Raw genomic sequence first — 115,343 nt, forward strand, 5'->3', positions numbered from 1 at the left:
GCAACGACGCGGGCAGGGGCGCAGCGGCGCCGTTCTGCCTGGCTCGCGGGCGCAGCGGGTGTCGCCGTCGCGGCTCTCGCGCTCACCGGCTGCACCAGCTCGGGAGGCGACGGCGATGACGCCGGCACCGCTCCGAAGACCACCATCCGCTTCCTCTACGCAACGGGCGACGAGACCTGGAACTCGGTCGTCGACGCGGTGGTCGAAGCCTTCAACGAGCAGAGCGAGACGACAACCGTTCAGCTCGACCCGCTGCCGGCGGGAAGCGACTATGCGACAGCGCTGAAGACGATGGATGCCACGGGCAACTGGCCGGCCGTCGTCGACATGCGGGACACCCTCACGTACATCAATGCCGGCAAGCTCGCGCCGATCCCCGAGTCGGTCACCGAGCTCATCGAGCCGGAGGCGGTCGGATCGGCCGAAGACGGCAACGTCTACACCGTGCCGTACAGCGCGCTCAACGGCGAGATCGGCCTGAACATCGTCTACAACAAGGATTACTTCGAAGAGAACGACCTCGAGGTCCCCGAGACGTACGACGACTTCACGGACCTCCTCGCGGACATCAAGGCCAACGGCGACGAGCCGCTGGCCACCGCGGCGGCCGAGGTCTGGCCCAGCGACCAGCTGTGGAAGCAGCTCGCCTCGCCGTATTTCGCCGAGTGGGGCGACGAGGGTGGGTTCTGGACGGCTGCTCAGAACGGCGATGCCACGATCGAAGACCTGCGCGAGCCGCTGCAGGAGCTCCTCGACATCACGAACGAGTACGTCCTCGAGGGCTGGCAGTCCACCGCGGATGCGCAGACCACGACGCTGCTGGTGAACGACATGGCCGTGATGGCGACGTCGTCCGCCGGCATCGGGCGCCTGAACGACATCAACAAGGTCGATCCGGACTTCAACGCCGGCCTGTTCATCGTCCCGGGTGAGGACGGCTCGATCAACGTGCTGAAGAACGCCGTCAACGGCGACACCGCCGGTGGCCTGGCCATCTCGTCGCAGGCCGCGGAGGACGACGACGAGTACGCATCGGCGACCGAGTTCCTCGAGTTCTTCTACCAGGTCGACACCGCCGACCTCATGGAGGCGAACGGCTGGCTCGCGCCGAACATCGTCGCGGCCGACGAGATCGAGCGCAACACCTCGATCCCCGGCGCCGAGGACTACTTCGCCCTGCTCGAGAGCCCGAACCTCGTCTGGTACGAGAACGTCTCCGACCTCTCGACGTTCAGCGCCTTCAACACCTTCTTCCGCCAAGCGCGGATCGAGATGCAGGACGGGCAGTCGTCGATCGACGACACCATCGCCAAAGTGCAGGCCGAGTTCGACAAGACGGTCGCCGCAGGCTGATCCACGCCGGATGTCGCGGTGCCCGGGTCGTGCCGGGCACCGCGACCAGGAGCCGAGGAGGTCTCCATGACAGATCAAAGTGCCTCGCAGGGGCAGACCCAGGTCGTGGGCGCCGCCGTCCGCCTCAGCGGCGGAGGTCCGCTCGACGGAGCGCCGGAGGGTGCCCCCGACGACGTGTCGTTCGTGCCGGTCGGGCCCGAACGCGAGCAGCGCCGCACCCGGCGGTTCCGCTCCGCGCGGTGGGTCATGCTGGGCTTCGTCGCTCCGGCGCTCGTCATCTACCTGCTCATGGTGATCGTGCCGTCGATCCAGTCCCTTCAGCTGAGCTTCACGAACTGGGACGGCATCAGCCCCGACTACGAGTACGTCGGCGCCCGCAACTACGAAGAGATCCTGACGAGCGGGCGGTTCTGGAACGCGGTCAAGAACACCTTGATCCTGGGGCTCGGCTCGGCCGTCATCATCAACGCGATCTCGCTCGGCGTCGCGCTCATGCTCGACAAAGTCGGTCGCTGGCAGGGCTTCTTCCGCACCGCCGTCTATCTGCCGGCACTGGTGAGCGGCTTCATCCTCGCGACCGTGTGGAAGTACCTCCTCAACTTCAACTTCGGCGCGGTGAACACGTTCCTGCGCGACGCCGGCTTCCCCGAGTGGGCTCGCGACTGGCTGGGCGACAGCTCGATCGTGGTGGGTGTCATCCTCTTCATCACGTGCTTCACGCTCGGCGGCAACACGACGCTCATCTACCTCGCGAATCTGCAGTCCGTGCCGCAGGAGCTCACCGAGGCGGCACGCATCGACGGAGCCAACAGCCGCCAGGTGTTCCGGCACGTCACGTGGCCGATGCTCGCCGGCGCCGTCACCGTCAACATGACCCTCGCGATGATCGCGGGCTGGACCATCTTCGATCAGGTCATGGTCCTCACCGCCGGCGGGCCAGGGTTCGTCAGCGAGACGATGGCGTTCTTCATCTACAAGGTCGGGTTCGGCGAGTACCGCGCGGGCTTCGGCAGCGCCGCCGCCATCGTGCTGTTCCTCGTGGTGATCGTCAGCACCGTCGCGGCGAACGCCTACATGCGCAAGAGGGAGATCCAGGCATGAGCACCGAAACCGAACTGCTCGTCGCCCCGGCGCCCAAGCCGCGCCGGCCACGGACGACGCCGAAGAAGCTCACCGCGGGCCAGATCGTCGTCATGGCCGTGCTCGCCGTGCTCGTGCTGATCGTGGCGAGCCCCGTGGTCTACGCGTTCCTGAACTCGTTCCGGTCGTACGCCGAGATCACGGTGGACCCGATGGGCCTGCCCACACAGTTCACGCTCGACAACTACATCCAGCTGTTCCAGCAGACGGACTACGGCGAGGCGCTCCTCAACACCCTCATCATCACCGTCGCCACCGTCGTGCTTCTGGTCGCGATCGTGCCCATGGCCGCCTACGGCATCGAACGGATCGGTGGACGAACCTCGCGGTTCCTCTACATCCTGTTCATCGCGGGTCTGATGATCCCGTTCCAGGTGCGCATGATCCCGCTCGTGAAGGGCTTCGACGATGTCGGGCTGTACAGCACGCTCACGAGCGTCATCCTGGTCCACCTCGGCGGGGCGGCGAGCTTCGGCATCCTGCTGTACTGCAGCTTCATCAAGGGCATCCCGATCGAGGTGGAGGAGGCAGCGCACGTCGACGGCGCCGGCCGACTGCGGACGTTCTGGTCGATCGTCTTCCCCATGCTGCTTCCGGTGACCTCGGCATTCGTGATCATTCAGGCGCTCGGGCTGTGGAACGACTTCTTCATCCCGCTGGTGTTCCTCGACTCGTCGTCGGCGGGCACGATCAACGTCGCCATCAACCGGATGGTGGGCCTGCTCACGTCGCAGTGGCAGCTGATCTACACCGGCGCGATCCTCGCCATCATCCCCTCGGTCGCGATCTTCGCGGCGTTCCAGCGCTACTTCATCAAGGGCATGTCGGTGGGGGCGGTGAAGGGATGACCGTGTCGAACACGTCGTCGCGCACGGCCGGCGTCGCCGCTCGGATGCGGGCGATCCTCGCACTCGACGGTCCCGTCGCCGGGACGGCCCTCGCGATCTTCCAGTACTTCGTGGTGTCGGTGTCGTTCCTCGGATGCCTCGGCCCGGCGCTCGTGTTCACAGCGCTGGTCGGCTGGCAGTCGACGCATCTGGCGATCTGGCTGGGAGCGGCCGCCCTCCTGCCTCTCGCGCCCGCGACGTACGCGCTGCTGCGGAGCACACGACGCCTGCTCGCCGAGCGTGGCGAGGCACGGGCCGGCCGTCTGTTCTGGAGCTCTTTCGCGAGCGGATGCCGCACCCTGGCCTGGGTCGCGATCGCAGCGAGCGCGGTGGTGCTGCTGCTCGCGTACGATTTCGCGCTGTTCGGCCGCTCCGACGCCATGCTGCTGTTCGTCGCGGCATCCGGCGCGGTATCACTGGCCTTCTTCATCGCCGTGTCAGTGCTTGCTGCCGCCGCGAAAGACGTACCGGGCGCTGTCGCGCTGGCGACCGCGGCGGCCACGGTCATCGCCCGCCGGCCGCACGTGGTCCTCAGCTGGCTGCTGCTGACCGGCTCCGGCGCCGCAGCGCTCGCGCTGCCGGTCGTCGGACCGCCGCTCGCCCTGTTCCTGCCCGCGCTCCTGGGCGTCGGCATCCACATCTGCAACGACGCGCTGCGTCTTCCCCTGATCGACGAGACGAGACACACTCCGTGACCGAAGCCGCATCCTCCACCATCGCCGCGACCCTCACCGCGAACCGGGAATCCGCGCCCACTGACTTCCGCGCCCAGGTCGGCGCGTTCGAGCTGGGTTGGTCGGCCGATGCACCGGCCTCGCTGAGTGTCCCGACGTCGACGCACGCGGGCCGCCCAGGCGTCGGACTCGTCCAAGTGTTCACCGCCGTCGAGCAGCGCGCCCGCACGAGCCAGGCGTACTGGCGTTCGGCGCTGGGCGAGCGCCTGCGTGTGCAGGGCTCGGACGTCACGACCGACGCGGAGGCCTCGCGCGCCGTCCTCGTGCAGACGGATGCGGTCAGCGGGATCGAGGTGCGCACGACGGTCACCGCCCCGGTGGGCACGAGGGCCGTCCACGTCGAGCACGACGTGCGCAACGCCGGGCGCGACACGGTCCTGCTGACCGCGGTGTCGTCGGCGACGATCGGCTTCGGCCGGTCGCAGGACGACCTGGACGACGTCGTGTGGGGCACCGCGGCGAGCGAATGGCTCGCCGAGAACCGTTGGGGCGAGACGTCGTTGCGGACGTTGCTTCCCGACATCTCGCTGTCGTTGCATGGGCAGGATGCGCGCGGCCACGCGGCGATCACCAGCCACGGCGCCTGGTCCAGCGGCGAACATGTGCCGTGCGGCTACCTCACACGCGGAGATGGTGAGGCGCTGGCATGGCAGATCGAGACGAGCGCCGGGTGGCACGCCGATCTCAGCCAGACGCGCGAGGGGGGAGTGCTCTCGCTGCTCGGCCCGACCGACCTCGAGCACCAGTTCGCGCACGAGCTCCTGCCGGGCGAGACCTTCACCGTCGTGCCCGTCGCGATCACGGCATCGCCCTCCGCCCGCGACGGTGCGATCGCCGAGCTGACCCGCTACCGGCGGTGGCTGCGCGGCCCGGCGCGCGACCAGGCGCTCCCGGTCGTCTACAACGACTTCATGAACACGCTCATGGGACAGCCGACGACCGAGCAGCTCCTGCCGCTCATCCGGCGCGCGGCCGATGCGGGTGTCGAGGTGTTCTGCATTGATGCGGGCTGGTTCGCCGATCCTGCCATCGGTGACTGGTGGTCGACGGTCGGCGAGTGGCGCGAGGCGTCCGCCCGGTTCGCGGAGGGGGGCCTGCGTCGCGTGATCGACGAGATCCGCGCACTCGGCATGGAGGCAGGGCTCTGGCTCGAGCCGGAGGTTGTCGGCATCGACAGCCCGGCCGCGGCGCAGCTGCCCGACGAGGCGTTCTTCCAGCGGTTCGGTCGACGGGTGCAGGAGGATCGCCGCTACCACCTCGACTTCCGGCATCCGGCCGCTCGCGGGCATCTCGACGCGACCGTCGATCATCTCGTCGCGGAGTACGGCATCAGCTATCTCAAGCTGGACTACAACATCAATCCCGGCGCCGGCACCGACCATCACGCGACGACCGCGGCGGACGGACTGCTGGCGCATACCCGCGCGTTCCGAGACTGGCTGGAGCGCGTGCAGCAGCGGCACACCTCCCTGCGCCTCGAGAACTGCAGCTCGGGGGCGATGCGCGCCGACTACGCGCTGCTCGCGGTGACCCATCTGCAGTCGACGAGCGACCAGCAGGACTTCCGGCTCTACCCGCCTGTTGCCGCGTCCGCGCCCGTGTCGATCCTTCCGGAGCAGTGCGGCAATTGGGCGTACCCGGCGCGCGCCATGAGCGACGAAGAGACGGTGTTCACGCTCGTCAGCGGATTGAGCGGGCGGCTGTACCTGTCGGGCTTCCTCGATGAGCTGCGTCCTGCGCAGAGGGCGCGCATCGCCGAGGCGGTGGCGCTTCACAAGCGTCTGCGCGAGCACCTCGCCGACGCGGTGCCGTTCTGGCCTCTGGGGCTGCCCGCGTGGGATGCGGTGACCGTATGCCTCGGGCTGCATACGACGGACGGGGACCTGCTGTTCGTGTGGGATCGGGATGCTGCGCCCGCCGCATTCGAGCTGCCCGGCGTGCACGGCGAGGTTGAGGTGCTCTTCCCCGCCGCCGACTCGGTGGACCGTCGCGAATGGCGGCTGCAGTCCGCCGAAGGCGGCCTTTCACTGGCGACGCCGGCGGGGCTCGGCGCCCGCGTGCTCCGGGTGCGCCGTGGCTGAGCCTGCGGAGATCCGGCCCGGCCGCACGTTCACCGACGACCGAGGACGCACCGCGCAGCTGCACGGCATCGGTCTGCACCGCGTCGGCGACCGCTGGTACGCGTGGGGTGAGGACAAGACGGCCGGCGACCGGTTCACGGCCGTCGCATGCTACTCCTCGCCGGACTTGGCCACATGGAGGTTCGAGGGCGACGCCCTCACCCCGGGCGACGGCGACATCGGCGCGGACCGCATCGTCGAGCGCCCGAAGGTGCTGCAGCGGCCTGACGGACGGTGGGTGATGCTCCTGCACATCGACACCGGCGACTACGCGTACGCCCAGGTGGGGTACGCGATCGCCGATCGCCCAGAGGGGCCGTACGAGTACGTCCGCAGCGAGCGGCCGCTCGGCAACCTCAGCCGCGACATCGGCGTGTTCCACGACGACGGCGTCGGCTACCTGTTGTCGGAGGACCGCGATCACGGCCTCCACATCTATCGCCTGCGCGACGACCATCTCGGTGTCGACAGCATCGTGGCGACTCTGCGGCAGCAGGCGAACCCCGCCATCGGCTACGAGTCGCCGACGCTCGTGCACCGCGACGGCCGCTACTGGCTCTTCGGTTCCGACCTCACCGGGTGGAGCATGAACGACAACATGTACACGAGCGCAGCGAGCCTGTCGGGGCCATGGGAGGACTGGCGCCCGATCGCCCCGCACGCCACGAACACCTTCGAGTCCCAGGTGAGTGTCGTCGCCTCCGTCGGCGACGGGTTCGTCTACATCGGCGACCGCTGGACGCCCGACGACCTTGCAGAGTCCGCCGCGGTCTGGCTCCCGCTTCGCATCGACGACGGGCAGGTGCGCCTCGAGTGGCGCGACGCCTGGAGCATCGAGGAGCTGGGCGCATGAAGGCCGCGCTGCTGATGGACCCCACCCTGGTGCCGTTCGTCTTCGGCGAGCAGGAGGCGCTGCGCCTGGCCGAGATCCTCGACATCGACATGACGGATGCCGCGACCTGCCTCGACGAGCTTCGCGACGCCGCCCACCTCGAGCTGCTCCTCACCGGCTGGGGCGTGGTGCGACTCGGCGCGGAGCAACTCGACGCGCTGCCGGCACTGCGCGCCGTCGTGCATTGGGGCGGGGGGATCGGATTCCTGGACGAGGCCGCGTCGGCGCGCGGCATCCGTGTCTCGACCGCCCGCGCCGCCAACGCGATCCCCGTGGCGGAGTTCACCCAGGCGATGATCACGCTCGCTGCCAAGGACGCGTTCTGGCTCTCGCGCCGCTACGGGGCCGAGCAGCGGTTCGTCCCCCGTGAAGTGGCCGCCCCGCGGGCCGGCCTGTATCGCACCACCATCGGAATCGTCGGCGCTTCGGCGATCGGCACGCTCGTGATCGAGAAACTCGCCGCGAGCGACGTAAGCGTGCTGTTGTACGACCCGTACGCCACGCCGGCGACCGCAGCGGCGCTCGGCGTCGAGCTCGTCGACGGACTCGGCGAGCTCGCGCGGCGCAGCGACATCCTCTCGATCCACGCCCCGGAGACGTCCGCGACCATCGGGATGATCTCGCGCGATGTGCTCGCGGCGCTGCGCGACGGCGCCACGGTGATCAACACCGCACGGGGCGCGCTCATCGACCAGGACGCGCTGGTCACCGAACTGCGGGCCGGCCGGCTGCGGGCAGTGCTCGACGTGACCGAGCCCGATGTGCTCGAGCCTGGGCACCCGTTGTACTCGCTGCCCAACGTGTTCCTCACGCCGCACCTGGCCGGCTCGATGGGCGTCGAGCTGCGACGCCTCGGCGAGGCGGCGACCGCCGAGGTCGAACGGTTCGTCGCGGGCGAGCCGTTCGCCCACCCCGCTCCGCCCACGACGTCGTCGCCGACGCCCGCACCCCCGTCCTGAGTCCTCGCGAGGAGCACCCGTTCTCATGGCCGTGATCCACAACCCCGTGCTGCGGGGATTCAACCCCGACCCGTCGATCCTCCGTGTGGGCGACGACTACTACATCGCGACGAGCACGTTCGAGTTCCACCCTGCCGTCCGGCTGCATCACTCGACCGACCTCGCCACCTGGTCCACGATCGGGCACGCGCTCGACGACGGCTTCGACCTGCGGGGCATCCCCGACTCCGGCGGAGTGTGGGCGCCGAGCCTGTCGTACGCCGAGGGCAAGTTCTGGCTCGCCTACTCGATCGTCCGCACGATGGACGGCGACGACAAGGACATCGACAACTATCTCGTGACCGCCGATGCCGTGACGGGGCCGTGGAGCGCGCCGGTCCATCTCGGCTCGCGAGGCTTCGACTTCTCGTTCTTCCACGACCCGGACGGCACTCATTGGATCGTCGGCGTGCAGTGGGACCAGCGCCCCGAGCATCCGTCGTTCTCGGGGCTCGTCATCGAGCAGTACCTGCCTGACGAGCGCCGCACGACGGGCGACGCCACGGTCATCCACCGCGAAGACGGGCTCGTCGAGGGACCGAACCTGTATCGCCTCGGCGACTGGTACTACCTGCTCATCGCGGCGGGTGGCACCGGCTGGAACCACGGCATCACGCTCGCACGCTCGCGTAATCTGCTCGGGCCGTACGAGCGCGACGCGCGCGAGGCCGTGCTGACGACGCGAGATGCGCCGGGGCATCCGCTGCAGAAGGCCGGTCACGGTGAACTCGTGCAGACTCCGGACGGCGACTGGCTGCTCGTGCACCTGGCGAGCCGCCCGACGCTGCACCTTGGCGAGCGCTACAGCACGCTCGGGCGCGAAACGTGCCTGCAGCGGGTCGAGTTCGACGCCGACGGCTGGCTGCGGCTGGCCGACGGCGGGCATCACGCGGCGGTCGAGGTGGTGCTCGGCTCCCCGCCGGACGACGGCAGGGATGACTCTCCCGGCGCTCGCGAGTGGATCGACGAGTTCGACGGGGCCGCGCTCGACTCGCGACGCTGGACGACTCTACGCGCGCCGCTGCCGCACGACGTGGCCGACCTCACGGCGCGCCCCGGATGGCTGAGGCTGCGGGGCGGGCACTCCACCGCCTCCGTGTTCGATCAATCCATGCTCCTCACCCGCGTCGAGGAGCACCGCGCCGAGTTCGAGGTCGTCGTCGACGCCGAGCCCCGCTCACCGCGGGAGGCTGCCGGGCCCATCGCCTGGTACGACAGGTCGGGCTGGATCTGGCTGCAGGTCACGCACGATCGGGATGACGGCCGCCAGCTGCGCGTCGTGCGGCGCGATGGCTCGACCACGACGCGATCGGCTGCTGTGGCGGTGCCGGACGGCCCGCTGAGGCTGCGGACCGTGCTGGACGGGCCGGATCTCCGATTCGCCTGGGCCGGTGTCGGAGAGGAGTGGACGGCCTTTCCCGGCGTGCATCCGGCGTGGACGCTGTCGGACGACCACGGCCCGCGCCTGCGGTTCACGGGACTCTTCTTCGGCGTACGCGCCGATGACCTCGACGGGCGCGGCTGGACCGCCGACATCGCGTCCCCGCGCCTGCGCTTCATACCGTGAACCGTTCCTGATCAGGGGTTGACGCGACTCCCGTCTTTGTGACTTTCGTTAAGTGGCAAACGCTATCCATCCGCCCGCGCCGTCTCTCATACGCGGCGCAGACACAGAAGAGAGATCGATGAAGATCGCACGACGACGTCGTTTCCACCAGGTGGTCGGGGCCTTCACGGCAGGGCTGCTCGTGCTCGGCGGTGCCCTCGTGGCCGCTCAGCCGGCAGCCGCGCACGTGGCGCCACCACCACCCGAGATCGTCCGCACCGTCAGCGACGCCGGGTTCTCGCACCCGGGCCTCGGCTTCACCGCGGACCACCTCGAGAACATGCGCACGCAGGTGCTCGCCGGGGTCGACCCGTGGGCGAGCTACTACGAGGCGATGTCGCAGACCCGGTACGCGGCGCGCGACTTCCGGGCGGAGAACGCCCAGCCCGGTACCGACACCCCGAAGAACGACGCGTACGCGAGCGCGGGCATGCGCTCCAGCGCGCTGCGCGACAGCCTGGGGGCGATGGCCCAGGCGCTCGAGTACGTGGTGACCGGCGATGAGCAGTACCGGGCGAACGCGCTCCACGTGCTGCGGACCTGGAGCGGCCTCGACCCGGCGAAGTACGCGTACTTCGCCGACGCCCACATCCACACCGGCGTGCCGCTGTACTACATGCTGATCGCGGCGGAGGTGCTGCGCGGCACCGAGCCGGTCAACGACTCGCTCGGCGGGTACGACCTGCGGTGGACCGGCCAGGACCAGCAGCGCATCGAGGACAACCTCGCGCGCCCGGTGCTCGACACGTTCCTCTACTCCGCGAACCGGCTGTGGAACCAGCACCTCTACGGCGTGATCGGCATGGTCGCCGCGGCGATCTTCCTCGACGACGCCGAGCTGTATGCCGAGCGCGTCGAGTGGTTCACGGTCAACGCGGGCTACCAGAGCGAGCACGATCTGTATGGCGGAGACGTCAACGGCGCGCTCGCCTCGATCTTCCGAGAGATCCCCGCAGACGCCCCCGGCAACACCACTGGGCAGTCCTTCGTCCAGCACATGGAGATGCTGCGCGACCAGGCCCACGGTCAGGGCGACGTGGATCTGCTCGTCGCCCTCGCGCGTCTCGTCCACAACCAGGGCACGACGCTCGACCCCGTGGCCGGCACCGTCTCGGACGCCCCGGACGCGGTCTCGCCGTACCGGTTCCTCGACAACCGCATCCTCGCGGGCGCCGACACGTTCGACGCCTTCATGATGGGCGAAGAGGTGCCGTACATCCCCGCGAACGAGGGTGGCGCGATCTCGCAGGCGTATCGCGGCCGACTGCAGGATCCACTCAGTGAGGCGTACCTGCAGTACCGCTACGTCGCCGGCGTCGACGTGGAGACCGAGGCGCCCCACGTCGCCGAACTCTACGAGCACCGCGACGGGCCGCTGTACTACTACGGCTCGGGCATTCAGAACTTCTGGAACGACCGTGGCTCGGACTACACCGGCGCCGAGTACTGGGTGGCGTTCCCGCCGCAGCTCGCCGAGGTGGCGGGGGCGGCCGCCCCACTCGCACCGAGCGCGGAGCTGTCGGTGGGAACCTTCGGCAAGCCGCTGGGTGCGGGAGCGCACGCCGACGCGGATGTCGACGGAACCGCCTTCGTGCGGCTCGACGCCGCCGCAGCCGACGCCCAGGTGGCCATCCGGCGCACGGTGTGGTCGGATCGCAGCAAGACCGCTCTCGTCGGGATCCGGGTGCGCAGCGACGGCGTGGCGCGCCTCGAACTCGCACGTACGGGCGGCGAGGCGCCGTTCGCCGAGGTGGTCGTCCCCGACACCGGCGAGCAGTGGCGCTACGTGTGGGTCGATCTGCACCTCGACAAGACGCCGGGCGCCGTCGGCGACAACATCCTGTTCGTGAAGGCGACCGGCGGCGACGGTTCGGTCGATGTCGCGGGTGTGCTCGCGCAGGCGAACGGCGTGCTGACCCCGCCGATCTTCGAGGACGCGTCGGCGGTCGACGTCATGGCAGTGGCAGGCGAGCCGTGGACGCGCTCCTTCGCGACGACCGACGCGTCCGGCGGCGAGACCCGCATCGAGCTGCAGAACGCTCCGGCGGGTGCGTCGATCTCCGGGAACACGGCCAGCTGGACGCCCGCACGTTCGGGGAGTGCACAGCTGGTGCTCGTCGCGTCCGATGACGCGTCGGTCACGGCCCTTCCGGTGGCGGTGACCGTCGCCCCGAACCGCGCCTCCGCGATCGGCAAGCTGCTCGACCGCATCGAGGGAACGCGCGAGCTCTACACCGCCGCATCCTGGCTGCGGGTGGAAGAGCTGCACGCGCAGGCGAAGAAGGTGCGCAAGACCGCGGACTCCGCGACCTTCGCCGCCCTGCTCCAGCAGCTGGGGGACGCGGTCGACGGGCTCGAGGTGCTCAGCCCGCGCCTGGCGGATGGCACGCTCGACTTCTCGGGCATCGCCAGCGCACCGGGACTCACGTCGGCGCAGGTGCGTGCGCTCGTGGACGGCGACAACCAGACGTCCTGGGGCGACCAGCGCGTGGCGGGGATCGTCTTCGACTTCGGCCCGGGCTTCCGGGTCACATCGTCGGCGTTCGGATTCCAGGCGCGGGACACCTTTCCCAACCGGGCAGAGGGCACGAACGTGTACGGCTCCGACGACGGCGTGACGTGGACCCTGCTCACCGAGCGTCCCAATTCCGGACAGGATGCCGCGATCGAATGGATTCCCGTGCGCGCGGACGTGCGCGACCAGCGGTTCCGGTTCCTCAAGTTCCAGGTCGACGAGCCGGGCGTGCCGTCCGACCCTGCGTACCCGGGCATCTGGAGCATCGCCGACATCCGGATCGACGGCGCGCGCGGCGAGGCGACCGGTGCCATGGACACCGTGTCGCTCCGGTCGCCGGACGGCGTGGCCGGCCGGGTCGTGCCCGGCGACCGCGTTGAGGTGCGGATGACGGGGCCGGCGGGCAACACCGACGTGGCGGTCACCGTGCTGGGCGAACCGGCCGAGGTGACGTCGCCCGCGGCGGGCGAATGGGTCGCGACGGCGGTGATCCCCTCGAGTGCACCGGTCGGCGGGTCGGTCACGTTCGACATCCGCTTCACCACGCCCGACGGCAGGTCGGCGGATGCGATCGCCGCGACATCGGACGGGTCCAAGCTCTTCCTCTCGACCGACGCCGGGCTGGTGGACGACGCAATCCGCACCGCACGGGTGCTTCGCCCGGACGGTGTGACCGACACCACATGGACCCAGTACGCCGCGAAGATGTTCGACGGCGATGCGGCGACGCACTCCGACACCCGTCTGAACTCCGGCACTTACGGCAACGTGTGGGACCTCGGACCCGACAATCGCGTCACGCTGACCGGCGCCGAGATCCTCGTCCGGCAGGACGGGTACGGCACGTCCCGCATCGCGGACATGCGGCTGGAAGGCTCGAACGACCTCCAGTCGTGGACCCGTCTCACGCCGGCGGCACCCGCGAAGACGCTCGAATGGCAGCGTTGGGCGGTGCAAGGCGACACCGGATACCGGTACGTCCGCATCGTCAACGGGCAGATCCTCGGCGTCGCCGAGCTGCACCTGTTCGGGAGCGTGAGCCCCGCTCGGTGAGCCATCGACGGGTGGGGGCCGCGTGTCGCGCAGGGCTCCCACCCGTTGCCGCGTGTGGCTACATCTCCCGGCTCGACGCCTCCGCGAGGCTCTCGGCCATCTTGGCGAACGACGCCTGCGCATGACCGCCGGCGAGGCGCGACGCGAGCGACGCGAACGCCACGGCACCCGTGATCTGCGCCGCGGCGACATCCCACGGCTCCGGCTGCGGGCCTTCGCCGCGCGGACCGGGCAGCGGAATCGGCAGCCGCCGCGGCCAGCCGGTGCCGCACCAGTCGTCAACGACCTCGGTCACCCAGCCGGGCTGGTCCTCACCCCGCAGGTCGGCCTCGAGCACCGCTTCGGCGATGTAGCCCGAGAGCTCGGAGGCCGCCAGCATCCACCGGGGCGGCAACGGCTGCGGGTTGAGCGCCACCGCGTCGAACCTGCTGACCAGGTGCGCCCGGTGGCTGTGCGGCGGGAAGACGTCGAACATCTCCGGCCTGATGCGCCCCAGCAGGGAGAGCATGCGAACGGTGCTGCTGATCTCGTTCCAACTCATCTGTGACTCCTTCGATCGGTGGCTTGCACTTGCACGTACCGTCACACCCGCGCCGATCACCTCTGGGCGCGACCGATCGTGACCGCGACCGGATCGCCGAGCGAGCCGTCCGGCAGCGTCGTCTGGTAGGTCAAGGTCACGGTGGCGAACCCCAGGGTGATCTGCACGGCGGGTTCCTCGCCCGCGAACGCGGTGGTCGCCGAGGTCACGACGGCGTCCTGCAGCCGCACGGTGACGTAATCGCCGATCATGCCCGCACGTCGTGCCGACAGCAGCGCTTCCGGCAGACGGATGCTGCGCGCACAGGCATCGAACAGACGCGGGGTCGCGGCATCCCATCGCAGGGAGACAGCGATATCGGTGAGCGTGGGCTTGCCGACCCGGCCTGCGCCCGCACCTCCGCCGGCGGGAGCCGCGTTCGACACCGCCCAGCTCCAGCTGAGGACCTCGATGGCGCCCGGGTGCCGGTCGTCGACGACCTCGCCGGGGATCGACGAGATGGTGAGGAACTGCTCATCGGCCATCGCACACGCTCCCCGCCTGTATCCGCGATTCCCCGCATCGCGCGATCGCTCGCGCGAACACCTCACAGATACTCCCGGCAGGCGGCACCCGCAAGAGGGGCGGCGGTCACTGCGTGGACAGTTCCGGGCCGTTCGCCTGCCGTGCCGCCTCGAACCGGTCGATGAGGATCGGGATGCCCGTGTCGAGCCACCACGACGGCAGCACGTTGCCGGCCGACATTCCATGACCGGGATCGAACTCAGGCACGTGGATCGGGTCATCGGTGTGGGTGAGAGGGGCGCCGATGATCCCTTCCGCTGCCTGCACGACCATCGGGCGGAGGTCGAACCACGTGGACGGGAGCGGCGTCGCAGCGAACTCGGCGCGGAGGGCGAGCCACAGGTAGGAGTCTCCCCGCATGCCCATCTGTGCGGGCGCGCGTTCGAACAGCCGGCCGACCGAGCCCGGCTCCGTCGCCGGCGGGAACAGGCGATGCACCTGCGGCTGCACCCGCCGATGCGTGTCCTCGCTGAACGAGACCACGACGACCTCTTCGACGCGGGTCGGGGTCTTGGCGATCGTGGTGACCGCCGCATCGATCGCGTCGTTGAGCGGCCAGGCGTACACCCCGGCGCTGATGAGGGGGAAGCTGACGCTGCGAGCGCCGATCTGGTCGGCGACCTCGAGCGCTCGCCGGTAGCAGGACTCGAGGAGCCCGCGGTCCCGCTCGCCGGCGGCGTAGTTCGGCCCGACCGTGTGGATCACCCAGGTCGCCGGGAGGTCTCCCGCCGTCGTCCAGCCGGCGTCGCCCGTGCGCAGGCCATCGGGGAAGCGCGCGATGCAGTCATCGAGGATCGCCCGGCCGCCCGCGCGGTGGATCGCGCCGTCGACCCCGCCTCCGCCGCGCATCGCGTTGTTCGCCGCGTTGACGATCGCATCGACGCGCTGCCGTGTGATGTCGCCGCGAACGGCAGTGACCGTGACCATATGCCCAGTCTCGCGCTTCAGGTCGGATTCAGGCGCGGCGGGCCAGACTGGACCCGATGCGGATTCTGGTGGTGGATGACGAGCAGCGCCTGGCCGACGGCATCCGTCGCGGGCTCGAGGCCGAAGGCTTCGGTGTCGATGTCGCGCACAACGGCGTGGACGGGCTGTGGCGAGCACGCGAGACCGCATACGACGCCATCGTGCTCGACCTCATGATGCCGGGCATGAGCGGCTGGAAGGTCTGCGAGGCGCTGCGCGCCGAGGAGAACTGGACGCCCGTGCTCATGCTCACGGCGAAGGACGGGGAGTGGGACCAGGTCGAGGCGCTCGAGACCGGGGCCGATGACTACGTCACCAAGCCGTTCTCGTTCGCCGTGCTCGTCGCGCGGCTGCGTGCGCTGATCCGCCGCGGCGGGATCGAGCGGCCGGCCGTGCTCGAAGCGGGGGACCTTCGGCTCGACCCGGGAGCGCGAATGGTGTGGCGCGGCGACGCCGAGATCGCCCTCACATCGCGGGAGTTCTCGGTCCTCGAGCACCTCATCCGCCATCGCGGGCAGGTGCTGTCGAAGCGTGAGCTCATCGCCGGTGTGTGGAACGACGACTTCGAGGGAGACCCGAACATCATCGAGGTGTACGTCGGGCACCTGCGGCGCAAGGTCGACCGGCCGTTCGGGCGCGACGCGATACAGACCGTCCGCGGTGCGGGCTACCGTCTGGCGGCCGACGGTGGCTGAGCCGCGGCGCCGCCGCTCGCTGCGGACACGCATCACCGCGGCCGCGACGCTGGTCGTCGCCGCTGCCCTGGTGGTCGGAGCACTCGCCTTCTACGGCATCCTGTCCGTCAGCATCCATGACGCCACCGCTCGCGCGGCCGAGACGCGGGCCGAGCAGCTCGCGGAGCGGATCGACGCCGAGGGCCCTTCGGCGGTGGCTGAGCTGGACGACGACATCGTGCAGGTGCGCGACGGCGCAGGGAGAGTCGTCGCTTCGTCCGAGGAGGCCGACAGCGGAGACCTGCCGGGTGCGGAGGGGACCGTCATCTACGACGATGAGCCGATGCTGGTCGTGGCCGAAGACCTCGACGACGGCACGCTGCTCCTGGCCCTGCCGGTGGAGGACGACGCGCAGACCCTCGCGACCGTGGCAGTGCTGCTGGCGTTCGCCGTCGTCGCCGTCGTCGCACTGGTCGCCGGGATCACGTGGTGGGTCGTCGGGCGTGCGCTGCGCCCGGTCTCGCACATCCGCGCAGAGGTCGACGACATCACGGCCGAGCGCCTCGACCGCCGCGTGGCGGTACCGCCCTCGGGTGACGAGATCGCGGCGCTCGCGGGGACGATGAATCGCATGCTGGACCGATTGGATGCTGCCGCCACCGCGCAGCGCCGGTTCGTGTCCGACGCCTCCCACGAGCTGCGCTCGCCGCTGGCGACGATCCGCCAGCACGCCGAACTGGCACAGCTGCATCCCGAGGCGACGTCCGTCGACGAGTTCGCGAGCGTGGTCCACGACGAGGGGCTCAGGATGCAGGAGCTCGTCGACGCGCTGCTGCTGCTGGCGCGACTGGACGAGCGCGCGGTGCTGCAGCGGGACGAGGTCGATGTGGACGACCTCGCGCTGGCGGAGGTGAAGCGGCTGCGCGCCGGCGGCGTCGTGGTGGATGCGTCCGGCGTCCACGCCGCGCGGGTGCGCGGCGATGCCCGCCTGCTCGGCCGGCTCGTGCGCAACCTCGCCGACAATGCCGTTCGTCACGCGCGAAGCGCGGTCGCGATCGGGGTGGTCGAGGATGACGGGCAGGTGCTGCTGACGGTCGACGATGACGGCGCGGGTATTCCAGCGGAGGAGCGCGAGCGCATCTTCGAACGGTTCGTGCGGCTCGACGAGGCGCGTGCGCGCGATGCGGGCGGCAGCGGGCTGGGGCTCGCGATCGTGCGTGCGATCGCGGAGGCCGAGGGGGGCAGCGTGCGCGTCGAGGACTCGCCACGGGGCGGCGCCCGGTTCGCCGTCGCGTTGCCGGCGTCACCCTGAACGCCGCTTCAGGATGCTTCAGGTCTGCTTCAGCGACCGCTCGGCACCATCGAAGCATGGATGACAAGAACAGCACCCCCGGGACTTCCCCCGCTGCAGCGCAGCCTGCCGACGATCGTCGGCCCGAGGCGCTCGCTGCTTCTCCGGCCCCCGGTCACGCCGGTCGGGCGGACGCGACCGAGGCGAGTGCGCCCGCCGCTCCCGCCCCGAAGCGCAGCCGCACGCGCGGCTGGCTGATCGGCGGCGGCGCGGTGCTGACCGCCGCGATCCTCACCGGCGGCGGCATCGCCCTCGGCGCGGAGATGGCAGACGAGGCGGCCGACCTCGCCGCATCGGCGTCGTCCGACGACAGCGACGACTCGCGTGACGCCGACGACTCGAGCGACGACAGCACCAACGGTGACGTGTCGAACCTGGGCACCGCCTCCGCCGACGACCTGGTCGCGATGATCGACGCGGCGTCCGCCGCCGGTGAGGGCGAGCCCACCTCGATCGATCTGAAGCGCGACGGCAGCGCCGAGGTGACGCTCGAGGCCGCGGACGGCGCCGAGACCGAGGTGCGCGTCGACGCCGGCGGCGAGGCATCCGTCGTCTCCACGGAGTCCGCCGACGACGACGGGGCCCCGCTGTACGTCCTCGATGCCGACGCGATCGCCGCGATCGTGGACGCAGCGCTCGCCGAGGCCGACGGCCGCATCGTCGAGATCGAGGCAGATGACGACGGCACGTCCCCGTGGGACGTCACGGTCTTGACCGCCGCGGGGGACTTCGTCGAGCTCGACCTCGATGCCGGGTTCGCGGTGGTGTCCACGGGAACCGACACCGACGACTGAGCGTCGGTGAGAAGACGGCGGTCGCCCGAGAGGACGGCCGCCGTTCGGTTCTGTCGGGGCTCGCTCCGGATGGCATGGCGCGGGGCGCCTGACGGCCGCGCTCAGTCGTTCGGCGAGGCCTCGAGGGCGCCCGCGTCGAGCTCGTCGCGCGAGGTGAGCCCCAGTTTCCGAAGCGCGTTCGACATATGGGTCTCGACGGTGCGGGGAGAGAGGTACAGCTCTGCGGCGATCGCGCGGTTCGTGCGACCCGCCGCCGCTCGCTGCACGACCTCCTGCTCGCGCCGCGAAAGGTCGTTGCCGTGCGTCGGGCGACCGCCGCGCCACGGATACGGAACGGGAACGCCGTGCCGGCGCATGGTGCGGGTGACGCGGGCGATGTCCTGTCGCGCCGAGAGGCGCCCGTACGCGGTGAGGGCTTCCGTGAGCAGGCTCGGCCCGTCGGCCGCACCCCGTTCGCAGCGCCAGTCTCCGAGTCGTTCCGTCGATCGAGCCGCCACGGCGACCAACCCCGCGTCGTGCGCCGCCGCACGTGCTCGAGACAGCCGCTCCTCGGCGGTGGAGGTGTCGCCGTCGTGATGCGCGATGAGGGCTTCGCACGTCATCACGGCCACGGCGACCGCGGGCGCCTGCGCGTCGCGAACGCGGTCGCCGACGGACGTGATCCGTGCGCGGACGTCGTCCACCGCGCCCAGGGCCGATGCCGCCTCGACGTGGCACACCAGGGCGTCGGCCGACCACGCCCACATCCCCTTGCGCCGGAGCTGTTCGAGGGCGGCGGATGCCTCGTCGAAGGCCCCCTGCGGATCGCCGAGGGTGAGCCGGAGACGAGCGAGGGCCGCGCGCGCGGGCACCAGCGGCCACACCGCACCGACCCTCTCGCAGTCGCGGATGAGGTCGGTGAGTCCTTCGACCGCCTCCGCGGCGTTGCCGCGAGAGCCCTGCACGAGGTGGTGCAGGTAGCGTGCCTCGAACGACGCGGCACCGAATCCGAACGCGCGCGAGGCCAGGTCCTGCGCCCGCTCGGCGAGGCCGTCCCATCGCCCTGCGGCGTGGTCGACCATCGCGCCGACCAGTTCGAAGACCTCCAGCAGGCGCGGCGCGAGCGAGCGCTCGGCGATCGAACGCCCCTCGGCCAGCAGCTCGTCGGCGCGGCGCACGTTGCCGATGTGGAGGGCGCCCTGCGCCCAGTTGATCGCGGCGCGAGCGTGCTCCCGTGGCTGCGTGAGCACCACGGGGTCGCGTCGCGCGGCGTCGATCAGTCCCCACGCGGCCGGATCGCCCTGTTCGAGGAGAAGCGATGCGCGCGCGATCCGCACCCCCAGTTCGACGTCCACCGATCCGGCGCGCTGAGCCGCCGCCACGGCTTGTGCGCACCGCGCCAGATGCGCCTCGAGCGGCACGTCGACGACGGTCTCAGGTGCGGCCAGCACGGCCAGCGCCCGCGCCTGGAGGTCGGGACGATCGTCGAGCTCGTCGACCGCACGCTCGATCTCGCCGTACCCGTCGCGGGCGAACCCCTGCTGACGGTAGAGCCTGCCCAGGGCGAAGCGCAGCTCGCCGCGGGCGGCCGGCGTCAGCTGCTCGCTCTCCAGCAGCCGAGTGAGGATCGGGGCGGACTCGGCGTGGGCCAGTCCGTCCACCGCGGCACGACCGAGCTTCGTCGCGATCCTCACGCGGTCGTCGATCGAAAGCTCGGCCATGTCGGCCGTCGCCTCGCGGAGGAACTCGGCCGCCGCGGCCTCGTTGCCGTGGCGGACGGCTTCATCGGCGGCGGTCTCCGCCCAGCGGACGAAGTCCTTCACGAGACCGGCGCGCCGGTAGTGGTGGGCGATGCGCGCGGAGAGGATCGGGTCGTGTCGCTCCTCCAGCACGCGCGCGACGCGGGCATGCCACCACTGACGGGTCGGCAAGGGTGTGGCGTCGTAGACGATCTGCTGCGCGAGCACGTGCCGGAACCGGCTGCGGCCGTCCTGCTCATGCAGCAGGCCCGCGGCGTGGGCCGACGTGAGCGCCTTCGCCACGTGCCGGGCGTCGTGCTCGGTGAGCTCCGCGGTGAGGCCGGGGTCGACGGTCAGCCCGACCACGGCGGCCGCCTCGATGACCTCCCGCGCGGTCGCGTCCAGCGTCATCAGCCGCTGGATGACGACATCGCGGAGGGCCGTCGACACGGACAGCGCCGCGAGGGCTTCCGTGTGGGTGGGGATGTCCGCGGCGGGGATCTGCGCCAGCAGAGTGCGGAGGACTTCCTCGACGACGAAGGGCACGCCGCCCGTGACCTCGTGCAACGCCGCCGCGACCGGATCGGGGACATCCACGCCGAGCAGGTGCCGGGACAGTTCGCCGACCTGCGCGACATCCAGCGGCACGAGCCGTGCCGTCCGGGTCCGGCCCTCAGGCGCCCGTGCGAACGACTCGCCGACCGGAGTCGCCCCGAGGTCCGTGCGGCTCGTGACGACGATCGTCACGTCGGCGGGCTGATGGGCGATGAGGTAGGTGAGGAAGTCGAAAGTGACGGCGTCCGCCCAGTGCACGTCTTCCAGCACCAGCACGGCGGGCGACAGATGCTCGATCAGCTCGGTCGCCGCGCGGAAGATCTGGTGTCGCGCGTCGCGCTGATCCGCCGGGCGTGGGGGTGGCGCCGGGAGGCGGTCGGCGATCTCGGGCACGAGCGGAGCCAGATTGCCGACGACGGGGCTGAGGCCGCGGACGCCGATGCGATCACGCTGTTGCCGGAATGCGTCCAGCACCGGTCCGAGCGGGAACGGATCATGCAGTGCCTGACACTGACCCATCAGCACCGCCGCGCCGCCCGGCGCAGCGGCGAGGAGTTCGCGCACCAGTCGGCTCTTGCCGATCCCGGCTTCGCCCTGGACGACGATGAGTGCCGGGGGTGACGCGATCGCACGCGCCAGCGCGTCGAACTCGGCGCGACGACCGACGAGGACAGGCGACACCCCGCCGGGAGGTGGAGCCGGGGGTTGAGGCATGACTGCCATTCGTCTCGTGGGGCGCGAGCAAAAGTCAGTGTAGGTCACGGATGCACGCCCCGTTCACCCGTCCGTAACCTGCAACGCAAGGTGTGAAACGAATCATCCGTGCGCGAGGAGAGACAGTGCCCAGACATCTCAGACAACGACCGCGGAGGCACGCCTCCACGCGGCTGGCCATCGCGGCGGCCGCCGCCCTCGCCCTCGTGGCGACCGCTGCGCCGGCCGCGCCGCCTGCGGCGCTCGCCGTGGACCCGGCGCCGGTCGCGGTGGAGGACCTCGGCGACCGGACCGGCGGCGTGACGGTCACGACCCCCGAGGACGCGGAGGCCCTGGTGAGCGAAGCCGCGCAGCCGCAGACGTACATCGTGCAGATGGCGCCGGCGCCCGTGGTCGCGTACGAGGGCGGTGAGAAGGGCCTCGCGTCGACGAAGCCTCGCGGCGGAGCGAAGGTCGACCCGGCCGACCCCGCGGTCGAGGCGTACAGCACGCACCTCAAAGGGCAGCAGCGGGCGGCTCTCGCGAAGGTGAAGGGCGGCAAGCCCTCGTACAGCTACGTGTACAGCTTCAACGGCTTCGCGGCCGAGCTCACCCCGGCGCAGGCCGCCGAACTCGAGGCGCAGCCAGGTGTCGTCTCGGTGCACCCCGACGAGGCGGTCGAGACCGACACGTCGTCCACGGAGGGATTCCTCGGGCTGGACAGTGAGGACGGACTGTGGGCACAGCTCGGGGGGCCGACCGGTGGCAAGAAGACGCCGGGAGCGGGTGAGGACATCGTGATCGGCGTGATCGACAGCGGCATCTGGCCCGAGGTCGCCAGCTTCTCCGATCGCAGCGACAAGAAGCTCGTGTACCAGGGCAAGCCCAAGGGCTTCCGTGGCACGTGCGCGTCGGCCGAGAAGGTGGGCGACGACTCGTGGGACGCCAACCTCTGCAACAACAAGCTCGTGACCGCCCAGTACTTCAACGCCGCGTGGGGAGGCAACGAGGGCGTCGCGCAGCAGCTGCCGTGGGAGTTCCTCTCGCCGCGTGACTACAACGGCCACGGCACCCACACCGCCTCGACCGCGGGCGGCAACTACGGCGTCGACGTGACGGGCCCGGCGGCGCCCTTCGGTGAGATCTCGGGCATCGCGCCGCGAGCGCGCATCGCGGCGTACAAGGCGCTGTGGTCCGTCGAGGACGGCTCCACCGCGACCGGCTACACGTCCGACATGGTCGCCGCGATCGACAAGGCCGTCGCCGACGGCGTCGACGTCATCAACTACTCGGTCTCGGGTTCCAGCACCGACTTCCTCGAGCCTACGGAGGCGGCGTTCCTCAACGCTGCCGCAGCCGGCATCTTCGTCGCGGCGTCCGCCGGCAATTCGGGCCCCGACGCCGGGACCGTCGCCCACCCAGGTCCCTGGCTGACCACCGTCGCTGCCGGCACCCACGACCGCACGACGACGGGCGCCGTGGTCCTCGGCAACGGTGCGCGCTACGAGGGCGTGTCGCTCAGCAACGCGGCGGTCGGGCCCGCCCCGGTCATCACGGGCGCCGCCGCGCGGCTCTCGGGTGTCTCGATCGGCGCGGGTGCTCGCTGCTATCCCGCGAGCGACAACAACGGCAAGCCGGCACTCGATCCCGCCGGGGTCACCGGGAAGATCGTGCTCTGCGAGCGCGGCGGCGACATCGCCCGTGTCAACTCCTCGCGCGCCGTCGCGGAGGCGGGCGGGGTCGGCATGATCTTCGTGAACGCCTTCGGCAACTCGCTGAACGCCGACTTCCACTCGGTGCCCACGGTGCACCTGCAAGACACCGAGTGGAGCGCGATCAGCGCCTACGCGGCGACGGCCGGAGCCACCGCGACCATCGAGAAGACGGTCATCGCGAACGGCGGCACGGCGCCCTTCACCGCGGAGTTCTCCTCGCGCGGCCCGCTCGTCGCCGGCAACGGCGATGTGCTGAAGCCCGACGTGATCGCTCCGGGGCAGGACATCCTCGCCGCGGTCGCCCCTCCCGGCCAGGGTGGGATGGACTTCAACCTGATGAGCGGCACGTCGATGTCGGCGCCCCACGTCGCCGGGCTCGCCGCCCTGCTGCAGGGCCTTCACCCGGACTGGTCGCCGATGGCGATCAAGTCGGCGCTGATGACCACGGGGTCCGACGTCCTGGACGGCGAGGCGAACACCGACCCGAACCTCATCTTCAAGCAGGGTGCCGGGCACGTGCAGCCCACGAGCGCGGCCGACCCGGGGCTGGTCTACGAGAGCGGTGTCGATGACTGGACCGCGTTCCTCTGCGGGTCGACCCGCAGTGTGGCCGACGCCGCCTGTGACGATCTCGAGGCAGGAGGGCGCTCGCTGGACCCGAGCGATCTGAACACCCCGTCGATCGGCATCGGCCTGCTCGACGGCACGCAGACCGTCACGCGCACGGTCAAGAACGTCGACGACAAGGCCGCGACCTACTCGGCGACGGTGAGCGGACTCGCCGGAGTGGGTGTCACGGTCGAGCCGAGCACGCTCACTGTGGCGCCGGGCGAGACCGCGTCGTACTCGGTCACGTTCGCCGTCGGCGAGGAGACGCAGCTGTTCGACTACCTCGCCGGCCAACTGTCGTGGACCGATGGCACGCACACGGTGCGGTCGCCGATCGTGCTCCGAGCCAAGCAGCCGGGTGACGAGGACTGGGCCGCTCGGTACGACGGAGCGAGCGGGCAGTTCGGGACCTCCTCCGATGTCGGCAGCGAGCTCCTGCTCCACCCCGACGGCCGGCGCGTCTACATGAGCGGTTACAGCCGGCCGCCGTCGGCAGGTGGACTCGTGAGCGACTTCCTGACTGCTGCGTACGACCCGGAGACCGGCGACGTGATCTGGGAGGAGCAGTGGGATGCCTCGGACGGCGGTTCCGACGAGCCCGCGGGCTTCGGGATGAGCCCCGACGGTGAGACGCTGTACGTCGGCGGGACCAGCGGCGGCGACTACCTCACGGTCGCCTACGACGGAGCGACCGGTGAGCGGCGGTGGACCACGCGTCTGGACGGGCCGGCTCAGGCCGGGGACTCGCTGAACGACCTCGTCGTCAGCCCGGACGGCTCGACCGTCTACGTCACCGGGTACCAGACCACGGGCGAGGCGCAGCTCGACTATGCCACCGTCGCCTACGACGCGGCGACAGGCGAGGAGCGCTGGGCGACGCGGTACGACGATCCGGTGAACGGCACCGACGACGCACGCAGCATCGCGGTGAGCGAGGACGGCTCCACGGTCGTCATCACCGGCCAGAGCCGGGGCGACGGCACGGGTCTCACCGACTGGGGCACGGTCGCGTACGACGCCACCACCGGCGCCCAGAAGTGGGACGTGCTGCGCAACGGTTCGGACGGGCAGATCGACATCGCGGACAACATCGCGATCGTCGGCGACTCCGTGATCGTGGCCGGCGTCGTGAGCAACACGGACCGCCAGGTCGACTGGGAGACGGTGGCCTACGACCTCGCGACCGGCGAGGAGCGCTGGGCGGCCGGCTACGGCGACGCGGGCACGGATGTGCCGCAGGCGCTCGCGATCAGCCCGGACGGCGGCACCCTGGTGGTCGTCGGCAACGTGGAGGGTGGCGCTGAGATGGACTACGCGTCCGTCGCCTACAACGTGGCCGATGGCGCGCAGCTCTGGGCGACGCGGTACGACGGCACCGCTCATGGGCTGGACGTCGCCTACGACGTGGCGCTGACCGCCGACGGCACCCGCGCCGTCGTCACCGGTGAGTCCCGCAGTGCCGAGTCGGCCTGGGACTACGTCACGCTCGCCTACGACCTGGTCACGGGCGAGCAGGTGTGGTCGGCCGCCTATGACGCGACCGGCGCGAGCGACGGGGCGAACGGCGTGGCGGTGGACCAGCGGGCCGACGGAACGCGGCGGGTCTTCGTCACGGGAGCGAGCACCACCGCGTTCGACGCGGTCGGGCTCGACAGCAACATCGACGCCGCGACCGTGGCGTACTTCGACCCGTTCGACTGAGCACCCGGGCGACGCGGCCGCCGGGCGAGGACTCCGTTCTCGTCCGGCGGCCGTCGGCGTTCGGTGGCCCCTGGTCGATACGCTCGCTGCCATGGTGAGGGGCCTGAGCAGGAGGGGGCTCGCGGCGGCTGTGATGCTCGCGGGTCTCGCCGGATACGTCGACGGCTTCGCGTTCGTCTTCCTCGGCGGGTACTTCGTGTCGTTCATGACCGGCAACACCACCCGCGCGAGCGTCGACGTGTCGCAGCTCTCGCTCGTGAGCGCAGCGTTCGCGCTGACGCTGATCGTCGCGTTCGTGATGGGCGTGATGGCCGGCACGCTCGTGCCCGGGGATCGCGCGCGCGGGCAGCTGCGCGTGCTGCTTCTGATCCTCAGCCTGGTGTGCGCCGCCGCGATCTCGCCGGAATCGAATGGCGCTGGGCGAGCGGATGCTGCCTCGCCTTCGCGATGGGCGCGCTCAGCACCGTCTTCGCCCGAGGTGGCCAGGTCGCCTTCGGGGTCACGTACATGACGGGTGCGCTCGTGAAGGTCGGGCAAGGTCTGGTCGGCGCGATGCGCGGCCAGTCCGGCACCGGGTGGCCGCGGCATCTGCTGCTGTGGGCGTCGATCGCCTCCGGCGCGGTGCTCGGCGCCGCGGCATCCGCCTGGATCGGGCAAGGAGCGCTCTGGATCATCGCGGGCGCGTTGGCCGTCCTTCTCGCGATCAGCTGGATCGTACGGGCGCGCCCCCCGCGCGCCGGATCGGTGGGCTGACACTCGCCCTCCTGAGGAACCGGGCCGACGGGTCTTCGGCAGGGAGTGCGCACCACCGCATGGACGGGGCCGGTCTCCACGGCAACGCGGATCGGAAATGCCGACGGCGCCGGACGCGTTGGCGTGTGGCATGCGATCGATCGTCTACTCCCGCACCGGAAGCTCGTCCGTCCTCTCGCTCGCGGAGCGCGAGCCCGCGATTCCCGGGCCCGGGGAAGTGCGCGTGAAGGTGGCCGTCTCGGGCGTGAATCCGACGGATTGGAAGGCGCGGGCCGGAAGCGGAGCGAAGCCGGCGTTCGACGAGGTCGTGCCGAATCAGGATGGAGCGGGTGTCGTCGACGCCGTCGGCGACGGGGTGACCGAATTCGCCGTGGGCGACCGCGTGTGGCTGTATCTCGCCCAGCACCAGCGCCCGACGGGCACGGCGCAGGAGTACACCGTCGTTCCTGCCGAACGGGCGGTGAAGCTGCCGGATGGTGTCGGCTTCGACGTGGCAGCGAGCATGGGTGTGCCCGCGATGACGGCGCACCGGGCGCTCACGGTGCACGAGTTCGGACCCGCGCGGCTGGCGCCGGGTTCGCTCGGCGGACGTGTCGTACTCGTGGCCGGGGGAGCCGGTGCCGTCGGACACGCGGCGATCCAGCTCGCGGTCTGGGCGGGTGCGACGGTGATCGCGACGATCTCGAGCGAAGAGAAGGCGTCGCTCGCGCGTGCCGCGGGTGCTCACCACATCGTGAACTACCGCGATGAGGATGCCGCCGGCCTGATCGCCGCGATCGCGCCCGGCGGCGTCGACCACATCGTCGAGGTGTCGATCGCGCAGAACGCCGGGCTCGATGGTCAGGTGGTCGCGAATCACGGTTCGATCGCGTACTACGCCGACAACGGTGGCGAGCAGGCAACCGTCCCGGTGCGGCCGACCTTCGCGAAGAACGTGCGCATCCAGGGGCTGCTGCTGTACACGGTCGGCGCAGCCGCCTTGGAAGCCGCCGCCGAGGACATCACCGCCGCGCTGCGCGACGGCGCACTCCCCGTGGGAGAGGCGGCGGGGCTTCCGCTGACGTGGTTCTCTCTCGAGGAGACCGCGGCGGCACACGACGCCGTGGAGCAGGGCGCCGTGGGCAAGGTGCTGATCGACGTCTCGGGGGAGAACCGCTGAGGACGGATGCCGCCGCCCTGCCGGCGAAACAGGGTGGAGTGGGGCGCGACGCGCACCGCCGGCGAGGTCGGTGACAGTCCGGACCCGCCGCCCGGTGATGGGTGCGTCGCGCCCCGCCGCTACCCGGCGGGGATGAGTCTTCGCGGCGCTGGTCGGAGGTCGCCGAAATCGTATCGGCGAGCCACCCGAGTCGGCAGCGCGGTGGGTGGAAGTCCGGGGCGATGGAGGACGAAGTCCTCCTTCCCGTTTCTCGTGATCCGCCACCCATGGTGGTGCAGATTCATGTGGTGGAACGGACACAGCAGGATGCCGCGGTCGATGTCGGTGCGGCCGCCTTGTGCATACGGATCGATGTGATGCGCCTCGCAATACGATGCGGGGCGGTCGCACGCGGGGATGCGGCATCCGCCATCCCGAATCGCGAGCGCGATGCGCTGCTTGGGGGTGAAGAGCCGCGCCTCTCGTCCGAGATCGAGCGGATTGCCCGCCGGATCGAGGGTGACGGTCATGGTGGCGGTGTCGCAGGCCCGGGTACCGATGATCCAGCCCGGCAGCGTCGCGCCGGTGTCTTCGGCCAGCGCAACCGCAGGGCGTCCGTCCCACGGGTCGTCCCGGGCGGCTCGAGTGGCGACGACGCGGATGCCTGCCTGGCGGGTGCCGAACACGGCCTGGGCGTCGGCGAGCGCGCCCGCACGGACGATGTCCATCATCAGGTCGTACGCGAGCTGGTCGTTGGTGCGCGGATCGTTCTGCAGCTCCTGAGCCCGCGCGGCCTCGTCGGGGTCGACGAAGCGCGGTCCGCCGCGACGCGGACGCAGTGCGGTGCCGATGATCGTCTCGATGCCGGCCGCGCCGATGTCGTCGAACGTGAAGCTGCCGCGCCGCACCCCGTCGCGGTCGGTCCAGTGCGGAACGAACGTGCCTCGAACCGCTCGTCGAAGCGGCGCTCCGCACCCTCGGGGTCGAGCAAGTCGCGCAGGGCTCTTGCGGCGGTCACCAGTTCTTCGACGGTACGCACCTGCGCTTCATCGATCAGGTGCGTCGCCGCCGTGCCCACGCATCGCGCGCGTGGTTCTCGTCGTCTGCATCCGATCCGGTCGGCGGCACCCCGAGCCCACGGAAGATCGCGTCGTGCTGCGCAGACGTGAGCGCGCCCGACATGAGCGCCGCGCCGAGCGCCGCGTGCCACGGGTGTGGCGCCGGCGCTGCTGAGACGGGGGCCGTGGTGGCCTCGCCGTCACCAGCATCGGCTTCAGCAGGAACGGATGCCGCGGCCAGCGCCTCGCCGATGCGCACCTGCTTCGTGGCGTCTGCGAGCGTGCTGCCGGTGAGGTCCTGGATCAGCGACACCGCCGAGCGGTGCCCGCGCTTCTGGGCGAGTCCGCCGTGCCCGGCATCCCTCGTGGAGCGAGCTGCCACGACCCCGGACGCCGCGATCCGGAGGGACTCCCCGGCACGGACGAGTGTCGGGCACTCCGGATCACCGACAGCAGATCGTCGTCATCGAGCTCCTGCGCCGTTGCGGGAATGCCGGCCGCGTCACCGTCTCCGAACGCCGCGCGCAGCGCGTCGAGCGCCCCTTGCATGTCGGAGAAAATATCCATGATTCATTGTGTCAAACACACCTCCGACATTCGAATAAAAGGACGCATCCTGCTTCCATATCGACGCTGGCCTCAGCGCCGTGCGGAGGCGCAACCGGAGGAGGGTTCGGCGGCCCCTGAGCCCCAGGAGATCGCCTCGGCGCCGTGGCCTCCGGGAGCATGGCCCGCACAGGTCGGCCTGCATGACGATGGAAGTCGCGGTCGGTTTCCGTTCCGGCGGAACCCCCGGTAGAGAACGAGTATGGATGCCGCGATCGAGACCGCCCTCGCCCTGACCGACGACGCGCCCTTCGCGCAGCGTGTGGTCGACATCACCACGCGGGGAGCCCGCTCCCAGCAGCTCCGCCGGATCGAGATCTGGTTCCACAACGTCGACGGCGAGGTGTACATCACCGGCACTCCCGGCGCCCGGTCGTGGTACGCGAACCTGCTCGCCCACCCCGAGTTCACCTTCCACCTGAAGCACGAGGTGCGGGCCGACCTTCCGGTGACGGCGACCGCGACGCGGCTCGCGTCGCGATGGATTTCCCGTATGCGGCCCCGAGCCCGGCGCACCAGGCGTAGCCTCCCGGCATGACACCTTCGCCTTCCGGAATCACGACGGCCGGCCAGCTGCGCGCATCGGGTCACACCTATCGCCCGGTCCGCATCGAGCTCCGCGAGAACCTCCTCCGGGCGCTCGCCACGAACACCGACCCGTGGCCCGGCATCCACGGCTTCGACACCACCGTCATCCCGCAGCTCGAGCGCGCGATCCTCGCCGGACACGACATCGTCCTGCTAGGTGAGCGCGGCCAGGGCAAGACCCGCCTCCTCCGCAGCCTCAACGGGCTGCTCGACGAGTACAGCCCGGTCATCGAGGGGTCGGAACTCGGCGAGCATCCGTTCCACCCCATCGCCCCAGCATCCATTCGTCGTGCGAACGAGCTGGGCGACGACCTGCCCGTGAACTGGCGCCACCGCAGCGAGCGATACGCCGAGAAGCTCGCGACCCCCGACACGTCGGTGGCCGACCTCATCGGCGACGTCGATCCGATCAAGGTCGCCGAGGGGCGCTCGCTCGGCGATCCCGAGACGATCCACTACGGGCTCGTGCCGCGCAGCAACGGCGGCATCGTCGCGATCAACGAGCTGCCCGACCTCGCCGAGCGCATCCAGGTGTCGCTTCTCAACGTCATGGAGGAGCGCGACATCCAGATCCGCGGCTACGTGCTGCGCCTGGATCTCGACGTGCTCGTGGTCGCCACCGCGAACCCCGAGGACTACACGAACCGCGGCCGCATCATCACGCCGCTGCAGGACCGCTTCGGCGCCGAGATCCGCACGCACTACCCGCAGACGATCGACGAGGAGATCGCCGTCATCCGCCAGGAGGCCGACCTTGTGGCCGAGGTGCCCGCGCACCTCCTAGAGATCCTCGCGCGCTTCACGCGGAACCTTCGGGAATCGGATGCTGTGGACCAGCGCGCGGGCGTATCCGCGAGGTTCGCGATCGCCGGCGCCGAGACGATCGCCGCGGCGGCTCTGCATCGCGCGACGCGCCAGCACGAGGAGGTCGCCGTGGCGCGTCCGGTCGACCTCGAGACCGCGGTGGACGTGCTCGGCGGCAAGATCGAGTTCGAGACGGGGGAGGAGGGCCGCGAGCGCGCCATCCTCGAGCACCTGCTGCGTACGGCGGTGGCCGACACGGCTCGTGCGCACCTGCGGGGGCTGGACTCGCGTGCGCTGGCGGATGCCCTGCACACCGGTGCGACGGTGATGACCGGCGAGCAGATTCCTGCGGCCGAGGTTCTGTCCGCAATGCCGGTGCTGGGCGAGTCGGACTTGTACGACCAGGTGGCGGATCGCCTCGAGGCGGTGACGCCGGGGGAGCGTGCCGGTGCGCTGGAGCTGCTCCTCGAGTCGCTGTACCTGGAGAAGAAGATCGGCAAGGACAGCGCAGGCGGTGAGACGGTCTATGGCTGACGACGCCCGCATTCCCCAGGCGTTTCGACTTCCGGCGCCGCAGCGCCCCCCGCTCAACCGAGTTCCGAGGCATCCGTAATGCCCCGCTCCTTCCACCGCACCCCTGCGCACACCTCCCGCTACGGCCGCTACGCCGGGGGTGACCCGCTCGCGCCCCCCGTCCCCATCCAGTCCGCTCTCGAGGCGATCGGGCGTGAGGTCATGGAAGGAACCTCCGCCGAGCGCGCGATGCGCGAGTACCTCCGCCGCGGCGACCAGAACCGTCTCGGCCTCGACGAGCTCGCCCGCCGCGTCCGTGAGCGTCGAGCCCAACTCACCCAGCGCCACCGCCTCGACGGCACCCTCGAAGAGGTCCGTCGCCTGCTCGACCACGCCGTGCTCGAGGAGCGCAAGCACCTCGTGCGGGACGTCGATCTCGACGATGACACCAGAGCCTTCGCCGAGATGCGGCTCGAGAACCTCCCCACCAGCACCGCCGCGGCGGTCAACGACCTCGCCGACTACGACTGGCAGAGCCCGACCGCGCGGGCCGACTACGACCGCATCCGCGAGCTGCTCGGCCGTGAGCTGCTGGATCAGCGCTTCGCCGGCATGAAGAACGCGCTCGAGAACGCCACGGATGCTGATCGCCAGGCGATCCGCGACATGCTCAACGATCTCAACGACCTGCTCGAGAAGCGCCGGCTCGGCGAGGACACGCCCGAGGACTTCGACGAGTTCATGCGCAAGCACGGGGATCAGTTCCCCGAGAATCCGCAGAACCTCGATGAGCTGATGGATGCCTTGGCGCAGCGTGCTGCGGCTGCCCAGCGCATGCTCAACTCGATGACCCCCGAGCAGCGGGAGGAGTTGATGAGCCTCGCCGAGCAGGCGTTCGGCTCGCCCGATCTCATGCAGTCGCTGTCGCGTCTCGACGACAATCTGCGCTCACTTCGACCCGGCGAGGACTGGTCGGGCTCAGCATCCTTCTCCGGAGATCAGCCGACGGGTCTCGGCGAGGCGACGGGCATCATGCAGGACCTCTCGGACCTCGATTCGCTGACAGATCAGCTCGGGCAGATGTATCCGGGCGCGCGCATGGACGACATCGATCTCGACGCGCTCGAGCGGCTCATGGGCGAGGACGCCGCCGTCAGTGCCCGCACGCTGCGCGAGCTGGAGCAGGAGCTGAGGGACACCGGGATGCTGCAGCGCGCGTCCGACGGGCAGCTCAGGCTGACCCCGCGGGCGATGCGGCAGCTGGGGCGGGCGCTGCTGCGTGACATCGCGACGCAGCAGTCGGGTCGCACGGGTCGTCGGGAAACGCGCAACGTCGGCGCCGCCGGCGACCGCACCGGCTCGACGCGCGAGTGGGCGTTCGGCGACACGGAGCCCTGGGACATCCCCCGCACGGTGTCGAACGCGGTGCTGCGGACCGTGCTCGACGGGGGTGATGTCGCGGACGGCGTGCGGCTCGACACCCGCGACGTCGAGGTGGTCGAGACCGAGCAGCGCACGCAGGCCGCCGTCGCGCTGCTGGTGGATACGTCGTTCTCGATGGCGCTGGATGGTCGCTGGGTGCCGATGAAGCGCACGGCGCTCGCCCTCCACCACCTCATCTCGACGCGGTTCCGAGGCGACAAGCTGCAGCTGATCGCGTTCGCGCGTCACGCCGAGGTGATCGACATCGAGCAGCTCACGGCGAAGGACTCGGTGTGGGACAAGGGCACCAATCTGCAGCACGCGCTGTTGCTCGCGCAGCGGCACTTCCGCAAGAATCCCACGGCGCAGCCCGTGCTGCTCATCGTCACCGATGGCGAGCCGACGTCGCATCTGCGTCCGGACGGGAGTGTGTTCTTCGCGTATCCGCCGGACTCGCGGACGGTGGCGGTCACGGTGCGCGAATTGGATGCGGTGCAGCGGATGGGCGCCCAGACGACCTTCTTCCGGCTGGGGGAGGATCCGGGGCTGGCCCGGTTCATCGATGCGCTCGCGCGACGGGCGGGCGGTCATGTGGTGGCGCCGGAGCTGGACGACCTCGGGCGCGCGGTGGTCGACAGCTATCTCGGGGCGAGGGCCACGGGGCGCGGGAAGCCGGAGGACTTCGGCGACATGCTGCAGGGCCGCTCGTGGTGGTGGTGACCCGCATCGCCGCCACGTGATCGAAAGAGTTCCGCGGGCCCCCCACAGCGAGGAGCCCGCGCTGTTCGTCAACCGGACGCGCCCTTGCGTGGCTTGATGAACGCTCGTGGCTCCTGGCTCGCGCGCTTCTCGGCGCGCTTCTCCTTCGGTGACGACTGAGCGACCTTCTTCGTGTCGCGTGCTCGCGGTGATCGGCCTGACATGCGGACTCGCTTCCCCTGTTGGCTGGCGGGTGAACCCACGACCATAGCCGTCTTCCTGGGAAAGTCAACTCGCGTAGCCAGAGAGCAGAAAAAACCGCTGACTTGCCTTTTTCTGGAAGCGAGCTAGGGTGATGGCCATGACCCCGATGACCCGCCCACACCGCACGGAGCGTCTCGCCGACGCCTCCGTGGTGACGGCTGTGGTCGACATCGCGGGCGCTCGCCACGAGGTTCTGCCGCCCCGGCGGAGCGACGCGGACGCTCTGCACATGCAGTCCACCCGTCGCGTCGCGCCGCCGTGATGACCCATCCGATCGATCGGTTCAACCGGACAACCCAGCGCGTCGCACCTGCGGCGCTTTTTTTGTACCCCGAGGAGCATCGATGCCCATCGAAACCCACGAACCCGTCCCTCTCCCCGACGTGCAGCGCGAGCTCGAGCGGCAGCTCGAGGAACGGCTCGCCGTTCTCCAGGAGCTCGAGCCGTTCGCTCTGCCGAGCGTCGATCCCGTCGCGTACCAGTCGGCGGCATCCCACCGGATCGCGATCGAGCAGATCACCGCGGCGCTCAATCGCATCACCCTCGGCACGTACGGCCGCTGCACCCGGTGCGGAAGTCAGATCGCACCCGGGCGACTCGAGGTTCTCCCGCACGCAGCCGCCTGCATCGAGTGTCAGAGCCATGCCGAAGCCGCGTAGCCGCAAGCCGGTAAATATCCCGTCCGTGCCGCCGGTCGCACGAGTCCGGGCCGCAGGCGCTCATCCCGGAGAAGCACCCGCGCCGTCGTTTCCTGCCCGGGTCATCGTTCGAGCAGGCGCGCTCTTCCGTCTGCGAGGCGACCGTCAGGTTGTGCACCGCACACTCGTCGGTCGCGGCTCTACGATGCCGCCCGCTCCGATTGCTGCGTCTGCAGATGCGGACGCCGGCCCGGCGAGCACCTTCCGCGGTGCCACCGCTCGCTACGTCGCGTTCGGCTGAATCCGACTGAAACTCGCACGATCAGGTGCGGGGTCGGTCGTCGTGGTGGGGAGCGAGGCCGCGGTTCGGCGAAGCATCCACTTCGTCCAGGACGGCGCGCCGGTGCCGAGGTGGGTGGCGCGAGACCGCTCGTCGTTCCATCATGGTGAGGATGGGCGTGGCTGGGAGCGCTCAGGCTCCACGCGTTCGCCCTTCGCCCGGCGACGGGAGGTCGACGGTCGCTGAGGACCTGTCGGCAGACCTTCGATGGCGGAAGGAGTCACCGATGAACCAGAACGGATGCCGACTGCCGGGCGCCCTCGCCGTCGCGGCGTCGGTCCTCGCCCTGTCGGGGTGCTCACTGATGATCCCCGTCGGGCCGATGACCTCCGAGGAGCGGGATATCGGCGAGGTGTCGCGCGTCGTGCTCGACACCTCCGGTGATCTCGTCGTGTCTGAGGGGGAGCCGGCGCTCACGGTGCACGCGCCGGAGGGGGCGATCGATCGCCTGACCTCCGAGGTGGACGGCGACACCCTCGTGCTGGCCGCTGAGCCCGGCTTCACGATGGGGTTCGGAGACGTGCGGTACGACCTGACCGTGCCAAGCCTGGAGCTGATCGAACTGAACGGCTCGGGCGATGTCGAGGCGACGGTGTCGGCAGACGGCACCGTGCGCCTCGACATCGACGGTTCGGGAGACGTCGACTGGTCGCGCATCGCGGCTGATCGCGTCGAGGTGCGCCTCTCGGGCTCGGGCGACGTCACGCTGACGGGCTCTGCCGCCGAGCTCTCCGTCGACCTGGAGGGCAGCGGATCCGTCGACGCCGAGGAGCTCGAGGCGCAGGATGCCGTCGTCAACCTCTCCGGATCCGGCGAGGTCGACGTCGCTGCGAGCGACAGTCTTTCGGTCGACCTTTCGGGCAGCGGTCAGGTCACGTACTCGGGTGACCCGGGTACGGACGTGCGCGTGTCGGGCTCGGGGGACGTCATCCGGCGCTGAACGCAGCACGCTCACAGGGTCAGCCCGTTTCTGCCCGGGCCGCGACGTCGCGGACGGCAGCTGCGCGGCAACGTGCGGTCAGAGACGCATGCTCAGGACGATTCGGCGTGAGCCGTTCGCCTGCTGATCATCATCGACTCGGTGCATCCCGACCTTCTCGGCCACTCGCTCGGAGGCGCGATTGTCTGGATGGATGATGGCGACCAGCTCCCGTGCCTCGACGTGTTCGCGCGCGAAGTCGCGGCACGCAAGCGCAGCCTCGGATGCCATGCCCTGGCCTTGCCACTGAGTGGCGACGTGGTACCCCACTTCGAGCTTCTTGACTCCGTTGACTTCTTGCCAGGTCAGTCCGCAGTCTCCGACGAAGTCGCCCTCGTGTGTCTCGATGATCCAGAGCCCGTACCCGTGCTCCGCGTAGTTGCGCTGGTTCCACTCGATCCACGCCGCGGCTTGCTCGCGGGTCTTCGGCGCGGGGTAGAACCGCATGACATCGGGGTCGCTCAGCAGGCCCGCCATTGCATCGAGGTCGGCCCGCCCCATCTGGCGAAAGCGAAGTCTTGCCGTGTCCGGGGGAAGCACCTCAGCACCATAGCGGAATGCATCCGGCGTGCGCGGCATCCCCGATTCCGTGTTTCATGACCCGCCTGGTGAGCCGAGCCGCAACGGCCCACCTCGATATCCTCTCCTTGTGACCCCGCGTGACGATGTCGCTCTCGAGCGGACCAGTATGGGCCGCGGGATGGACGTGGTGTCCTGCGTGGCTGACATGTCGGCGGCGAGCGGGGAGGGCGTGTCGGTGCAGGCCATCGCCCGAGCGCTGGAGCGCGATCGGTCGCAGGTCTCGCGCACGCTTGCTGCGCTGGCGGATGAGCGGTTGGTGTCGCGAGGTCCCGACGGTCGCTACCGATTGGCGTGGGGCTGGTACGCCTCTGCGGAGCAGCTGGTCGAAAGACGGCTGCGCAGCGAGGGTCTCACGATCCTGGACCAGCTGTCAGAGTCCGTGGCGGAGGCGTGCTTCCTCGGAGTCCTCGAGGGCGATGCGACGGTCACGATCGTCGAGAGCGTGCCGCCAGCCGCCCGGTTGATCGGTTCGTGGATCGGGCGAGCGTATCCGGCGTTCTGCAGCGACGCGGGCCAGGCGGTGTTGTGGGATGCCTCCGATGAGGAGGTCCGCGGTGTGTTCAGCCGCACGAGCTTCCGCAGCGCCGGCCCGAATGCGGCGGCGTCGGTCGATGAGTTCCTCGTGCGCCTGCGGGAGGCGCGGGCCAGGGGCTACGCGATCGTGGCGGAGGAGGCCGAGCCGGGCCTCTACTCGGTCTCGGCGCCGGTGTGGGACTTCCGGGGCGAAGTCATCGCCGGCCTGCAGATCGTGGGGGAACGGCATCGCCTGGAGTCGAGGTCGGAGGCTCTGGGAGCGGCGTGTGTCGACGCTGCGCAGCGTCTGTCGGCGATGCTCGGCGCGGGCGAGGGTCGGGGCGAGTGACCCGGAGCGGGCTGCTCACGGCTCCTGGATGAGCCGGCTCAGCCGCGCGCAGGCGTCGCGAAGCGCACTCTGGGCTTCGCGTGTGCGGCGCTCCGAGAGCCCGCCGCTGCTGATGCCGATGGACACCACGATGCCGCGCTGATCGCGGATCGGCAGCGCGAAGTCCCGCACGCCTTCGACGTATTCCTGGCGGGCATCCACCATGCCGAGCTCGCGGTCCCGCTCGAGCAGCTGCTGGAGCTGATCGACCGATCTTGCCGCGCCGGGACCGCCGACTCCGACGAACTGCACGTCGGCGAGGAGGGCTTCGAGGTCATCGCGCGTGTGGTCCCACAGCAGGGCCCGTCCGGGTCCGGTGCACCAGATGGGGGTCAGGATGCCGGGGCGCAGGTAGTCCGCGGAGACTCCCGGGCCCTTCTCGGAACGGAGCAGGATCGCGCCCGGCCCCTCGGCGGCGACCAGTTGCGCCGAAACCCCCAATGTGGAGGCGAGCACGCGCAGACTCTCGCGTGCTGCTCGGAGCCACGGACGGCTCAGGGCCCCGGCGGCGCGGAAGAAGCCGTCGCCCGCCTTGAGCACCGCAGCGTTGTCGCGATCGAGGTAGCCCAGGTCTCGCAGCTCGCGTGTGAGGCGCGAGACGCGACTGCGCTCGATGCCGGTGGTCTCGGCTAGGCGTGAGGCGTTGTGACCCTGCCTTCCCGATCGCTCCTGCGCCACCGCCGCGTCCAGCAGCGCGAGACCCTGCAGGAGTGAGGACGGGGCGCTCATGATCTGGGGTGCTTTCTGGGCCGATGGACGCGGAGCCGGTCACACGGTGGGGACCGCTTCGGAAGCCGGCACGTCGACGACGACGCGCGGGTTCAGCCGAGCCCACGCGGTGTACGAGCCGGCGGCGATGGTTCCGCTTGCCCGTTCGATGTCGGCGGAACGGATCTGTGCGGATCCCTGCCGCCCGTAAAGTACCACTTCGTCGCCGATCTGAGCCGACGGCACCTGGGTCACGTCGACCACGAGACTGTTCATGGCCAGCCGATCGATCACCGGCGCGAAGGTGCCGTGGACGAGAACGTGCGCCCGGCCGCCCAGCGTGCGCGGGTACCCGTCGGCGTAGCCGACGGGTATGACGGCAAGCCGGCTGGCGCGATCGATGCGTGCGGCCCTGTCGTATCCGACCGTGCTGCCCGCCGGGTACGGGTTGATCGCCGCGATGCGCGACACCAGCCTCATGGCCGGACGCAATCCAGGGACTGCGGCTGACGTGTCGCCGTAGAGCGCGGCACCGATCCGGACCATGTCCATGCGCGAGTCGGGGATGGTCAGCGCCGCGTACGAGGTGGCGCAGTGCTTCTCGAAGCGGCCGCGCGGAGCACCCAGCACCCGCTCGGCCGCGCCGGCCTGGTTCCGGAAGGTGAGGGTGCCGGCCCGCACATCGTCGGCGTCTTCGCAGGGGAAGTGAGAGCAGATTCCGACGATGGCGAGCTCAGGGCTCGCGGCGATGCGTCGGAGGTGAGGCTGCGACTGAGGCTCGTCCCAGTCCATTCCATCTCGACTGAGGCCCGTGGAGTTGAGGGAGAGATGGACGCTGAGAGGACGCCCGAGCGAGCGGGCGGCTGCGATCGCGACACCTGCGTGATCGCCGCCTCCCACCCACTCCTCGATATCGAGCCGGCCACCCTCCTGGATCTCTTCGCGCAGTGCCGCCCGGAGGCGGATGATGCGTCCCGAGAATCCCAGCCGGCGTGCCTCCTCGGCCTCCTGGTTCGAGGTGATCCCGATTGTGTCGACCCCGGCCGCCATCAGGATGGGCAGGACGACCGGGATACCGTGGCCGTAGGCATCCGCTTTCACCACCCCGCAGAGCCGCGTCGTGATGCCGACCTCGCCTCGAACGACGTCGAGGTTGTGGGCGATGGCGCCGGCGTCGATCTCGACCCAGACGGGACTCGTGGTGCTCATGCGTGGCGGTGGCCTGGTCGGCGTGGTCTACCCGCGGGGCCGACGGAGGGGCTCTTCGGCGGCGGGGTCGTCGACCAGGTCCACGGGAGCTTCCTCCGACACGGCGACGACCGGGCGCGCGCCGCGGCGTCCGTAGCGCCACCAGAAGAACAGGTAGCACAGCCCCACGAACGGAACCCCGAAGTACAGGGCGGCGACCTGGTTCGGGTCGAACGCGATAGCCACGAGCGAGATCGACAGCAGCACGAACGCGACAATGGGGAGGCCCGGGTACAACGGGGTGCGATACGGCAGCGTCGTGATGTCACCGCCTTCGCGCACGAACCGGCGGCGGTGGAAGAACTGCGACGCCACGATCGACATCCACACGGCGACCACGGCGAAACCCGCGATCGACACCAGCACCAGGTACACCGTCTGCGGCGCGATCACGCTGGAGATCAGCGAGACGAGGCCGAGCGCCAGACTGACCGTGAGGGCTACGAGCGGGATCCCTCGGCGGGTGAGGCGCTGCAGCGCCCGCGGCGCGTGCCCTTCCTCGGCGAGCGAGAAAAGCATCCGGGCGCACGAGAACAGGCCGCTGTTGCCCGCGGAGAGCAGTGCGGTGATGATGACGAAGTTCATGATGTCGGCGGCGTAGGGGATGCCGACGTACTCGAACACGTCCACGAACGGGCTGCTGGTCAGGCCGGCATCCTCGTAGGGGAGAAGCGCGGCGATGACCGTGATCGACCCCACGAACAGGATCAGCAGGCGCAGGACCGTCGACCGGATGGCCCGGGGGATGTTCTTGCCGGGGTCCTTGGTCTCACCGGCGGCGACGCCGATCAGCTCGGAACCGCTGAACGCGTAGAAGACGGCGAGGGCGGTGACGACGACGCCGGCGACGCCGCCCGGGAACAGGCCCTCAGGGGTGACGAAGTTGCTGAACAGCGGAGCAGCCGGGTGCTCGCTCGACAGCGGGGTGAAGCCGAAGATCGCCATGCCGCCGAACACGATGAGCGCGACGATCGCGACCACCTTGATCAGCGAGAACCAGAACTCGGTCTCACCGAAGACCCTCGCCGAGATCGCGTTGATGGTGAACAGCGCCAACGCGAAGATCAGGCACCAGACCCACACGTCCACGCCGGGGAACCAGCGCTGCATCAGGATGCCGGACGCTGTGAACTCCGAGCCGAGGGCGACGACCCAGCACAGCCAGTACAGCCATGCGGTGGTGAAGCCGGTGGCGGGACCGATCGACCGTGCCGCGTAGATGTGGAACGCGCCCGAGACGGGATAGGCCAGCGCCAGTTCGCCGAGGCATGCCATCACCAGCCAGACCACGAACGCGCCGATGAGGTAGGCGATGATCGCGCCCAGCGGGCCGGCCTGGCTGATGGTGTAGCCCGAACTCAAGAAGAGTCCGGAGCCGATCACCCCGCCGAGGGCGATCATGATCAGGTGTCGGGCGTCCATCGAGCGCTGCAGTCGTCGCAGCGGCACCTGTGTCGCGGTGGTGTGGGGGAGAGCGTTCGGAAGCGCACTCTCTTTGGGCAGCGGGCTCATGACTTCTCGCATTCGAGTCGGGAGTCGGTGTGGGGATGTCGCCGTGCTACATCATCACAGCCATGTGTCTATGATGCACGACGCGCGTGTCGGGCAGATTACGGGGCGCGGGGGTCGGTGCACAAGACATCCGCGGGAATTCGCGGCGCGCGAGGGTGATTCGGGCAGACCTTCTCCGCGGTGGTCAGTCTGACATCCTGTGCGAGCGATCTGTCAGGCGCGGGCTGACGCGACCGCTGGGGATGCTGAGTCGAACCTCTTCCCGATTCTTTGAAGGAGCTCGACGTGGACCGTCATGACATTGCGCTGATCGGCTTCGGCGGCGTGAACCGCGCGCTGGCGCAGATCATCCTCGACCGTGGTGACGAACTCGCCGCCGACCTCGGCTTCGCTCTGCGCGTCGTGGCGATCACGGACCTCCGTCTGGGATCGCTCATGCAGGCCGACGGCATCGACCTGGCCGACGTGTTCGCCATGCGCGACGGCGAGACCTTCGCCGGCCGCCCCGGGGGAACGGCGGCGCCGCAGAACGACTACGTGATCCGCAACAGCACGGCCGACATCGTGGTCGAAGCGACCTTCACCAACCCCATCGACGGGGAGCCGGGGATCTCGCACGTGCGCGCCGCGCTGGAGAGTGGGAAGAGTGTCACCACGACGAACAAGGGCCCGGTCGCGCTGGCCGGGCTCGAGCTGAACCGCCTCGCGGCCGCGAACGGCGTCACGTTCCAGTACGAGGGCTCGGTGGTCAGCGGCACGCCGATCCTGCGGTTCGCCTCCGAGACGCTTCAGGGGCTGCGCATCGACGCGGTCGAGGGCATCCTCAACGGCACCAGCAACTACGTGCTCGGTCAGATGGAGTCGGGCATGACGCTGGACGTCGCGGTGGCGGAGGCTCAGTCGCTCGGTTACGCGGAGGCTGATCCGACGGCCGATATCGAAGGCTCCGACGTGCAGCTGAAGGTCGTGATCCTCGCCAACGAGCTCCTCGGTGCCGACATCACCACGGCCGACGTGACCCGGCGGGGGATCTCCGAGGTCTCGGCCGCCGACATCATCGACGCGGCGGCGCAGGGCAAGCGCTACAAGCTGATCGGGTCGGCGTTCCGCAACGCCGCCGGGACGGTCACCGCCAAGGTCGAGCCGGTGGCGCTGCCGCTGACGCACCCGCTGGCCAGCGTCACCGGCCCGACGAACGCGGTGTCGTTCGACACCGATCTGCTCGGCACCGTGACCGTCTCCGGCCCCGGGGCGGGGCGCATCGAGACCGCCTACGCCCTGCTGTCAGACATCATCGCGATCGACGCGCACCAGCGTGCTCGCGTCGAGGCCGGCCGGTGAGCACGGTGGAGGACACGCAGGCCATCATCTCCGGGTACCCCGACTTGATCGTCACGAGCCCGTTCGATGGTGAGGTGATCGGCGCCGTGCCGCAGAGCGGTCCGGCCCAGCTCGAGCAGATCCTGCAGCGTGCTCGCACCGGGTTCCGGCTGTCGCGGTCGTTGTCGCGGTTCTCGCGGCACGAGATTCTCCAGCGGGCGTCGGCGCTGCTGCGCGAGCACGCGGAGACCGCCGCCGACCTGATCGTGCGTGAGGCGGGAAAGACAGTCCGGCAGGCACGAAAAGAGGTGTCTCGTGCGGTCATGACACTCTCGCTGTCGGCCGACGCGGCCCGCTCCGACCCCGGGGAGGTCGTCCCCTTCGATGCGTTCCAGGGGTCCGAGAACCGCCGCGGGTGGTTCACCCGCGAGCCGCTCGGCGTCATCGTCGCCATCACCCCCTACAACGACGCGCTGAACCTCGTCGCGCACAAGCTGGGGCCGGCCATCGCCGGCGGCAACTCTGTCGTCCTCAAGCCGTCGCAGCTGACCCCGCTGACCGCGCGGTTCCTCGTGGACCTGCTCATCGACGCGGGCCTGCCCGACGAGATCATCACTGTGGTGCACGGCGACCGTGAACTGGCGCAGGCGCTGATCTCGGCCCGCGAGGTGCGCATGGTCTCCTTCACCGGTGGGTTCGCGACGGGGGAGGCGATCGCCCGCAACGCCGGTCTGAAGAAGCTGGCGATGGAACTGGGCGGCAACGCACCGGTCATCGTGTTCTCGGACGCGGACGTTCCCGCCGCGGTCGAGGCGTGCGTGTCGGGCGCGTTCTGGGCTGCCGGGCAGAACTGCGTGGGCGCGCAGCGCATCCTGGTGCAGCGCGAGGTGTACGAGGAGTTCCGCGACCGTTTCGCGGCGCAGACCGTCGCCCTGAATGCCGGCGACCCGCGAGACGAAACCACCGATGTCGGCCCGATGATCTCCATCGCGTCGGCCGAGGCCGCTGAGCGGCTCGTGGAGGATGCCGTCGCTGCCGGCGCACGTGTGCTCGCAGGGCACCGGCGGGACGGGGGTGTGTACTGGCCGACCGTCGTCGAGAGAGTGCCGTTCTCGTGCGAGCTGTGGGCCGACGAGGCGTTCGCGCCGGTGGTCGTGCTGTCGCCGTTCGACACCGAGGAGCAGGCGATCGCGCAGGCGAACGATGTCGACTACGCGCTGCACGCCGCCACCTTCACTCGCGACATCACACGTGCGCTGCGCGTGTCGGAGCAGCTCGACGCCGGCGGCGTGATGATCAACGACTCCTCCGACTACCGCGTGGACAGCATGCCGTTCGGCGGCTCGAAGTACGGCAGCATGGGCCGCGAGGGCGTGCGATTCGCGTACGAGGAGATGACCCAGCCCAAGGTCGTCTGCATCAACACATGAACCGCTTCGAAACCCGACTCGAGCGCGATTCGCTCGGCGAGCTGGAGGTGCCCGCCGACGCCTACTGGGGCATCCACACGGCCCGGGCCCGCGAGAACTTCACGATCAGCAGCACGCCGATCTCACAGCATCCCGATCTCATCGACGCGCTCGTCACCGTGAAGGATGCCGCCGCCGCCGCCAACCATGAGCTCGGGCTGCTGCCGGCAGGCGTGACGGACGCCATCGCGGTCGCCTGCCGCCGGGTGCGCGACGGCGAACTGCACGACCAGTTCTGTGTCGACGTGCTGCAGGGCGGCGCGGGCACCAGCACGAACATGAACGCCAACGAGGTGATCGCCAACGCCGCCCTGGAGCACCTGGGGCTGCCGCGCGGCCGCTACGACCTGGTTCACCCCATCAACGACGTGAACCGGAGCCAGTCGACCAACGACGTCTACCCGACCGCGGTCAAGATCGCCGTGGCGAGGGGCCTGCTGCGGCTCATGCCGGCGCTGGAGGAGCTCGCCGCGGCGTTCGAGGAGCGAAGCGTCGCGTTCGGCTCGATCGTCAAGATCGGCCGCACCCAGCTGCAGGATGCCGTGCCGATGACGCTCGGCGACGAGTTCGCCGCGTTCGCCGTGGCCATTCGCGAAGACGTGACGCGCATCGGCGACACGGTGCCGCTGCTGCTGGAGTGCAGTCTGGGCGGGACCGCGGTGGGAACCGGAGTGACCGCTCCGGCCGGCTATCGCGATGTCGTTCTGGAACGGCTCCGCGAGCGTTCCGGGCTCCCGGTGACCCCGGCGGCGCACCTCTTCGAGGCGAGCTGGGACGCCAGCGCCTTCCTGCAGTCGTCCGCGGTGCTCCGCCGCAGCGCGATCAAGCTGTCGAAGATCAGCAACGATCTGCGGCTGCTCGCCAGCGGTCCGCAGGCCGGGCTGGGTGAGATCCGCCTGCCGGCCAGGCAAGCCGGGTCGTCGATCATGCCGGGCAAGGTGAACCCGGTGATCCCCGAGGTCATGAACCAGATCGCCTTCGCGGTGATGGGCGCCGACGTGACGATCGGCGTCGCCGCAGAAAGCGGCCAGCTGCAGCTGAACGCCTTCGAGCCGATCATGGCGCACTCGCTGCTGCAGTCGCTGAGCTGGGTGACCAACGGCGTCTCGGCGCTGCGGCGGTTCTGCGTGGAGGGCATCCAAACCAACGACACCGTGCTCGAGCGCTACGTCGCTTCGTCCGTCGGTACGGTGACCGCCCTGGTGCCGTCCATCGGCTACGAGGCGGCCGCCCACGCGGCTCAGCACGCGCTTCGCACCGGCATCCCGATCGCCGACGCGGTGGCGCAGCACACGGAGCTCTCTCGGGAAGAGGCGGCAGCGCTCCTCGCGCACTGAGGCGTTGCCGCCCGGATGCCCGGGCGGCAGTGTCACCGGCGATCGATCGCTCGCGACAGCGAGACCGCGGTCACGGTGTCGGCCACGCCGGGGAGGGCCGCGATCTGCTCCCAGATCTGACCCACGCGATCCATCGAGTCGGCTTCCAGCGTCACGAACAGGTCGTACGCTCCCGACAGCACGTCGCAGCGAGTGACCTCCGGGATGCCCCGCAACGCGGCGATCACCCGATCGTCCCGCATCCTGTCGACGCGATAGACCATGACCATCGCGGTCACGCGCGGCCGCGACGCGGTTCCCCTGATGACGCTGTAGCCGGCGATGACGCCGTCGCGCTCCATGCGCTCGATCCGCTGCCGCACCGCATTGCGCGACAGATGCACCTTGCTCGCCAGAGCGACCATCGGCATCCTCGCGTCCGCGGTCAAAGCGGCGAGCAGCTGCTGGTCGATGTCGTCCAGATGCGATGCGGCCATGGTGCCTCCGTGCAGGATTGGCAATTGCAAGTGTCGATGCCACACAGTACCGTAGATCGGGATGCCGTCGCAGATGGCTCCGCTTCATGCCAGGTCTCTTCGCGGGAAAGTAAGGAACGAAATGTCGCAACGGCCGGACCGCCGACGGGCTGAGACCCTGTCAGACCTCACCCTCGCCGTGCACGGCGGTAATCGCCTCGACTCCACGAAGGCGCTGCGGACGCCGTTGGTGATGGCGAACTCCTACGAGCTTCCCGACGATCCGAGCGACATCAGCTGGTCCGCCTCCGCGCCAGGGCTCTACACCCGGAACACCGGCGTCAATCAGGCCGGCCTCCAGGACAAACTCGCCGCCCTCGACGGCGGTGAAGACGCCGTGGCGCTCGCATCCGGCGTCGCCGCCCTGCACGCCGTGTTCTTCACGCACGTCCGCGTCGGCGATCACGTCATCGTGAGCGACGTCACGTACGAGGCGACCTGGAGACTGTGGACCGAACTCCTTCCGCAGCGATACGGCATCGAGGCGACATTCGTCGACGTCGGCGATCTGGACGCACTGCGCGCAGCCTTGCGCCCCCACACCCGGCTCGTCTGCATCGAGGCGATCGCGAACCCCACCACCAAGGTGGCGGACGTCGGTGCGATCGCGGAGATCACGCATGCCGCCGGGGCGATCCTCATGGTCGACTCCACGTTCACTCCACCGCCCTTCTACCGCCCGCTCGCCGACGGCGCCGATCTCGTCGTCCATTCCCTGACGAAGTACATCAACGGTCACGGCGACGCCATGGGCGGCGCCGTCATCGGCTCGCGCGAACTCATCGAGCCGATCAAGGCCGACGCCATGGTCGATGTCGGGGGAGTGATCTCGCCTTTCAACGCCTGGCAGATCCACCGCGGTTCGGTGACCCTCCCGTTGCGCCTCCGGCAGCACCTGGCATCCGCGCTCGCCGTCGCGGAGTTCCTGGAGAGCGATCGGCGCGTGGAGTACGTCTACTATCCCGGCCTGCCGTCACACCCCGAACACGACCTGGCGACGCGGCAGTTCGGCGGTCGCGGGTACGGCGGGATGATCGCCTTCGCCGTGGCCGGCGATCCCGACACCCAGAACCGGTTCGTCGCCAACCTCCGCCTCATCACGTCGGGCTTCTCTCTCGGGCACGACGACTCACTGATCGTGCACACCGGAACCGATGGCGCTCGCGTCGCCACCTACCCGCTGCCCTTCCGCACGTTCGGTCATCTGCGTCTCTCGGTCGGCATCGAAGAGACCTCCGACCTGCTCGCAGATCTCGAGGCGGCCCTCGATGCGACGTTCCCGTCGTCGGGGTGCCTCGTCGAGCCTCGTGCCGCAGACTCCGCCCTGACCCGATCGGGGAGGATGAGCAGGTGATGAACCCGACGACACCTCGCGTGATCGTGCTCGACGGCGGACTCTCCAATGCGCTCGCCGAACGTGGTCATGACCTCACCGACGAACTCTGGACTGCCCGACTGCTGCGCGATGCTCCGGGCGAGGTGGCTGCCGTGCACCGCGCGTACTTCGACGCGGGCGCGCAGGTCGCCACGACCGCGAGCTATCAGGCGAGCGTCGCCGGATTCGAGCACAGCGGCATGACGCGCGCCGAGGCGGAGAACCTCATCGCACGGAGTGTGACGATCGCCCGCGAGGTGCGCGACGACGTCGCCGATTCAGCCGGTGACGACGTCGTGCGTCTGGTGGCGGCATCCGTCGGTCCCTACGGTGCGGTGCTCGCCGACGGATCGGAGTACCGGGGCCGGTACGGGTTGAGCCGCGCAGCGCTTCGCGACTTCCACGCCCCGCGAATCGAACTGCTCGCGAGCGCGGGGCCCGACATGCTCGCCTTCGAGACGATCCCCGACCTCGACGAGGTCTCGGTGCTCCTGGATCTCGCTGACGAGTTCGCGATCCCCGCCTGGTTGTCGTGCACGGTCTCGGGGGATCGACTTCGCGACGGCCGGCCGGCAGTCGAAGCCTTCGCCCTCGCCGGCGGCCATGACTCCATCGTGGCCGTCGGGGTGAACTGCTGCGCACCCGACGATGTGCTGCCGGCGGTGCGGGCGGCGACCGCCGCGAGCGGCAAACCCGCCATCGCCTACCCCAACTCGGGCGAGACATGGGACGGCGCAGCACGCCGATGGATCGGCGACGCGGAGTTCGACCTGGCCCTCACGACGGCGTGGGCGGAGGCGGGCGCGCACTTCATCGGTGGATGCTGTCGCATCGGGCCGTCAACCATCGCCGCGATGGCACGCGCACTGGGTTGACGATCCCGCTCCCGGTGCAGCTGCGTGGCGCGATGACGTGGGATCGGGGGCCGGAGATGCGCGACGAGAGAGGGTCCGAGCTCCGCTCCTCTCAGGGCCGGCGTCGGTAGCGGAGCGTGACGATCTCGAACGGCCGCAGCTCGAGCGTCGCCGATGAGGCGTCGTGCGCATCGCCGGTCGGGCGTTCGAGGAGGTCGGTGCGCTCGCAGCCCGCCGAATCGAACAGCGCCGTCACCGACACCGATCCGCGTCCGCCGGCCGACTCGTAGAGCCGGAGGATGACGTCGCCGGACTCGTCGTCGGCCAGCTTGACGGTCTCCGCCACGACCGTCTCGCTGCGAAGAGCGAAGAGGGCTTCGGCGGCGTGGTCGCCGACCACGCGTCGCACGGGCCGGTTGAGCCGGTACCCTTCGGCGACGGCATCACGGATGCCGGCATTCGGCCGCAACGCGATCCGCAGGGTGTGCGTGCCCTGGTCGGCCACGGGGTCGGGGAAGCGGGGTGCGCGGATGAGCGACATGCCCAGCGTGGTGGAGCGCCCGCCGCCGGTGCGCGGCGTCCGGCGCGCGTCGTGCCCGTAGGTGGAGTCGTTGGCGACCGCGACGCCGTAGCCGGGCTCGCCGATGTGCACCCAGCGATGCGCGCAGAACTCGAAGCGCGCGGCCTCCCACGAGGTGTTCTCGTGCGTGACGCGGTTGATGTGGCCGAACTGCGTCTCAGCCGCGGTGGCGTCGGCGTGCACGTCGATGTCGGTGTAGAGCTTCAGGAGCTTCTGGCTCTCGTGCCAGTCGATGACCAGCTCGAGATCCAGCGCGGGCGCGCCGGGTGCGAGTGTGAGCCGCTGCGTGACCCGCGACGCTCCGAAGGAGCGGACCACGACCACCGCCGCCGATCCGTCGTCGCCTGCGACCACGTCCAGCGAATCGGGGTGACCGGTGTCGAGCGGGGTGGCGTTGCGGCGATAGTGGTCGTCGATGTCCCAGGCATCCCATTCGTTGGGCGTGTCGCGATGCAGCACCAGCCGGTTCGCCGCACCCCCCGGAGCCACCGCCTCGCGGCCCGACACCGCGTCGACGAGCGAGACGACGAGACCGCGCGCGTCGATGACGGCTCTCAGTACGCCGTTGTCGACCAGCACTCCGCCGTCGGGTCGGCGCTCCCAGGTCGCCGCCGATGCCGTCTCGTCAGGTGCGGCGATCGCGAACGCGTCGACGCCGTGGCCGGGCAGCGGCATCGGATTGGCGACGAGCGGCGTCGATCCTCTGCCGACGAGGGCCGCCGCGCTGCGATCGATGATCGTCGTCAGTTCCTCCTGGATCCGCGCGTGGTCGCGCTCGGCCTCGCGGTGGACCCAGGCGATGGAGCTGCCCGGCAGGATGTCGTGGAACTGCAGCAGCAGCACGTTCTCCCAGGCTCGCCGCAGTTCGTCGTAGGGGTACGGCTCACCCGTGCGGACCGCGGCCGTCGCCGACCACAGCTCCGCCTCGTGCAGGAGCCGCTCGCTGCGTCGGTTGCCCTGCTTGGTGCGCAGCTGCGAGGTGTAGGTGCCCCGGTGCAACTCGAGGTACATCTCACCGGACCACACCGGTGCGTCCGGATACTCCGCCTCGGCATCCGCGAAGAACCGGCTCGGCGCGGCGATCTCGACGCGAGGAAGGCCTTCCAGGTCGCGTGACCGCGCGGCCGCGGCGAGCATCTCGCGGGTCGGCCCTCCGCCCCCGTCTCCGAACCCGAAGGGCACCAGCGAGGTCGTGGCGGCACCGGCGTCCTTGAAGTTGCGCTCGGTGTGCAGCAGCTCGGCGGGAGTCAGCTCGGAGTTGTACGTGTCGGCCGGTGGCAGATGGGTGAAAACGCGTGTGCCGTCGATACCCTCCCACCAGAACGTGTGGTGCGGCAGCTGATTCACCTGGCTCCACGACAGCTTCTGCGTCAGGAACCAGCGGTTGCCCGTCCCGCGGACGATCTGAGGCAGCGCCGCCGAGTAGCCGAACGAGTCCGGAAGCCACACCTCCTCGGTCTCGACGCCGAGCCGCTCGCGGAAGTACCGCTTTCCGTGAAGGAACTGCCGGATCATCGACTCGCCGCCGGGCATGTTGGTGTCGGACTCGACCCACATGCCGCCGACGGGCACGAACCTGCCGGCCCGCACCTGCTCGCGAACGCGAGCGAACAGCGCAGGGTGGTGCTCCTCGAGCCACGCGTACTGCTGTGCGGAAGAGGCGGCGAAGACGAAATCCGGATGCCGCTGCATGAGGTCGAGCGCGTTCGCGAAGGTGCGCGCGACCTTGCGGATCGTCTCGCGGGTGGGCCACAGCCACGCGGAGTCGATGTGTGCGTGGCCCACCGCGACGATGCGATGACTCGACGCGTGCGCGGGGGAGGTGAGAAGGGGTGCGATGGCCTCGCGGGCAAGAGTCGCGGTCCCCGCGACGTCGTCGGGATCGACGATGTCGAGCATCCGCTCGAGTCCCCGCACGATGGCGTGGTGCCGGGGGGAGTCCTGCGGGAGCTCGAGCAGCAGGCCGCTGAGCACTCGGATGTCCTGCAGCAGCTCCCAGGCCGTCTCATCCCTCCGGACGAAGCCGATGGCGCCGAGCCGGTAGAGCGCGACGTCGCCCGATGTCAGCTTGTCGCCGAAGGGCGTGGCCGCGAACGTCCACTCGCCGGCGACGTCCGGGTTGGCGGCGGCCTCGATGTAGAGGGTGACATCGCCTTCGGCATCCGCCTCCACCGGCAGATGGTGGCTCCGCGGCGACACCGCCTTGAGCACGCTGCCGTCCGGGCGGAATGCCAGACCCTCGACCTGGAAGCCCGGACGATCGGCGGTGAAGCCGAGATCGCAGACGATCTCGGTGTGCTCGGGACTCCACCCCTCCGGCAGTCGCCCGGAGAGGCGGAACCACGTCGAGCTCCAGGCGCGGCCCCACGTCCAGCCGGCCGGAGTCGGCTCGTACTCGCGGTCGACCGCGTCCGTGAACGGGACCGGCTCGTCGGGAACGGACCAGTGTGCGACCTGCAGTGGCTGGAACTCGGGGTGGACGGCGGGCTCGAGCCGTTCTCTGGTGAACCTCCGCAGGCGTGCCTGTACGTGCGACCGGTCGTCGTGCACCTTTGCTCCTCACTGCCGGGCCCCCGCATCTTCGCATCGGAGTTGCCCGTCCCCGAGCGTACATGCAACGCTGTGGGAGCAACAACCGGTTTCAAAGGTGTGAGATGACTTCCAAAGCCCTGGTCCTCCCTGGTGGGAGCTATCGCCGGCATGCGCCGCACGAGGCCGAGCCCGTCGCCTCGTGGCTGCGCAGTCTCGGAATCGACGCCGACATCCTGCGGTACCCCGTCGGGATGCCGCATCCTGCCGCGCACGACGCGATCGGAGCCCGCATCGCTCAGCTGCGCGCGGCCGGAGCCGACCGGGTGCTGCTGGTGGGGTTCTCCGCCGGCGGACACGCCGCCGGTCTGGCCGCGCTTCGTCCTGCGGGCTCGACCGGCCGCGTCGACGGACTGGTGCTGGGGTATCCGGTCGTGTCACTGGAAAAGCACTCTCATCAGGGATCCAGTGAGGTCCTCTTGGGTGACGCTGACACGGCCGAGCGCCGGATCGCGCTCTCGCTGGAGTCTCTCGTCACCGCCGATGCGCCGCCATCCTTCCTGTTTCATTCGTTCGACGACGAGAAGGTCCCGGTCGAGCATTCGCTACTGCTCTCGTCGGCACTGCACCGGGCGAGGATCCCGCACGAGCTGCACCTGTACCCTCTCGGCGGGCACGGCTGCGGGCTCGGAGGCGACCTCGTGCCGTGGACGCACGCCTGTGCTGCATGGCTCGCGCGCGGGGGGTGGCTGCCGGATGGTTCCCCGCCGGCTTGACATCGGAATCGATTCACGCCAGAGTGTTGAAACCGGTTGCGATTTGCATCGAGCTCGAAGTGCACGCCGAACTACGAGGGAGTAGAGACAAATGACACACCAGCGCTGGGTTCGCGTGGGCGGGCTCGTCACGGGCTTCGCCGTCACGGGACTGCTCGTCAGCGGATGCGCGGGCGGCTCCGCGCCCACTTCGACGCCGTCGTCGGAGGCGGTGGCATGCGACCCGGACGCCGACGTGACGATCACGGTGGGGGAGCGACCGACGCCCGACCAGACGGCCAACCTCGAGGCGTGGGAGAACGCGGTCGCGCAGTTCGAGGACGACCACCCCAACATCACGATCGATGACGAAGAGACGAAGTACGACGTCTCCACATTCCCCGCGCTCCTCGTCGGCGGAACGCTGCCGACGACCCTGCAGGTCCCGTTCACCGACATCCAGTCGCTGATCGAGCGCGGCCAGGCCGCCGACATCACCACTTACGTCGAGAACGACGACGTGCTGAGCCAGTTGAACCCGCAGCTGAAGGCCGTCACGGAGGACGCCGACGGTCACACCTACGGCGTGGTGCGGGCCGCCTACACGATGGGTCTCATCTACGATCGCGCGCTCTTCACCGAGGCAGGCCTCGATCCCGACGCCCCGCCCGCGACGTGGGACGAGGTGCTGGATGCCGCCGCCACGATCTCGGAGGAGACCGGTCAGACCGGCTTCATCATCCCGACCACCGCCAACACCGGCGGCTGGCTGCTGACGTCGATGTCGTACTCGAACGGCAACCTCGTCGAGGAGGTCGACGGCGACACCACGACCGTCACGCTCGACACCCCCGGCATGGAGGCCAGCCTGCAGTTCCTGCACGACGTGCGATGGGAGGAGGATGCGGCCGGCGCCAACTTCCTCTACGACAACAACGCGATCCGCGACGACATCGCGGCCGGCTCCATCGGCCAGAGCCTCAACGGCGCGAACCTGTACAACAGCCTGGTGATCGGCCGCGGCATGCCGAAGGAGGACTTCGGGCTCGCCCCGTTCCCGACCGGCGACGACCCCGTGGGCGTGCTCGGCGGCGGCAACATCCAGTGGTTCAATCCGAAGGCCACGCCCGACCAGCTGTGCGCGGCCCTGGAGTGGACGAAGTTCTACTTCCTGAACCGCTACGTCGACGAGGAGGCCGCCGTCACATGGGCCGAGGCGCAGGTCGCCGACGACCTTCCGGTGGGTCTGCCCGAAGTGCCGGTCGTCTCGGACGAGCAGTACGAGACCTACCTCGGCTGGATCGAGCCCTACATCAACGTGCCCCGAGAGAACTACACGGCGTACCTCGACAGCCTCGCGACCGCGACGATCGTCCCCGAGCCGGCGAAGAAGGCCCAGGAGCTGTACGCGGCACTCGATCCCGTGGTGCAGGCGGTCCTGACCCGCGAGGACGCGGACTTCGCCGAGCTGCTCGAGTCCGCACAGACGCAGGTCCAGGACCTGGTCGACGCCGGATGATCCGGTCCGGTGGCCGCGGGCAGTCGCGGCCACCGGACGCATCCAGCCCGAGAACATCGACGGGAGACACCGTGACCGCAACCGCCCCGCCCTTCGTCGGCCTGCCCGCCGACGCGGCCGCTGCCGACTCGGTACCGCCGCCCGTCGCTCCACGCAGCCGCAAGAGCCTTCCGGCGCGATTCCTCGCGTGGGTGCGCAACGGCGGGGTGCCGACGCTCGTCATGTTCCTGCCGCTGCTGCTGACGTTCGGCTATTTCGCGTGGTGGCCGATCCTCAAGAGCCTCATCCTCGCCTTCCAGCAGACGGACCTCATCAACGATCCGTCCTGGGTGGGCCTGCGCAACTTCGAGCGCGTGCTGGCAGACCCGTTGCTGTGGACCGCCGCCGGCAACACGGTCTGGTTCGCCGTCCTGGCTCTGCTCATCGGGTTTCCGCTTCCGATCCTGATGGCGATGGTGATGGCGGAACTTCGCCGGAGCCGGCAGATCTCGAGCGTGCTCGTCTATCTCCCGGTCATCATCCCGCCGGTGGTGAGCGTCCTCCTCTGGAAGCAGTTCTACGACCCGTCGTCCTCCGGGCTCTTCAACACCGTGCTCGGATGGTTCGGACTCGGCCCGATCGGCTGGCTTCAGGACCCCGCGCTCGCCATGCCCAGCATCGTCATCCAGGCGACCTGGGCGACGGCGGGCACCGCGACGATCATCTACCTCGCGGCGCTCATGTCGATCCAGGCGGAGCTCTACGACGCCGCCGAAGTCGATGGCGCATCGATCCTCCAGCGCGCCTGGCACGTGACGCTTCCCCAGCTGCGCAGCGTCATCCTGCTCATGCTGCTGCTGCAGATCATCGGCACCATGCAGGTCTTCACCGACCCGTTCGTCATGACCGGCGGCGGACCCGAGAACCGGACGGTGACCCTCCTGATGCTCATCTACAACTACGCGTTCCTGTCGGGCGACTTCGGCAAGGCGACGGCCCTGAGCCTGATGCTCGCCGTCGTCCTGAGCGTGATCTCGGCGATCTACCTGCGGCTGACGCGGAAGTGGAGCGAATCGTGACCTTCGTGACCACCACGGTCCGCGCGATCGGCAAGCAGAAGGCGGCGGAGGAATCCGAGGACCGCAGCAACGTCTCAGCGCTCGACCGGTCCCGGCGTTCGGTGCGTCTCACGACGCGGATCCTCGCCGTCGTCCTCATCGCGTGCCTGGTCGTCGTGTCGTTCGGGCCGTTGCTGTGGCTGTTCAAGGCGGCGCTGTCGACCAGCCAGGACATCCTGAAGTATCCGTTCGAATGGTGGCCGAGCGGCATCCAGTGGCAGAACCTGCCCGATGCCTGGTCGCAGATCCGCATCGGCCAGTACCTACTGAACACGGTCTGGATGGCGGCGGGGTGCTGGTTCTTCGGGCTGCTGGTCGCTCTCACCGGCGGCTACGGAATCTCGATTCTGAAGCCCCGGTACGCGAAAGTCGTCAACGCCGGCGTCCTCGCGACACTCTTCATCCCGGGTGTCGTGTCTCTGATCTCGCTGTACGTGACGATCCTCGACGTGCCGCTGATCGGCGTCAATCTCGTCAACACGTACTGGGCGGTGTGGCTGCCGACCGCTGCCAGCGCCTTCAACGTGCTGCTGGTGGCCCGCTTCTTCGACCGGCTGCCGAGAGACGTGTTCGAAGCGGCGCGGATCGACGGCGCCGGGGTCTTCCGCGTGTTCTGGTCGATCGTCCTGCCGATGTCGCGCCCGGTGATCGGCGTGGTGTCGCTGTTGACGATCGTCGGCTCGTGGAAGGAATTCCTCTGGCCGCTGCTGGTGCTGCCTTCGCCAGATCTGCAGCCGCTGTCGGTCGGGCTGTACCGCGTCAGCGACACCGCTCCGACGAGTCTCCTCATGGCGGGCATGTTCATCTCGGTGATCATCCCCATCGCGCTGTTCCTGATGTTTCAGCGCCAGTTCCTCCGCAGCGCCGGCCAGGCCGGCGCGATCAAGGGGTGACCACGGCGGTCACCCGGATCGGATCAGTAAATGTCTCCCATGCACCGGCGCACTGTCGCGCCCGTCGCGGCGATGCTGACGGCATTCGCCCTGGTCGTCGGCATCCTGTTCGCCACCTCCTCGCCGGCGCGGGCGAGCCTCACCGAGTCCGACTCGTTCGAAGGCTGGACGACCAACGTCTCGGGCACGCCCGACTTCGTGGTGTCGGCTGACACCGCGGTCTCCCACGACGGAGCGACCGCGGCGCGAGTCGAGTACGCGTCCCCCTACTCGAACAGCTACGTCGATCTCCGCCAGAACATCCGTGCGACCGGCGGCACCACCTACGCGATGAGCGCGTGGGTGAAGACGAAAGACCTCTCCTCGTCGGGCGCCGCGTACTTCGTGCTCAGCGGCGACCACTCGCAGCGCGTCGAGCTGCCCGCCGGCACGAACGACTGGACCAAGCTCGAGTGGACGTACACCCAGCCGCTCGGCAGCATGACCTTCGTCATGCGGCTGCTGGTGCGCGGCGTGGGAACGGTGTGGATCGACGACGTGCGGATGACCGCGCCGGCGAGCCAGGCCAACCTCGTGATCAACCCGTCGTTCGAGGAGCACGACCCGCCGCCCGGAACCCTGGCCTTCACCGACACCGCCCTCGTCTACGGCGTCGGCGACGCGCACATCGGCGTGACCACGCTGGCGAGCAGCGTCACGTGGGACGTCCGTGCCTCCTCCGGGCAGCGCGTCGACTCCGGCGCGGAAGTCGTCGCGAACGGCGAGGCATCCATCGATCTGACCGCGCTCCCCGCCGGCTATTACTCCGTGACGATGTCGGTGACGGCGCCTGTCGCGGCGACGCGCACCGCGACGCTCGCCATCGTCGAGGAAGCGGCGGAGGCGGCGTCCGCAGATCATCCGGTGGGCCTCGCCGTCCACGTGAACCGGTACTCCGTCGACCAGGTCGACAGCCTGATGGGCCCGCTCGGCGCGGGAACGCTGCGCGAAGGACCGTCGTGGGACACCATCGAGACGTCGCCCGGGGTGTACCAGTTCCCCGCGCACTTCGATGCGCAGCTCGCCGACGCGAAAGCCCGCGGTGAGCGGCCGCTGGTCATCCTGGCGTACTTCAGTCGCTGGTACGACGGCGGGAAGACGCCGAGCTCGCCAGAGGGCATCGCGGCGTTCGCGAACTATGCCGCCGCCGCCGCGGCTCACTACGGCTCGGACGTGGACTACGAGATCTACAACGAGTTCAACCACACCTTCAACAACGGCGCCTGCGGCATGACCGCCGCCTGCTACATGGACCTTCTCGTGCCGGCGGCGGCGGCGATCCACGCCGCCGCCCCGGGTGCGCGCGTCGTGGGGCCCGTCAGCGCCGGCGCCAAGTGGGACTTCATGGAGGACCTCTTCGCCCTCGGCGCGCTCGAACACCTCGACGTCGTCAGCTACCACACGTACGACTTCCCCGTGGCGCCGGAAGGGCGCACCGAAGCCGGCGTCGGGACGCTGCGCGCCTTGATCGAGCAGTACGCGCCGGGCTCCGGCATCCCGATCTGGCTCAGCGAGCACGGCTGGACGACGACCACCGGGGGCACCACCGAACTGCAGCAGGCCGCCTACATCGTGAGGTCGGCGGCGCTGCTCGAAGCGGCGGGTGTCGACCGCGTCGTCTACTACGAGCTGATCGACTCGGGCGCCAATCCTGCCGAGCAGGAGCACAACTTCGGCATCTCGCGCCTGCCCACCGACGGCGGCACGGCGCTCACCCCGAAGCCGGCCTATCCCGCGCTCGCGGTGTTCAACCGCCTGACCGCCGGCCGCGAGCTCTCGGGCCTGCAGCGCCTCGACGGCGCCATCGTGGCGGAGTACACGGATGCCGCGGGCGACGTGCTGCGGATGATGTGGGCGACAGGCGACTCGGTGACCCTCGCGGCCGACACCGGGAGCACCGCGCGTCTCGTCAAGGGAGACGGCCGATCGTGGCGCGCTCAGCCGAACGGCCGCGTCGAGGTCACCGTCGGGGCGAACCCCGTCTACCTGACCGGCACGCTCGCGACGCCCACCCGCGTCGCCGACCCCGCCGTGCACATCGACACGCCGGACCAGGTCCCGCTCGACGGCGCACCCAGCGTCGGCGTCACGGTCGACCGCGCCACGCTCGGAGTCACCGGGGACGTGTCGGTGTTCGGACCGGTCGGCGCAGGCACGACGCTCACCGGAGCAGCGGCGGAGGCGGCCGGCGCGGTCACGCTGGCATCGATGCGCGAGCTCGGCCCTCACCCGGTGGCGTACACCGTGCGCAGCGGCGACGCGGTCATCGCGTTCGTCGACGACATCACGACCGTCGTCGAGAACCCCGTGCTGTCGCTCGGTCCCGTCGCCGACGAGGAGGGCGCCGCTCTCGCGCTGAACGTGCAGAACCTCGCCGGAGCGCCGACGGCCGAGGTCGACGACATCGCGTGGACGGTGGGCTCGGTATCCGGCACACAGCCGGCGGTACAGGTCGCCGGAGGCGATACGGCTGCACTGCAGCTGGACCTCGGCGACGTCGCCACGTGGCAGCCGTACCCGTTCACGGTGACCGCCTCCGCCGGGTCGAAGGAGCGCAAGCTGGCGGGGACGACCGCGTTGGCCCCGATCGCCGCGGCACCGTCGGACGGCACCCCGGTGCAGTGGAGAGAGCGCGGCACGTACGTGCCGCTCAGCGGAGCCGTCGCGACGGCCGACGACCTCGGCGGCACCTTCACCGTGTCGTGGAGCGAGGACGGGCTCCGCGTGCGCGCTGACGTGCAGGACCAGGACCACACCGCCGCGGCGACGATCGACAGGCTGTGGGCGGGCGACTCCCTGCAGTTCGCCGTGGCCCGGGGCCTTCCCGGTGCCGATCCCGCATCGCGGGTCGAGCTGGGCGCGTACCTCGGCGCGGATGGTGCGGGCGTGTACCGCTACACCGCACCCGTCGGTGTCGTCGACGCCGCAGCCGCGATCACGCGGGACGGCACGACCACCTCGTACGACCTGACGGTGCCCTGGGACGTGCTCGGTGTCGACCCCGCCGATGGCGCCTTCTCGTTCTCGATCCTCGTCAACGACAACGACGGCGGCACCCGCGAGGGATTCTACGAATGGGGCAGCGGGATCGGCTCCGGCAAGAACGCAGCGCTGTTCTTGCCGGTCGTGCCGGTCGCGCCGGTCCCCGCGGCTCAGGCCAGCGGCATCGAGGTCGACGGCCGGCCTCTCGACGGCTTCGCGCCCGAGCGCACCGCGTACGAGGCGTCCGCGCTCGCCGGAGGACCCTTGCCGGTGATCACCGCGACCGCGGGCGACGGCATCCGCCTCGAGGTGACGCAGCCGGCGGATGCTCCCGGCACCGCGACCGTGGTCGCATCGGCAGACGGGCGGCCGAGTACGACCTACACGATCGCGATCGAGCGTGTCAGAGGCGACGATGCCGCGGTCGAGGCATCCGTCACAGCGCGCTGTGTCGGCGATCGCGTGCAGTACCTCGTCTCGGTGCGCAACACCTCGGAGTTCGCGTCGGATCTCCGCGCGACCTCGTCGTTCGCAGACGAGAAACGGTCCGGCGTGCCCGCGCATGCGACGAGGGTGATCGAACTGCGATCCGCGCAGACGACGACCGATGCCGGGCATGTCCGGGTCGCCGCATACGTGCCGTATCTCGCGCCCGATCGCGCAGCGTCGTACACGAGCGTGGATCTGCCGGTTCCCGCCCGCGACTGCACGCGCAGCAGCGCCTCATCAGACGAACAGGGAGACCTTGAATGACCGCACCCACCCGTTACGCGATCGTCGGCACCGGAGCCCGCGCGCAGATGTACATCGAGGCGCTGAGCGGACCCTACGCCGACATCGCCGAGCTCGTCGCCTGGGCCGATCCGAACCCGGGGCGCCTGGAGTGGAACGAGCGGAAGGTCCTCGCGGCCGGCCGGCCGGCACCGACCCGGATCGATGCGGCGGCGCTGTCGGACGCGGTCGACCGGCTGGACATCGACCGGGTCATCGTCACCGCGCCCGACTTCGCCCACGCCGACCTCGTGGTCGCCGCACTCCACGGCGGCGCCGATGTGGTGGTGGAGAAGCCGTTGACCACGGACGCGGACGGCGTCCGTCGCATCGCCGAGGCGGTCCAGGTCACCGGTGGTGCGGTGACCGTCACCTTCAACTACCGGTACTCGCCGCGCAACGCCGCGCTCAAGCGCGTCATCGAGAGCGGCGAGATCGGCGACGTCACCTCTGTGCACTTCGAGTGGCTGCTCGACACCTCGCACGGTGCCGACTACTTCCGTCGCTGGCACCGGCAGAAGCACAACTCGGGCGGTCTGCTCGTCCACAAGTCGTCGCACCACTTCGACCTGGTCAACTGGTGGATCGCCGACCTGCCCGTCCGCGTCTTCGCCAGCGGCGGACTCCGCTTCTACGGAGCGCAGAACGCCGCGCGACGCGGGCTGGGGGAGAGGCCCGAGCGCGGCACCGTCGACGCCGCCCGGCGGGATCCGTTCGCGCTCGACCTGCGCGAGCACGACGTGCTGCGCGGGCTGTACTACGAGCAGGAGCAGCATGACGGGTATCTGCGCGACCGGGACGTGTTCGACGAGGGCATCAGCATCGAAGACAACCTCTCGCTCGTCGTCGACTACGCGACGGGTGCCAGCATGACGTACGCGCTCAACGCGCATTCCCCGTGGGAGGGGTACACCGTCGCCGTCAACGGCACGGCGGGTCGTGCCGAGTTGTCGGTCGTCGAGCGCGGCGCCATCCTGCTCGACGGGTCCGGGCGACAGCACGTCGTCGACCCGAGCGCGCGCCCCGAATCGGTCGCCGACGAGACCGGACGCCCGGTCGGCGAGCGCCTGGTGGTCCAGCGGCACTTCGACGCGGCGCGTGAGGTTGCGATCCCCCACGCGGCCGGCGGACACGGCGGCGCCGACGACGCCCTGCTTCGTGACCTGCTCCTCGGAGCGGAGGCCGATCCGCTCGGGCAGGCCGCGACCTGGCTCGACGGCGTCCGCGCCATGGCAGTAGGTGTGGCGGGCAACGACTCGCTTGCCGCCGGAGCGCCGGTGCTGATCCGCGACCTCCCCTTCGGCGCCGCCGCGACCGCACTGGCCGCTGCCGAAGCAGGGCAGGCCGTCGGCATCCCGGTGGCGGTGTCCCGATGACGAGGTTCGATCTTCCGGTAGAGGAGCTCCACCGCTTCGGGCCGGACGTCGCAGAGCCCGACGACTTCGACCGGTTCTGGGCTCAGACCATCGCAGAGGCACGGGATGCCGGCGGCCGCGTCACCGTCACCGACGTCGACGTGCCGCTGCGCGCCGTCGAGGCGCGCGAACTCACCTTCCCCGGGTTCTCGGGCGATCCCGTGCGGGCCTGGTACCTCCGCCCGGCGGGCGTTGCCACCGACCTGCCCGCGGTCGTCGAGTTCCTCGGGTACGGCGGCGGGAGAGGGATGCCGCAGCAGCGGCTCACCTGGGCGGCCGCGGGCTTCGCCCACATCGTCATGGACACGCGCGGGCAGGCGGCCGCCGACACCGCCGACCCCCACGGGTCGGACCCGAGCGTGCCGGGGTTCCTGACGCGCGGCATCGGAGATCCGGCGACCTACTACTACCGCAGGGTCTTCACCGACGGCGTCCGATGCGTGGACGCGGTGCGCGGTCTCGAGGGCATCGACCCCTCCGCGGTCGCCGTCGCCGGCGGCAGCCAGGGTGGCGGCATCGCGCTGGCCGTCGCCGGACTGCGCCACGATCTCGTGGCGGCGATCGTGGACTACCCCTTCCTCTGCCACTTCCGCCGCGCCGTCGGGATGACCGGGCGCGAGCCCTACCAGGAGGTCGCCCGCTACCTGGCGATCCACCGCGACCGCACCGACGCGGTGTTCCGCACCCTGTCGTACTTCGACGGCGTGAACTTCGCCGCGCGGGCGACTGCGCCCGCACTGTTCTCTGTCGGCCTGCAGGACCCGGTGTGCCCACCGTCGACGGTGTTCGCGGCGTACAACGCGTACGCGGCATCCGTGAAAGAAATGGTGACATTCGAGTTCAACGAGCACGAGGGCGGCGGGGCCGGGCACTGGCCGCGCCAGGCGGGCTTCCTCGAGGAGCAGCTGGCCTCCGCCGCGCGTGCCGACCGCATGCGGGGCATCCCCGTGCTCGCGGCCCCGGGTCAGTAGGATCACGAGATGGTCACGCAACGCGCTGTGCGCTTGAGCGACGTCGCCGCAGTGGCAGGCGTGTCGAAGGCGACGGCGTCGAAGGCCCTCAACGACAGCCCCGTCGTGTCTGCGGCGACCAAGGCGCGCGTGCGCGAGGCCGCCGAACGGCTCGACTTCCGTCCGAACGCGCTGGCGCTGTCGTTCGCCTCGGGTCGCAGCCGAACCGTCGGCCTCCTCACGCATCGGGCGACGGCGACCTTCTCCCGCGCCGTCGTCATGGGAGCGATCCTCGAACTGGGCCGCCGTGAGCGCGCCGCGCTGGTCTTCGACGGGCGCATCAACGCCCACCACGAGATGACCGAGAGCATCCGCACCCTCCGCGACCGTCGCATCGACGGGCTCCTCGTCGTCGGCGCAGGCTTCGGGCGGGTCACACCGTCCATCACCCACCAGTTCGAGGTTCCGGTGACATACGCGTTCGCGGCATCCGACAACCCCGATGATTCCGTGTTCGTGCCCGACAACGAGCACGCCGGCTACCTGGCCGCGCGCCATCTGCTCTCGCTCGGCCGCACACGGATCGCCCATGTCACGGCGGATGCCGACGACCTCGCGGTCCGACGCCGCGAAGCGGGCTTCCGCCGCGCGCTCGCCGAGGCCGGCGTGCCGTCGCTGCCGACCCTCTACGGCAGCTGGCGGCGCGAGTGGGGCGAGCAGGCCGTCGGCGCGCTGCAGTCGTCGGGTACGGAGTTCGACGCCGTGTTCTGCGGCAACGACCACATCGGCTTCGGGGTGCTCGACGCCCTCGAGACCGCCGGGATGGACGTGCCGGACGACGTCGCCGTCGTGGGCGTCGATAACTGGGAGGAAGTCATCCTCGACCAGAAGCTCCGGCGCCTCACCACGATCGACCTCGACCTGACCGGCGTGGGGCGGGTGGCAGCCGACAACGTCATCGAGCCCGCGGCGACAGGCGGCGAGCGGTTCGTCGAGCCCCGGCTCATCCTCGGTCCGTCGACCTAGGACGCGACGCCGATGACGTGACCCGGCGGCGAGACGTGAACCTCGCGATCTGAGCGATTGCGACGCGCCGCGGGATGCGGGCGGTGGACGCGGCGACGGGAGCCGAAACTCCGGTCGGCTGGCTTTCGGGCCGACCGTGTCGGCGCGGAATCTCGCGGTTCTGTGCGATGCCCTCGCGGACCGATTGGGCGGCGACTGCGGCGGGCGAGACAGCCTCGCCACCGATGATCATGAGATCCGACTCGGTCGGGTGAGGCAGCGGTCGCTGCGTACTTGACCTATTGACTAACTCGCGTTAGTCTCGTCCCGCACGGAACTAACTCGGGTTAGTCCCCTCATTGGGAGCAGATTCACATTCATGTCAAAGACGACTCGACGGCCGGTCACCATGAAGGACGTCGCACTGCACGCCGGCGTATCGCGTACTGCTGTGTCGCTGGTCCTGAATGGTCGGCACTCGGTGTCATTGGCGGACGAGACGAGGGATCGGGTACTCGCGGCCGCTGCCGAACTCGGATATCGGCCGAACGCGGGGGCTCGCGCCCTCGCGCAGCAGCGCAGCGACTGGTACGGGCTGGTCACCGAGATCGTTACGGCGCCGTTCGCGGTCGACATCATCAAGGGCGCCCAGGATAGGGCGTTCGCCGACGAGAAGTACCTGCTCATCGCGTCCACGGAGTCGGACCGGGATGCCGAGACCGCCGCGATCGAGCGGCTCCTGGAGCAGCGCGTGGAAGGGCTGCTCTACGCGGCGACGTGGCACCGGGCGGTCGAGCTCCCGGAGATCGCACGCGAAGTGCCCACCGTTCTCGTCAACTGCTACGACGCAGAAGGACGATACCCCGCGATCGTCCCCGATGAGCGCGTCGGCGGTCGCCGCGCGACCGAGCGCCTCCTCGCAGCCGGACACCGGCGCATCGGGTTCGTCAACCTCGACCCCGAAATCCCGGCAGCCGTCGGCCGACGTGTCGGCTATCACGAAGTGCTCAGTGAGGCGGGGATCGCGCTCGACGAGAGCCTTGAGATCTCCGGACACGCGACCGCCGACGGCGGGTATGTCGCGGCATCCGCCCTGCTCGACCTCGCCGACCCGCCTACCGCGATCTTCTGCGCCAATGACCGGATGGCCATGGGCGCATACGACGCGATCAAGGAACGTGGTCTGCGCATTGCCCAAGATGTTGCCGTCATCGGGTTCGACAATCAGGAGCTCATCGCGGCCTACCTGAGGCCGGGCCTGACGACGGTCGCACTGCCCTTCGGACAGATGGGCGCCCAAGGCGTGGATCTCCTCGCCGCCATGATCGCGGGTCAGTCGACCGGCACGGGAACCGTGACGGTCGACTGCCCGCTCCTAGAACGCGCGTCGGTGTGACTGGACATCCCGTCCGACGCGCAGCCCCTTCGGCTTCAACGAAGAAGAAAGGAACACCCTCATCATGACAGTTCACCGCAAAGCGGTGCTGATCGCCGCCGCAATGGCGGCCACAGCAGCACTCGCCCTCTCCGGCTGCAGCGCCGGCGGAGGCGATTCCGCGGACTCGCTCGACGGCTCCCAGCTGCTGACGATCCCGCGCGAGGACATGGGGACGTTCGATCGCAACTTCAACCCGTTCGCGAACCCCGACTTCCCGATGACCCAGGTGGCCATCTACGAGTCCATGCTCATCTACAACCCCGCCGACGGTACGACGACGCCGTGGCTCGCGACCGACTGGGAGGTCGCGCCCGACAGCTCGGGCATCACGTACCACCTGCGCGAAGGCGTGAAGTGGTCCGACGGCGAGCCGCTCGTCGCCGACGACGTCGTGCTCTCCTTCGACCTGCAGCGCGAGGTGCGCGGCGGATTCGACTACATCGAATCGGTGACGGCGGTCGACCCGCTCACGGTGCAGTTCGATTTCAACCAGCCCTTCTCTCCCGCGCTGCTCGACATCGGCCAGCAGGTCATCGCCCCTTCCCACATCTGGAACGACGTCGATGACCCGACGAAGTTCGCCAACGAGGACCCGGTCGGCACCGGTCCCTACACCGAGATCACCAACTTCCAGGCGCAGTCGTTCGACCTGGGCAAGAACCCGAACTACTGGCAGCCGGAGAAGCAGAACATCGAAGGCATCCGGATGCTGGCCTTCGCAGGCAACGACGGCGCGAACCTCGCCGCCGCCAACGGCGATGTGGACTGGGCGCCTCAGTTCATCCCGAACATCGACGAGGCCTATGTCGCGAAGGACCCGGAGCACCGGTTCTATTGGTTCCCGACGACCGGGTCGATGATCAGCTGGCAGTTCAACACCACCAAGGCACCGTTCGATGACGAGAACGTCCGCAAGGCGCTGTCGATGGCGGTCGATCGCGAGCAGGTCACCGAAGTCGGCATGCAGGGGTACACCCACCCGGCCGACTGCACCGGTCTGTCTGGTTCGTACGACACCTGGCGTGACCAGGCCGTCGTCGATTCGTGCACGTGGACGGAGCGTGATCTCGAGGGTGCGGGCGAGTTGCTGGATGCCGCGGGCATCACGCTCGGCGCCGACGGCAAGCGCGTGCTGCCCGATGGCTCCCCGTTCGCGTTCGACTTCTCGGTCGGCTCGACCTCGAGCGACTGGGTGTCGGTCGGCAACGTCATCTCGCAGAACCTCGCCGAGCTCGGTGTGACCGTCACCGTGGCGGCGAAGGATTGGGGCGATGTTGTCGCCGGCTACGAGAACGGCACCTTCGACTCGGGCATCGTATGGAGCGCCAACGCCCCGACGCCGTACCAGTTCTATCGCGGTGTGATGTCGACCGAGACGGTGAAGCCGGTCGGTGAGCAGACGTTCGACAACTACCACCGCTACGGCAACCCGGAGGCCGACGCGCTGCTCGCGCAGTTCGCCGCGAGCTCCGACGAGGCGCAGCAGCAGTCGATCATGAACGATCTCCAAGCGCTGTTCGCCGAGGCGGCCCCTGTGGCGACGCTGTTCCCCGGGCCGGAGTTCGGCGCCGCCAGCACGCTGCGCTTCACGGGTTGGCCGAGCGAGGACGACCCGTACGCGCCCCTGGGCGGCGTGCGTGCGCGCACCGCCGTGCTCATCCTCACCAGCCTCGAACCGGTCGTCGCGGACTGACACATCGCGTCGTCCTGCTGCGCCGCCGCCGCGCGGCGCAGCAGGACGACCGTGGAGACACATCATGGGCTACATGCTGCGGCGCTTCGGGTTCTATCTCGTCGCGTTCTGGGTGTCGATCACCCTCAACTTCTTCCTTCCCCGCTTCATGCCGGGCGACCCCGTGTCGCGCATGGTCGCGCGGCTGCAGGGCCAGATCCGCCCCGACCAGATCGAGGCGCTGAGAGAGTCGTTCGGACTCAGCGACGCGCCGCTCTGGGAGCAGTATCTGCGCTACCTCGGCCAGATCTTCACCGGCAACCTGGGCTTCTCGATCTCGCGATTCCCGACGCCCGTCATCGACGTCATCTCCAGCGTCATCGGCTGGACCTTTCTGCTCGGCTTCGTGTCGCTGATCATCGCCGTCGTGATCGGCAACGTGCTCGGGATCCTCGCCGCGTGGCGCCGCGGCGGCGTTCTCGACTCCTTCGTCCCGCCTCTGCTCATCTTCATCGGCTCGTTCCCGTACTTCTGGCTGGCGATGGGGCTGCTGTACCTCTTCGGCGTCACGCTCGGATGGTTCCCACTGCGCCACGCGTATGCGGTAGGCACCGCTCCGGAATTCTCCCTCGCGTTCCTCGGCGATGTCGCGTACCACCTCATCCTCCCGGCCACATCGATCGTGCTCGTCTCCGTCGGCGGCTGGATGCTTGGCATGCGCAACACGATGATCGCCACCAACGCCGAGGACTACATCGTGATGGCCGAAGCGAAGGGTCTGCGGGCGAACCGCGTGATGATGCAGTACGCAGCCCGCAACGCCCTCCTGCCGTCAGTCACCGCATTCGGCATGTCCCTGGGGTTCGTCGTCGGCGGCGCGCTGCTCACGGAGGTCGTCTTCGCCTACCCGGGCATCGGCTACACCCTGCTCGCCGCGGTGCAGAACCTCGACTACCCGCTCATGCAGGGGCTCTTCCTCACGATCACCACGGCCGTGCTGATCGCCAACTTCCTCGTCGACATCGTGTACGTGCGCCTCGATCCGCGCGTGCGCGTGAGCTGAACGGAGGGTTCGTGATGTCACTCGCGCAAGATCCCCGCGCCATGGCCGAGCTGGAGCTCGGCACCCCGCCCGGCCCGGACGGACAGGTCACCGCCGCACCGCCCCCGCGGCGCCGACGCGGCGGAGGCGGACTCCTGCGAGGCCTCCTCGGAAATGCCAAGGCCACCTCGGGTCTGGTCATCCTCATCCTCTTCGTCCTGATGGCCGTGTTCGCGCCGATCCTCGCCCCCGGCGATCCCACGCTCATCCAAGGCATCGGCTCGCAGCCCCCGTCGGCCGAGCACTGGCTGGGAACGACGGCCAAAGGGCAGGACGTGCTGGCGCTGAACGTATGGGGTTCGCGTTCGTCGCTGTTCGTCGGCTTCACGGTCGGCATCCTCGCGACGTTCGTCGGCCTCCTCGTCGGCCTCGCCTCGGCCTACCTCGGACGCACCATCGACAACGTGCTGTCGCTCGTCACGAACGTGTTCCTCCTCCTGCCTGGACTTCCGCTGCTGGTGATCCTCGCCGCGTTCCTGCCGCAGGGCCTCGGCACCGTCATCCTGGTGCTCGTCATCACCGGCTGGGCGGGGTCGGCGCGTGTGCTGCGCTCGCAGGCCATGTCGATCCGCGGCAAGGACTTCGTCGCCGCCTCGCAGGTCACCGGTGAGGGCGGACTGCGCATCATGTTCCGCGAGATGCTGCCGAACATGGCCTCGATCGTGATGAGCACCTTCCTCGCCTGCGTGATCTTCGGCATCGGCGCTCAGGCCGGCCTGGAGTTCCTGGGCCTGGGCGACATCAGCACCGTCAGCTGGGGAACGAATCTCTATTGGGCGAGCAATGACGGCGCCCTCCTGACCGGGGCGTGGTGGGTCTTCGTCCCTCCCGGCGTGTGCATCGCCCTCGTCGCCTTCGCGCTCGCACTCGTCAACTACGGCGTCGATGAGACGACCAACCCCCGCCTGCGGCGGCCGCGCCGTCGCACCACGCCCGACGCGCCCACGCGTGTCGCCCCCCGCACCGCGAAGGAGGCGGCGCGATGACTGCTCCGCTGCTCGAGATCCAGGACCTCTCCGTCGAGTACGTCACCGAGACCCGCACCGTGCGCGCCGTCGATCGCGTGTCGTTCTCGATCGCGGAGCGGGAGGTGTTCGGCCTCGCGGGGGAGTCCGGTTGCGGCAAGTCGACGATTGCGAACGCCATCCTGCGGCTGCTGCGAGACCCCGCCGTCATCTCCGGCGGGTCGATCCGCTTCGCCGGCACCGACGTGCTGGCACTGAACGCCGAGCAGCTCCGCGAGTTCCGCTGGCGCCAGGTGGCCATGGTCTTCCAGAGCGCCATGAACTCGCTGAACCCGGTGATGACCGTCGGCGACCAGATCGTCGACATCTTCACCACCCACGAGGGCGTATCGAAGAAGACCGCGATCGCGCGCGCCGGTGAGCTGCTCGATCTCGTGGGCATCCCGCGAGACCGACTGCGCTCGTACCCGCACCAGCTCTCGGGCGGGATGCGGCAACGTGTCGTCATCGCCATGGCGACGGCGCTCCGCCCGCCGCTGCTCATCATGGACGAACCCACCACCGCGCTCGACGTCGTGGTGCAGCAGGAGCTCATGGCGCAGATCAAAGACCTGCAGCGTGAACTCGGCTTCGCGATCCTGTTCATCACCCACGACATGTCCCTGATGGTCGAGCTCTCCGACCGGATGGCGGTGATGTACGCGGGACGATTCGTCGAGACCGCACGGTCCGAGGAGATCTTCGACACCCCGCAGCACCCCTACACCCGCGCCCTCATGAACGCCTTTCCACCCATGTCCGGTCCTCGCACCCGTCTGCAGGGCCTCGGCGAAGGTGTGAGGTTCCGCGACATCCCCGATCTCGAACCGATCACGCCCACCCACTGGGTGGCGCCCAGCGACGACGACTCCCTGACCACGGAGACCATCTCATGACCGCACCCGAGACCCCCGTGCTCTCGACACGAGGGCTGCAGAAGACATTCACCATCGGCGGCGCATTCTCCCGCAAGCGGGTGCGCGCCCTCGGCGGCGTCGACCTCGACATCGCCCACGGCGAGGTCGTCGCGCTCGTCGGCGAGTCCGGCAGCGGAAAGTCCACGCTCGCGCGCTGCATCGCCCGCCTCGAGCAGCCGTCGGCCGGCACCTTCCTCTTCGAGGGCGAAGACATCATCGCGACCTCCAAGCGGCGCGCGACCCGCGAGTACCGCTCAGCGGTGCAGATGATCTTCCAGGACCCCTTCGGGTCGCTGAATCCCGTCCACCGGATCGGTCACTTCCTCGAGCGGCCGCTGCGCATCCACGGTGCCGCATCGGGCCGTGCCGCGCTGGAACACGCCAAGCGGCGGCTGATGGAGAAGGTCGGTCTTCCGGACGAGATGCTGGACCGCTACCCGCACGAACTCTCCGGCGGCCAGCGGCAGCGCATCGCGATCGCCCGCGCCCTCGCGGTGAACCCGCGGCTGATCCTCGCCGACGAACCCACGTCGATGCTCGATGTCTCGGTGCGGATCGGGGTGCTCAACCTCATGCGCACGCTCTGCGAGGAGCAGGGCATCTCGATGCTCTACATCACGCACGACCTCGCGTCGGCGCGGTACCTCGCCGATCGCATCGTCGTGATGTTCGCCGGCGAGTTCGTCGAGGGCGGCGATGCCATGGAATTGCTGGCCAACCCGTCCCACCCCTACACCCGCCTGCTCATCTCTGCCGTACCGGACCCCAAGCGCACCGACCCGTTCGACTCCGTCGAACGTGCGCAACTGCGTCGCGAGGTGCTGGATCCGACCGTCTGTCGCTGGTCCGGGCAGACGACGGAGCCCTGCTCGAACCAACGTGCCGTGTTCCACCGGCTGAGTGAGCAGCCCGAGCACTGGGTGCGGTGCGGGCTCTACGCCCCACCCTCCGACGCCCCCGGGACCGCTCTGGAACTGCCCGAGGACCTCGAAGAAAGCTCTGCCGCATGACCGCGACATCCACATCCGCGCTCGTCCCGGCAGAGCTGATCGCGCGCGCAGCCGCCGATCCGCATCGTCCGGCCTACCATTTCACCGCCCCGGCTGGATGGCTGAACGATCCCAACGGCCTCACCCAGCGAAACGGCGAGTACCACCTCTTCTACCAGTTCAACCCGTACGCCCCGCTGCACCACCGCATCCACTGGGGTCACGCGGTCAGCACCGACCTGGTGCATTGGCGCGATCTGCCGATCGCACTGACCCCGAGCGACGGACCCGACGTCGACGGATGCTGGTCCGGCGTGCTGGTGTACGACGGCGACACCCCCACGATCGTTTATTCCGGCCGCCACGGTGACCGGGAGCTGCCGTGCGTGGCGATCGGCACCCCCGACCTCGTCGAGTGGACGAAGGTCGCCGAGAACCCGGTGATCGCAACAGCACCCGCCGGCATCGACGTCACGGCGTTCCGCGACCACTGCGTGTGGCGCGAAGGTGAGACATGGCGGCAGCTGATCGGCTCTGGCATCCGGAGCCGGGGAGGAACGGCGTTCCTGTACGAGTCCACCGACCTGCGCGAGTGGACCTACGTCGGGCCGCTGCTGGTCGGCGACAGCACGGTGGGCGATGCGGGCGCTCCCGACTGGACCGGCACCATGTGGGAATGCGTGGACCTGTTCCGGATCGGCGAGGAGAATGCCGCGCATCGCGACATCCTCGTGTTCTCCGCATGGGACGAGGGTGTCACCCACCACCCGCTGTACTGGTCCGGTCGGTACGAGGGCGACCGGTTCATGCCCGCCGCGCTGCATCGGCTCGATCTGGGTGGACGCTACTTCTATGCCCCGCAGTCGATGCGGGACGAGTCGGGCAGGCGCCTCCTCTTCGGCTGGCTGCAAGAGGGACGACCCGACAGCGCCGCCGTTGCGGCGGGGTGGTCGGGCATCATGTCGCTGCCGCGCGTGGTGACGGCCGCGCCGGACGGATCCCTCCATCAGGCACCGGCCCCCGAAGTCGACGCGCTCCGGGACGAACAGGTGGCGTCCGTCTCGTCGGTGCTGAGTGCCGAGCCGGTGGAGGTCGTCCGTGGGGATGAGCTCGACCTCGAGGTGCGACTCACGATCCCCGACGACGGGGCGGTCGCGATCGCCCTGCGCGCCACCGACGACGACGCCGAGCGCACGGTTCTGCACCTGCAGCGTCGCGGCGACCAGGCCGAGCTGAGCCTCGACCGCTCGCGGTCGAGCCTGGACCCCGAAGTCGACGCCGGCCCCCGTGCGGGTATGGTGCCGGTGGATGCCGACGGCGGTCTGGACGTGCGGATCCTCGTCGACCACTCCGCGCTCGAGGTGTTCGCGGGCGGAGTGCCGCTGACGGCGCGCGTGTACCCGACCCGCCCCGACGCCCTCGGCATCCGGCTGTCTGGGGACGACGTCCCGGTGCAACTGCGGGTCTGGTCCATGCGAACGGTCGCTCGGAACGCGGCGGCCACCCAATGAGCATCGCCCCTGGGCCGCCCACGAGGCCGACCATGCGCCCCGAGTTTCACTTCAGCGTGCCCGATAACTGGAAGAACGACCCCCAGCGGCCCATCTTCGTCGACGGCGAGTATCACTACTACTACCTGTACAACGCGGACTACCTCACCGGCGGCATCGGCACCTCCTGGCGACGGGCCACGACGCGGGACCACGTGAGCTTCATCGATCACGGCGTCGCCATCGAGAAGTTCACCAACGGCAACGGTGACTGCTGGTCGGGATCGCTCGTCGTCGACACCGACGACACGGCCGGGTTCGGGCGCGGAGCGGTGATCGCGCTGGTCACTCAAGCCGCTGTCGATCGGGTGCCGGAGGGACGGCAGGCGCAGTTCCTCTGGTACTCCACAGACGGTGGTCGCTCGTTCCAGCCAGGAGGGGATGACCCGGTGCTGGCCGATCCGGCCATCACGGACTTCCGTGACCCGAAGGTGGTCTGGGACAGCACCCGCGAGCGGTGGTTCATGGCCCTCGCTGAGGGCGATCGACTCGGCTTCTACGCGTCGTTCGACCTCACCCGTTGGACCCGCGTCGGTGAGTTCGTCCGTGACGATTTGGGCCTGCTCGAGTGCCCCGACATCTTCGAGATCACCGCCGACGATGGATCCTCCCACTGGGTTCTGGGGCTCAGCGCAAACGCGACGCACCGCGGCCTGCCCGCTACCTACGCCTATTGGACGGGCGCCTTCGACGGCAGCACGTTCCTCCCCGGTGCATATGAGCCCCGCTGGCTCGACTGGGGCTTCGACTTCTACGGCGCCGTCACCTACCCACACCACGCCCCATCCGGTGAGGCGGACGCGTCCCTTCGCCACGTCATCGGCTGGGCGAACTTCTGGGACTACCCGCACAACACCCCCACCCTGATGACCGACAACTACAACGGCGACGACATGATCGTGCGGGACGTACGGCTCGTGCGCGAGCACGACGGATACGCCCTCACGTCTGCTCCCACCGCCGCGCTGACGGAGTACGCGACTCGCACGCACCGCCTCGGCGAGCTGGAGGTCGAAGGAGGGCTCGATCTCGACATCCACGCGCCCGCGTATGACCTGAGCTGTGAGATCCAGTGGGATTCCGAGACCGCCGACCATGGCGGCGACATCGGCTTCGAGGTGTGCCGTGCCGCTGGCGGGTCACGCTTCGTCGCCGCTGGGCTGGACCTGTCCGGTCCGCACGCGTATCTGGACCGGACATTGACCGTCAACCCCACGCGAGGACGTACGCAAGCACCGCTCGACCCATCAAAGGGGCGGGTCGCGATTCGGCTGCTTGTCGATCGGACGAGCGTCGAGTTCTTCGTGGAGAACGGACGGAGCGTCCAGTCGCACCGCGTCTTTCCACTCGCCGGCGATGACGGCATCCGACTCTACGCGCGCGGCGCGACCGCGACCTTCCGTGATGTGACGATTCGCGAACTCGCCGTGCCGACGGGGACGCGTCCGTGATGGGGCAATGCGCTCGTGATCGGCGAGGCGCTCGTCGACGTGACTGCTAACGCCACTTCAGGAGCGCACTCGCTGGCCGCGCTGGAAATGGTGGGCGCGATGTCGCTGGCCGACAAGGTGCTCCTCGACGTCGCGGTTCCGATCGACCTGTCCCGCGGCCTGCCGCCCACCCTCGTTTCGGCCAATACTGACAGCCTTGGTGAGCAGATCCAGCGTGCGTTTCCCCGTAGTCGAGTCGTGAAGTCGTTGAACACCGTGAATTACAGACTCATGGTCGCCCCTGGTCGACTTGCGACCGACCATTCCGTGTTCATCGCGGGCGACGACCGCGATGCCAAACGCGTCGTGCACGATCTGCTGGGGGAGTTCGGCTGGCCAGATCGATCGATCGTGGACCTCGGCGGCATCGGCGCCTCGCGTGCAACCGAGATGTACTCGAGGCTGTTCTTCGAGTTGTTTGCGGCGATAGGTGGCCCTGAGTTCAACATCAATGTCGTCCGCAACTGACTACGCCGACTCACGCCACGGCGGTTGGACGCGACGGCGGGAGTCGAACCCGCAACGCTCCCGGGTATGAACCGGAGCCCGGGACCGCCCGGATCGCCGCGATGACCCCACGCTAACCGCCGTCCGCGGGGATCGCCTCTGAGTGTCTGAGCGTGTCGAGCGATGACGACATGTGACGCCACGCGCACCCGCGCGAGAGAAACCCCGCCCCGCCTGCATCCGAACCTCCCCTCCCGCCGGAAGAACTCTTCAAACACGCGGCGACCGGCCGCCCGGAGAAGGAGGAACACTGTGCGAAAGAAGGTTCTCGCAGGAATCGCCGCCGGCATCGTCGCCGCGCTCGGTGTGGGCATCCCTGCAAGCGCAGCCACGAACACCAACGCCGTGCTCTCAGTCCTGCACGGCATTCCCGACACGCCTGTCGATGTCTACGTCAACGGCGCGCTCACGCTCGACGACTTCCAGCCCGGCGACCTCGCCGGCCCGCTCGATCTGCCCGCGGGCGCGTACGAGGTCGCGCTGACGGCGCCCGATGCCACCGATGCCAGCTCGCCCGTGCTCGGCCCCGTCACCCTCACGCTCGAATCCGGCAAGAACTACACGGCCGTCGCGCACCTCGACGCATCCGGCTCGCCGACGGTGACTCCGTACGTCAACGACACGTCGCCCACGGCGGCGGGGGAGGGACGCCTCACCGTGCGGCACGTCGCGGCCGCGCCCGCCGTCGATGTGCTCGCCGGTGGAACGGCTGTGATCCAGGCCCTCGCGAACCCCGACGAGGCGTCGCTGGACCTGCCCGCCGGAACGATCGAGGCCTCCGTGGCCGCGGCCGGCACCACCGATCCCCTGCTCGGCCCGGCGCCCGTCGACGTGCAGGAGGGCGTGCTCACGATCGCCTACGCGTGGGGGAGCCTCGAGGACGACAACCTCGCGCTCGCGGTTCAGACGGTCACGGGCCTGCACTCGGCACCGGACGGCGTGAACTCGGGCACGGGCGGCCAGCTCGCGCAGCGCGACATGTTCCAGCAGTGGATGTGGGCGATCGGCGGTGTCGTCGTCGCCGCGGCGGTGGCGGCATCCGCTCTCGTCGTCGCGCGCGGCAGGGCACGGCGCTGAAGCACCGCGACATGGGCAGGGCGATCGCAGGAGTCGGAGCATCTCTCGCGATCGCCCTCGCGCTGACGGCGTGCGGCTCGTCCCCAGGGGCCGCCCCGTCGGCGCCGGCACCTTCTCAGACGGCGACGGCGCTCCCCACGCCCGCCGTCGAGGTGCCGGTCGCGGCGGCCACCCCCTCACCCCCACGGCGGCACGTGCCGCCGGTCAGGGTGGTCGCCGCCTCCATCGACGTCGACGTGCCGGTGGTGCCGGTCGGTGTGGAGGCCGGAGGCTTCATGGAGCTGCCGGCCGACCCCGCGATCGGCGGGTGGTATCGCTTCGGCGCCGACCCCGCGGCATCCGGCGGCAATGTCGTGATCTCGGCGCACGTCGATTCCCCGGAGTACCCGATCGGCCCGTTCAGCCGGTTGCGCGACCTTCCCGTCGGGGACGTCGTCGATGTGACGGATGCCGCCGGCGACACGCGCAAGTACGCCGTCGAAAGCGTCACCTACTACCCGAAGGCGGAGCTTCCGGTCGACGAGCTGTTCGCCCGCTCGGGCACGCGCAGCCTCGTGCTGATCACGTGCGGCGGACAGTTCGACTCCCGCACGGGCCGTTACGCGGATAACGTGGTCGCGATCGCGACCCCGATCACGTGACCCGGCGAAGGCGCCGGACCAGCAGAGGGGAATCAGCGTGGACGATGAGGAAGAGCGCGAGCTGTGCGGCCGTTTCGCCGCCGGTGACGAGCGCGCCCTCGAGCAGATCTACCGGCGATGGTCGCCGATCGTGTTCACCCTCGCGCTCCGGGTGCTCGGCGACAGAGGGGATGCCGAAGACGTGACGCAGAAGACCTTCGTCTCGGCATGGACCTCGCGGGCGTCGTACGACCCGGCCAAGGGCCGGCTCTCGACGTGGCTCGTCACGATCACCCGCCGCCGCATCGCCGACACCCTCGATGCGCGCCGGCGTGTGCGCGAACTGCAAGAGAAGCTGCAGCGGTTCGCGGTGACCGAGGAGCCGCTCTCGTCGGAGATCGATCTCGGAGACCGGATGCTGCTCGCCGACGAGATCGACCGCCTCGAGCCCGATGCGCAGCGCGTGGTGCGGCTGGCGTTCTACGACGACCTCACCCACCAGCAGATCGCGACGCGCCTCGACATGCCGCTGGGTACCGTGAAGAGTCACATCCGCCGAAGTCTCACCCGGCTGCGCGACCGATTGGAGGTGTCCCATGTCGCACCTTGACCCCGAGCGTCTTGCGCTGGTCGCCGTCGGAGAACCGCTGACGGGTGCCGAGCAGGAGCACGTCGCGACGTGCGACGTCTGCTCGATCGAGCTGGCGGAGCTCGAGCACACCGTGGCGGTCGGCCGGTCCACCATGACCCTGGGCGAGCTCGAGACGCCGCCGGAGCGGGTCTGGGATCGCATCCTCGACGAGGTCCGGTCGCCGCAGCCGGCGGCATCCGAGGTGGGCGCGCCGGCGCCAGCGGGGTCGCCGCCGCCCTCAGCCGCTCCCGCGGACGCGCCACCTGTCGCAGACGAACAGCCGAAGCGCCGCGGCGGACTGCGAGGCGGACGCATGCTGTTCGCCCTGGCGGCGAGCATCGCCGCCGTCCTGGCGATCGTCGGCATCTGGAGCTTCGTCAGGGCGCCGCAGTCGGTCGAGATCGCGTCGGCGACCCTGGCCGCGTTCCCCGATCACCCCGGCGCCGCCGGCACCGCGCAGGTGATCGAGCTCTCGGACGGGGAGCGCACGCTGACCGTGAACGTCGAGGACTTCGACGAGAGCGACGGGTTTCGCGAGGTCTGGCTGATCACCGCGGACGCCTCGGCACTGGTGAGTCTCGGCGAGCTCGACGGGAAGAAGGGGACGTTCGTGGTTCCGGCCGACGTCGATCTGCGCGAGTACGTGCTCGTCGACGTCTCGCAGGAGCCCCTCGACGGAGATCCGACCCACTCCGGCGACTCGATCGTGCGCGGGCCGCTCGAGTTCAGCTGACCCGGCGCCCCTCGGCGGGCGCCGGGGTGCGGGTGCGCGCGCGGATCCGGAACGAAACTCCCGGCTGCTGCATCCGTCCCCGCGTCTTCGGGCGAATACCTCTATGGCACCCTTCGTCCGGACGGTGCCGGGAATCGCATCGAAGGAGATCGGAACCATGAAGAAGTCTCGCCTGGCCGTTGCGGCGGTCGCCGCCCTGGCTCTCGTGTTCACAGCCACGCCCGCGCAGGCCCACGGTGGGGGCGCCCCTGCGGGCACGATCGTCGACGTCGCCGTCGCCGCATCGGGCGGTGGCGCCCCCGACGCCAATCCGTGGGACTACGACATCCTGGTTCAGGCGGTGCTGGCCACGGGGCTCAACGGGGCGCTCGCCGATACGAGCCAGACCTACACGGTCTTCGCGCCGAACGACCGCGCGTTCCTGCGGCTCGTGGCCGACCTCACGGGAACGACGCCTGCCAGCGAGGCCGACGCGCTGGCCGCCATCACGTCGACGTTCACCACGGAGCAGATCTCGAACATCCTGCTCTACCACGTGGTCGCGGGCGAGAAGCTCGGCCCGGTGAAGGTCCTCACGGCGCGCTCGCTGACGATGGCGAACGGCGGCGTCGTCAAGCCCCGCGGAATCAACCTGCGCGATGAGACACCTGCCCTCAGCGACCCGCGGCTGGTGTTCTGGGCGATCAACATCCCCGCGACCAACGGTGTGATCCACACGATCGATCGCGTCCTCGTTCCCGCTTCCTGACGGCGACCGCGACCGTGGTGGACCTCGATCGATGCGGGGGAGGCCACCACGGTCCTGCCGCCGGGATCCGCCGTGGTCGCGGCATCCGTCAATGTCCGTCGTGGGTGACGACGGGCAGCACGGTGCCGTCGGCGTCCAGGAGCGCCGCGCCCTGGCAGACGCCGAGCGCGGGCACCACGACGACGGTGACCAGCGCCGCCGCAGCGACCAGGCCCCACAGACTCGACCGCGGGGACGGATGCCTCGTCCCTCGCACGATCCCGCAGGCGACGGCGACGCCGAGCGCCAGCAGGAGGACCACGGCGAGGATGCTCGCACGCCCGGGCGCGGTCGCGAGCAGCGCCACCGCGACGCCCATCCCGACGAACAGGCCGGCGACCGCGGTTCGCGGCGTCGGCGTCCGGCTGAGGTGGAGACTCGTGGCGCCCCACCCGAGAGCTCCCAGCCCCACCGCGGCCGACGCCACACCGAGCCCCTGTGAGAGCGGGTCGGCCTGCACGGCCACCATCGCAGCTGCCCCCAGCCCGACGGCGACGAGCCCGAAGCCCCACGCGCCGACCGGCACCCACGACGGGGCGCGGCTGACGCGCCCCGTCGTGTCCCCCCGAAGCTCGCTCACGCCGTCGCGACCTGCGATGAACGCTCGGCGGCCAGGCCCACGCCGAGCAGCACGATGGCGCTCGCGAGGTGCAGGAAGTGGTCGGGCGCGTTGAGCGCGAGGATGTTCGCCGGCGTGCCGACGAGGAAGAAGCCCACGACACCCAGCAGCAGGTACGCGGCGCCGACCGTGATGTTCACGATCTTGGCCGGGCGCGCACCGGCGATGCCGGCGATCAGCAGCGCCGCTCCGATGAGCAGGTGGGCGACGTTGTGCAGCGGGTTGACCTCGAAGATGCCCAGGAGCAGCCCGCCCTCGGTCGCTACGAAGCTGATGGGACCGGTGACGAAGAACCCCAGAAGGCCGACGAGGAGGTAGACGGCGCCGAAGACCGTGGCGACGATGCGGTTCGGTGACGAGCCCATGAGAGACCTCTCTTTCCCGCGGCGATCTGCCGCGCTGTGAAAGGTCTTCGGGGCGGGTTCGGAATCGGATGGGATGCTGCGGCTGCATCCATGACCGCCCGTCCGCCGGAATAAATCCTCGAGGCTCGATGACGAGCCTCGACGGAACGGCAGGAGGGGATCGCGATGCGAGCACCGACGGAGGCATTCACGTACCGATACACCCACTACGGCGACGCAGACGTACTCAAGCGTCATCAATACCCGATGCCGGCTCCCGGGCCTGGAGAGGTGCTGGTCGAGGTGATCTCGACGGCGATCAACCATATGGACGCCTTCCTGCGCAACGGCAAGGAGGACACGTGGCACGACGACCCGTGGCCGCGGTCGTCCGGCAGCGACTTCGCGGGGATCGTCCGCCGCTGCGGGCCGGGCGTGACCGCGCTGAGGGTCGGTGCGAACGTCGTCGGGCACACCAGGACCGGCGCCCACGCGAGCCACATCGTCGTGCCGGCGGACCAGCTCGTGGCCAAGCACGTGGCGATCGAGTGGGAGGTCGCCGGTGGTCTGTTCCTCGCTGGGGCCACCGCCTTGGAGACTCTCGACGACCTTCGGATCGGCCCCTCGGACACCGTCGTCATCTCCGCAGCGGCGGGAGGTGTCGGCAGCATCGAGGCGCAGGTGGCGAAGTACCGCGGCGCTCGGGTGATCGGCACGTGCGGGGAGCGCAACTTCGACTACTTGCGGCAGCTGGGCATCACGCCTGTGCGGTACGGCGAGGGGATGGCGGAGCGGATCCGGCGTGCCGCGGGCGCACCGGTCACCGCGTACATCGACAACTTCGGCAAGGACGGGAGGGAGGTCGCGGCAGCCCTCGGGGTTCCTCCGCAGCGCTACCGCTCCAGCGCCGACAGGCGCCAGGTCGAGCTGCGGCTGCTCCGCGACGACGCCGAGTCCGTCTCGCACGCGACGCAGGTGCTGCAGCGCGTGGTGGACCTCGCCGGCGCCGGAGCGTTCCGTCTCCTCGTGTCGGGCCTGTACCCCATCGAGGACATCGTGGACGCCTTCGAGGACCTGGCCAAGCTGCATGCGCGCGGGAAGATCGTCCTGGCCACCCGTCCGGTCACGCGGGCGCGCACGCTGCGAGCGCGGGAGGTGTTCGAGCGGATGCCCTGACTCGACCTAGTGAGAAGGATGCGGCGGGGGCGGGGAACGTGCCGTCCGGCAGCGAGCCCGCTCACCGGGGACCTCGCTGTGTAGCGTGAGAGCACTGCGGAGAGGGGGACCGGTGCCGTCGACCATCGCGTCGTTCCCCGTGCTGGGCATCGTCCTGGCCGTCGCCTCGGCCGCCGCTCTGGCGCTCGGCAACATGATGCAGGCGCGCGGGGTGCGCAGCGGCGCCACCGGATCCTTCGGCGCCAGGCAGTTCTTCGCCCTGCTGCGCAACGGCCCGTGGGTGATCGGTGCGCTGCTGATCGGGGGCGCCATCCTGCTCCAGCTGGCGAGTCTCACGTTCGCTCCGCTCATCGTGGTGCAGCCGGTCGGTGTCGTCGCACTCGTCTTCGCCTCGCTGCTCACGGCCCGAGCGACGCACACGAAGCCCTCCGGCACAGAGATGCGTGCCATCGCGACGAGCGTCATCGGGGTGGCGGCCTTCGTCGGCGTCGCTGCGCTGGTGAGCACCCAGCGCACGATCCACGACAGCCAGCTCATCGCCATCCTGCTCGCGCTCGCCGTCGTGCTCTGCGTCGCGATCATCGTGGCCGTCGTTCAGCGCGGACGCCGCGGACCCGCCGTGCTGATCGTCATCGCCGCCGGCGTGTTCTCGGGCTTCGTCGCGACGCTGGGCAAGACCGTGATCCTGCGGGTGCAGACGGTCCTCGCCGAGGGCGACTACCGCCTCGACTCCTCGAACCTGCTGACCCTGGCCTGCCTGATCGGGATCGCGGTCTCTGGCGGCCTCGCGATCTACCTCGTGCAGCGGGCGCACACCGTCAATTCGCCTGAAGTCGTCGTCGGCGGGCTCACGGTCATCGACCCCTTCGTGGCCGTCGTGCTCGGCATCACCATCCTCGGCGAGGCGACCGGAGCGCCGTTCTGGTCGCTGCTCGTGCTGGCGGCTGCCGGCGCGGTGGCGGTGTGGGGCGTGATCGATCTCGCCAGGGCGCAGCAGAGGAGCGCGAGCGACGCATCGCTCGGAGGCGACCACGGGGGAGGAACGGATGCCGCGGGGGACTAGGTCGCTCGCTGCTCCGGGGCGTTTCGACGCGCTTCGCTCGCTCGACGACCGGGGGCTTGAGGCAACGCTCCCGCATCCAGGGTGAAGCCGCTGGCGCGCAGTCGTTCGGCCAGGTGCTCTCCCATCGCGATCATCGGGGTCAGGACGCCCGCGCGGGCGGGGAGGTCATCGAGCGCGAGGCTCAGTGCGGATTCGGCGAGCATCACGCCGGTGCCGCCATAGCCGGGATCGAACGGCGCGGCGACCCGCGTGCGCACCGGCCGGCCCTCGACCGGGTACACGTCGACTTCGAGGACGAAGCGACCGTGCTCGATCGCCTCAGCGCTGGGTCCGCTGCCAGGAGACGGAAGCACCCGGTCGACGACGGCGCGCGTGGGCGGAAACGCCAGTGCGCCCACGAGCCCCGCCGTCCCGAGAGCGATCCCCGCGGCGCGCACGAATCCGGCAGGGCCGCGCCCGGTCGCCACCACCTCCCGGTACTGCATGAGCTGGCCGTAGCTCCACCCCGTCAGGTAGTTGCTGCGCTGCACGACCTGCTGGTTGTACGAGCCCATGACGAACGGCGCCTGCCAGGTTCCGTGCACCTTGCCCCAGCCGCTGCCGGCGTGGCCGGGCAGACGCACCGACGGCCCGGGCGTGAGCGCGTAGGGGTTCGCGAGGAGGCGGCGGGTCGAGGCATCCCTCTTCGTCTCCTTCAGCTGCTGGCGGAGCGAGTCGATCGTGCCGCCGCTGATGCCGCCGCGCAGCGACCGCACCGTCAGGGTCGCCGCGACGATCGGCACACCGCCGGCGGCGGCGTGGGCGATCCCGAGGCCGAGGTCGGACGGGACCGAGTCGAACCCGCACGAGTGCACGATCCTGGCGCCGGTGGTCTCGGCGACGGCGTGATTGCGTTCGATGCTCCGCGCCACGAAGATGCTCTCGCCCGACAGATCGGCGTACGACGTGCCGGCGCGGGCGCTCGCCGACGCAACGCCCGCGCCGTAGCGCAGGTAGGGCCCGACCGTCGTGGCGATGACGGAAGTGGATGCTGCGACCCGGCCGACGGCGGCATCGTCCGAGGTGTCGACCTCGATGATCGGCCAGTCGACGGCGAGTTCGCGCCTGACGTCGTCGAGGCGGGCGGTGGAGCGGCCGGCGATGGCGATCCGCACGCCGTCGGGCGCCGATCGCGCCAGATGGCGCGCGGTGTATCTGCCGACGAAGCCCGATGCGCCGAGCAGGACGATGTCGTGGTCGCGGTCATTCGTCGTCATGCTTCGGGAGCGTAGGCGCGGTTGCGCGCAAACGACAGCGGGTTGCACCTCGATGCGCAAGGGCCCGGCCTGGGGTTCTCGAGCCCCTGCGCGGCGTCGCACGACCCTGGCAGGCTGGGGGTATGCGAGAAGGAGATGCGATGAAGCAGCGCACGCTGGCAGGGCGCCAGGTTTCGGCGATCGGGCTCGGCGCGATGCCGCTGTCGATGAACAACGACAAGGTGTACCCGTCGTTCGACGACGCGGTGGCGACGGTCCATGCAGCGCTCGACGCCGGCGTGACGCTCATCGACACCGCCGACATCTACGCGCCGGACGGTGAGGAGATGGGGCACAACGAGCGCATCGTCGCCGAGGCGCTGCGCACGTGGGACGGCGACGCGTCCAGCATCCTCGTCGCGACGAAGGGCGGGATCACGCTCGGTGAAGACGGCTCCAAGGGCCGCGACGGGTCGGAGGCGTACCTCCGCTCGGCGGCCGAGAGGTCGCTCGACATCCTCGGGGTCGACCAGATCGAGCTCTACCAGTACCACCGTCCTGACCGCTGGCTCGTCTACGGCGACATCATCGCGGGGCTCAAGGCGATGCAGGACGATGGCCTCATCCGCGCGGTCGGCATCTCGAACGCGAGCGTGGAGGAGATCCAGATCGCCATCGACGTGCTCGGCGAGGGCAACCTCGCGAGCGTGCAGAACGAGTTCTCGCCGAAGCATCCGGGCAGCATCGACGAGCTGCGCTTCTGCGAGAAGCACGGGATCGCGTTCCTGCCGTGGAGCCCGCTGGGCGGCACCGGCGGCGGAGCGCGCAGGGTCGGCGACCGGTTCTCGGCGTTCCGCGAGGTCGGCGAGGATCATGGCGTCAGCCCGCAGCAGGCGGTGCTCGCGTGGGAACTGGCGCTGGGCTCGCACGTCATTCCGATCCCGGGAGCTCGGCGTGCGGCATCCATCACCGACTCGGCTCAGGCGGCGGACCTCGAGCTCGGCGCTGACGAGGTCACGCGGCTGTCGGAGTCGGTGGGGATCTTCGACGACTGACTCATCCGGCTGGGGAACCGAAGCGGGCGACCAGGCGGAGGATCGTGGGCAGCCCGCGGGAGGTCGCCCGGTCGCCGGTGAGGCGCTCGAGCACCGGAGTGGCGTTGCCCTGGCCGTCGACGTCGTTGCGGACGAGCGCCCAGCCGGGTCCGGCGTCGACGATCTCGCAGCGGGCTCGGGTCATGAGGCTGATCGCGTCGGGGGCTCGGTTGTCGACCGTTCCGCCTCGGTGGAGGGTGAACTCGTACCCACGGGAATCGTGGGGCGCGCCGTGTTCGTCGACGATCGCGACAAGGTCGGCAAGCGCGATCCAGAGGATGTCGCGCTCGTGGCCGGATCTGACCGCGATCGCTTCTTCTGCGCCCTCGACGACTTCTGCGGGTTCGTCGGAGTCGAACAGGATCGTGCCGTTGCTCTGGAAGGTCTGAACGTCGGGGCACCCTGCGTCGGCGAAGCCGGCGACGATGTCGACGGTCGACGGATGGCCGCGCTGACCCTGGTTGACGTTCCGCATGAAGGCGACGCAGCGCATACGCCGAGAGTACGTGCGATGCTCCGGCTACCGGGAGATGCGGTTCTCGACCGCGTCGGCGCGCGAGGCGGTCAGAGCGGCGAAGGCCAGGGTCGGCCCAGGCCGCTCGTGCTGCGCGGCTGCCTCTGTGCGCAGCGCCTCGCGGCCCGGCCACGTGGGATCAGCGAGAGCAGCGATCGCCTCGCTGAGCTCGTGGTCGGTCGCGGTGTTCGGCGCGAGGGCCAAGCCGGTGCCGGAGCGTTCGACCGCTGCGGCGCCGGAGAACTGGTCCGTCGAGAACGGAAGCACGAGAACGGGCACACCCTGCCCGACCGACTCGGTCACGGAATTGTTGCCGCCGTGGGTGACCGCGGCGGCCGCTCGGTCGAGCAGGCGCACCTGCGGCAGGTATTCGCGCACCAGCCAGCCTTCGGGAACCGGCCCGAGAGCGCTCGCCGGAGTCGCGCCGATCGCGATCGCCGCGCGCAGCCCCGTCCGCGCGATCGCCGTCGCCACGCGCGCCAGCACGTCGCCCCGCACCGACAGGAAGCTGCCGAAACTCACGTAGACGAACGGCGCGACGTCGCGAAGGAACTCGTCGGCCTCGGGATCGTCGCGCTCGTCGCGGCGCGTCGAGCCGATGAAGACGTGGGGCGGCAGCATCCGTCCGTCGTCCGCCAGAAGGGCGGGGTAGTTGTACAGCACGACGTCGCCGTGAAGCGCGAACGCATCGGCGATCTCGTCGGCTCGCGGATCGAGCGTCCGAGCCGCGGTGTTCCACTGATGCGCGAAGCGGTCGGACACTTCGACGCAGAGTCGGCGCAGGTGCGCAAGCTCGGTGGGGTCGGGGTCGAACGCTCGGGGCCAGGCCGGCGGGCAGCCGTAGACCTCGCCTGCCACGGGCAGCGCGGAGGGATGGCCGAGCACCACATCCGCGTAGTCGATGCCGGCGGTGTGCAGAGCGAGGCGGGCGCTGAATGCGAGGTGGTCGACGAGGATGGCATCCGGGCGAACCTGATCGACGACCTCGAGCGTCGCTCGCGCCCGCTCTTCGGGCCGCCACATCAGGTCGGTCAGGCGCTCGCGGGCCTGGTACATCAGGGTGGGAATCATCCCGCGACGGGTGGCGTCGAAGAAGCGCTCGAGAGATGCCGCCTCCGCCGTCTGCTGCTCACGCGTGCGCATCACGCCCGCGTTCGCACCTCTGCCCAGGGGCAGGTCGACGCGCTCGAGGCCGAAGTCGGCGACGATCGGCGCCGTCGCCGACCCCGTGGCGACGACGACGTGCTCCCCGGCGTCGCGCCACGCGGTCGCGAGCGTCGCGAGCGGCAGGAGGTGCGAGGCGTAGTCGGGACTGATGACCAGGAGCGTCATGCGGGCTGCCTCGTCGCCTGCGCGAGCTCGGCCTCCTGCGCGACGACCGAGGCGTAGATCGGGGCGAGGGTGGCAGCCATCGCCTGGATCGTGAACTTCGATGCGACGACCTCGCGTGCCCGCACCGCGCGGTCCTCGTCGGCGTCGGCTGCACGGTCCAGGGCCGCCGCGATGGCACACGCGAGACGGTCGGAGTCCCACGTCGCCGTGAGGAATCCGGTGTCGCCGTGGTCAACGTAGGTCGCGGGCCCGCCGCCGTCGGGGGCGACCACCACGAGACCTGTGGCCATCGCCTCGAGCACCGCGAGGCCGAACTCCTCCTTCAGGCTGGCGCACACGTAGACGCCGCCGACGGCCGCGAGCCGCGGCATCCCGAATCTCGCCGCCGCCATCCAGCGCGCGGCGACGTCGTTGGGGCGATGACCCGGAAGGATCAGCCCGCGGCGCGCGCGTTCGTGCGGGGGTACCGCGGCGGCGATGCGATCCAGTTCGCCCTGCTCATCCCGGGACGGGTTCTCGAGGTCGCCTCCGATGATCAGAAGGTTCGCGCGGTCGGCGAGGGGCGATCGCGCCCAGGTCTCGACGAGAGAGGCCATCCCCTTCACCCGGTGCAGACGCCCCACCGAGACGAGCAGCGGCAGTCCCCGGCGATCTGCGTCGAGACAGCCCAGCAGCGCCTCGAGTTCGGCGAACGCATTGTGCGCCGGCGTCGCAGCCGGACCGGCCGCTGTCCGCGCCTGGACGACCGCCCTGTCGATGACCGCGAGATCGACCCCCTCCGCGACGACGGTGTGCCGCTCGCTGCGCGACGTCATGTCGATTCCCACGAGTTCCTGCATCTCGTCGACGAGGTTCGGACGCGGAAAGAACACAGTGTGAGACGCCGATGCCGCGAGCTCCTTGACCAGTCGGACCCGGAACCAGAAGTGCTCGCGAAGGTCGGCCTCACCGAACCTCGCGCGCGTGAGGGCGCCGGAATCCTGCAGTGATTGGATCACGCTGTGCGGATCCGGCGCGACGGTGAAGATCGTCGGGATGCCCAGCTCCCTGGCGACGTCCGCGGCAGCGAGGCTTCCCACGTCGGCCATGCGCAGGTGCAGGACGTCGACGTCGACCGCGGCGCGGAGGATGCGACGGATGCCGCGCCGGGCGGCGACCCGGTACGGCCACGCGGCTGCGGACGCCACCGGCTCATCGGGGAGGGGGATGTGCCCGTAGAGATGGCCGGTCGGAGTGCCGGCGAGCTGGAGCAGGTCGACGGTGCTCTGCCCGAGGCGGCCGCGGGATAGCGTGAGGACCCGCGTGACCGGGCAGTCGTCGGTCGCGATCAGCGCATCGCCGAGGCGCACCAGCAAGGTGGCGATTCCGCCGTTGTCACCTGCTCCGGCTGCCGAGAGCGCCGGGTCGATGTCGGCATGCAGGAAGAGCTGCGCGACCGTGAGCGCTCGCGGCGTCCGGTCCGGGAGTGAAAGGCGGAATGCGGGCGGGGCGGTGCTCGCGCCGGGCATGGGGTCGAGGTCGATCAGTGCGAGGCGAGCGATCGGCGCGAGAGGACCGCCGGTCGCCAGGAGCGCACCGAGCTCCTCCTCGAGCCCCGCGGTGTCGCGGCGCTGCCCGAGTGCGGCGATCGCGGTCGCGCGCACCGCATCGTGCTCGGCGGGATCCGACGCCACTTCGCGCAGCAGGCGCGCAGCGACCGGTTGAGTCACGAGCCCGAGGGTTTCGACGAGCGCTGCTCGGGGTGCAGCATCCGTGATTCCCAGCAGCGCTGCCTCGATGCCGATCGCGATCGTGTCGCTCGCGTGGCCCGACCACCTCTCGATGGTGTGCTGGGCCAGCATGCCCGTGAACCCGCCGGCGGCGACCAGTGCGAGCAGGCGTCCCACGGCCTCTGGCCGGGGCAGACTCTGGCCGAGCGCCCACGCGGCATGCTCCCGGATGAACGGCCGCTCGTCCGACAGCAGGGCGGCGAGCTGACGCTGCGCCTCGTCGTCGTGCATCTCCGCCAGCGCGTGCACCGCCGCGATGGCGGCGATGTCGTCGGTGCCCGCGAGCGCCGTCGACAGCACCCGCAGAGTGCGGACGCTGGGATCGCGGCCGGCTTCGAAGGCCAGGTCGTCGGCGGCGAGCAGCGCCTTGACGATCGTCGGGGCGTCGAGAACGTCGTCCATCGCGGTTTGAACGCCCACGTTCCACCTCACTCACCGCACGGGGCGCCCGTGCTGTCGAAAGGCTATGCCGCCGGGGGGCGCGGACGGGGTTCTTGACAAGATGGACCGGCCGGTGCAGGCGAACCCGGCGACCGGCGCGACCTCAGCGGCCGGCGGCGATCTCCTGGGTGCCGATCACCGAGAGCAGCTGCAGCCGCTCGTAGCTCGGGGTGCCGGGCGTCGCGGTGAGCACGAGGAGCGTCTGTCCCTGCTCGGGGTCGATGAGGAACTGGCACTGCATGTCCATCACGCCGACCTCGGGGTGCTGCAGGCGCTTCTCGCGCGCGTGCGTCGAGCGCACCTCGTGCTCGGCCCAGAGCTCGGCGAACTCGGGGCTCTCCTGCAGCAGCGACGACACCATCGCCCCGGAGCGGGAGTCGGCGCCGAACTTCGCGTAGGCGGTGCGGATCTCGGCGGCGAACGCGCGCGAATGCATCGGGTGGTCCTCGATCGGGTACACGGTGCGCGCCGACGGATCGGTGAACCAGCGATAGCCGACGCTGCGGGCGAACCCCTCGAAGCGCGTCTCGTCGCCGAACAACGCGCGGGCCGCCGGCGTCTGCGCGAGCGTCTCGCCGAGCTCGGTCATCACCTGCGCGGGGGTGTCGGCGAGGCGGTCGAGGATGCGCATGAGGCCGGGCGAGACGTGCTCGCTGCGCAGTGCCCGAGCCGGTGCCGTGTGACCGGCGAGCCGGAACAGGTGGTCGCGCTCGTCGAGCGTGAGCCGCATCCCGCGAGCGATCGCGGCGAGCATCTGCTCCGACGGCTGCGGGCCGCGGGCCTGCTCCAGCCGGCTGTAGTAGTCGGTCGACATGTCGCAGAGCACGGCGACCTCCTCGCGCCGAAGGCCCGCCGTGCGGCGTCGAGACCCGCGGCGCAGCCCGACGTCCTCGGGCTGCAGCGCCTCGCGGCGGCGACGCAGGAAGTCGGCCAGCTGTGCTCTGTCCATGACCTGAGTCTGCGGCATCCTTCATTCCTCATCCAGGGAGCGGCGATCCCACCGTTTTGCGGCGCTCGCTCAGCGACCCGGCGTCGCGACGCGCACGCCGGTGAGCTGCTCGGAGAGCTCCCACACGCGACGAGCGTCGGCCTCGCCGCGCAGGCGAGAGTACATCGGCTGCTCCGCGGGCAGGCCGCTGAGGCGGCGGAAGCCCCTCGGCCCGTAGAGGTGACCGCCGCGGGCGTCGGGGCTTGTCGCCGCGTACACCGCCGACAGCGCGGCCGACGCGGGAGTGCCGAACAGGATGCCGCGCCGCGACATCGCCCGGATGAACTTCACCGCTGTCGTGTCGGCGGAACGCCCCATGCCTGGCTGGGCCGCGAGCAGGTTCGTCGGCGTGATGCCGGGATGCGAGAGGGTGCTGCGGATGCCCCAGCCCGCCGCATCCGATCTCCGCTGCAGTTCCATCGCGAACAGGCCGAGCGCGATCTTCGACGAGCTGTACGCCGTCATCGGGTCGTAGCCGTGCTCCCAGTTCGGGTCGTCCCAGTTGACGGCGCCCTGATCGGCGGCGATGCTCACCTGGCTGGTGATGTGCGCCTTCGCCTCGACAAGCAGCGGGAGCAGCTGCGCCACGAGCGCGAAGTGGCCGAGGTGGTTCGTCGCGAGCTGCAGCTCGAACCCGTCGGCGGAGAGCTGTCGGGTCGGCGGGTTCATCACGCCGGCGTTCGTGATGAGGAGGTCGATCGGGCGGCCTTCGTCGTTCAGCCGCGCGGCGAGAGCTCCGACGGAGTCCAGCGACGCGAGGTCGAGGGGGAGGACACGGATGCTGTGGGCTCCGGTCTGCTGTCGGATCTGGGTTGCCGCCGCCTCGCCTTTCTGCGGATTGCGGACCGGCATGAGGACGTCGGCGCCGGCGCGCGCGAGACGCGCGGCGATCTCGAGGCCGACGCCGTCGCTCGCGCCGGTGACGAGGGCGAGCTTGCCGGTGAGATCGGGAACGGGGATGTCGAGAGGTGTGGGCATGAGGGCTCCTGTGTGGGGTGGTGCTTCTCATGCTGGACGCGGGGGCGGCGCGGATTCAGGGCGCGGTCATCCGGGGATCGGGGATCCCCGGATACCGACGAACGTACCCGCTGGGCGGGGCGGTGGCGGCTCAGCGAGGTGGAGTCGCGGCGCCGATTCCTCCCCAGGACGTCGTGATTCGGGTCCCTTCGGGGTTATCCACAAAAGCGACTCGGACCTGCGGTTTTGAGGTGTCGGAATGTCGGAGCCCCTCGGCAGAATCGAAGGCATGAACTTCCCGCTGACCGAGCTCCGGGGCATCGCCGATCTGCTCGGCGACACGCTCGGTGCGCCGCTCGGTGGTGAGGCGCAGCGGGGTTTGTCGCACGGTGATCTGGTCGACGCGTTGGGCGTCGTCGAGCAATTGGGGCGGATCACGGATGCCGCCCGCCTGGCGCTCGCCGGGGAGGTGGGGCGGCGTGCCGACTCCGAGTTCGACGACCGGATCACCGCGCAGTACGGTTGCGGATCGGCGCAGGAACTCGTGGAACGCGCCACGCGGGTCTCGGCAGCGACCGCGCGGGCACGGCTGCGGGACGCGAAGGCGATCACGAGTCGGGTGACGCTGACCGGGCAGACCCGCCCGGCACCCCTCGACCGCGCCCGGGCCGCGCTGGCATCCGGGCGGCTCTCCGCGGACGCCCTGACCACGATCGTCGACGCGCTCAGACCGCTGCTGGGCCGGTGCACGGTCGACGAGATCGGGGCGGCCGAAGGCGAACTCGTCGCCGCCGCAGTGGGGGACGCCGGGGAGCCGGCGTGTGGGATCCACGAGCTGAAGGTGATGGCGACCACCTGGGCGCTGTACCTCGACCCGGATGGCACGCTCCCGGACGAGGAGTACGCGCAGCGGGTGCGCGCGATCCGGATCAGCCGCCGCGCGTATCGCGGACTGCGGCGCATCTCCGGGGAGGTCACCGACGACGTCGCGGCGCAGTTCGACCGGCTGATGGACGCGCACCTGAATCCGCGGGTGCAGGACAGCGGGCCCCGCTTCGTCGATTGCGAGGCTGACGCCCGGGCCGGCGAGGCGGCGGAGCGGGTGCTGGATCCGCGGACCGCGGACCAGAAGCGCCACGACGCGTTCGCGTCGATCCTGTCGGTCGCGGCGGGTGCGGCCGCGACGCCGACGCTGGGCGGGGCCGCGCCGACGCTGATCGTCACCACCACCGTCGAGGACCTGGCCGACCCCGACGGCGTGGCGTTCGCGGAGTCCGCCGGTGGTCCGGTACCGGTACCGGCCTCGTTCGCGAGGCATGTCGGCTGCCACGGCACCATTCACCGGCTCACCCTCACCGGCACCGGCGCCATCAAAGCGCTGGTCGTCGAGGACCGGGTGTTCAACCACTGGCAACGCAAGGCGATCGGCGCCCGTGACGGCGGCTGCATCATCCCCGGCTGCACCGTCCCCGCCGCGTGGTGCGAGGTGCATCATGTCGTGGACTGGGCCAAGGGCGGTCCCACCTCGGTCGACAACGGGGTGCTGCTGTGCTGGCACCATCACCACGGCATCGAGACCAGCGGATGGGAGATCCGCATGATCGACGGCATGCCGCACGTGCGCCCACCGGCCTGGATCGACCCGCGCCGGCAGTGGCGAGGGCCCAACCGGCTCCTGCTGCGCGAGCTCAGACGGGCCAGGTCCGCCTAGACCACCCCCCCGATCCTCCAACCGTCGCCGACTCGGCGGAAGGGCGACGCCGGGTGCCCGGCAACCACCGCAGGAAAGGCTGGGCGAGGGAACGCCGCGGGTCAGCGATCGCCGGAATGGCGCGACAGGCGGGTCTCCTCGAGGTCGAGCATGGCCTGCGCCTCGGCCAGCACGCGCGAGGAGTAGACGCCCTGGGCACGCAGCTCCAGCAGGCGTTCGCGCTCCGCATCCACGACGGCGAGGCGCAGCTCGCGGTACCGCTGATGCGGCATCTCGCCGGGTTTGCGCACCACGCGTGCGCGCTCCCACGCGGCCTCGGTGCTGAGGAAGGAGGCCCGCCTCACGCGTTCGATGACATCGGGGTCTATCGGGGCGGTGGTGGCAGCATCCGTCTCGATCTCGTCCAGTGTCTCGAGGCCGGTGTTGCTGATGTCTTCGAGAAGGGACGCGAGCTCTCTGCGGTCCTCCTGCGCATCGATGCCCTGCACATCGAGCAAGCGGATGAGCCACGGCAGCGTGCCGCCCTGCACGACGATGCTCACCACCGCGACAGTGAAGGCGATGAGGATCAGCTGCGGTCGGTAGGGGGTGTTCTCGGGCAGGGACTGCGCGGCGGCGAGCGTCACGACGCCGCGCATGCCCGACCAGCCCAGCACGATCCCGCCGCGCCAGTCGATGTGCTCCTGGCGCTGCTGCTCGAGGTCGGCGCGCCGGCGCTCGTAGTCGCGCTCGAGGCGATCACGGATGCGGGCCTGCCGCGCAGTGCTGACCGGGTGACTCCGGTAGTAGTACAGGGCGAGGAGCGCGTGGTAGGTGCGCTTCTCGGTACGCTCCTCGCGCTTGCCGAGGGCGTAGACCATCGGTCCGATCCAGAGGAAGCGGATCACGATGAGGGCTGCGGTCGCGAGCAGGCCGATGAGGATCGCGTCGCCGGCGCTGAGAACCGTCGGGTCGACGTGATCGACGAGCGTGCGGATCTCGAGGCCGATGAGGAGGAACACGCCGTTCTCGAGGAGGAACTGGATCGTGCGCCAGTTGATGCGGTCGCTGATCCTCGCCTGTGCGCTGAACTTCGTGGGCGCCGCGTGGCCGGTGTAGAGGCCGGCGACGACGACCGCCATCACGCCGGACGCGCCGAGCGCCTCGGCCGGCGCGAACGCGACGAACGGGACCGCGATCGACAGCGCCGTGTCGAGCACGGGATCGTCGAGCTTGGAGCGCACGAACACGGTGACGTATCCGGCGACCAGGCCGATCGCGACGGCCACGACGACGGCGTAGACGAAGTCGACCACTCCTGCCCACGGCGTCGTGAGGCCACCCACCGCGGCAGCGGCGACAGCCGAGCGCAGCAGCACCAGGGCGGTCGCGTCGTTGAGGAGGCCCTCGCCCTCGAGCACGGTCAGCAGTCGCGGAGGCAGGCCCAGCCGCCGGCCGATCGAGGTCGCCGCCACCGCGTCGGGCGGGCTGATGACCGCGCCGAGCGCGATGGCCGCGGCGAGGTTGAGATCGGGCAGCAGCGAGAACAGCAGGAAGCCCGCGGCGAACGCCGTCACGATCACCAGCACGACCGACAGACTCGCGATCGACCCCGCATTCCGGCGGAAGTCGGTGATCGGCACGCTGATCGCCGCGGCGTAGAGGATCGGCGGCAGCACCCCGTCGAGGATGATCTCGTGCGGCACCTCGATGTCGGGCACCCCCGGCAGATAGGACAGCCCCACCCCCACGACCACGAGGATGATCGGCGCCGCCACCCCGAGCTTCTTGGAGAACGCGGCGACCGCCACGATGACCGCGACGGCGATGACCGCGTAGATCCCCAGCTCCATTGACCCAGCCTATTGAGCGCGTGCGGAGTAGCGGGGTGGGGTGCCGTTCGGTGAGACGCCGGCGGATGCTGCGGAGATCCCGAGCTACGCCGGCAGCTGTCGCTCGCGCGCCAGAGCCCGGTCCGGCGGAACCGGGGGTGCGGGCGCGTCCAGGGCTCGGAGCATCCGTTCGAGGGTCTCGCGCAGCTCCTCTCGAGCCGGCGATGTCAGGTCCGTCGTGTAATCCACCCCCGCGGGGATCCAGCTCAGGCCGTACATCGTCTCGCGGAAGTCCGAACCGCCGACCGGCCAGCGCGTATGCGTCGCGTCCTCGGCCGTCGCGCCCTGACCCCACTGGCCGAAGTAGTCGCGCATCTCGTCCAGAGGCAGCTCCATCACCGCATCCGCCTCCACCGCCTGTCTCGCCCACGACCGTGCCACGAAGATGAACTCCTCGACCTGCTCGGGGGTGAGCGGCTTCGGCTCGAAGAGCACGCGGGTGTGCGCGACATCCGTGAGCCTGTCCACGCGGAACGTGCGCCAGTCCTCCTTGTCGAGGTCCCAGCAGAGCAGGTACCAGTGCCGGTCGGCGGGCGCGAGGGCATGCGGCTCGACGCGCCGGTGGGTCACCTCACCCGATGCCGCGGTGTACGTGAATCTCACCCGCTCGTGATCGCGCGTGGCCAGTGCGAGCTCGCCGAGCACCTCGCCCGACACGGCGGCGCCGGCGTTGAGTCCGGCGGGCTGCACAGTCTGAGCCAGCGCGGCGACGCGGCGGCGCAGCGGAGCGGGCAGCACCTGCTCGAGCTTCGCGAGCGCGGTGATGGTCGTCTCGGGACCGCTCACGAGCCGCTGGGATGCCGCCACCCGCAGCCCGATCGCCATCGCCACCGCCTCTTCATCGGTGAGCAGCAAGGGCGGCACAGCGCTGCCGGCCTCGAGGCGATAGCCGCCCGCCGCCCCCGGGATCGACTCGATGCGGTAGCCGAGGTCGCGCAGCCGCTCGACATCGCGCCGCACCGTGCGCTCGGTGACGCCCAGCCGGACGGCCAGTTCGGAACCCGGCCAGTGCCGGTGCGTCTGGAGCAGGTTGAGCAGCGACAAGGCTCGCGTGGTGGTGTCGGCCATGCGAAAAGAATCTCATGTATCGCGGACAGTATCTGTCCGCATCCACTCCTAGCGTGGGGGCATGGCGAACGAATCGATCATCCGAGCGCAAGGTCTGACCAAGCGCTTCACTGTGAAAGGCAAGACCGTCGAGGCCGTCACCGACCTCGCGTTCGAGGTGGCGCGCGGCGAGCTCGTCGCGTTCCTCGGACCCAACGGCGCCGGCAAGTCGACCAGCCTGCGTATGCTCACGACCCTGATACCGCCGACATCGGGCACGGCGCGGGTCGTCGGCTTCGACATCCTGAAGCAGCCCGCCGAGGTGCGCGCTCGCATCGGCTATGTCGGCCAGCTCACCAGCGGCAGCTTCTCGCAGCGCGCCCGAGACGAGCTGCTGAGCCAGGGTGCGTTCTACGGCATGTCGAAGGCCGCCGCCCGGGCGCGGGCGGACGAGCTCATCGAGTCGCTCGACCTCGCAGGCTTCGCGTCGCGGTCGGTGCAGCAGCTCTCGGGCGGGCAGAAGCGCCGGCTCGACGTCGCCCTCGGGCTCATGCACGCGCCGCCGCTGCTGTTCCTCGACGAGCCGTCGACGGGACTGGACCCGCAGAGCCGCGCCAACCTCTGGCAGCACATCATCGACCTCCGCGCGCAGTACGGCACGACGGTCTTCCTCACGACGCACTACCTCGAGGAGGCCGACCGCTACGCCGAGCGCGTCATGGTCATGGACAGGGGTCGCGTGATCGCCGACGACACCGCGGCCCGGCTGAAGGCGGAGCTTGCGGGCGACGTGCTCACGTTCGGCTTCGAAACGGAGACGGATGCTGCGGCCGCCGTCGCCGTGGTGCACAGGCTCACCGAGCGCGAGGTGCGGCGGGTCGAGGCATCCATCGTCCTCACGGTGCCCGAAGGCGACGCGCTGCTGCCCGCCGCGGTGCGCGCGCTCGACGCGGCCGGGCTCATGGTGCGGACAGCGACCGGCGTGCCGCCGACGCTCGACGACGTGTTCCTGGCGCTCACCGGCCGCACGCTGCGCGAGGCCGGCGAGGGCGAGGGCGAACCCGAGCAGAACGCGGAGGCCTCGTCCGAGGCATCCGGAACCGCCGAACAGGTGACCGAGGCGACAGGAGCCAAGCGATGAGCACTCAGATCGAGACCCGGCCCGACACCGCGGTGCGGGCCAACCCGGCGCGCGACACGTGGAACGTGCTGACGCGCGAATTGAAGCCGGTGGTGCGCGACCCGTTCACGCTGATCTTCAGCCTGGTGCAGCCGCTGGTGTTCCTCGGGCTGTTCGCCCCGCTGCTGGTCGGCTCCTCCGGCGCACCCGTAGGGGAGACCCTGCAGTGGTTCGTGCCCGGCGTGCTCGTGATGATCGTGCTGTTCGGCACCGGGGCGACCGGGTCGAACCTGCAGTACGAGATGATGACGGGCTCGCATGAGCGCACGCTGGTCGCGCCGCTGGCGCGGTCGTCGCTGCTGGTCGGACGCGCGCTCAAGGAGATCGCGCCGATCGTGGTGCAGGCGCTGATCATCGTGCTCATCGCGTGGCCGTTCGGCTTCACGATCAACGTGCCGGGGCTCGTGATCGGCCTCGCGCTGCTCGCGGTGTTCGGCGTGGGGCTCGGGTCGCTGTCGTACACGCTCGCACTCAAGACCAAGGATCGCGAGTGGCTCTTCTGGGGCGTGCAGCAGACGCTGATCTTCCCGCTGCTGATCCTCTCGGGCATGCTCCTGCCGCTCGACGAAGGGCCGGCCTGGATGCGCGCGGTGTCGACGGTGAACCCGGTGAACTGGGTCGTTCAGGCCGAGCGCGCGCTGTTCGCCGGCGACCTCGGCGCGGTCGAGGTGCTGTGGGGCTGGGTCGCGGCGATCGTGCTCGCGGCGCTCGGGCTCGCCGTCGGGATCCGGGCGATGCGCAAGAGCAGCTGACTGCTACTGGAGGACGGGGGACGAGGCGATGCGGGCGACGGCGACGCGGTCCCCGCCGGCCATCTTCGCCTCGTACATGGCGTGGTCCGCAGCGCGGATGAGCTGGTCCATGACCGGCGCCCCGTCGTTTCCCACAGTGACCACGCCGACGCTCGCCGTGATGGACAGCACGGGCGGCAGCTCGTCGTACGGCTCCGCGATCGCGGCGCGGATGCGGTCGGCGAGTGCTGCGGCGTCGCCGACGCTGTCCACCGCGGCGACCGCGATGAATTCGTCGCCGCCGAATCGTCCCAGCACATCCGACTCCCGGATGACGCCGCGCAGGCGCTGCCCGATCTCTCGGAGGAGCGCGTCACCGGCGGCGTGACCGAGCAGATCGTTCACAGCCTTGAACCCGTCGAGATCGATGAAGATCACGGTGAGGGCCGAGTAGTCCTGGAAGAGCGTGCGCGTGACGTCCTCCTCGATCAGTCGCCGGTTCGGCAGCCCCGTCACCTCGTCGTGCATCGCTGCGCGACGCAGAGTGTCTTCGAGACGGATCCGCGCGATCGCCTGCGCCGCCTGATTCGACAGCGCCTCGGCGAGCGGAACGGCTTCTTCGTCGAACTCCCGAGGATGGTCGAAGAAGCAGACCATCGCACCGACCGCATCCCCGTGGGACCGCATCGGCGAGGCGATCGCCGCGTGCACGCCGCCTGCCCGGTAGATGTCGCTCATGCCGACTCCGGGCACATAGGAGTCCGCATGCTCGGGGGAGCGCACGATCAGCACCTGGCCGCCGAGGAAGGTCGTCGTTCCGGCCGGACGCAGGCCCGTCGGCCAATGGGCCGCGAGCGGGTTCACCCCAGCGACCTGGATCAGTCCCTCCGGACCGCCGATGTGCACGCTCACCGCACTCGCGGCGAACGCCCGCTGCGCCACATCCACGAGCAGTTCTGCCGCGTCGACCTCGGTTCTGACGTTGCCGAAGCCGACGGCGGCGTTGAGCAGGATCTGCAGGCGCTGCCGGCCGCGCTCGGTCTTGGCCTCGGCGCCCTGGAATCCCAGACTGAACGCCGACCGCGTCGACACGTCGTAGACCGCGATGCGCTCGACGCCGGACTCGTCCTCACCGAGCGACCCGACCACGACGGGGCGGACGACGCCTGACACCCCATGCAGGGTGGCATCGGTCGGGCGCTGGCCGTCCGCGCCTTCCAGTGGCATGCGCAGCGTGAGCAGCGCTTCGAGCGGCCGTCCGATCACGTCCTCTCGGTCGCAGTTGAGCCAGCTCAGCACCTGCGTGTTCGCGTCGAGAATCGTCGACTGACCGTCGACGCTGATGAGCCCGCAGATGGCGAGACCTAGCACGGGATGCTCGAGGCGCGGGGGGTCTGGGGGACGCGGCATCCGATCAAGGCATCTTCGTGGGTCACGGCGGCCTCCTGGCTTCTGTATCGAGGCGGTGGGTGTGGCGAACAGCGATCGACGTCGTGTCTGCGGGCAAGGTCAGTCTAATGGATACTTCGCAGAATTAGATAAGTATTCTAAATGTTCGCGACCTGAGCTAGTCTGTTCCCGAAGCGGCTGAGGGAGAATGGCGGCATGGCGAACGACACCCCGGCGCTGACCCTCGGGTTGGCCCTGCGCCAGTATCTCGACGCCCGCAACGCAGCGATGGTGGCGGCGCGCGCGAGCCTCGGCATCTCCGACATCGATGCCCGCGCCCTCTTGTTCGTGGTGGGCAATCCCGGAACGCGGCCGACAGTGTTGCGCGAGTACCTCGGCATCACCTCGGCGGGTGTGACCACGCTGATCGATCGGCTCGTCGGTCGGTCCCTGGTGCGACGCGATGTCGACCCGTCCGACAGGCGGGTGAACCGCATCACCGCCACGATCGACATCGCCGACGATCCGTGGTCGTCCCTCAACCGGTTCGACGACGACTTCGACGTCGCCGTCGGCGCTGCCGACCAGGCCGTGGTCGAGAAGTCCGCCGCCCTGCTCGTGGCCCTGACCGCGGCGACGGTGGGCGCCCGGCACTGACACGGCGCTCAGGCGACGTCGATGCCGCGATACGCGAGCGACTTCGCCTCGAGGAACGCGCACAGTTCGGAGACGGCGGCAAGTTCTGCGGAAAGCTCGAGCAACCCCGCCGCATCCAGGACGAGGTTCTCTTCGCGGGGCTCCATGGTCGCGACCCAGGCGGTGGCCCCCGGCGTCGCCGGCTGGATGAAGACGCCGGTCGGTGCGTGACCGAGCCGGAAGACGACGAGGCCGGTGTTCTCCCCGCCCTCGCCGTCCTGCACCGTCACGCGTGCGGCGTCGGCCAGCGGCCCGCCCTGCGCGCGATACTCGGCGAGCCAGGAGTCCAACGTCTCCAGATTCCGAAACGCCATCGCGATCCTCTCCCTGCATCTGCGACGTGAAAAGTATAAGGATCGGTGTGTCGGGCCTCGACGGCCTCCCGCGAGCGTGGCAGCGGCGAACTCTAGCCGAACGTCGCTCCTCGTGCGCGCGCTTGCGATCGGGGTGCGGCGCAGGGCTGACTTGAGGGGTGCCCACCACCCCTGGAGACCTCGCGGATGATCTGGCGGCCGCTGTCGGCGGCTCCGAGATCTTCGCCGTCTACCAGCCGCAGGTGTCGCTGGAGAGCGGGTCGATCGTGGCGGCGGAGGCGCTGTGTCGCTGGCGCCATCCGCAGCTCGGCGACATCGATCCCGTGACGATGATCGGCGTCGCCGAGCGCAGTGGCGCGATCCACGCGCTCGGGCGGCGAATGTTCGACGAGTGCCTCGACACGCTCGCCGGATGGCGCGAGACGGGCCGTGACTGGAGCGTCGCCGTCAACGTCTCGCCGATGCAGTTCGAGGAGGGATCGTTCGCCGATCACGTCGCCGGCGAGTTCCAGAGTCGTGCGCTCGCTCGCGGCTCGCTCGTCTTCGAGCTTCCCCGCGCTCTGCCCTGGCTCGACGATGATGCGGTGCTGTCGCGACTGCGCACGCTTCGCGAGATCGGCGTCGAGTTCTCGCTGGCGGGCCCCGGGGACGAGGGTCTGTGGCCCGAACTCCTCCGAAGCGTGCCGATCTCCGAGGTGAAGCTGCCGGGCGGACTGGTACGAGCCGCTGGGCGACCCGCATCGCCGTCGTTGCGGGGGCAGGTCGAGATCGCGCATGCGCACGGTCTGCGCGTGGTGGCGGAGGGGATCGAGACGCTCACCCATCTCGACACCGCGGTCGAGCTCGGCTGCGATCGTGCGCAGGGGTTCCTCATCCGGCAGCCGCACGAAGAGATCGCGTTCCCGTAGATCTAGGATCAAGGGATGACGACGGCGCGACGGCGAGGCATCCTCGCTCTCGTCACCGCGATCATCCTCCTGGCGCTCGGCGCCGGGGTCGCGTTCGCCGTCGGCGACGCGCTCGGCATCCGCACCGAGCCGTCGGCCCAGATGGAGCCGGCCGCACCCGTCGTGCCGGTCGTCGCCGAGCCGGTCCTCCCGCCGTCGTTCACGTTCGACGCCCCCGACACCGAGCGCGTGTCGGTCGCGCTGGAGGAGCTGACGGATGCTGTAGCGGCAGCATCCGGAACCTCCGGCGAAGCCGTGCTCACGGTGCGGATCGACCCGACGCTCATCGCGACCGACGACGCGTACGCCATCGAGGGTGACACCGCCGCGCTGCTCATCCGCGCCGGAGACGAGGACGGTGTCACGCGCGGCATCTACGACCTCAGCAACCAGGTCCGCGCCGCCGCCCCCCTCACGGACCTCATCGGCGAGCACGAGGCGTCGCGTCTGCCGCTGCGCATGACCGACCTCGGCGCGGTCGGCGTGATCCCCGATCCGGCCGAGTGGGAGTCGGGCGACGACTACTCGCACGCGTCGAAGGCGTTCGCCGCGGTCATGCAGCCCGAGCCGCCGTACGTCGATCAGACCGCGCTCGCCGCCGCGTTCGAGGACTTCGACGGGTTCCTGCGGCATTCCCTCGCGAACGGGTTCAACGCCGTCGCGTTCCCCGGGTTCGTCGAGTACGTGACGTTCGACGGCGCACCTGATGGCCCGGTCTACGCCGACGGCGACGACCACCGCGACAAGGCGCTGGCCCTGCGCGAGGCGTACGCCCCGTTCTGGGACCGCGCCGACGAGCTCGGCATGAAGGTGTTCCTGCGCACCGACATGCTCGCCCTCACCGGCCCGCTCGAGCAGCACCTCACCCACGAGTTCGGCTCGCTCGACACCGAGAACCCCGACCTGTGGAGCGTCTACACCGCGGGGCTCGACGAGCTGTACGACGCGGTGCCCGCGCTCGACGGCGTGCTCATCCGCATCGGCGAGGCCGGTCCCGTCTACGACGTGGGCGGCTGGGACTACTACTCCGCGCTCGAGGTGACCTCGGTGGACGCGGTGCGCACGATGCTCGAGGCGTTCACGGCGCAGGCCGAGGCATCCGATCGCGAAGTCATCTTCCGCACGTGGTCGGTGGGCGTCGGCGCCGTCGGCGACATGCACACCAACCCGGCGTCGTACGAGGCGGTGCTCGGCGGCATCGACTCGCCCGCGCTCATCGTGTCGACGAAGTACACGCTCGGCGACTTCTACACGTGGCTGCCGCTCAACGACACCCTCGAGCAGGGGGCGCAGCGGCGCATCGTCGAGTTCCAGAGCCGCCGCGAGTTCGAGAACTTCGGCGCGTTCCCCAACGACCTCGGCCCGCAGTACCAGTGGGCGCTGCAGCAGCTGATCGCACAGAACGACCAGCTCGAGGGCGTCTGGGTCTGGACCCAGGACGGCGGTCCGTGGCGCGCCGGACCGATGAGTCTGTACCTGAAATCGGGTTTCTGGCAGCTGTACGAGCTGAACACGCAGCTCGCGGCATCCCTCGCCCAGAATCCCGAGGCCGATGTCGCCGGCATCACCGCGGCCTGGGCCCGGGAGTACTTCTCCGAGGACCCCGCCACGGTCGAGGCGATCGTCGAGGCGATGACGCACTCGCGCGAGGCGATCGCCCAGGGCATGTACGTGCCGCAGTTCGCCGCGCAGCGCGTGTTCGCGATCGGGCTCGAGCCGCCGCCCATGATGTGGATCTTCGAGTGGGACATCCTCACCGGCGACTCCGCGGTGCTCGACGTGCTCTACTCGATCGTCCGCGACAGCGGTTCCGACGGGGTCGGGGCGGCGATCGGCGACGGCGCAGAGGCGGTCGCCGCGGTCGAGCAGATGCACGGTCTCGTTTCGCAGACGGATGCCGCCACCTGGCGCTCCTCGGAGATGCGGGCGGCGTTCCTCGACACGTTGGACTACGAACTCGACACGCTCCGGCTGCTCGAGGCGTACCGCGCGATGATCCTGCATCAGGGGCAGTGGCACGACACGCTCTCATCCGACGCGCACGCGCAGTGGGATGCCGACCGCATCGCGTACGAGCAGCGCGCGGCCGAGCACCTGGCGAAGTACGAGGGGAACCTCGACTACCCCGCGTTCAACCTCACCGCTGCCCAGCTCGGCGTCGAGCGCGCGGTGCGCGACGAGCCCATGGCGTGGATCGCCCGCGTGCTGCTCGTGCTGGCTCTCGCGTGGGTCGTGATCGGCATGCTCGCGGCGCGCACGCGCTTGGTCGCCAAGCCCGGCGCCGCAGCAGCCCGCGCGACGTGGATCGCCTCGACGAGGCCGTGGCGGGCGCGCGAATCCACCCTCGGCATGCTCGAGCTCGATCGATGGCTGCTGCTGATCGTGCCCGCAGGGCTGCTGATCGCCACGCGCGCCGTGCAGACGTCGCTCCTGTCGTGGACGCACCTCGCGGTCATCATCGGCGCCTGGGTCGTGTTCGCCCTCGTGCTGCGTCTGTTCGTCTGGGAGCGCTCGCCATGGCCGGTCATCGCCGCCGTCGGCGGGGTCGTGATGCTGCGCTGCATCGTGACGCTGTTCGCCCTCTCGTTCACGGGCCCGGGCGGCTACTGGTTCGCATTCTGGACCGACCCGCTGCTGCGCACGGTGTACATCGGTGTCGCGTTCGCGCTGTTCGTGTGGGTGTTCGTCGCAGCCGGCTGGGCGCTGTCGGCGCAGGTGCGCGCGCGGCGCGCGACCGGGTACGTGCTCGCCGCGGTCGGTGCCGGTCTGCTCGTGCCCGCGGTGGTCGTCGGCGCGATCGGCCTCGAGACCGCGCTGACACTCTGGAACGACGAGATGGGCCTGTTGCCCTGGGGGCTCGCGCGAATCCTCGGAATCACGACGTACCTCGAGATCCCTTCCGTGACCCCGTGGGCCGCCGCCGCGTTCGGCGGTGCGCTGCTCGTCGTCGGACTGCTGCTGGCGGTGCCGTGGCGACGGCGGCGCGTCCCGGCTGGGGCCTCACGCCCGGAGGCTCGCGGCGACGCGGGGACCAGCGCCTCCTGAGACGAGGAGTGCACGGCGGCGCGTGGTAGGACCACACGTGTCGGGGGAGTACTTTAGAAACATCCCCGAAACAATTCGAAGAGGTATTCACCATGCGCTCACGAAGCACAGCACTCCTGTCCATCGCCGCCGTTTCCGGCCTTCTGCTCGCCGGTTGCGCGTCGACCGCCGACCCCGAGCCGACGTCCACGTCGGCCGCCGACTCGGTCGTCGAGTCGTCGGTGACCGAGCCCGCCGCCGCCGGTGAGCGCGTCGGCGCCGACGGCACCGAGCTCGAGGTGTGGAGCAGCATCGTCCCCGACGAGAGCGCTGCCGCCACGCTCGACGAGCCCGCCGAGGGCAACCAGTGGGTCACCGTCAACGTCGCCCAGTGGGTGTCGGAGAAGGGCCGGTCCGACGTCGATGTGGCGCCCGTCCTGCGCTCGACCACGGACGACTCGTTCTCGGCCGACGCGGTCTCGCAGCGCTCCGTCGAGGTGCCGATGACGCCGGAGAAGTCCTACACGTTCGTGTGGAGCTTCCAGGTTCCCGAGGACCTCGTCGACGCCGAGACCCTCGTGGTCTGCGTCGGCTCGGGCGACGAGGGCTGCAGCAGCCTCGTCGCCGAGTGATCGTCGGGCGTCGGTCGCCCCACGGCCGGCGCCTGATCCACCGCGTTCGCGCCGTGCGCCTTCGGGCGCACGGCGCGTTCGCGTGTGCGGGCGACGGCTCCGTGTCCTCCGCCCTCCGATCGACGACCGGTGGTGTGCGGTCTTCGTCAGGCCGGGTCGGGCGTGCGGCGTCGCTCGACGACGCGCTGCGCGCGGCGGGCGAGGCCGACGATGCCTGCGATCAGCGCGAACCCGCCCAGGAAGAGCACGACGTACGCGACGGCGGCGGCGGGAGTCAGATTCACCAGCCACGCGGTGACCGCGGCCTGGCGTGCCGCGTCGGTGAGGACCCACACGGCGAAAGCGGCGATCACCGCGAGCACGAGACCCCATACGATCCCCGCCCACCGCACGCGCGGTGCCACCGCGGTCGCCGGCGGGGTCGCCGGTTCGGCGGCAACGGCTGCCGGCTCCGGCGCTGACGCTGAGGCCACGAACGGATCGAACGCCGGAGGAAGGGGCGAGGGTGCCGGCGGCGTCAGGTCGATCGCCACTGCCGTGTCGGCGGTGTCGCGCTCGCCGGCCCGGGCGTCGGCGACAGGGGTCGTCGCATCGGCGGTGGGTGCAGCATCCGGAGTCTCAGGAGTGCTCATATCGGTGCTCATTTCTCGAAGATCGTGACCTGGACCGAGCCGGTGCGCTGGTCGAGGGTGACGTGCTGGGTCGTGAGGGCGTCGGAGCTCGGGTCCTCGTTGACGGCGCGCCAGGTCACCTCACCGTCGGCGTCGGGCTCGACGGTTCCCGAGACGGCCTCGCCGCCGGCATCGGGGATGCGTGAGTAGAGCACGACGCCGTCTCCGAGCGTCGCGTCGAGCTCGAGCACCGTGCCGGGGTGCACAACGATGTCGGTGCCGCCGACACCTTTCGTCACGACGACGCCGCCGGCGCGGATGTCTTCGCTGTCCGACAGCGATCCGACGGAGATGAACGTGGATCCGAACGGCTGAATCGCCGTCTGCTCATAGGTCGCGGTGCCGAGCTGGATGCTTCCGATCACCAGGCGCTGAGGACCGGATGCTGCCGCCACCGTGCTGCCGATCACCAGGAGCACGATCGTGACCGCGGTGAGCAACCCGCTCCGCCGGCGGAACGCACCGGCGACGACCATCGCGAGCGCGGTGATCACGGCGGCGGTGAACAGCCCGATGGCGCCGGCGTAGGGTGCCGTTTCGGAGCCGGGGCTCGAGGCGACCAGCACCGCGAGGGCACCGGCGACGACCGCGGCGCCGAGCGTCGTCAGCACGAACGCGAAGCTCGTGCGGGGGTACGAGGCGCGGCGCGCGCGGCGGCGCTCCTCCGCGTCGAGGGCGAAGGCCGCGCCGTGGGCGTGTCGTTCACGCCGGGCCTGTTCGCGGGCGGCGCGGGCCGCGTCCTGCTGGCTGCGACGCCACGCGTCGTTCTGCACCCGCCACTGTTCCTGGGTCGCGCGCCAGTCGGCGCGCCAGTCCGCCGCAGCGACATCGCCGGCGTCGGGACCCGGCAGAGCGCCTGCGGGCGCAGCTGGGCCCCCGCCCCCAGAGGCTCCGGGCGACGCGGCAGCGGCGTCTGGAGTGGGAGCGGGGACCGTCTTCGATCCTGTCGCGGATCCGGCCGGCGCCCGACCGGCCGGATCCGCGATGCCCGCGGCGTCGGCCGCGAGAGGAGGGGCCGCGTCGGCACCCGAATGCGACGCGACCGGGGCGGGCGGCGCGGAAGCCATCGGCGCGCCCGCCCGGGAGGGCCGGCCGGCCTGAGCCGCCCGGACGATGAAGTACACGGCCGTGCCGATGAGGGCGAGGGTGAGGATCACGCCGATGCCGCCGAACGGAGAGCCGAGGTCCCAGATGCCCGAGCCGTCCCACGCCCACGGCGCGAACCCGGTGAGCGCCCACAGCGGCCACATCAGGATGTTGCGCAGCCACGGCACGACGGGGACGAAGCCGACGACGGCGAGGATGAAGACACCGGTCATCGCGGCGTCGTAGCGGCCGTGGAAGAGCTCGCGCAGGTGGATGCGCCCGCTCGTGTCGGGAAGCAGCGCCCACGCGATCGCGTAGACCAGCAGCGCCGGGAACCCGAAGAGCGCCACCACGACGAAGATGCCGCGCACGATGATCGGGTCGATCCGCAGGCGAGCCGCGAGGCCGCCGCACACCCCGCCGAGCCACCCGTCTGCGCGGACGATGCCGAGGCCCTCCACCCACGAGAAGAACCGGTCCGTGCCGGTCGGCAGCCCTGGAGGGGCGGTCGGCGGCGGTCCCGGATCGGTGGGGGCAGCGGTGGTCGCGTCGGTCATGTCTCCACCCTGGCGGCCACCGCGGGGGGCTCGCTATGGGGTGATCCCCTGACGCGTCCCTGATCTCCGCTCGGGATCGTGGCTCGGGGTGGGGCGCGATGGTTGGATTGTCGGCATGCCCTCCTCCACGACTCCGACGCACGCCGTCGCGGGCGTGGCGCTGCCGCCGGCACCTGTGGACCGGCCGCCGCTGCGTCGTGTGCGTGACTGCGCCGTCTCGGGGGTCGCGGCGGGACTGGCCCGTCATCTGGGCTGGCCGCTGTGGGTCGTGCGCACCGCGTTCGTCGCGCTGACCGTCGTGTGGGGTGCGGGCGCGCTGCTGTACGCGTGGCTGTGGGTGTTCGTGCCGTGGGACGACCCGCGGCCGCCCGGCGGCGCCGCGGGCACAGCCGGCGCGGGCGACCCGAGGAGCGCAGGAAAGGCGGATGCTGCCACCGCGGCCGCGCACGGGCACGACGTGCCGACGCGCCGGGTGCCCGTGGCCTGGCTGCTCACCGGGGCGGCGATCGCGGTCGTGCTGGTGACGATGGCCGCGATCGCCCTGTTCGGGGCGAACGGCGTCGGCCGGACGTCACCGCCCGGATGGGTGGGAGGCGTGCTCCTCGCCACCGCGCTCGCGGTCGCGGCGGGCGCCTGGGCGACGCTCGTCGACCGCCGAGACCCCGCGCGCGGCCCGCGGCACGAGAACGTCGTGCGCATCGTGGTGACGGCGGCCCTGATCCTGCTGCTGCTCACGCAGCTCTCGGCGCTGCGGCAGACCGGCATCGCGGGGTTCGTGATCGCGCTGGTGCCGATCGCGGGCATCCTGCTCGTGTACTCGTCGATCCTGGTCGACCGCTGGCGCGAGCTCTCGGGTGAGCGCGTGCGACGGATCCGTGAGGAGCAGCGCGCCGAGATGGCCGCGCATCTGCACGACTCGGTGCTGCAGACCCTCGCCCTGATCCAGAACCGCGCCGGCGCGTCGAGCGAAGTGGCACGCCTGGCCCGTGCCCAGGAGCGCGAGCTGCGCTCCTGGCTCTACGACGGCGACGCCCCCGCCGACAGCGACCTGCCCACCGACCTGCGGGACTACGCCGCCGCGCTCGAACTCGACTACCCGGTGCGCATCGACGTGGTCTCGGCGGGGCTTCCTGCCGAGCGCGCGAGCGGCGAGGTCGCGGCGGCCTCGCGCGAGGCGATGCTGAACGCGGCGCGCCACGCCGGCGGCGACGTATCGGTGTACATCGAGGGCAACGCGAACGCCGTCGACGTCTACGTGCGCGACCGGGGCCCCGGGTTCGACCTCGACGACGTCCCGGACGACAGGCTCGGCATCCGTCAATCCATCCTCGGCCGCATGCGGCGCGCGGGCGGGTCGGCGACCGTGCGGAGGGGAGCGGGCGGCGGCACCGAGGTGCACCTGCGGTATGCCGCGACCCCCTCGCCCGACGCCGGCTCTGCGCATACCCGGGAGGCGAGCCGTGGCTGAACGCACCGTGCGCGTCGTGATCGTCGACGACCACTCGATCTTCCGCTCCGGCCTGCGCGCCGACCTCGACGCGTCGATCGAGGTGGTCGGCGAGGCAGCCGACGCGGCCTCGGCGGTGGCCGTCATCGAAGCGACGAGTCCCGACGTCGTGCTGCTCGACGTGCACCTGCCGGCGGGGGCGGGCGCGGCATCCGGACCTGATGCGGCCGGCGGCGAGGCCGTGATCCGCGGGGCTGCGCCCGCGGTGCCAGCGACCCGCTTCCTGGCGCTCAGCGTGTCGGATGCCGCGGAAGACGTCGTGCGGGTCATCCGCGCCGGGGCCCGCGGGTACATCACGAAGGGCTCGTCGGGCGCGGAAGTCAGCCGTGCGGTGCACGCGGTGGCCGACGGAGACGCGGTGTTCTCGCCGCGCCTCGCGGGATTCGTGCTCGACGCCTTCGGCGCCGCCGTCGGCGAGACCGCGACCACCAACGACGAGCTCGACCGCCTGTCGTCGCGCGAGCAGGAGGTGATGCGGCTCATCGCCCGCGGCTACGCCTACAAGGAGGTCGCCGCCGAGCTCTTCATCTCGATGAAGACCGTCGAGTCGCACGTGTCCGCGGTGCTGCGCAAGCTGCAGCTCTCGTCACGGTACGAGCTCACGGCCTGGGCGTCGGCGCGCCGACTGCTGTGACGAATCGGATGCTGCGGGGCCGCGGCATCCGTGATCCGCGGCTTGTCAGTCCTCGTCGCCGAACATGATCTCGTGGCAGAGGGCGCGGCTCGTGTCCACGTGGCGCAGCGCGACATCGGCTGCCGCGTCGGCGTCGCGCAGCGCGAGAGCCTCGACCAGCTCCCGATGTTCGGCGAGCAGGATCTCGGGCGACCGGTTCTGGCGGAGCACCCAGTGGAGCCGGCCCTCGAGCGGCTCGAGGGTCGACGCCAGAATGCGGTTGTGCGCCATGCGCGGGACGGCGTCGTGGAAGGCCTGACTGAGGTCGGCGATGGCGTCGACGTCGCCTCGCGCGAGCGCCGCATCGGCCTCATCCGCGATGGCTGCGAGCGCCTGGATCTCGTCGTCGGTCGCCCGCGTGCTCGCCAAGCGTGCGCACTGCACCTCGAGGGCGACGCGCACGTCGAACAGGTCGTCGACGTCCTCCTTCGCCAGCACCGTGACGATGACGCCGCGCCGCGGCACATCTTGCACGAATCCCTCGCCCTTCAGCAGGGTGAGCGCTTCGCGCACCGGGACGCGTGAGACGCCCATCTCCTCGGCGAGCACTCGCTCGACGAGGCGGTCGCCGGGGGCGAATTCGCCGCGCACGATCCGGTCGCGAACGAGATCCCTCACTCGTTCGCGCAGCGGCTGGTGCGTCGCTCCGATCGTGGACATGGCGTCGGTCGACGTGTGTGTGGCTGAGGTGCGTGGGGTCATGGTCTCTCCTCGGGCAGTGGCCCTCCTTGACTGTTGTATACGGCACACCGGCCCAGGTCGAGCCGGCGAGAAGTATAAACGCCGTCGATGCGCGACATAAGCGTCATGCGCTTGATGGATATAGCGACGGCTTTCCGCTTGTTCGTATGTTGTATACCAACTTGCTCGTCAACGAAGATCGGAGCTGTCCGATGACCCTCATCGACGTCCACCACCACCCCACGCTTCCCGGGCTTGTCGCCCACCAGGAGCGTCGCGGGCTCCCGGTCTTCCGTGGCGGCCCTGCGTGGAACCCCGAGATCGCACTCGAGCAGATGGCGATCACCGGAACCACGATGTCGGTTCTGTCGGTCCCCGCGGATCTGTCGTGGGCGGGCCCCGATCTCGCCGCCGTGACCGACGACCTGAATGACGAGCTCGCCGGCATCGTGGGGGAGGAACCGACCCGCTTCGGCGCGTTCGCCACGCTGCCGATGCCCGACCCCGACCTGTCGACAGCGCACGCGGTCTCGGCGCTGGACAGCGGCCGGTTCGAGGGCGTCGCGATGCTGACCAGCTATCAGGGCGCCTACCTCGCGCAGCCGGAATACGCCGGACTCCTCCAGGAGCTCGATGCCCGCGACGCGGTGGTGTTCATGCACCCGATCCTGGTGTTCGACGCTCCTGCCGGCCTGCCGGGACCCCTTCTGGAGGGGACGTTCGACACGACGCGTGCGGTCACCGCGCTCGCCGCAGCGAACGTGTTCGAGCGGTTCCCGCGGATCCGGTTCGTCTTCCCCCACACCGGCGGCATGGTGCCGTACATCAAGTGGCGCATCGCGATGCACGCCCTGCAGGGCGGCGACTGGAACGTGCCGGTGACCGCGGAGGGTCTCGAGGCCGAGATCCGCAAGCTCGACGGGCTCTACTACGACACCACGCTCAACCTGGGTCCGCTGCTCCAGCTCGAGCGCACCGACCGCATCCTGTTCGGCACCGACGTGCCGTGGGCCAACGAGTCGATCCTGCCGCTGGAGCGCGACTACGCGACGCGGGTGCGCGACGGCTGGACGGCCGAGCAGGTCGCCGCGGTGTCGAGCTTGAACGCGCTGCGCATCCTCCCGCACGCCGGGCGCCGCCTGGGCGTGGAGGTGGCGGAGTGACGCGCATCGGCTCCGACATCAGCCTCGTCCGGGTCGGCGATCTGTGGGGGCACGGCCCGGCGCTGCTCGACACGCTGCACGCGCAGGGCCTCGAGGGCGTCAACATCCGCACCCTCACCGATCTGTCGCCCACCCTCGACAGGGGGGAGCTGGATGCCTTCCGCCGGCGCGCCGACGAACTCGGCATGTACGTGGAGATGGGCGTCGGAAAGATCAACCCCTACATGACCGCGGAGCTGCCCGAGGTGCGCGCACTGGGCGACGGCGACTTCATCGCCGGCATGGAGCGCATGTTCGCCGCTTGCGCCGAGATGGGCTGGAGCACACTGTGGACGGCGTGCGCGGGCGTCAAGGAGTACGCGGCACCGTACGACACCGACCGCGCCCGCCGAGAGGCGCCCTGGCCCGACCAGCTGCGGGCCATCAGCAGCCTCGTCGACAAGCTGCTCCCCGCGCTCCGGCACTACGACCTCGTGTTGGGCATCGAAACGCACGAGGAGATCACCACCCGCGAACTCCTGCGCATCGTCGAGGGTGCGGACGATCCGCACGTCGGCATCTGCCTCGACCCTGCGAACCCGATTGCTCGGGGAGAGGACCCGCGCGCGGCGGTCGAGCGCGTCGCGCCGCACGTCGTCAGCACTCAGCTGCGCGACATCCGTGTCCATCCGTCTCCTGAGGGGAACGGGCTCACCCGCTTCCTGCGGCCCTGCGGTGAGGGGCAGCTCGACTGGGACGAGATCCTCGGCATCATCCTCGCTGCCAACCCGGCGCTGAACCTCACCATCGAGGGCGTCGGGGGATGGTCAGGGCGCAGTGACGTCCCGATCGCCGACCCCTTCTGGGTGGGACTTCACCCCGAGCTGGACGATGCGGACCTCGACGCGCTGCACGCCCTGGCCGCCTCTTCCGCGCGCGCCGCCGCCGACGGCAGCGGTCCGTCGTTCTCCGACCTCGACGTCTTCCTTCCCGACCAGCGCACGACGCACGACGCCTTCGTCGCCCGGTCGGCCTCGCACCTGCGCTCCGTGCTCGCCGAGCGCGCAGCATCCGTCCCCTCCCGTTAGGAGCATCATGTCCACGACCCTCACCGTCACCCCGATCGAGCAGCTCGCCGACGCCGTCGAGTGCGATGTGCTGTACCCGGGCACGGCGGCGTACGACCTCGCCCGCCGCCTCTGGAATGCCGACATCGACCGCCGCCCCGCAGCGATCGTGCGGGTGCGGAACGCGGAGGACGTGTCGGCGGCGCTGCGCTGGACGACGGCCCACGGCTACCCGATCACGGTCCGCAGCGGCGGTCACAACCTCGCCGGCACGGCGGCGATGGACGGCGCGGTGCAGATCGACACGCGCCTCATCGACGGCATCGAGATCGACGCGGAGGCCGGCCTCATCCGGGTCGGGGGCGGCTGCAACTGGGGGCAGGTCGACCGCGCGTGCGAGGGGACCGGTCTCGTCGTGCCTGCCGGCGTGGTGTCGCACACCGGTGTTGCGGGACTCACGCTCGGCGGCGGCTTCGGATACCTCGCGCGCCAGCACGGCGCGACCGTGGACCACCTCGAGTCGATCGAGGTCGTCGTCGCCGACGGCAGCATCCTCGAAGTGAGTGCGACGTCGCACCCCGACCTGTTCCGGGCCATGAAGGGCGCCGGCCACAACTACGGCGTCGCGACGCGCTTCACGTTCCGCCCGCAGCGGCTCGCTGGCCTGGCCACGGTGCGCCTCGCACTGTTCGCCGCGGACGACCGCCGGGCGATCATGCAGCGCTTCGCCGCGCGCGGCATCGGGATGCCGTCAGAGGTCGGCACATACCTGCGGCTGTACCGGGCACCCGAGTTCTGGAGTCAGATCCCCGCTGAGCACCGCGGCCAGCCGATCCTGTCGCTCGCGACCATCCGCTACGGCGACCCGGCCGACGAGCCCGAGGCGACCGCGCCGATCTTCGAGGGGTTCACACCGATCTACCTCGACGTGCGCACGATGCCGCACGTCACGCTGCAGCACCAGACCGACGACGAGTTCCGCTACGGCCTGCGCCACTACTGGAAGCACACCTTCATCGAGGAGCTCACCGACGATGTGATCGACACGATCATCGAGCAGTCGGATCTCTATCCGGGCCGCGCACTGAACTCCAGCGCGTTCATCTCGCATCAAGTGATGTGCCCGTTCGAGATCATCGCGGGGCCCGGCACGGCACGTGAGGGACGCGACGACGCGCTGCCCACGGGTCGCGTCATGAACTACTCCGCCAACATCGGGGCGGACTGGGAGTATCCGTCGGAGAAGGCTCCGCTGGTCGAATGGGCTCGCGGGTTCTCCGACGCGCTCGCACCTTCCAAGCGCGGCACCTACATCAACTTCGCGTCGGTGCAGGGTGATGACGAGGTGGCCAAGGCGGTGTACGGCGCGAAGTACGACGACCTCGCCGCGACCAAGCGCCGGTACGACCCCGAGAACGTCTTCCGCCGGGGCCTGGTCGACCTGTCGGACCCCGGCGACGACAAGGGCGCCGACGCATGAGCCTGATCCGGGTCGGCACCGACTCCACGAAGCTGCCCGGCGCGTTCACGCACGACGCTCACTGGGTCATCGAGCGGGTCGCCGAGCTGGGGCTGGACGGGGTGTTCTTCCGCGACATCCTCGATCTCAGCCCGACGCTCGATGCCCGGGAGCTGGCCGACGTCGCCGCCGCGGCCGCCGAGCGCGGCCTCTACCTCGAGGCGGGGGCCGGCAAGGTCAACCCGTTCGCGATGCCCGAGGACGCGACGACACGTGGGCTCGGCGACGGTGACTGGCTCACAGGCATGCGGCGCAAGCTCGAGGCCGCCGCGGGGTGCGGAATCAGGGAAGTGTGGGCCGCGACGACGAACTACCAGTTCCGGCTGCGCGGCCTGCGCGCCTGCGACCGCTTCCGCACGGATGTGTCGTGGCCCGAGCAGCTGGCGGCGACCGCGCGCGTGCTGGACATGCTGGCGCCGGTGCTGCGCGACCTCGGTCTGCATCTGAACCTCGAGACGCACGAAGAGATCTCGAGCTTCGAGGTCGTGCGCCTCGTCGAGGACTCCGGCCCGGACGCGTTCGGCATCACGTTCGACTCGGCCAACGTGGTGATCCGCGGCGAGGACCCCGTCGAGGCCGCCCGTCGTGTCGCCCCTTACACGCGCCAGACCCATCTGCGCGATGTCGTGGTCGTCCCCAACGAGCACGGCATCGGTCGCCTCATCACGCCCATCGGCGAGGGAGTCATCGACTGGGACGGGGTCCTGAATGCCTTGGCGTCTGCGCCGGCGCGGAACTACTCGATCGAGGGCCTCTTCCCGGGCATGCGCGAGGACCCGGGCACCGAGATGTCGCTGTTCGTCGACGACCCGGAGTGGCGTGCCTCGCACACCGACCTGAGCGACGCCGAGCTGGCCTGGGCACACGGTCATGCGGAGGCGTTCGCCTCGGCAGACGACATGCGTGCAACCGAGGCGCGCCTGCGCGCGACGGTGACCGATGACGCGGCGATGAGCTTCATCGTCGACAGCGCGCGAGTGCTGCGCGACCGCCTGCTCGACCGAGCGCCGCGCCCGGTCGCGGTCTGACACCAGAGCCAACCCGAAACACCCGAATGAAAGGCAGAACCATGGCACGCAAGCACGTCCGACGAAGCACCCTCGTGCTCGCCACGAGCGCCTCGGCGGCGCTCCTTCTCGCCGGCTGCGCCGGCTCGGCCGACGCCGGCGACGGAGAGGAGCCGCAGACGATCACGTTCGCGTACTCCATCGCTGCCGACGCGCAGGACTGGTACGAACAGCTCGCGCAGAGCTACATGGACAGCCACCCCGGCGTCACCATCGAGATCCAGAAGTACGGTCTCGACGGCTACCCGTCGCTGCTCAACACCCAGCTGAATGCGGGAAACGGCCCTGACGTGTTCTACGCGCTCTCCGGCACCGGCCAGAATCCCTCGGTCGGCCCGCTCGCCGATGCAGGCCTGGTGCTTCCGCTCGACAGCGAGGTCCTCGAAGAGTCTCTGCCCGAGGCCGTGCAGGCCGGATGGGTGTTCGACGGAACGTTCTACGGGGTGCCCACCTCGGTGCAGGTGAACGGGCTCGTCATGAACGCGCCGCTCGCCGAGGATTCCGGCATCGAGTGGACCGCCGACACGACCCTGGAAGACCTCGCGGCCCAGTGCGGCGGGGCATCGGACGACGGCATCGCCGTGCTCGGCCTCGCCGGCGCAGTTCCCACGGCACCCGCGATCACGGCGCTCGGTTTCGCGGCGAGCACGGTCTACGGCCCTGAGCCCGACTGGAACGACCAGCGCGCGGCAGGCGACACCACCTTCGCCGCGTCCGACGGCTGGAAGGACGCGCTGCAGGCCATCAAGGACCTCGACGACGCCGGCTGCATGCAGCCCGGTGCCGAGGGCGCCGGCTTCGACGCACTGACGAACGGGGTCGCAGGCGGCACGATGCTCGCCTTCGCGGCGCCGAGCAGCGCGACGGTGACGCTCGCGAACGCCTCCGGGGGCGCGCTGCAGATGGCCGTGCTGCCGATGCCGGCGCCCGAAGGCCTCGACCCGAAGGTGCTGCTCACCAGCACCGACGGCATCGCGGGCAATGCCAAGACGAAGAGCCCCGAGCTCGTCAAGGACTTCATCCAGTGGTCGGCGGAGCCCGAGCAGGCGGCCATGATGGCCGAGATCCAGGGCACGCTTCCGCTGGGCGGCGACACGGCCGAACTGCCCGAGGCCTACCAGAGCTCGCAGGAGCTGCTCACCGCCGAGGGCACGCGTCCGTACCCGCCCGTCGACTGGCCGAACGGCGCCGTGTTCGACGCGCTCGGCACCGGCGTGACCGGCATCCTCACCGGACAGCTCACGATCGAGCAGGTTCTGGAGTCGATGGACACCGCCTGGGGTTGATCCACCCGGGGGGAGAGGGCGCGGCGCCGCATCCTCTCCCACACCCGTCGTCCTGCACAGCCGACAGAGAGCTCCGACATGCCACCGGCCCGCACACCGTTCCCCCGACCGACCCTTCACGAACGCGATCGTCGATGGGCGGTCGTGCGGGAGCTGATGGACGCGGATGACCTCTCGGGGGTCGTCGCCTTCGGCAGCACGTTCGATCGCACCGACGTGTACCTGGCTGGTGAGGCCATCCCCGGTGGCATCGTCGCGATTCCGCGCGACGGTGAGCCCGCTCTCCTCTCGGGAGTGGGCGCGGTCGCTCTGCTGAGGTCCGACGACCAGGGTCGGCGGCTCGCCGACGCGCGATGGATCGCGGACCTGCGCACCGGCCCCCCGCCCCTGCTGATCGCCGAGGTGCTGCGCACGTGGCGCATCGGTCGTGGGCGCGTCGGAGTGATCGGCCTGGGCGGTGCGTCCCCATTCGGCGGCGGCATCCCGCACGGAGCCTGGGAGATGATCACGGCGGCGACGCCCGACGTCGAATGGGTCGACATCACGCTCCCCTTCGCGCGGGCGCGACTGGTGAAGAGCCCGCAGGAGCAGGAGCTGTTCCGTCACGCGGCCGAGATCGGCGAGCACGCCAGCCGCGTGTTCCTGGATGCTGCGCGCGTCGGTGCGCGCGAGAGCGACGTGTACGCGGCGGTCGAGGCCGAGATCACGCGCCGGGGCGGTCACAGCGCCGGACCCGGGATGATCCTCCGCAGCGGGAACCCCGCCTTCGGCGGTCCCATCGAATGGGGCTGGGCCGGCGGCGAGCCGCCGATCCTCCGTCCGGGCGACTCGATCGGCGCGGAGATCTTCGCCTGCTGGGCAGGGCTGGAGTCGCAGCAGCAGATGCACGTGCAGTTCGGATCCGACGACGTGCACCGCCGTCTCGCGGATGCCGCCCGCGCAGCCTACGAGGCGGGCGTCGCCGCCACACGGCCTGGCGTCCTGTTCTCGGACGTGTACGCCGCGATGCACGCGGAGATCGTCGCGGCCGACGTGTGGAGCCGGCCACCCGTGGTGCAGACCGTCTCACCCGGCCTGTACAACAGCCCGATGTGGGTCAACGCCCAGGGTCGTGCCGACCTCGACGGCTATCCGATTCCCGGCGTCGTTCCCGCAGACGGCGACTTCGAACTCCGCGCGGGCATGGCGTTCGCGTTCCAGCCCGCCGCACTCATCGGACTCCGCCAGGTGTGCATCGGCGGCGCGGTCCTCGTGACGGCCGGGGGATGCGAGGAGCTCAACGCGCTCGCCACGCGATCGCACATCGTCGAGCCCTAGGCGCGGGCGGGCCCGCGGCATCCGTGATCCGGATCAGACCGGCTGGAGCGTGCGGCTGTCGACGATGACCTTGCCGAGGGGCATGAGCGAGATCGGGACGAGCTTGAAGCTCGCGATGCCCAGCGGAATGCCGATGATCGTGATGCACAGCGCGATGCCGGTGATGATGTGACCGATCGCCAGCCACCAGCCGGCGAGGACCACCCAGACGACGTTGCCGAGGAACGAGCCGACGCCCGATGTCGGCTTGTCGACGATCGTGCGGCCGAACGGCCAGAGGGCGTAGAGGCCGATGCGGAACGAGGCGATGCCCCACGGGATGGTGAGGATCAGAATGCACAGCACCACCCCTGCCAGCATGTAGCCGAGGAACATCCATAAGCCCGACAGCACGAGCCAGATGATGTTGAGGAGGGTGCGCATGGGGTCTATCTTGCCCACTCGCGGCTGAAAGCTCTCCCCGGCCAGCCCCCGCTGGTCGCGGATCTTCCCCGCCGCGCGGTGCGTCCCTAGGCTCGGGAGATGCGCAGGTCGCGGAAGACCCCCACCGTCGGGGAGGTGCTCGGCGAGATCGTGCGCCGCGCGGCGGCCGAAGTCGAAGGCACCGCCGCTGCCGCTCTGGCGGACGAGCCGGACGGCGTCCATCAGCACCGCGTGCGCGTGCGGCGGCTGCGCAGTGTGCTGGGCGGGTTCCGCGCGGAGCTCGACACGCGGTCGGCCGAGCGCCTGCGCGTCGCGTATGCGGAGTGGGGGCGCGAGCTGGGGGTCGTGCGCGACATCGAGGTTGCGGCGGACGTCGCGGAGCAGCTGCTGGAACGTGCGCAGATCGACGACCCGGCCGTCGTGCACCGGCTCGTCGAGAGCCAGCGCGACGCCTACGCCGCCGCCCACCAGCGGCTGGTGCAGCTCGCAGGCTCGCCGCGAGCAGAGGAGCGCACAAGGCTGCTGCGGGAGTTCGTCGATACCGCCGGCGTCGTCGAGCCGGATCGGCCCGCGCCGGACGTGCTCGCGGACGTGCTGGCGAATCAGGCGCGCCGCGTGGAGAAGGCCGAGGGCCGGCTGGACGGATCCGACGAGGCGCACCACGCACTGCGCAAGGCCGCGCGCCGCACGCGGTATGTCGCCGAGGCGATCGCCGACGTCGCACCGGACCTGTTCCCTCAGCAGGTCGAAGCCATCGCGCACGCCGGCGAGTACCTGCACGACGCGCTCGGCGCGCATCGCGACGCGAGGCTGCTCGCGCACCGGGTGGCGCACGAAGGAGCGCTCGCGGGCCGGGCGGGCGAGCCGTCCGACGCCTACGTGACCATCGCCGACCTGCTGCGCGACGAGGCGGAGGAACGGCTGGATGAGGTGTCGCCGTCGCTGAAGCGGCTGAAGGCGGCTGCGTCGGGGCTGCAGTGAGGCCAGCACCGTCGCTCTGCGACGGCGGGAGCCCCGGGGGTGGGTGTCGGCGCGCGCGCCTAGACTTGACGGGCAATGACGGACGCCAGCACCCCCATCATCGTCGGCAGAGACATCGGCCCTCGGGCCACCGGCGCACGCCCCGACGAAGACCTGCTCGAAGGGCTCAACCCGCAGCAGCGGGAGGCCGTGACGTACCGCGGGCAGGCTCTGCTCATCGTGGCCGGCGCGGGCTCGGGTAAGACCAGCGTGCTGACACGGCGGATCGCGTCGCTGCTGCGGGGCCGGGAGGCATGGCCGAGTCAGATCCTGGCGATCACCTTCACCAACAAGGCCGCCGGCGAGATGCGCGAGCGCGTCGAGCAGCTCGTGGGCGACTCGTCGCGCGGCATGTGGATCTCGACGTTCCACTCGGCCTGCGTGCGGATCCTCCGGCGC

98 protein-coding genes and 1 tRNA gene (2 of these 99 only partly in view) are annotated in these 115,343 nt (G+C 70.1%); 70 read left to right on the forward strand and 29 right to left on the reverse strand.

What is annotated here, in order from left to right:
• From J2Y46_RS08100 to J2Y46_RS08140, 9 genes are all read left to right on the forward strand, one after another.
• On the forward strand, positions 1-1,353 hold the 3' portion of the coding sequence (locus J2Y46_RS08100) for an ABC transporter substrate-binding protein (RefSeq protein ID WP_045297117.1). It extends 9 nt beyond the left edge of the window; the window shows 1,353 of its 1,362 coding nt (coding positions 10-1,362); its start codon lies off the left edge, out of view; its stop codon occupies positions 1,351-1,353.
• Positions 1,354-1,419: 66 nt separating this feature from the next.
• Complete coding sequence (locus tag J2Y46_RS08105; RefSeq protein WP_052676686.1) at positions 1,420-2,454, forward strand: carbohydrate ABC transporter permease; 1,035 nt, start codon at positions 1,420-1,422, stop codon at positions 2,452-2,454.
• Positions 2,451-3,341 carry a carbohydrate ABC transporter permease gene (locus J2Y46_RS08110; RefSeq protein ID WP_245619505.1) on the forward strand — a complete coding sequence of 297 codons (891 nt, stop codon included), beginning with the start codon at positions 2,451-2,453 and terminating at the stop codon, positions 3,339-3,341. Before J2Y46_RS08105 ends, J2Y46_RS08110 begins: the two co-directional genes overlap by 4 nt.
• Positions 3,338-4,075, forward strand: coding sequence for a hypothetical protein (locus J2Y46_RS08115; RefSeq protein ID WP_310241517.1), 738 nt, complete (start codon positions 3,338-3,340; stop codon positions 4,073-4,075). The genes J2Y46_RS08110 and J2Y46_RS08115 overlap by 4 nt, the downstream gene beginning before the upstream one ends.
• A complete protein-coding gene (locus J2Y46_RS08120) occupies positions 4,072-6,195 on the forward strand; it encodes an alpha-galactosidase (RefSeq protein WP_310241519.1) in 2,124 nt (707 codons plus the stop codon). The genes J2Y46_RS08115 and J2Y46_RS08120 overlap by 4 nt, the downstream gene beginning before the upstream one ends.
• Positions 6,188-7,087 carry a family 43 glycosylhydrolase gene (locus J2Y46_RS08125; protein ID WP_310241520.1) on the forward strand — a complete coding sequence of 300 codons (900 nt, stop codon included), beginning with the start codon at positions 6,188-6,190 and terminating at the stop codon, positions 7,085-7,087. The genes J2Y46_RS08120 and J2Y46_RS08125 overlap by 8 nt, the downstream gene beginning before the upstream one ends.
• Positions 7,084-8,085 carry a hydroxyacid dehydrogenase gene (locus J2Y46_RS08130; RefSeq protein WP_045297121.1) on the forward strand — a complete coding sequence of 334 codons (1,002 nt, stop codon included), beginning with the start codon at positions 7,084-7,086 and terminating at the stop codon, positions 8,083-8,085. The genes J2Y46_RS08125 and J2Y46_RS08130 overlap by 4 nt, the downstream gene beginning before the upstream one ends.
• A gap of 25 nt (positions 8,086-8,110) precedes the next feature.
• Positions 8,111-9,691 (forward strand): glycoside hydrolase family 43 protein, encoded by a 1,581-nt coding sequence (locus J2Y46_RS08135; protein WP_310241523.1) that lies wholly within the window; start codon positions 8,111-8,113, stop codon positions 9,689-9,691.
• A 118-nt stretch (positions 9,692-9,809) separates the two neighbouring features.
• Positions 9,810-13,298, forward strand: coding sequence for an alginate lyase family protein (locus J2Y46_RS08140; protein ID WP_310241524.1), 3,489 nt, complete (start codon positions 9,810-9,812; stop codon positions 13,296-13,298).
• Positions 13,299-13,356: 58 nt separating this feature from the next.
• On the opposite strand, the gene J2Y46_RS08145 is transcribed toward J2Y46_RS08140, so the two are convergent.
• From J2Y46_RS08145 to J2Y46_RS08155, 3 genes are all read right to left on the reverse strand, one after another.
• Entirely contained in the window at positions 13,357-13,839 is a 483-nt protein-coding gene (locus J2Y46_RS08145; protein WP_045297125.1) for a hypothetical protein, read from the reverse strand.
• Positions 13,840-13,895: 56 nt separating this feature from the next.
• Positions 13,896-14,363, reverse strand: coding sequence for a type VI secretion system tube protein Hcp (locus J2Y46_RS08150; RefSeq protein ID WP_045297128.1), 468 nt, complete (start codon positions 14,361-14,363; stop codon positions 13,896-13,898).
• Positions 14,364-14,469: 106 nt separating this feature from the next.
• A complete protein-coding gene (locus J2Y46_RS08155) occupies positions 14,470-15,330 on the reverse strand; it encodes an O-acetyl-ADP-ribose deacetylase (RefSeq protein ID WP_045297130.1) in 861 nt (286 codons plus the stop codon).
• Between the two features lie 56 nt (positions 15,331-15,386).
• Here J2Y46_RS08155 and J2Y46_RS08160 point away from each other — a divergent pair, with 56 nt between their 5' ends.
• The 3 genes from J2Y46_RS08160 to J2Y46_RS08170 are packed head-to-tail and all read left to right on the forward strand — an operon-like array spanning position 15,387 to position 18,188.
• Positions 15,387-16,064, forward strand: a complete 678-nt coding sequence (locus J2Y46_RS08160) for a response regulator transcription factor (protein ID WP_310241525.1) — start codon at positions 15,387-15,389, stop codon at positions 16,062-16,064.
• Positions 16,057-17,355: a HAMP domain-containing sensor histidine kinase gene (locus J2Y46_RS08165; RefSeq protein ID WP_310241526.1), complete on the forward strand. Its 1,299-nt coding sequence runs from the start codon at positions 16,057-16,059 to the stop codon at positions 17,353-17,355. Before J2Y46_RS08160 ends, J2Y46_RS08165 begins: the two co-directional genes overlap by 8 nt.
• A gap of 56 nt (positions 17,356-17,411) precedes the next feature.
• Positions 17,412-18,188, forward strand: a complete 777-nt coding sequence (locus J2Y46_RS08170; protein ID WP_310241527.1) for a hypothetical protein — start codon at positions 17,412-17,414, stop codon at positions 18,186-18,188.
• Positions 18,189-18,289: 101 nt separating this feature from the next.
• Here the strand turns inward: J2Y46_RS08170 and J2Y46_RS08175 are convergent, their stop codons facing one another.
• On the reverse strand, positions 18,290-21,175 hold the full coding sequence (locus J2Y46_RS08175; RefSeq protein ID WP_310241530.1) for an AAA family ATPase: 2,886 nt from the start codon (positions 21,173-21,175) through the stop codon (positions 18,290-18,292).
• A gap of 125 nt (positions 21,176-21,300) precedes the next feature.
• Here J2Y46_RS08175 and J2Y46_RS08180 point away from each other — a divergent pair, with 125 nt between their 5' ends.
• From J2Y46_RS08180 to J2Y46_RS08195, 4 genes are all read left to right on the forward strand, one after another.
• Positions 21,301-25,179, forward strand: coding sequence for a S8 family serine peptidase (locus J2Y46_RS08180; RefSeq protein WP_310241531.1), 3,879 nt, complete (start codon positions 21,301-21,303; stop codon positions 25,177-25,179).
• Positions 25,180-25,270: 91 nt separating this feature from the next.
• A complete protein-coding gene (locus J2Y46_RS08185; protein ID WP_310241532.1) occupies positions 25,271-25,690 on the forward strand; it encodes a DUF1275 family protein in 420 nt (139 codons plus the stop codon).
• Positions 25,627-25,932, forward strand: a complete 306-nt coding sequence (locus J2Y46_RS08190; protein ID WP_310241533.1) for a DUF1275 family protein — start codon at positions 25,627-25,629, stop codon at positions 25,930-25,932. Before J2Y46_RS08185 ends, J2Y46_RS08190 begins: the two co-directional genes overlap by 64 nt.
• A 130-nt stretch (positions 25,933-26,062) precedes the next feature.
• On the forward strand, positions 26,063-27,091 hold the full coding sequence (locus J2Y46_RS08195; protein WP_310241535.1) for an NADPH:quinone reductase: 1,029 nt from the start codon (positions 26,063-26,065) through the stop codon (positions 27,089-27,091).
• A 119-nt stretch (positions 27,092-27,210) separates the two neighbouring features.
• Here J2Y46_RS08195 and J2Y46_RS08200 read toward each other — a convergent pair whose 3' ends face one another.
• Both J2Y46_RS08200 and J2Y46_RS08205 read right to left on the reverse strand, forming a co-directional pair.
• Positions 27,211-27,978 carry a DUF222 domain-containing protein gene (locus J2Y46_RS08200; RefSeq protein ID WP_310241536.1) on the reverse strand — a complete coding sequence of 256 codons (768 nt, stop codon included), beginning with the start codon at positions 27,976-27,978 and terminating at the stop codon, positions 27,211-27,213.
• Positions 27,979-28,123: 145 nt separating this feature from the next.
• Positions 28,124-28,510, reverse strand: coding sequence for a hypothetical protein (locus J2Y46_RS08205; RefSeq protein ID WP_310241538.1), 387 nt, complete (start codon positions 28,508-28,510; stop codon positions 28,124-28,126).
• 426 nt (positions 28,511-28,936) lie between these two features.
• On the opposite strand from J2Y46_RS08205, the gene J2Y46_RS08210 reads away from it, so the two are divergent.
• The 6 genes from J2Y46_RS08210 (at position 28,937) to J2Y46_RS08235 (ending at position 34,942) form a co-directional block, all read left to right on the forward strand.
• Positions 28,937-29,272: a nitroreductase/quinone reductase family protein gene (locus tag J2Y46_RS08210; RefSeq protein ID WP_310241540.1), complete on the forward strand. Its 336-nt coding sequence runs from the start codon at positions 28,937-28,939 to the stop codon at positions 29,270-29,272.
• Positions 29,269-30,660: an AAA family ATPase gene (locus J2Y46_RS08215; protein ID WP_045297141.1), complete on the forward strand. Its 1,392-nt coding sequence runs from the start codon at positions 29,269-29,271 to the stop codon at positions 30,658-30,660. The genes J2Y46_RS08210 and J2Y46_RS08215 overlap by 4 nt, the downstream gene beginning before the upstream one ends.
• A gap of 78 nt (positions 30,661-30,738) precedes the next feature.
• On the forward strand, positions 30,739-32,781 hold the full coding sequence (locus tag J2Y46_RS08220) for a VWA domain-containing protein (protein WP_045297143.1): 2,043 nt from the start codon (positions 30,739-30,741) through the stop codon (positions 32,779-32,781).
• 340 nt (positions 32,782-33,121) lie between these two features.
• On the forward strand, positions 33,122-33,286 hold the full coding sequence (locus tag J2Y46_RS08225) for a hypothetical protein (protein WP_169748670.1): 165 nt from the start codon (positions 33,122-33,124) through the stop codon (positions 33,284-33,286).
• A gap of 82 nt (positions 33,287-33,368) precedes the next feature.
• The gene (locus tag J2Y46_RS08230; RefSeq protein WP_310241544.1) at positions 33,369-33,683 is read left to right on the forward strand and encodes a TraR/DksA C4-type zinc finger protein; all 315 of its coding nucleotides are present in this window, start codon (positions 33,369-33,371) and stop codon (positions 33,681-33,683) included.
• Positions 33,684-34,228: 545 nt separating this feature from the next.
• Positions 34,229-34,942, forward strand: coding sequence for a head GIN domain-containing protein (locus J2Y46_RS08235; RefSeq protein ID WP_052676691.1), 714 nt, complete (start codon positions 34,229-34,231; stop codon positions 34,940-34,942).
• Between the two features lie 78 nt (positions 34,943-35,020).
• Here J2Y46_RS08235 and J2Y46_RS08240 read toward each other — a convergent pair whose 3' ends face one another.
• The gene (locus J2Y46_RS08240) at positions 35,021-35,560 is read right to left on the reverse strand and encodes a GNAT family N-acetyltransferase (RefSeq protein WP_211255854.1); all 540 of its coding nucleotides are present in this window, start codon (positions 35,558-35,560) and stop codon (positions 35,021-35,023) included.
• A gap of 148 nt (positions 35,561-35,708) precedes the next feature.
• Here J2Y46_RS08240 and J2Y46_RS08245 point away from each other — a divergent pair, with 148 nt between their 5' ends.
• Positions 35,709-36,425, forward strand: a complete 717-nt coding sequence (locus J2Y46_RS08245; protein ID WP_310242332.1) for an IclR family transcriptional regulator — start codon at positions 35,709-35,711, stop codon at positions 36,423-36,425.
• A 15-nt stretch (positions 36,426-36,440) separates the two neighbouring features.
• Here the strand turns inward: J2Y46_RS08245 and J2Y46_RS08250 are convergent, their stop codons facing one another.
• Genes J2Y46_RS08250 through J2Y46_RS08260 form a run of 3 tightly spaced genes read right to left on the reverse strand, consistent with a single transcriptional unit; the run spans position 36,441 to position 39,932 of the window.
• Entirely contained in the window at positions 36,441-37,193 is a 753-nt protein-coding gene (locus J2Y46_RS08250) for an IclR family transcriptional regulator C-terminal domain-containing protein (RefSeq protein ID WP_310241547.1), read from the reverse strand.
• A gap of 39 nt (positions 37,194-37,232) precedes the next feature.
• Complete coding sequence (gene alr, locus J2Y46_RS08255) at positions 37,233-38,381, reverse strand: alanine racemase (RefSeq protein WP_310241548.1); 1,149 nt, start codon at positions 38,379-38,381, stop codon at positions 37,233-37,235.
• A 27-nt stretch (positions 38,382-38,408) separates the two neighbouring features.
• Positions 38,409-39,932 (reverse strand): amino acid permease, encoded by a 1,524-nt coding sequence (locus tag J2Y46_RS08260; protein WP_310241550.1) that lies wholly within the window; start codon positions 39,930-39,932, stop codon positions 38,409-38,411.
• 285 nt (positions 39,933-40,217) lie between these two features.
• On the opposite strand from J2Y46_RS08260, the gene J2Y46_RS08265 reads away from it, so the two are divergent.
• Genes J2Y46_RS08265 through J2Y46_RS08275 form a run of 3 tightly spaced genes read left to right on the forward strand, consistent with a single transcriptional unit; the run spans position 40,218 to position 44,058 of the window.
• Positions 40,218-41,273 (forward strand): homoserine dehydrogenase, encoded by a 1,056-nt coding sequence (locus J2Y46_RS08265; RefSeq protein WP_310241552.1) that lies wholly within the window; start codon positions 40,218-40,220, stop codon positions 41,271-41,273.
• Positions 41,270-42,682: an aldehyde dehydrogenase family protein gene (locus J2Y46_RS08270; RefSeq protein ID WP_310241554.1), complete on the forward strand. Its 1,413-nt coding sequence runs from the start codon at positions 41,270-41,272 to the stop codon at positions 42,680-42,682. The genes J2Y46_RS08265 and J2Y46_RS08270 overlap by 4 nt, the downstream gene beginning before the upstream one ends.
• A complete protein-coding gene (locus tag J2Y46_RS08275) occupies positions 42,679-44,058 on the forward strand; it encodes an aspartate ammonia-lyase (RefSeq protein WP_310241557.1) in 1,380 nt (459 codons plus the stop codon). The genes J2Y46_RS08270 and J2Y46_RS08275 overlap by 4 nt, the downstream gene beginning before the upstream one ends.
• A 32-nt stretch (positions 44,059-44,090) precedes the next feature.
• Here the strand turns inward: J2Y46_RS08275 and J2Y46_RS08280 are convergent, their stop codons facing one another.
• Complete coding sequence (locus J2Y46_RS08280) at positions 44,091-44,534, reverse strand: Lrp/AsnC family transcriptional regulator (protein ID WP_310241559.1); 444 nt, start codon at positions 44,532-44,534, stop codon at positions 44,091-44,093.
• Between the two features lie 121 nt (positions 44,535-44,655).
• On the opposite strand from J2Y46_RS08280, the gene J2Y46_RS08285 reads away from it, so the two are divergent.
• Positions 44,656-45,927: an aminotransferase class V-fold PLP-dependent enzyme gene (locus J2Y46_RS08285; RefSeq protein ID WP_310241561.1), complete on the forward strand. Its 1,272-nt coding sequence runs from the start codon at positions 44,656-44,658 to the stop codon at positions 45,925-45,927.
• Positions 45,927-46,823, forward strand: a complete 897-nt coding sequence (mmuM, locus tag J2Y46_RS08290; RefSeq protein ID WP_310241562.1) for a homocysteine S-methyltransferase — start codon at positions 45,927-45,929, stop codon at positions 46,821-46,823. The genes J2Y46_RS08285 and mmuM overlap by 1 nt, the downstream gene beginning before the upstream one ends.
• Before the next feature lie 91 nt (positions 46,824-46,914).
• On the opposite strand, the gene J2Y46_RS08295 is transcribed toward mmuM, so the two are convergent.
• Positions 46,915-49,932: a glycoside hydrolase family 38 C-terminal domain-containing protein gene (locus J2Y46_RS08295; protein WP_310241564.1), complete on the reverse strand. Its 3,018-nt coding sequence runs from the start codon at positions 49,930-49,932 to the stop codon at positions 46,915-46,917.
• Positions 49,933-50,036: 104 nt separating this feature from the next.
• Between J2Y46_RS08295 and J2Y46_RS08300 the strand changes: the two genes are divergently transcribed.
• The 17 genes from J2Y46_RS08300 to J2Y46_RS08380 all read left to right on the forward strand — a co-directional run bounded on the left by J2Y46_RS08300 (position 50,037) and on the right by J2Y46_RS08380 (position 71,967).
• Positions 50,037-50,687, forward strand: coding sequence for a prolyl oligopeptidase family serine peptidase (locus J2Y46_RS08300; protein WP_310241566.1), 651 nt, complete (start codon positions 50,037-50,039; stop codon positions 50,685-50,687).
• Positions 50,688-50,778: 91 nt separating this feature from the next.
• Positions 50,779-52,185 (forward strand): extracellular solute-binding protein, encoded by a 1,407-nt coding sequence (locus tag J2Y46_RS08305; RefSeq protein WP_310241568.1) that lies wholly within the window; start codon positions 50,779-50,781, stop codon positions 52,183-52,185.
• A 71-nt stretch (positions 52,186-52,256) separates the two neighbouring features.
• Entirely contained in the window at positions 52,257-53,243 is a 987-nt protein-coding gene (locus J2Y46_RS08310) for a sugar ABC transporter permease (protein ID WP_310241569.1), read from the forward strand.
• Positions 53,240-54,175, forward strand: coding sequence for a carbohydrate ABC transporter permease (locus J2Y46_RS08315; RefSeq protein WP_245619508.1), 936 nt, complete (start codon positions 53,240-53,242; stop codon positions 54,173-54,175). The genes J2Y46_RS08310 and J2Y46_RS08315 overlap by 4 nt, the downstream gene beginning before the upstream one ends.
• A gap of 30 nt (positions 54,176-54,205) precedes the next feature.
• Positions 54,206-57,949, forward strand: a complete 3,744-nt coding sequence (locus J2Y46_RS08320; RefSeq protein ID WP_310241570.1) for a hypothetical protein — start codon at positions 54,206-54,208, stop codon at positions 57,947-57,949.
• Entirely contained in the window at positions 57,946-59,343 is a 1,398-nt protein-coding gene (locus J2Y46_RS08325; protein ID WP_310241572.1) for a Gfo/Idh/MocA family oxidoreductase, read from the forward strand. The genes J2Y46_RS08320 and J2Y46_RS08325 overlap by 4 nt, the downstream gene beginning before the upstream one ends.
• Positions 59,340-60,353: an acetylxylan esterase gene (locus tag J2Y46_RS08330; RefSeq protein ID WP_310241574.1), complete on the forward strand. Its 1,014-nt coding sequence runs from the start codon at positions 59,340-59,342 to the stop codon at positions 60,351-60,353. The genes J2Y46_RS08325 and J2Y46_RS08330 overlap by 4 nt, the downstream gene beginning before the upstream one ends.
• Before the next feature lie 9 nt (positions 60,354-60,362).
• Positions 60,363-61,358 (forward strand): LacI family DNA-binding transcriptional regulator, encoded by a 996-nt coding sequence (locus tag J2Y46_RS08335; protein ID WP_045297162.1) that lies wholly within the window; start codon positions 60,363-60,365, stop codon positions 61,356-61,358.
• 358 nt (positions 61,359-61,716) lie between these two features.
• Positions 61,717-62,733, forward strand: coding sequence for a LacI family DNA-binding transcriptional regulator (locus J2Y46_RS08340; protein WP_310241577.1), 1,017 nt, complete (start codon positions 61,717-61,719; stop codon positions 62,731-62,733).
• A 64-nt stretch (positions 62,734-62,797) separates the two neighbouring features.
• Positions 62,798-64,468 (forward strand): ABC transporter substrate-binding protein, encoded by a 1,671-nt coding sequence (locus J2Y46_RS08345; protein ID WP_310241578.1) that lies wholly within the window; start codon positions 62,798-62,800, stop codon positions 64,466-64,468.
• Between the two features lie 64 nt (positions 64,469-64,532).
• On the forward strand, positions 64,533-65,510 hold the full coding sequence (locus J2Y46_RS08350; protein ID WP_310241579.1) for an ABC transporter permease: 978 nt from the start codon (positions 64,533-64,535) through the stop codon (positions 65,508-65,510).
• Positions 65,511-65,551: 41 nt separating this feature from the next.
• Positions 65,552-66,535 (forward strand): ABC transporter permease, encoded by a 984-nt coding sequence (locus J2Y46_RS08355; protein ID WP_396653171.1) that lies wholly within the window; start codon positions 65,552-65,554, stop codon positions 66,533-66,535.
• Entirely contained in the window at positions 66,532-67,449 is a 918-nt protein-coding gene (locus J2Y46_RS08360; RefSeq protein ID WP_310241583.1) for an ABC transporter ATP-binding protein, read from the forward strand. The genes J2Y46_RS08355 and J2Y46_RS08360 overlap by 4 nt, the downstream gene beginning before the upstream one ends.
• On the forward strand, positions 67,446-68,480 hold the full coding sequence (locus J2Y46_RS08365; protein ID WP_310241585.1) for an ABC transporter ATP-binding protein: 1,035 nt from the start codon (positions 67,446-67,448) through the stop codon (positions 68,478-68,480). Before J2Y46_RS08360 ends, J2Y46_RS08365 begins: the two co-directional genes overlap by 4 nt.
• Complete coding sequence (locus J2Y46_RS08370) at positions 68,477-69,970, forward strand: glycoside hydrolase family 32 protein (RefSeq protein ID WP_310241587.1); 1,494 nt, start codon at positions 68,477-68,479, stop codon at positions 69,968-69,970. Before J2Y46_RS08365 ends, J2Y46_RS08370 begins: the two co-directional genes overlap by 4 nt.
• Before the next feature lie 32 nt (positions 69,971-70,002).
• Positions 70,003-71,460, forward strand: a complete 1,458-nt coding sequence (locus J2Y46_RS08375) for a glycoside hydrolase family 32 protein (RefSeq protein ID WP_310241589.1) — start codon at positions 70,003-70,005, stop codon at positions 71,458-71,460.
• Between the two features lie 15 nt (positions 71,461-71,475).
• Entirely contained in the window at positions 71,476-71,967 is a 492-nt protein-coding gene (locus tag J2Y46_RS08380; protein ID WP_310241591.1) for an NADP oxidoreductase, read from the forward strand.
• A 25-nt stretch (positions 71,968-71,992) separates the two neighbouring features.
• On the opposite strand, the gene J2Y46_RS08385 is transcribed toward J2Y46_RS08380, so the two are convergent.
• Positions 71,993-72,068: transfer RNA gene (locus tag J2Y46_RS08385), tRNA-Met, on the reverse strand.
• A 190-nt stretch (positions 72,069-72,258) separates the two neighbouring features.
• On the opposite strand from J2Y46_RS08385, the gene J2Y46_RS08390 reads away from it, so the two are divergent.
• From J2Y46_RS08390 to J2Y46_RS08410, 5 genes are all read left to right on the forward strand, one after another.
• A complete protein-coding gene (locus J2Y46_RS08390) occupies positions 72,259-73,083 on the forward strand; it encodes a DUF4397 domain-containing protein (RefSeq protein ID WP_310241593.1) in 825 nt (274 codons plus the stop codon).
• A gap of 11 nt (positions 73,084-73,094) precedes the next feature.
• The gene (locus tag J2Y46_RS08395) at positions 73,095-73,724 is read left to right on the forward strand and encodes a class F sortase (RefSeq protein ID WP_310241595.1); all 630 of its coding nucleotides are present in this window, start codon (positions 73,095-73,097) and stop codon (positions 73,722-73,724) included.
• 37 nt (positions 73,725-73,761) lie between these two features.
• Complete coding sequence (locus tag J2Y46_RS08400) at positions 73,762-74,313, forward strand: RNA polymerase sigma factor (protein WP_084695374.1); 552 nt, start codon at positions 73,762-73,764, stop codon at positions 74,311-74,313.
• On the forward strand, positions 74,300-75,067 hold the full coding sequence (locus J2Y46_RS08405; protein ID WP_310241596.1) for an anti-sigma factor: 768 nt from the start codon (positions 74,300-74,302) through the stop codon (positions 75,065-75,067). The genes J2Y46_RS08400 and J2Y46_RS08405 overlap by 14 nt, the downstream gene beginning before the upstream one ends.
• 157 nt (positions 75,068-75,224) lie before the next feature.
• Positions 75,225-75,815, forward strand: coding sequence for a fasciclin domain-containing protein (locus tag J2Y46_RS08410; RefSeq protein ID WP_310241598.1), 591 nt, complete (start codon positions 75,225-75,227; stop codon positions 75,813-75,815).
• Between the two features lie 88 nt (positions 75,816-75,903).
• On the opposite strand, the gene J2Y46_RS08415 is transcribed toward J2Y46_RS08410, so the two are convergent.
• Both J2Y46_RS08415 and J2Y46_RS08420 read right to left on the reverse strand, forming a co-directional pair.
• The gene (locus J2Y46_RS08415) at positions 75,904-76,434 is read right to left on the reverse strand and encodes a hypothetical protein (protein WP_310241600.1); all 531 of its coding nucleotides are present in this window, start codon (positions 76,432-76,434) and stop codon (positions 75,904-75,906) included.
• Positions 76,431-76,838 carry a DUF4383 domain-containing protein gene (locus J2Y46_RS08420; RefSeq protein ID WP_045296131.1) on the reverse strand — a complete coding sequence of 136 codons (408 nt, stop codon included), beginning with the start codon at positions 76,836-76,838 and terminating at the stop codon, positions 76,431-76,433. Before J2Y46_RS08420 ends, J2Y46_RS08415 begins: the two co-directional genes overlap by 4 nt.
• A gap of 165 nt (positions 76,839-77,003) precedes the next feature.
• On the opposite strand from J2Y46_RS08420, the gene J2Y46_RS08425 reads away from it, so the two are divergent.
• Together J2Y46_RS08425 and J2Y46_RS08430 are read left to right on the forward strand one after the other, a co-directional pair.
• Positions 77,004-77,993 (forward strand): NADP-dependent oxidoreductase, encoded by a 990-nt coding sequence (locus J2Y46_RS08425; protein WP_310241604.1) that lies wholly within the window; start codon positions 77,004-77,006, stop codon positions 77,991-77,993.
• A gap of 112 nt (positions 77,994-78,105) precedes the next feature.
• A complete protein-coding gene (locus J2Y46_RS08430) occupies positions 78,106-79,056 on the forward strand; it encodes a DMT family transporter (protein ID WP_310241606.1) in 951 nt (316 codons plus the stop codon).
• Here J2Y46_RS08430 and J2Y46_RS08435 read toward each other — a convergent pair.
• Positions 79,053-80,312 (reverse strand): saccharopine dehydrogenase NADP-binding domain-containing protein, encoded by a 1,260-nt coding sequence (locus J2Y46_RS08435; protein WP_310241608.1) that lies wholly within the window; start codon positions 80,310-80,312, stop codon positions 79,053-79,055. The genes J2Y46_RS08430 and J2Y46_RS08435 overlap by 4 nt on opposite strands.
• Positions 80,313-80,452: 140 nt before the next feature.
• Between J2Y46_RS08435 and J2Y46_RS08440 the strand changes: the two genes are divergently transcribed.
• Positions 80,453-81,346: an aldo/keto reductase gene (locus tag J2Y46_RS08440; RefSeq protein WP_310241610.1), complete on the forward strand. Its 894-nt coding sequence runs from the start codon at positions 80,453-80,455 to the stop codon at positions 81,344-81,346.
• A gap of 1 nt (position 81,347) precedes the next feature.
• On the opposite strand, the gene J2Y46_RS08445 is transcribed toward J2Y46_RS08440, so the two are convergent.
• The 5 genes from J2Y46_RS08445 to J2Y46_RS08465 form a co-directional block, all read right to left on the reverse strand.
• Complete coding sequence (locus J2Y46_RS08445) at positions 81,348-81,878, reverse strand: DUF1697 domain-containing protein (protein WP_310241612.1); 531 nt, start codon at positions 81,876-81,878, stop codon at positions 81,348-81,350.
• A 27-nt stretch (positions 81,879-81,905) separates the two neighbouring features.
• The gene (locus J2Y46_RS08450) at positions 81,906-83,231 is read right to left on the reverse strand and encodes a glycosyltransferase (protein WP_310241613.1); all 1,326 of its coding nucleotides are present in this window, start codon (positions 83,229-83,231) and stop codon (positions 81,906-81,908) included.
• Positions 83,228-85,420 carry a glycosyltransferase gene (locus J2Y46_RS08455; protein WP_045296141.1) on the reverse strand — a complete coding sequence of 731 codons (2,193 nt, stop codon included), beginning with the start codon at positions 85,418-85,420 and terminating at the stop codon, positions 83,228-83,230. The genes J2Y46_RS08450 and J2Y46_RS08455 overlap by 4 nt, the downstream gene beginning before the upstream one ends.
• A gap of 124 nt (positions 85,421-85,544) precedes the next feature.
• The gene (locus tag J2Y46_RS08460; protein WP_045296150.1) at positions 85,545-86,390 is read right to left on the reverse strand and encodes a helix-turn-helix transcriptional regulator; all 846 of its coding nucleotides are present in this window, start codon (positions 86,388-86,390) and stop codon (positions 85,545-85,547) included.
• Positions 86,391-86,459: 69 nt separating this feature from the next.
• Positions 86,460-87,407 carry an SDR family oxidoreductase gene (locus tag J2Y46_RS08465; RefSeq protein WP_310241616.1) on the reverse strand — a complete coding sequence of 316 codons (948 nt, stop codon included), beginning with the start codon at positions 87,405-87,407 and terminating at the stop codon, positions 86,460-86,462.
• Positions 87,408-87,675: 268 nt separating this feature from the next.
• Between J2Y46_RS08465 and J2Y46_RS08470 the strand changes: the two genes are divergently transcribed.
• On the forward strand, positions 87,676-89,097 hold the full coding sequence (locus J2Y46_RS08470; RefSeq protein WP_310241618.1) for a DUF222 domain-containing protein: 1,422 nt from the start codon (positions 87,676-87,678) through the stop codon (positions 89,095-89,097).
• A gap of 101 nt (positions 89,098-89,198) precedes the next feature.
• On the opposite strand, the gene J2Y46_RS08475 is transcribed toward J2Y46_RS08470, so the two are convergent.
• A complete protein-coding gene (locus J2Y46_RS08475) occupies positions 89,199-90,929 on the reverse strand; it encodes a sodium:proton antiporter (protein ID WP_045300683.1) in 1,731 nt (576 codons plus the stop codon).
• A gap of 84 nt (positions 90,930-91,013) precedes the next feature.
• Positions 91,014-92,036, reverse strand: a complete 1,023-nt coding sequence (locus tag J2Y46_RS08480) for a WYL domain-containing protein (protein ID WP_310241620.1) — start codon at positions 92,034-92,036, stop codon at positions 91,014-91,016.
• 61 nt (positions 92,037-92,097) lie between these two features.
• On the opposite strand from J2Y46_RS08480, the gene J2Y46_RS08485 reads away from it, so the two are divergent.
• Entirely contained in the window at positions 92,098-93,156 is a 1,059-nt protein-coding gene (locus J2Y46_RS08485) for an ATP-binding cassette domain-containing protein (RefSeq protein ID WP_310241622.1), read from the forward strand.
• A complete protein-coding gene (locus tag J2Y46_RS08490) occupies positions 93,153-93,947 on the forward strand; it encodes an ABC transporter permease (RefSeq protein ID WP_310241623.1) in 795 nt (264 codons plus the stop codon). The genes J2Y46_RS08485 and J2Y46_RS08490 overlap by 4 nt, the downstream gene beginning before the upstream one ends.
• 3 nt (positions 93,948-93,950) lie before the next feature.
• On the opposite strand, the gene J2Y46_RS08495 is transcribed toward J2Y46_RS08490, so the two are convergent.
• Entirely contained in the window at positions 93,951-95,336 is a 1,386-nt protein-coding gene (locus tag J2Y46_RS08495; protein ID WP_310241627.1) for a diguanylate cyclase, read from the reverse strand.
• Positions 95,337-95,531: 195 nt separating this feature from the next.
• Here J2Y46_RS08495 and J2Y46_RS08500 point away from each other — a divergent pair, with 195 nt between their 5' ends.
• A complete protein-coding gene (locus J2Y46_RS08500) occupies positions 95,532-95,972 on the forward strand; it encodes a MarR family winged helix-turn-helix transcriptional regulator (RefSeq protein WP_045300686.1) in 441 nt (146 codons plus the stop codon).
• Positions 95,973-95,980: 8 nt separating this feature from the next.
• On the opposite strand, the gene J2Y46_RS08505 is transcribed toward J2Y46_RS08500, so the two are convergent.
• On the reverse strand, positions 95,981-96,325 hold the full coding sequence (locus J2Y46_RS08505; protein WP_045300687.1) for a hypothetical protein: 345 nt from the start codon (positions 96,323-96,325) through the stop codon (positions 95,981-95,983).
• A 158-nt stretch (positions 96,326-96,483) separates the two neighbouring features.
• Between J2Y46_RS08505 and J2Y46_RS08510 the strand changes: the two genes are divergently transcribed.
• The 3 genes from J2Y46_RS08510 to J2Y46_RS08520 all read left to right on the forward strand — a co-directional run bounded on the left by J2Y46_RS08510 (position 96,484) and on the right by J2Y46_RS08520 (position 100,928).
• A complete protein-coding gene (locus J2Y46_RS08510; protein WP_310241629.1) occupies positions 96,484-97,233 on the forward strand; it encodes an EAL domain-containing protein in 750 nt (249 codons plus the stop codon).
• 15 nt (positions 97,234-97,248) lie between these two features.
• Positions 97,249-100,317, forward strand: a complete 3,069-nt coding sequence (locus tag J2Y46_RS08515) for a hypothetical protein (RefSeq protein ID WP_310241631.1) — start codon at positions 97,249-97,251, stop codon at positions 100,315-100,317.
• Between the two features lie 92 nt (positions 100,318-100,409).
• Positions 100,410-100,928 carry a hypothetical protein gene (locus tag J2Y46_RS08520; protein ID WP_310241633.1) on the forward strand — a complete coding sequence of 173 codons (519 nt, stop codon included), beginning with the start codon at positions 100,410-100,412 and terminating at the stop codon, positions 100,926-100,928.
• Positions 100,929-101,074: 146 nt separating this feature from the next.
• On the opposite strand, the gene J2Y46_RS08525 is transcribed toward J2Y46_RS08520, so the two are convergent.
• Positions 101,075-101,560 (reverse strand): hypothetical protein, encoded by a 486-nt coding sequence (locus J2Y46_RS08525; RefSeq protein WP_245619621.1) that lies wholly within the window; start codon positions 101,558-101,560, stop codon positions 101,075-101,077.
• Between the two features lie 8 nt (positions 101,561-101,568).
• Positions 101,569-103,242 (reverse strand): PspC domain-containing protein, encoded by a 1,674-nt coding sequence (locus J2Y46_RS08530; RefSeq protein WP_310241635.1) that lies wholly within the window; start codon positions 103,240-103,242, stop codon positions 101,569-101,571.
• Between the two features lie 115 nt (positions 103,243-103,357).
• Between J2Y46_RS08530 and J2Y46_RS08535 the strand changes: the two genes are divergently transcribed.
• Positions 103,358-104,710, forward strand: a complete 1,353-nt coding sequence (locus J2Y46_RS08535) for a PspC domain-containing protein (RefSeq protein ID WP_310241637.1) — start codon at positions 103,358-103,360, stop codon at positions 104,708-104,710.
• Complete coding sequence (locus J2Y46_RS08540) at positions 104,703-105,383, forward strand: response regulator transcription factor (RefSeq protein WP_310241639.1); 681 nt, start codon at positions 104,703-104,705, stop codon at positions 105,381-105,383. Before J2Y46_RS08535 ends, J2Y46_RS08540 begins: the two co-directional genes overlap by 8 nt.
• Positions 105,384-105,428: 45 nt before the next feature.
• Here J2Y46_RS08540 and J2Y46_RS08545 read toward each other — a convergent pair whose 3' ends face one another.
• Entirely contained in the window at positions 105,429-106,124 is a 696-nt protein-coding gene (locus J2Y46_RS08545; RefSeq protein WP_310241640.1) for a GntR family transcriptional regulator, read from the reverse strand.
• Between the two features lie 191 nt (positions 106,125-106,315).
• Here J2Y46_RS08545 and J2Y46_RS08550 point away from each other — a divergent pair, with 191 nt between their 5' ends.
• The 6 genes from J2Y46_RS08550 (at position 106,316) to J2Y46_RS08575 (ending at position 113,501) form a co-directional block, all read left to right on the forward strand.
• Positions 106,316-107,266, forward strand: a complete 951-nt coding sequence (locus J2Y46_RS08550; protein WP_310241642.1) for an amidohydrolase family protein — start codon at positions 106,316-106,318, stop codon at positions 107,264-107,266.
• Positions 107,263-108,333, forward strand: a complete 1,071-nt coding sequence (locus tag J2Y46_RS08555; RefSeq protein WP_052676859.1) for a sugar phosphate isomerase/epimerase — start codon at positions 107,263-107,265, stop codon at positions 108,331-108,333. The genes J2Y46_RS08550 and J2Y46_RS08555 overlap by 4 nt, the downstream gene beginning before the upstream one ends.
• A gap of 7 nt (positions 108,334-108,340) precedes the next feature.
• Complete coding sequence (locus tag J2Y46_RS08560; protein WP_310241645.1) at positions 108,341-109,792, forward strand: FAD-binding oxidoreductase; 1,452 nt, start codon at positions 108,341-108,343, stop codon at positions 109,790-109,792.
• Positions 109,789-110,859 (forward strand): TIM barrel protein, encoded by a 1,071-nt coding sequence (locus J2Y46_RS08565; RefSeq protein WP_310241647.1) that lies wholly within the window; start codon positions 109,789-109,791, stop codon positions 110,857-110,859. The genes J2Y46_RS08560 and J2Y46_RS08565 overlap by 4 nt, the downstream gene beginning before the upstream one ends.
• A gap of 41 nt (positions 110,860-110,900) precedes the next feature.
• Positions 110,901-112,184 (forward strand): ABC transporter substrate-binding protein, encoded by a 1,284-nt coding sequence (locus J2Y46_RS08570; RefSeq protein ID WP_310241650.1) that lies wholly within the window; start codon positions 110,901-110,903, stop codon positions 112,182-112,184.
• A 144-nt stretch (positions 112,185-112,328) separates the two neighbouring features.
• Positions 112,329-113,501, forward strand: coding sequence for a M24 family metallopeptidase (locus tag J2Y46_RS08575; RefSeq protein WP_310241652.1), 1,173 nt, complete (start codon positions 112,329-112,331; stop codon positions 113,499-113,501).
• A gap of 33 nt (positions 113,502-113,534) precedes the next feature.
• Here J2Y46_RS08575 and J2Y46_RS08580 read toward each other — a convergent pair whose 3' ends face one another.
• Entirely contained in the window at positions 113,535-113,924 is a 390-nt protein-coding gene (locus J2Y46_RS08580; RefSeq protein WP_310241654.1) for a YccF domain-containing protein, read from the reverse strand.
• A 99-nt stretch (positions 113,925-114,023) separates the two neighbouring features.
• Here J2Y46_RS08580 and J2Y46_RS08585 point away from each other — a divergent pair, with 99 nt between their 5' ends.
• Positions 114,024-114,905 (forward strand): CHAD domain-containing protein, encoded by an 882-nt coding sequence (locus J2Y46_RS08585; protein ID WP_310241657.1) that lies wholly within the window; start codon positions 114,024-114,026, stop codon positions 114,903-114,905.
• A 75-nt stretch (positions 114,906-114,980) separates the two neighbouring features.
• On the forward strand, positions 114,981-115,343 hold the beginning of the coding sequence (locus J2Y46_RS08590; protein WP_045300709.1) for an ATP-dependent helicase. Its footprint extends 2,097 nt past the window's final position; only the first 363 of its 2,460 coding nucleotides appear in the window; the start codon lies at positions 114,981-114,983; its stop codon lies off the right edge, out of view.

Source organism: Microbacterium sp. BE35 (genome assembly GCF_031457705.1).
GTDB classification, from domain to species: domain Bacteria; phylum Actinomycetota; class Actinomycetes; order Actinomycetales; family Microbacteriaceae; genus Microbacterium; species Microbacterium trichothecenolyticum.

Bases quoted from the DNA above. Each gene is read 5' to 3' on its own strand.
- J2Y46_RS08135 (WP_310241523.1), top strand. From the start codon at position 8,111: ATGGCCGTGATCCACAACCCCGTGCTGCGGGGATTCAACCCCGACCCG.
- J2Y46_RS08475 (WP_045300683.1), bottom strand. From the start codon at position 90,929: ATGGAGCTGGGGATCTACGCGGTCATCGCCGTCGCGGTCATCGTGGCG.
- J2Y46_RS08490 (WP_310241623.1), top strand. From the start codon at position 93,153: ATGAGCACTCAGATCGAGACCCGGCCCGACACCGCGGTGCGGGCCAAC.
- J2Y46_RS08395 (WP_310241595.1), top strand. From the start codon at position 73,095: ATGGGCAGGGCGATCGCAGGAGTCGGAGCATCTCTCGCGATCGCCCTC.
- J2Y46_RS08545 (WP_310241640.1), bottom strand. From the start codon at position 106,124: ATGACCCCACGCACCTCAGCCACACACACGTCGACCGACGCCATGTCC.
- J2Y46_RS08420 (WP_045296131.1), bottom strand. From the start codon at position 76,838: ATGGGCTCGTCACCGAACCGCATCGTCGCCACGGTCTTCGGCGCCGTC.
- J2Y46_RS08515 (WP_310241631.1), top strand. From the start codon at position 97,249: ATGACGACGGCGCGACGGCGAGGCATCCTCGCTCTCGTCACCGCGATC.
- J2Y46_RS08535 (WP_310241637.1), top strand. From the start codon at position 103,358: ATGCCCTCCTCCACGACTCCGACGCACGCCGTCGCGGGCGTGGCGCTG.
- J2Y46_RS08130 (WP_045297121.1), top strand. From the start codon at position 7,084: ATGAAGGCCGCGCTGCTGATGGACCCCACCCTGGTGCCGTTCGTCTTC.
- J2Y46_RS08480 (WP_310241620.1), bottom strand. From the start codon at position 92,036: ATGGCCGACACCACCACGCGAGCCTTGTCGCTGCTCAACCTGCTCCAG.
- J2Y46_RS08215 (WP_045297141.1), top strand. From the start codon at position 29,269: ATGACACCTTCGCCTTCCGGAATCACGACGGCCGGCCAGCTGCGCGCA.
- J2Y46_RS08140 (WP_310241524.1), top strand. From the start codon at position 9,810: ATGAAGATCGCACGACGACGTCGTTTCCACCAGGTGGTCGGGGCCTTC.
- alr (WP_310241548.1), bottom strand. From the start codon at position 38,381: ATGAGCACCACGAGTCCCGTCTGGGTCGAGATCGACGCCGGCGCCATC.
- J2Y46_RS08460 (WP_045296150.1), bottom strand. From the start codon at position 86,390: ATGGACAGAGCACAGCTGGCCGACTTCCTGCGTCGCCGCCGCGAGGCG.
- J2Y46_RS08345 (WP_310241578.1), top strand. From the start codon at position 62,798: ATGACAGTTCACCGCAAAGCGGTGCTGATCGCCGCCGCAATGGCGGCC.
- J2Y46_RS08240 (WP_211255854.1), bottom strand. From the start codon at position 35,560: ATGCCGCGCACGCCGGATGCATTCCGCTATGGTGCTGAGGTGCTTCCC.
- J2Y46_RS08355 (WP_396653171.1), top strand. From the start codon at position 65,552: ATGGCCGAGCTGGAGCTCGGCACCCCGCCCGGCCCGGACGGACAGGTC.
- J2Y46_RS08335 (WP_045297162.1), top strand. From the start codon at position 60,363: ATGGTCACGCAACGCGCTGTGCGCTTGAGCGACGTCGCCGCAGTGGCA.
- J2Y46_RS08500 (WP_045300686.1), top strand. From the start codon at position 95,532: ATGGCGAACGACACCCCGGCGCTGACCCTCGGGTTGGCCCTGCGCCAG.
- J2Y46_RS08235 (WP_052676691.1), top strand. From the start codon at position 34,229: ATGAACCAGAACGGATGCCGACTGCCGGGCGCCCTCGCCGTCGCGGCG.
- mmuM (WP_310241562.1), top strand. From the start codon at position 45,927: ATGAACCCGACGACACCTCGCGTGATCGTGCTCGACGGCGGACTCTCC.
- J2Y46_RS08115 (WP_310241517.1), top strand. From the start codon at position 3,338: ATGACCGTGTCGAACACGTCGTCGCGCACGGCCGGCGTCGCCGCTCGG.
- J2Y46_RS08320 (WP_310241570.1), top strand. From the start codon at position 54,206: ATGTCTCCCATGCACCGGCGCACTGTCGCGCCCGTCGCGGCGATGCTG.
- J2Y46_RS08440 (WP_310241610.1), top strand. From the start codon at position 80,453: ATGAAGCAGCGCACGCTGGCAGGGCGCCAGGTTTCGGCGATCGGGCTC.
- J2Y46_RS08330 (WP_310241574.1), top strand. From the start codon at position 59,340: ATGACGAGGTTCGATCTTCCGGTAGAGGAGCTCCACCGCTTCGGGCCG.
- J2Y46_RS08405 (WP_310241596.1), top strand. From the start codon at position 74,300: ATGTCGCACCTTGACCCCGAGCGTCTTGCGCTGGTCGCCGTCGGAGAA.
- J2Y46_RS08580 (WP_310241654.1), bottom strand. From the start codon at position 113,924: ATGCGCACCCTCCTCAACATCATCTGGCTCGTGCTGTCGGGCTTATGG.
- J2Y46_RS08445 (WP_310241612.1), bottom strand. From the start codon at position 81,878: ATGCGCTGCGTCGCCTTCATGCGGAACGTCAACCAGGGTCAGCGCGGC.
- J2Y46_RS08505 (WP_045300687.1), bottom strand. From the start codon at position 96,325: ATGGCGTTTCGGAATCTGGAGACGTTGGACTCCTGGCTCGCCGAGTAT.
- J2Y46_RS08250 (WP_310241547.1), bottom strand. From the start codon at position 37,193: ATGAGCGCCCCGTCCTCACTCCTGCAGGGTCTCGCGCTGCTGGACGCG.
- J2Y46_RS08520 (WP_310241633.1), top strand. From the start codon at position 100,410: ATGCGCTCACGAAGCACAGCACTCCTGTCCATCGCCGCCGTTTCCGGC.
- J2Y46_RS08210 (WP_310241540.1), top strand. From the start codon at position 28,937: ATGGATGCCGCGATCGAGACCGCCCTCGCCCTGACCGACGACGCGCCC.
- J2Y46_RS08375 (WP_310241589.1), top strand. From the start codon at position 70,003: ATGCGCCCCGAGTTTCACTTCAGCGTGCCCGATAACTGGAAGAACGAC.
- J2Y46_RS08185 (WP_310241532.1), top strand. From the start codon at position 25,271: ATGGTGAGGGGCCTGAGCAGGAGGGGGCTCGCGGCGGCTGTGATGCTC.
- J2Y46_RS08195 (WP_310241535.1), top strand. From the start codon at position 26,063: ATGCGATCGATCGTCTACTCCCGCACCGGAAGCTCGTCCGTCCTCTCG.
- J2Y46_RS08435 (WP_310241608.1), bottom strand. From the start codon at position 80,312: ATGACGACGAATGACCGCGACCACGACATCGTCCTGCTCGGCGCATCG.
- J2Y46_RS08485 (WP_310241622.1), top strand. From the start codon at position 92,098: ATGGCGAACGAATCGATCATCCGAGCGCAAGGTCTGACCAAGCGCTTC.
- J2Y46_RS08230 (WP_310241544.1), top strand. From the start codon at position 33,369: ATGCCCATCGAAACCCACGAACCCGTCCCTCTCCCCGACGTGCAGCGC.
- J2Y46_RS08525 (WP_245619621.1), bottom strand. From the start codon at position 101,560: ATGAGCACTCCTGAGACTCCGGATGCTGCACCCACCGCCGATGCGACG.
- J2Y46_RS08160 (WP_310241525.1), top strand. From the start codon at position 15,387: ATGCGGATTCTGGTGGTGGATGACGAGCAGCGCCTGGCCGACGGCATC.
- J2Y46_RS08275 (WP_310241557.1), top strand. From the start codon at position 42,679: ATGAACCGCTTCGAAACCCGACTCGAGCGCGATTCGCTCGGCGAGCTG.
- J2Y46_RS08495 (WP_310241627.1), bottom strand. From the start codon at position 95,336: ATGCCGCGTCCCCCAGACCCCCCGCGCCTCGAGCATCCCGTGCTAGGT.
- J2Y46_RS08260 (WP_310241550.1), bottom strand. From the start codon at position 39,932: ATGAGCCCGCTGCCCAAAGAGAGTGCGCTTCCGAACGCTCTCCCCCAC.
- J2Y46_RS08245 (WP_310242332.1), top strand. From the start codon at position 35,709: ATGTCGGCGGCGAGCGGGGAGGGCGTGTCGGTGCAGGCCATCGCCCGA.
- J2Y46_RS08305 (WP_310241568.1), top strand. From the start codon at position 50,779: ATGACACACCAGCGCTGGGTTCGCGTGGGCGGGCTCGTCACGGGCTTC.
- J2Y46_RS08410 (WP_310241598.1), top strand. From the start codon at position 75,225: ATGAAGAAGTCTCGCCTGGCCGTTGCGGCGGTCGCCGCCCTGGCTCTC.
- J2Y46_RS08155 (WP_045297130.1), bottom strand. From the start codon at position 15,330: ATGGTCACGGTCACTGCCGTTCGCGGCGACATCACACGGCAGCGCGTC.
- J2Y46_RS08150 (WP_045297128.1), bottom strand. From the start codon at position 14,363: ATGGCCGATGAGCAGTTCCTCACCATCTCGTCGATCCCCGGCGAGGTC.
- J2Y46_RS08470 (WP_310241618.1), top strand. From the start codon at position 87,676: ATGAACTTCCCGCTGACCGAGCTCCGGGGCATCGCCGATCTGCTCGGC.
- J2Y46_RS08450 (WP_310241613.1), bottom strand. From the start codon at position 83,231: ATGACGCTCCTGGTCATCAGTCCCGACTACGCCTCGCACCTCCTGCCG.
- J2Y46_RS08360 (WP_310241583.1), top strand. From the start codon at position 66,532: ATGACTGCTCCGCTGCTCGAGATCCAGGACCTCTCCGTCGAGTACGTC.
- J2Y46_RS08370 (WP_310241587.1), top strand. From the start codon at position 68,477: ATGACCGCGACATCCACATCCGCGCTCGTCCCGGCAGAGCTGATCGCG.
- J2Y46_RS08565 (WP_310241647.1), top strand. From the start codon at position 109,789: ATGAGCCTGATCCGGGTCGGCACCGACTCCACGAAGCTGCCCGGCGCG.
- J2Y46_RS08340 (WP_310241577.1), top strand. From the start codon at position 61,717: ATGTCAAAGACGACTCGACGGCCGGTCACCATGAAGGACGTCGCACTG.
- J2Y46_RS08570 (WP_310241650.1), top strand. From the start codon at position 110,901: ATGGCACGCAAGCACGTCCGACGAAGCACCCTCGTGCTCGCCACGAGC.
- J2Y46_RS08550 (WP_310241642.1), top strand. From the start codon at position 106,316: ATGACCCTCATCGACGTCCACCACCACCCCACGCTTCCCGGGCTTGTC.
- J2Y46_RS08325 (WP_310241572.1), top strand. From the start codon at position 57,946: ATGACCGCACCCACCCGTTACGCGATCGTCGGCACCGGAGCCCGCGCG.
- J2Y46_RS08220 (WP_045297143.1), top strand. From the start codon at position 30,739: ATGCCCCGCTCCTTCCACCGCACCCCTGCGCACACCTCCCGCTACGGC.
- J2Y46_RS08225 (WP_169748670.1), top strand. From the start codon at position 33,122: ATGACCCCGATGACCCGCCCACACCGCACGGAGCGTCTCGCCGACGCC.
- J2Y46_RS08300 (WP_310241566.1), top strand. From the start codon at position 50,037: ATGACTTCCAAAGCCCTGGTCCTCCCTGGTGGGAGCTATCGCCGGCAT.
- J2Y46_RS08560 (WP_310241645.1), top strand. From the start codon at position 108,341: ATGTCCACGACCCTCACCGTCACCCCGATCGAGCAGCTCGCCGACGCC.
- J2Y46_RS08110 (WP_245619505.1), top strand. From the start codon at position 2,451: ATGAGCACCGAAACCGAACTGCTCGTCGCCCCGGCGCCCAAGCCGCGC.
- J2Y46_RS08585 (WP_310241657.1), top strand. From the start codon at position 114,024: ATGCGCAGGTCGCGGAAGACCCCCACCGTCGGGGAGGTGCTCGGCGAG.
- J2Y46_RS08190 (WP_310241533.1), top strand. From the start codon at position 25,627: ATGGGCGCGCTCAGCACCGTCTTCGCCCGAGGTGGCCAGGTCGCCTTC.
- J2Y46_RS08530 (WP_310241635.1), bottom strand. From the start codon at position 103,242: ATGACCGACGCGACCACCGCTGCCCCCACCGATCCGGGACCGCCGCCG.
- J2Y46_RS08425 (WP_310241604.1), top strand. From the start codon at position 77,004: ATGCGAGCACCGACGGAGGCATTCACGTACCGATACACCCACTACGGC.
- J2Y46_RS08175 (WP_310241530.1), bottom strand. From the start codon at position 21,175: ATGCCTCAACCCCCGGCTCCACCTCCCGGCGGGGTGTCGCCTGTCCTC.
- J2Y46_RS08465 (WP_310241616.1), bottom strand. From the start codon at position 87,407: ATGCCCACACCTCTCGACATCCCCGTTCCCGATCTCACCGGCAAGCTC.
- J2Y46_RS08285 (WP_310241561.1), top strand. From the start codon at position 44,656: ATGTCGCAACGGCCGGACCGCCGACGGGCTGAGACCCTGTCAGACCTC.
- J2Y46_RS08280 (WP_310241559.1), bottom strand. From the start codon at position 44,534: ATGGCCGCATCGCATCTGGACGACATCGACCAGCAGCTGCTCGCCGCT.
- J2Y46_RS08170 (WP_310241527.1), top strand. From the start codon at position 17,412: ATGGATGACAAGAACAGCACCCCCGGGACTTCCCCCGCTGCAGCGCAG.
- J2Y46_RS08145 (WP_045297125.1), bottom strand. From the start codon at position 13,839: ATGAGTTGGAACGAGATCAGCAGCACCGTTCGCATGCTCTCCCTGCTG.
- J2Y46_RS08350 (WP_310241579.1), top strand. From the start codon at position 64,533: ATGGGCTACATGCTGCGGCGCTTCGGGTTCTATCTCGTCGCGTTCTGG.
- J2Y46_RS08105 (WP_052676686.1), top strand. From the start codon at position 1,420: ATGACAGATCAAAGTGCCTCGCAGGGGCAGACCCAGGTCGTGGGCGCC.
- J2Y46_RS08365 (WP_310241585.1), top strand. From the start codon at position 67,446: ATGACCGCACCCGAGACCCCCGTGCTCTCGACACGAGGGCTGCAGAAG.